This is a genomic window from Streptomyces sp. NPDC044033, from assembly GCF_056434425.1.
In genome coordinates, this window is record NZ_JBWKFF010000022.1 from 10575 (window position 1) to 125917 (window position 115343).

Consider the following 115343-nt stretch of genomic DNA (forward strand, 5'->3'; position numbering starts at 1 on the left):
CAATCCCCGCCACCCCGCCCATACCCCACGCCCCCCCTTCCCCCCCTCCTCACCCCCCCCCCCCCCCCCCCCCCCCCCTCCCGGCCCCCCCCCCCCCCCCCCCCCCCCCCCCACCACTCGCTTCGGCGTCTCGGCGTATCGGAGTCTCGGCGCGTCGCCGCCTCAGCGCTGCGTCAGCCAGCGGTAGCGGAGTTCGGGGCGGCCGACGTGGCCGTACTGCGGTGTCCGGGCGGCGCGGCCCGTATGGACCAGGTGTTCCAGGTAGCGGCGCGCCGTGATCCGCGAGATGCCGACGGTGGTCGCGGCCGTGCCCGCCGAGAGCCCGTCGGCGGCTGCCGCGCGCAGCGCCTCGGTGATGGTCTGGAGCGTGTCCAGGCTCAGCCCCTTGGGCAGGGAGGCGGGTTGCGGCGCGCGGAGCGCCGACAGGGCCCGGTCCACCTCGTCCTGGCCGCTGGCCTCTCCGGCCGCGGCGCGGAAGTCCGCGTACCGCACGAGCCGGTCGCGGAGGGTGGCGAAGGTGAACGGCTTCAGTACGTACTGCACCACGCCGAGGGACACGCCCTCGCGCACGACCGCCAGGTCGCGGGCCGACGTCACCGCGATCACGTCGGTGGTGTGCCCGGCGGCCCGCAGTGACCGTACGAGCTGGAGCCCGTGCCCGTCGGGGAGGAAGAGGTCCAGCAACAGCAGGTCGACCGCCGTCCGCTTGAGGAACTGCGACGCGTCGGCCCGCGAATGCACCACCCCGGCCACGGCGAACCCCGGCACGCGCCGCACGTACAGGGCGTGTGCGTCGGCCGCGAGCGGTTCGTCCTCGACGACGAGAACCCGGATCGGGTCGGCGTTGGCCGGCGGCGTGCTCATAGGGGTGCTCCAACCGGAGAGGGGCGCCCGCGGGGAGCGGGCGCGAAGGGGTGGCCCGGCGTCATACCGGAACCTCGCCGCGCAGCGGCAGCAGGACCGTGAACTGCGCGCCGCCCGCGGCCGATTCCGCCACGGTCACGGCACCGCCGTTGCGACGGGCGGCCTGCTGCACCAGGGCGAGACCGAGCCCCCGGCCGGGGGCCTTGGTGCTCCAGCCCCGCCGGAAGACCTCGTCGACGGCCGCCGGATCGATACCGGGACCGGTGTCCGCCACCCGCAACAGCAGCTCCCCGCCGTCGGCGCGTACGGTCACGGTCACGTACCGCCCCTCCGGGGTCGCGGCCGCCGGGCTGTCCGGCCGCGCCGACCCGCCCGCCGGATCGTCCGGCCGCTTCGGGGCTGTGGCCGGTGCGTCCTGCTGCCCTACGGCAGCCGCCGGATCGTCGGGCCGCTCCGGGGCTGTGGCTGGTGCGTCCTGCTGTTCTGCGGCGTCCGCCGCTGCGCCCTGCCGCTCCAGGTCCGCCGCTGACGGGCCCCACCGCTCTGCGGCTGCCGCCGCTGGTGCGTCCCGCGCCTCCGGGCCGGCCGCCGGTGCGTACCGCCGCTCCGGGTCCGCCGCGCCCGCGCGGTCGCGGCCTCGCGGCGCGTCCGCGTCGGCACCGGCCGGTGCCGCGCCCCGGTCCGGCCGAAGGCCGGGCGGGGGCGGCGGCGCCGTCAAGGACGCCAGCTGCGGCGCGGCCGCACTGGCGTCCACGGCGTTGTCGATGAGGTTCCCCAAGATCGTGACCAAGTCGCGGGCCGGCAGCGCGGCCGGCAGGACGCCGTCGTCGATGTGGCTCTCGGGGGTGAGGGTGAGCTCGACGCCGTGCTCGTTGGCCTGGGCCGCCTTGCCCAGCAGGAGGGCGGCCAGGACGGGTTCGGCGACGGCCGCCACGACCTGGTCGGTGAGGGCCTGGGCCAGTTCCAGCTCCGCCGTGGCGAAGTCCACGGCCTCGTCCGCGCGGCCGAGTTCGATCAGCGACACCACGGCGTGCAGCCGGTTGGCCGCCTCGTGGGCCTGCGAGCGCAGCGCCTCGGCGAAGCCGCGTACGGAGTCCAGCTCGCCCGACAGCGCCTGGAGTTCGGTGTGGTCCCGCAGCGTGACGACCGTGCCGCTCCGCTCCCCGCCGCTGACCGGCGACGTGTTGACGACCACGATCCGGTCCGCCGTCAGATGCACCTCGTCCACGCACGGCCCCGCCGCCAGCAGTGTCTCGGTGAGCTGCGCCGGCAGGCCGAGGGCGGTGACGCGCAGCCCCACGGCGTCGGGGGTGAGCCCCAGCAGGTCGCGCGCCCCGTCGTTGATCAGCGCGATCCGGCGCTCCCCGTCCAGCATCACCAGCCCCTCGCGCACCGCGTGCAGCGCGGCCTGGTGGTAGTCGTGCATCCGGCTCAGCTCGGCGGCGTTCATGCCGTGGGTATGCCGGCGCAGCCGCGCGTTGACGATGTACGTACCGACGCCGCCGAGCGCCAGCGCCCCCAGCGCCACCCCCAGCAGCGCGATGACCTGCCGCCGCACCTGGGCGCTGATCTCGTCGACCGTGATGCCCACGCTGACCAGCCCCGTGACGCGGTCCCCGGCGCGGATCGGCGCCACCGCCCGTACGGACGGCCCGAGCGTCCCGGTGTACGTCTCGGAGAACGCCCGGCCGCGCAGCGCGGGCCCGGTGTGGCCGAGGAACTCCTGGCCGATGCGGGCCGCGTCCGGGTGCGTCCAGCGCGTGCCGTGCGGGTCCATGATCGTCACGAAGGTGACCCCGGCGTCGCGCCGCACCCGTTCCGCGTACGGCTGGAGCGCCGCGCTGGGGTCGGGGGCGTCGACGGCGGCCCGTACGGACGGCGCCCCGGCGACCGCGGCGGCCGTCGCGGTCACCTGACGGCGCGCCGCGTCCTCGGCCTGCCCGCGCCCGGTGGCGTACGCGAAGAACGCGCACCCGGCCACCACAGCGGCGACCAGCACGATCTGCATCGCGAAGAGCTGGCCGGCCAGGCTGCGGGGGCGGGGTATGCGGGGTGCGCGCATGGCCGACAGTCTGCCTCCCGCCCCGGCCGTGAACGTAATGCACGTAAGGGTGACCGCGGTCACAGACGGGTGCATAGTCTGCGGGGCCCCACTCGTCGGAAGAGCGCGGGCCGCAGGAGCCGCACGCCGTACCCCGAGGAGCACCACCGTGTCAGCGCAGACACCGTCACCGGACGGGCCCGAGCAGGCCCGTCCGAAGAAGGACCGGACCCACTTCCTCTACATCGCGGTCATCGTGGCCGTGCTGTTCGGCATCCTCGTGGGGTTCACCGCCCCCGGTGTGGCCGTGGAGCTGAAGCCGCTCGGCACCGGGTTCGTGAACCTGATCAAGATGATGATCTCGCCGATCATCTTCTGCACGATCGTGATCGGCGTCGGATCGGTCCGCAAGGCGGCGAAGGTCGGCGCGGTCGGCGGCCTGGCGCTGGGCTACTTCATGCTCATGTCGACGGTCGCGCTCGCCATCGGCCTCATCGTCGGCAACATCCTGGAGCCCGGCAGCGGGATGCACCTGACGGAGTCGGTGCGGCACGCGGGCGAGGCGCAGGCCAAGGGCGGCGACTCCACCGTCGACTTCCTCCTCGGCATCATCCCCACCACCATGGTCTCCGCCTTCACGGGCGGCGAGGTGCTCCAGACGCTGCTGGTCGCGCTCCTCGTGGGCTTCGGCCTCCAGGCGCTCGGCGCGGGCGGCGAACCGATCCTGCGCGGCATCGGCCACATCCAGCGGCTGGTCTTCCGCGTGCTGGCCATGATCATGTGGGCGGCCCCGATCGGCGCGTTCGGCGCGATGGCGGCGGTGGTCGGCGAGACGGGCGTGGACGCGCTCAAGTCGCTCGCCGTCATCATGGTCGGCTTCTACGTCACCTGCCTGCTCTTCGTGATCATCGTGCTCGGCACGATCCTGCGGCTGGTCGCCGGGGTCAGCATCTTCGCGCTGTTGAAGTATCTGGCGCGGGAGTTCCTGCTGATCCTCTCCACCTCGTCCTCGGAGTCGGCGCTGCCGCGGCTGATCGCGAAGATGGAGCACCTGGGCGTCAGCAAGCCGGTCGTCGGCATCACGGTCCCCACCGGCTACTCCTTCAACCTCGATGGCACCGCCATCTATCTGACGATGTCCTCGATCTTCGTGGCGGAGGCGATGGGCGAGCCGCTCGCCATCGGCCAGCAGGTCTCGCTGCTCCTCTTCATGATCATCGCGTCGAAGGGCGCGGCGGGCGTCACCGGCGCCGGCCTCGCCACCCTCGCGGGCGGCCTCCAGTCCCACCGCCCCGAACTGGTCGACGGCGTGGGCCTGATCGTCGGCATCGACCGCTTCATGAGCGAGGCGCGGGCCCTCACCAACTTCGCGGGGAACGCGGTCGCGACCGTACTCGTCGGCACCTGGACCAAGGAGATCGACAAGGCGCGGGTGGACGAAGTGCTCGCCGGACGGCTGCCGTTCGACGAGACGACGCTGGTGGACGACGGGCACAGCGGGGCGAGGCAGGCGCCGGAGGGCGAATCTGGGGGTGCCGAGAAGGAGCCCGCCGCTGTGTGACGTTGGGCGCGGCCGGTGAATATCCGGCCTTGGCCCGTGTGTGAAGTGCCGGCCGCTGGATACCCGGCCGGTGCGGGACGGCAGGAATTCCGCCTCGCACCCCCTGATCGCGAAGCTCCGCTGACGCCCCCGTTCAGCGGGGCTTCGCTGCGTCCGGGCCGTCCGTGCCCGCTGCTGTACGCGCCTCCGCATCCGTACGCGCCTCCGTGCTCGTACCCGCGCCCGAACCCGGGCCTATGTCCGCCCCCGAGCCCGCCGCCGGCCCCATCCGCGCTGCCGCCGCCGTCGCCTCCCGTACGGCCTCGGTCACGGCCTCGGCGGCGCGGGCCGGGGCGACGCCCGCGGTGGCCAGCACCGTCGTGGCGGCGGCGACGCCCGCCGTCTCGGCGGGCAGCGCGCCTTCGTTGACCGCCTGCATCAGCCCGAAGAGCGTGTGCTCGTAGACGTGCGCGAGGGCGCGCGAGGTGAGCGGGGAGCCGAACGCGCCGTCGTCCAGGCCGCGCTGGATGAGGCCGGCGGCCTTGAGGCGTACGGGCTCCAGGCGGGCCCGGATGCCGGCGTCGGTGACGCTGCGCTGGGCGAGGGCGACGAGGAGCCGGTAGCGGTCGGCGGACTCCCAGACGGCGAGGGTGGCGCGGGCGAGCGCCTGATCGGCCGGGGGAGCGGGGGCCGGGCCGGCGGTCGTGTCCTCGGTGCCCTGGGTGCCCTGGGTGTCCTTGATATCCGCCATGCCGGCCGCGAAGGCGCGCGAGACGTCCTCGACGGCGGCGTCCGTCAACGCGGTGATCAGCGCCTCGCGGTTGGGGAAGTGGCCGTACACGGTGCGGCGCACGACCCCGGCGGCGCGGGCGATGTGGTCCATGGACGCGTCCGGGTTGCGCACCAGTTCGGCGAGCGCGATGTCCATGATGTGGCGGCGGTTGACGGAGGCCCGGCTGCTGAGTGTGGTCATGGTGGATGCGGCTCCTCGGTCGGCGTCCTCGTCCCCGTGCGGCGCGGGGCACGCGTGTGGCCGCCATTCTCCGGGGGCGTGCCGCTGGTTGCCCCGAGCGTGCCGACCACTCCATTTTGCACACGGCTGTGCATCCGAGTAAATTGCGCACTGCTGTGTAATTGCACAACGCTGTGCAAGATCAATCAACTGAGGTCGGGTCCGGGGCCGGGTTTCCAGGCTCGGGCCAAGGCCCAGACCGAGATCGTGAGAGGTGTCCGGATGCGCGTCGTCATGTCGACGCCGGTCGAGAAGATGGACCGGCCGTACGGAAAGCGCTGGGCGGCGCTGGGGGTGCTCTGCCTCAGCCTGCTGATCATCGTCATGGCGAACACCACCCTGACCGTGGCCGCCCCCGACATGACCATCGATCTGAACCTGAGCAGCGCCGACCTGCAATGGGTCATCGACGGTTACACCGTCCCGTACGCCGCGCTGATGCTGCTGCTCGGCGCGATCGGCGACAAGTACAGCCGCCGCGGCGCGCTCGTACTCGGCCTCGTCGTCTTCGGCGTCGCCTCCGTCGCCGGGGCGCTCGCCGACAGTTCCGACACGGTCATCGCCTCGCGCGCGCTGATGGGCATAGGGGCGGCCTTCGTCATGCCGGCCACGCTCTCGCTGCTCGCCGCGACCTTCCCGCGCGCCGAGCGGGCCAAGGCCATCACCATCTGGACGGCCACCGCGGGCCTCGGCATCGCCGCCGGCCCCCTGGTCGCGGGCGCGCTGCTGGAGAAGTACAGCTGGAACTCCAGCTTCCTCATCAATGTGCCGATCGCCGTACTCGGCATCGTCGGCGCGCTGTTCCTCGTGCCGCCGTCCAAGGCGGGCCACAGCGACCGGCTCGACTACGTCGGCGGGCTGCTCTCCGTCATCTGGGTCGGCTCGCTCATCTACATGATCATCGAGGGCCCGCACTTCGGCTGGGGCGCCGCCGCGATCACCGCCGCCGTCGTCGCCGGTGTCGGCCTCGTCTGCTTCATCCTCTGGGAGCTGCGCCACCCGCGCCCCGTCCTGGACGTACGGCGCTTCGCGCGCCGCGCCTTCGCCGGGTCCACGCTCGCCGTCGCGCTCTTCTTCCTGGCCGTCTTCGGCGCGTTCTACTACCTCACCCAGCACCTCCAGTTCGTCCTCGGCTACTCGCCGCTGGACACCGGTGTGCGGATGCTGCCGCTGGCCGGAGCGGTGTTCGTCGGCGGTGTGCTGACGGCCCTGCTCACGCCGAAGTTCGGCATGAAGGTCACGGTCGCGCTGGGCATGGCGGTCGGCACCGTCGCCATCGCCCTGCTCACGCGGGTCGACGCGCACTCGACGTACGGGGACTTCGTGATCCCCCTCATCGTCCTCGGCCTCGCCATCGGCCTGTCCCTGTCGCCGTGCACCAACGCCATCATGGGCTCCTTCCCGGAGGACCAGCTCGGCATCGGCGGCGCGGTCAACAGCACCTCGATCGAGCTGGGCGGCTCGCTCGGCATCGCCGTGCTCGGCACGGTGCTGGCCAACACCTACTCCGACAACCTCGCCGACGCGGCGGCCAAGTCGGCCACGGCCGGGGCGCAGATCCCGGAGAAGGTGCTCTCCGTCGCACAGGACTCGGTCGGCGCGGGTCTGGCCGTCTCCCAGCAGCTCGGCGCCAAGCTCGGCCCGCAGCAGGGCGCGTCCTTCGCCGACGCCGTGCGCTCCGCGTTCTCCGACTCGGTCGCCCACACCAGCGTCGTCGGCGCGGTCGTGCTGGGCGTCGGCACGGTGATCGTCGCCTTCCTCCTGCCGGGCCGCAAGAAGGCCGCGGCGGACGCGGCGGCCGCGACCTCGACGGGCGAGGGCGCGACGGGCGAGGACCGCGAGTCCGAGCGCGTCTGACGCCACCGCCTCCGGCTCTACGGGCCCCCGCACCGACTTCCACGTCGGGGCGGGGGCCCGTGGGCGTATGTACGGACGGTCGCGTACGGGCGTGCGGTACATACGTACCGGTGGGGGCTCGGCGGCCGCAGGCCGATCGGCTGACGCGTGCCGGGCCCGTCGGCGTACGTACCGGCCGCGTGGTCACCGGCCTCGGGCCCGGCGCGACGACTTCACCGGCGCGACGACACCGTCAGCCGAACACGGTCTGCGCGGTCTGCACGGCCTGCACGGTCGGAGGGGCCTGACCGCGCGGCCACGCGTGGGTGCGGTCGTTGTCGTGACGCTGATGCCGGATCAGGTGCACAGGTGCAGGGGGACCGGCGGCATGGCGAGGGGCAGGGGCAGCGTCCGCAGACCCACCGTCGCCGTCTCTCTGGCGCGCTGGCCTCCGGGGCCTCCGGGGCCTCCGGGTGGGTACGGAACCGTTCACGAGCCCGGTCGGGGCTTCGGCGGCGAGTTCCCGTTCACCGCGATCCTCGGCCGGCGGCCCACAGGTGACGGGTGGTTCGGCCTATAGCGCCGCGCGAGAAAGGCCAGGCAGGCGATCACGGTGTGGAGCAGTGATCGGCCAGGCCGCGCAGTCCGGCTGCGAAGACGCCGGTGCGGAAGACTTCCGTCAGCTCGTCGGTGTCGGCTCGGTCGCAGTCGAAATTCACCGACCAGCCGACGAACGTCTCATCGGTGGCGGTAAGCGGCAGGACCCGCATGGTGGCTCGGTAGGACCGCACCGGGTACGGAGAGCTGACGATGCCGTAGGTCAGGGACCGCGTGTGGTCGTCCAGTGCCAGGAGGGACTCCACCACGGTCCCCCCGTCGGCCATGGACAGCGTGCGGACGCAACCGACGCGGTCGGGTGCGTCCGCGTCCGCCAGGACGCAGCCCGCGACGGCCGGTTGCCAGGCGGCCAGGCCGCCGAAGTCGCGGACCACGCGCCACACCGTGGCGATCCGGGCCGGGATGACAGCGCTGGCGAAGGCGTCGGGCATGAAAGGACTCCGATTCTGAGGGGGATCTGAGGGGGAGGGGGCCGGCGGACGGCCGCCGTGACGGCTTCCCCGGCCTGCACGGCTTTCCCGGCCTGCCCGGGAGGGGGACGCCAGGGGCACCGGTGCGCGGTCGGCGGCACGGTGGCCGGTCATGGCGTCATGGCGCCGACGTTACGAGCGCGGCCGCAGGCGCGGGAGGGTGCGCTGCGGCTACCCGGGGCGTGGGCCCGGCCGCCCCGCCCGGGTGGGTGCAGCGCACCCACGCCCCGGCGCCCGTCCGCGATTAGCGTGGCGGTCATGGAAAGCGAGAACGCACTCGGTGACTACCTGCGCGCCCGCCGCACGGCGGTCGTGCCGGCGGATGTCGGCCTGCCCGACGACGGGCCCCGGCGGGTGCCGGGGCTGCGGCGTGATGAGGTGGCGCTGCTGGCCGGGGTGAGCACGGACTACTACATCCGGCTGGAGCAGGGCCGTGAGCGGCGTCCGTCCGATCAGGTGCTGCGGGCGATCGCCGGGGCGCTGCGGCTGGACGACGCGGCGGCCGCCCATCTCTTCCGGTTGGGCCTGCCCGTCTTCGGGACGGCGGCCGCCACGACGACCGTCGCTCCGGAGCTGCTGCGGCTGATGGACGGCATGCGTGACGTGCCGGCCTTCGTGGTCGGGACGGCGCAGGACGTACTGGCGGCCAACGCGATGGCGCGCGAGCTGTACAGCGGATTCGTCCGGTACGACAACCTGCTGCGGATGATCTTCCTCGATCCCTTCGCGCGGAAGTTCTACGCCGACTGGGACCGCGCGGCGCGGATCGCGGTGGGCAACCTGCGGGCGTCCTCCTCGCAGTTCCCGCAGGACGAGCGGATCGAGCGGGTCGTCGGCGAGCTGAGCGTGCGCAGCCCCGCCTTCGCGGGCCTGTGGGCGCGCTATGAGGTCCGGCCCCGTACCCACGAGGACAAGCACTTCCGGCATCCACGGGTGGGGGAGGTGCGTCTGCACTTCGAGGCGCTCGCCGTCACCAGCGCCCCCGGACAGCACCTGTCCGTCTACAGCGCGGAGCCCGGCAGTGCCGGAGCCGACGCCCTGGTCCTGCTCGGCCGGCTGTCCGAGCGGGAAGTGGCCCTGACGGACCAGACCAATACTGCACAAAAAGGAGAATTCCTATCATGACCACGTCGCTGTCCGACGCCGTCGGCACCTTCGAGATCGCCGGCAAGAAGGTCGCCCGTCTCGGTTTCGGCGCGATGCGCCTGACCGGACTCGGGGTGTGGGGTGAGCCCGACGACCGCGCGGAGTGCGTCCGGGTGGTGCGCCGCGCCGTCGAACTCGGCGTGCAGCTGATCGACACCGCGGACTCCTACGGCCCGTATGTGAGCGAGGAGATCATCCGGGAGGCGATCCATCCGTACCGCGACGAGGTGCTGATCGCGACCAAGGCCGGGCTGACCCGCAACGGGCCCGACGTCATCAGGACCGACGAGGGGCTGGTGGGCGTCGGTCCGGCGGCGTGGCCGCCGGTCGGGCGTCCGGAGTACCTGCGCCAGCAGGCCCTGACGAGCCTGCGCCGGCTCGGCGTGGATCACATCGACCTGTTCCAGTTGCACCGCGTCGATCCGAAGGTCCCGCTGGAGGAGCAGGTCGGCGAGTTGAAGATGCTCCAGGACGAGGGCAAGGTCGTCTCGATCGGGCTCTCCCAAGTCACCGTCGGCCAGATCGAGCAGGCCCGCGAGATCGTGGAGATCGCCACCGTCCAGAACCGCTACAACCTCACCGACCGCAGCTCCGCCGACGTTCTGGAGTACTGCGCCGACCACGGCATCGGCTTCATTCCCTGGGCGCCGGTGGCCGCGGGTGAGCTGGCCCGCCCGGGTGGCCCCGTCGACCGGATCGCGACCGCCCATCACGCCGCTCCGTCGCAGGTGGCGCTGGCCTGGCTGCTGGCCCGCTCCGGGGTCGTCCTGCCCATCCCCGGTACGTCAAAGGTCGCGCACCTGGAGGAGAACCTGGCGGCGGCGACCCTGCGGCTGAGCGACGAGGAAACGGACGAACTGACCGCCGCGGTGTGAGAGTCCGTCCCGGGACGGCGCGCCCCGCTCCTTCGCGCGCGAGCCCGCTGCCTTCCCGTCTCCGCCCCCACCTGCCGCCTCCCACCCGCTGTCGCCACCTGCTGTCGCCACCGAAGAAATGACGTTCTGCCATGCTGCTTCCTTCCGATGAGGCGGGCCGAGGGCGCCCCGTCGTCCTGCTGCACGCCCGCCCCACCGACCGCACCATGTGGGAAGCCCATCTCCCCCTGCTCGCCGACGCGGGCGTGCGGGCCATCGCCCTGGACCTGCCCGGCCACGGCGACGCACTCGTACCGGACGGCCGCGAGACGGCCCCCTGGACGGACGTACTCGACACCCTCGACCACCTCGGGGCCGACCGCTTCGTCCTGGCCGGGAACTCCCTCGGCGCCCTGGTGGCGCTCCAGGCCGCCGTCACGGCGCCCGAGCGGGTCGAGGGCCTGGTGCTCGTCGGGTACCGGCCCCACGACCAGCCGCCCTCCGCACGTCTGCGGGCCGCCTGGGACGCCGAGAGGACGGCGCTCGCCGCCGGCGATGTGGACGCGGCCGTGACAGCCGGCGTCGAGGCGTGGACCTCGGCCGGCGCGACCGGCGACGTACGCGCGCACGCGGCCCGTATGCTCCGCGGCCAACTGACCGAACAACTCGCCCACGGCGAGCCGTCGTCGGCGGCGGACCCGCTCGGCGAGGGAACGGCGGCGCTGCGCACGCTGGTCCTTCCCGCCCTGGTCGGCGTCGGTGAACACGACATGCCCGACTTCTTCGAGGGCGGCGAGGGACTGGCCCGCGATCTCGACGCGGGCGAGACGGTGGTCATCCCCGCCGCAGGGCACCTCGCGCCGCTGGAACAGCCCGCCGCGTTCTGCGCCCTGCTGATGGATTTCGTCCGCAGTCTCCCGGAGCGGCGGCGCTGAACCCCGTACCGCGAGTCCGCCGCCCCGCTGCTGGAGGAGCGGGGCGCCCGCGAGGTCGGTACGGCATCGCGTAGAGCGTGGCATCCGGATCGCGGAAGGGGCGTGGAAGGGGCGCGGAAGGCGCGCGGGCCCCGGCCGGGGCCGCGGTCTCGGAGAGGCGCGAGCCCGCCGCCGTCACCGCCTCCCGGTCATACGTCCCAGGTGACCGGGAGGCTCTTCACCCCGTAGACGTCAGCCGTCTCCGGCCGCAGGCCGACCTCCTCGGCCGGTACGGCCAGGCGCAGCGTGGGGAAGCGGCCGATCAGCGCGGTGAACGCGACGCCCATCTCGACGCGGGCCAACTGCTGCCCCAGGCACTGGTGGATGCCGTGGCCGAAGGCCAGGTGCCCGCTGTACCGCCTGCCGAGGTCGAGCGCGTGGGGGTCGGCGAAGCGCTCGGGGTCGCGGTTGGCCGTGTTGTACGAGAGGACGACGGTCGTGCCGGCCTCGATGGTCCGGCCGCCCAGCTCGACGTCCACCAGCGCCGTCCTCATGAACGACTTGGCGACGCTCAGATACCGCAGCAACTCCTCCACAGCCTGGCCGGTGAGCGCGGGATCGGCGCGCAGCGCGGCGAGTTGTGCCGGGTTCCGCAGCAGCGCGAAGGTGCCCAGCGCCAGCATGTTCGCGGTGGTGTCGAGCCCGGCCGCCAGCAGAATCAGGCTGACGCCCCGCAACTCCTCATCGGTCAGATCGCTGCCGGTGAGTTCGCTGAGCACGTCGTCGGTGGGGTTCGCGCGCTTGGCGGCCACCAGCTCCGCGAGGTAGTCCTGGGTCCCGGTGTAGGCCGCTATCAGCTCCTCGTCGCTGCTCTCCCCGTCCATGAACGACTCGACCTGCCGCTGGAAGGAGGCCCGTTCCTCGTACGGCACCCCCAGCAACTCGCAGATCACGATGGCGGGGATGGGCTTGGCGAACGCGGTCACCAGGTCCGCGGGCGGCCCGGCCTTCTCCATGGCGTCCAGGCAGTCGGCGGTGATCTGCTCGATGCGCTCGGTGAGCAGCCGCATGCGCCGCACGGTGAACTTGCCCACCAGCGGCTTCCGGTAGCGCCCGTGCAGTGGTTCGTCCGTGAGGAGGAACTCGCCCGGTGACGCCGGCGGAAGCTCGTAGTCGACCACGTTCATGAGTTCCTTGCGGGAACTGAACCGCGAGTCGGCCAGGACCGACCTGACCAGGTCGTATCCGGTGATCAGCCAGCCGGGTACGCCACCGGGGTGGGTATAGCGGCTGATGGGACCTTGCCGGCGGGCGTCGATCAGCTCTGCCGGCGGGTCGAAGGGGCAGCCGGCCCGACGTGCCGTCGGGAGCGTCATGACGGTGTGGACGGATTCACCCATGGCCATTTCCTCATCTCGCGATAGTACGCGTTTGGGATAACTCGAAAGCTACGTTGCATTCAGAATTTGGTCAATCGCCGGAAATGCATAAGCCCAGGTGTGTGGCGGTTATTTGATGCAATGACGCTGAGCTCGAACGCAATGGTGCGTTGCAATGGGGGGCGGCGAAAGCAATACTGACGGCATGCCAGGAGGACGGTTGACCCAGCAGGACCGCCAGCGCATCGCGACCCAACTCGCGGGCGGGCTCTCCTATGCCGAGATCGCCAGGAGGCTCGACCGGCCGACGTCGACGATCAGCCGCGAGGTCGCACGTAACGGCGGTGCCCGCGGCTACCGGCCCCAGCAGGCGCACCGGGCGACGGCCCAGCGGGCGCGGCGCGGCACACCGCCACCCCAGCGCGCGACCGGTGCGCCGAGCGGCGCGGTGGAAGAGGAGATCACCGAACTGGCGGTCAGATCGGGGCTGCCGAGGATCACCGCGCGCGTCCATGTCGACCTGCTGCTGTCCGAGGACGGCAGGCGCACCGCGGCCGAACTGGCCCGCAGGCTGAACGTCAGCCCGGCCTCCGTCTCCGTGGCCGTGAAGTTCCTGGTCGAGCAGGGGTACGTCCGGCGCGAGCGCGATCCGCGGCGGCGCCGTGACATCTACGTGGTCGACGACGAGGCCGCGTACAACTCGGTCGTGATCAGCGCGCGGCAGACGCTTGAGGTGGCACGGGCCGCGATGGCCGCGGCAAAGACGCTCGGGCCCGATACGCCCGTGGGGCAACGGCTGACCAGGGAAGGGACGTTCCTGGAGCGCGTCATCCTGGACATGATGGAGTCGGCCGACCGCTGGCGTGCGCTCCTGGAGTGACGGGCCTCGGCGATCCGGGTGTCCACGGGCGCCGATCCCGTGGGCGCCCACCACGACCGGGAGCCCCGCCCGTTCGCGAGACCTTCCGTACGCGCTGCGGCAGCCCGGAACCGGCAACGCGCTGTGAGCCGGCCGGCCCCGCCGCCCAGCCTGGCATGCTGCGCACATGACCACGGAAGCTGTCGCTGAGTTCGAATCACACCGGCCTCGGCTGTTCGCGCTCGCCTACCGGATGCTCGGTTCGGCGAGCGAGGCCGAGGACATCGTGCAGGACACGTATCTGCGGTGGAGCGCGGCCGACCCCTCCGCCATCCGTACCCCGGCCGCCTGGCTGACCAAGGTCATGACGAACCTCTGCATCAACCAGCTCACCTCCGCCCGTGCCCGGCGGGAGCTGTACGCCGGGCCCTGGCTCCCCGAACCGGTCTTCACACACACCACGGCCGACCGGCTCGGACCGCTGGAGAGCGCCGAACAGCGCGAGTCCGTGTCGTTCGCGCTGCTCACCCTGATGGAGCGGCTCACCCCGGCCGAACGCGCGGTCTTCGTGCTGCGCGAGGCGTTCGGGCACAGTCACCGGGAAATCGCCGAAGCCGTCGGTATCGAGGAGGCCCACTCGCGTCAGCTGCACCGCCGGGCCCGCGCCCAACTCGGCCACCCGCGACGGCACTTCGACGTGGACGACGGACAGCGCAGGAAGATCGTCGAGCGCTTCTTCGCCGCCACCGTCGAAGGCGATGTGGCCGGTCTTGAGCGACTGCTCGCCGACGACGTGGCCGCCTGGGCCGACGGCGGCGGCGAGGTGACCGCGGCACGCCGGCCGATCATCGGGCGCGAGAAGGTGCTCCGCTATCTGCTGGGCCTCGGCGCCCGGCCCGAGGCGGCGGGGGTCAGAGCCGAGATCGCCGAGGTGAACGGCGAGCCGGCGACCGTCGTCTTCGCGGGCCAGGAGCTGCTTGCCATCGTCGTACCGGAGATCCGCGAGGGCCGGGTCAGCGCGGTCCGTACGGTCATCAACCCCGGCAAACTCGCATTCGCCGCCCGCCAGCTCGCATGATCCACTTCACACCGTGAGCCGTCACGGATCAGCCCGCCCGCCGGTTCAGGAGGCATGACACATCACATCGTGGTTCTGGGAGCCGGGTACGCCGGACTGTCCGCGGCGAAGGGCGCGGCCCGCAAGCTGCGCCGCGGCGACGTACGCGTCACGCTGGTCAACGCCGTCGGCCATTTCGTGGAGCGGGTACGGCTGCACCAGCTCGCCGCCGGTCAGCAGCTCAAGGACCTGCCCCTGAGCGGTCTCCTCGCCGGTACGGGCATCGAGCTGGTCGTCGCCCGCGTGACCTCCGTCGACGCCGCCGCCCGTACGGTCCAGCTCGACTCCGCTCCGTACGCCGTTGCGTACGACACCCTCGTCTACGCTCTGGGCAGCGCGGCCGACACCGCCGCCGTCCCCGGGGTCGCCGCCCACGCGTCGGCCGTGGCCACCTACCAGGACGCGGTGCGCCTGCGCGAACGTACGGCGGACGCCCAGGGTTCGCTGGCCGTGGCCGGGGGAGGGCTGACCGGCATCGAGGCGGCCACCGAGCTGGCCGAGGCCCACCCGGGGCTCAAGGTGCGGCTCGTCACCGAGGGCGAACTCGGCGCCGGGCTCTCGGAGCGCGGCCGCCGCCACCTCCGCAGCGCCCTGGACCGGCACGGCGTCGAACTCCGAGAACACGCCCGCGTCCGCGAAGTCACCGCACACGGCCTGGTCCTCGCCGACGGCGGTGAGATCCCGGCCGGCACCGTCCTGTGGACGGCCGGATTCCGCGTTCCCGACCTGGCCCGCGAGGCCGGGTTCGCGGTCGATGACCGCGGCCTGCTCACGGTCGATCCGACGCTGCGCTCGACCTCCCACCCGGAGGTCTTCGCGGCGGGCGACGCCGTAGCGGCGTACGGGCCCGACGGCGCCGCGTCCCGCATGTCCTGCCAGACCGGGCTGCCGATGGGCGCGTACGTCGCGGGCAGCGTCGCCGCCTCGCTCACCGGCCGCACCCCCAAGCCGCTGCGCCTCCGCTACGTCTGGCAGAACATCAGCCTCGGCCGCCACGACGGCCTCACCCAGTTCACCCGCGCCGACGACAGCCCGGTCGCCGCCGTCCTCACCGGCCGCGCCTCGGCCCGCTTCAAGGAGGCCGTCACGAGGGGCACGGTGCTGGCCCTGCGCCGCTGACTCGGGCCGCCGCCGCCCGCACCCTGAACGTCCGCCCATTCGCACCAACTCATGAACACGATCGCCGCAGGTGAGCCGCCGATGAGCCGCCGGTGTCGGTTCTCGGAGTCCATTGCAGGAGTGGCCGAAGCCCTCTGATGACGGCGCCGCGCGCGTGATCGGCTGCCTGGAGGTAGCGGGGACATCCATGTCCAAGCACTGGACCGGCCGGCGGATCAGTCGAGGAAGAGGCTCATATACAGCGCCGTCTCCCCCTCGGACTCGGTGCCGCTGTAGAGGGAAGTGTCCAGGCCGCAGAAGGTGAACCCCATCCGCTGGTAGGCGCGGATGGCCGGAGCGTTGATGTTCGTCACTTCCAGCCACACGTGCCCGGCACCGCGTTCCTGGGCCCAGCCGATGGCGTAACTCATCAGTGTCCGCCCGATTCCCCGGCCTTGGTACGGCCCGGCCACCTCGATATCGGCGATGATCAGCCGCCGGTTCCAGGGCTCATACTCCGTGTCGACATAGCCGCACGCGAGTTCGCCATCCAGCGCGACGAACCGCCGCTTGCCCTCCGATGCCTCATCGGCCTCGGGCTCGTCGTCGGCCTCGGGCTCGTCGTCGGGGAAGACCTTGTGAACCGGCGGGTCCAGCCGGGCGGGCCGAATGGTGAACCCGCCTTCGGAGCCGACCACTTCGAAGACGGTATCCGAGCTGAACTCGCCCTTGATGACAGTGGACTTGTCCCTCTCGCTCTCCGCCACGCGATAGGTGATGGCCTCCGACGCCTCACGTTCGGCTGCTCTACGGTCAGATGAGATCACTCCCGCACCGTACCGGCCTGATGCACCACGGCGGCCGGGCCCAACCCGCCGGCCGGATCAGCGGCAACGGCCATGCGTCGGCGATCAGACCCGCTCCGTCGAACCAGACGGAGACCGCCGAAGCGGGCAACGCGGCGGTGGATCCGACGGGGCACGTCCTGCTGCGAGGCGGCACCCGGCTCCAGCCGGATCGGCACCGGCACCGGAACCGGTCCGAACGCGATTGCCCCCTTGACCGCGGGTCAGCGGGCGCGCCGGCCCCGAAGGAACGCCCGCCTGGGCAGGACGAGCAGCAGCAGGCTGTAGTACTGCAGCACGGGTACGGCGAGGGCGATGACAAGAGCCAGGACCACAAGGAGGACGTTGAGATAGCTCTCGGTGTAGAACTCCTGGAGCTTGCCCGGTTCCTGATCGTCCTCGTCGAGCAGCCCCGGGGTGGTTTTCAGGATCCTCAGCATCGCCAGCCGGCACACCATGCTCGCCAGGAGAACCACGTAGTAGAACGCCGCCACGAACCGGTTACGGCCGAAGGCGCCGATCATCTCCGTCGGCAGGGGGAGCACGACGACGGACAGCAGCCATCCCATGTTCCACACCATCAAAGAGCGGGTGACCCTCGTGACCGACGAGAAGGTCCGGTGGTGCTCCCGCCAGATGTTCGCGATGACCGCGAAGCTGAGCAGGAAGCTCCAGATCTGGTCGAGGTGACCGGTGAACACCTCGCTGGCCCGCTGGTGGGCGGACACGGCCTCCGGGACGAGATCGATCAGCGGCAGGATCAGCAAAGTGATCGAGATCGCGGTCACCGCGTCGGTGAACAACACCAGCCGTTCGCCCGCGGCACCCCCTTCGCTCTTGCCCGGTGCGGGAACCGGCGGCTGGGCCGGGTCGTATCCTCCCGCGCCGGTTTGGTCGACGGCGTCGCTGGCACTCATGCGTGTTGCACCTTTCTTCTGTCCGGTCCATCGGTCTTCTGTCCGGTCCATCGGGCCGGGGTCTGCCGGCTGCGGCGGCTACCGTGCGGATGCCTGCCCGGATGCAGTCGTGCCGGCCGCAGTGCGGTACTGGCGGCGGGCGTCGGCCGTTGCCGACGCGGGGTCGAACGAAGGCCCACGGGCGGCGCACGTCGTGCCGCGCCCTCCGCGACCCGGGGCAGGCCGGGGCTCAGGGCTGCCCGGAGGCGCGCACCTTCAGCGCTCCCGAGCGGGTGAGCAGCGCGGCGAGCGCCATGAACACCAGCCCGTTGGCGACGATCGAGGCGATGTCCTGAGGCGGGGCGCCGTGCCGGAAGAAGAAGCGGCCCAGCTCGGACTTGTACCAGTAGGTGGCGCCGATGGAGAACACCGAGCGGGCGACGATCAGGCCGATCCACAGCGCCGCGTAGCTGTGGCCGGCCCGGGAGACGACCTGGCCGTCCGGCTCCCGGAAGACCTGGACCTGGCTGACGGCGACCAGTCCGAACAGCACGCCGGCCGCGAGGCCGCAGATTTCGACGGCCAGGCCGATCCCGCTGTCGAAGAAGGTGTGGACGAACACGGGGACGATGATCACCGCGATGATCAGCGGGCGGAGCAGGCGTCCGCGGCTCACCGCCTTGGTGCCGAGGTCGGCGTGCAGGGTCGTGAGCAGCACGACGAGGTTGATGAGGAGAGCGCTCTGCAAGGTGGACATGGTTTCCGCCGGTAGGTGAAGGGGTTCTTGTCCACACAGCGTCGGACCTGTGCCACGGCCCGGGCGTCGGCCGAGGAGCCGAGGAGGGTGGAGCGCGGATACCTCCACCCTTCTCCACCCTCCTCCACCTGCCGGCGGGCCCCGGCCCGGCCGCGGGGCAGAGGTGCGTGCCAAGCTGCGACCATGGCCGTTACCACCGAAGGCAAGCCGTCGTCGGCGCATCCCGTGCCACCGCGACCGGCCCTGCCGCGTGCTGACCTCTGGCAGCATGCGCTGCCCCGGGTGCTCGGGTTGGTTCTGGTGCTGGTCGGCCTGCCGTTCTCGGACGGGCTTGTCTGGTCCGCCACCACCTGGGTGCTGGTGGTGCTGATGTGCGGCGCCTGGGCGCTGTGGTGCGCGGCCGGCTTCCGTGCGGGATCTCCGGTGCCCGAGGCGTTGGCAGTGCCGATCCTGGGCGTCGTAATGATCAGCGGGAACCTCCTGATCACCCTCGAACCCAAGGCCGTGCTGGCCACGGCAATCGTCGGCATGGCGGCGGTGTCGTCCGGAGCGATCCTGTCCACGCTGGTCAGCGCGGCCGTGCTGGCGGCCGGCGTCCTGGCGCTGGCGATCGGCGGGATCGTGGCCGGCTTCCCCGGGCAGGCATGGGCGCGCGTCGCCGCCTGGATCGCCGCGCTGCTTGCTTGTCAGCTCGCCGGCGCGACCCGGCGCAGCATCGGGACTCAGCACGCGCAGGCGGAGGAGCTGCTGCTGCAGACCCGGCGTGTGCACGAGGAGGAGCAGCGGGCCGCGGCGCTGGCCGAGCGGACCCGGGTCGCCCGGGAGATCCACGACGTCCTGGCGCAGTCGCTGGGCGCCCTGGCGGTGCAGTTGGACGTGACCGACTCGCTGCTCACCGCGGATCCGCCGCGCACCGAAGAGGCGGTGGAGCGGGTCCACAACGCCCGCCGGATCGCCGTCGACGGACTGACCGAGACCCGCCGCGCGATCGCGGCCCTGCGTGCGGACACCCCGCCCCTGCCGGAGGCCCTCACCGCGCTGGTCCACGACCACCGCACCGCCTCCGGCGCGCCCGCGACCTTCACACCGGTCGGCACCCCGCGCGCGCTCGAACCGGACGTCGGGCTAGCGTTGCTGAGAGTCGCCCAGGAGTCCCTGGCGAACGCCGCCAAGCACGCCCGCGGACAGGAGCTGACCGCCACTTTGGACTACGGAGAGGACCAGGTGAGGCTGACCGTGCTGTCCGGGCCCGCCGGCTCCGGTGGCGGCGAGGCCGGCCCACGGCCCCGAGTGGCGGGGATGGACGGCGGCTACGGTCTGGCCGGCATGCGTGAGCGGCTGCTGCTGGTCGGCGGCGACCTGACGGTCGGCCCCACCCCGGAGGGGTGGCGCGTGCGGGCGGAGGTGCCCGCATGAGTACTCGGGTCGTGGTCGTCGACGACCAGCAGGTGGTCCGCGAAGGTCTGATGACCCTGCTGGACATGATGCCCGGCATCGACGTCGTCGCCGGGAGCGCGAACGGCGAGGAGGCCGTCGCCCAGGTCGCCGAAACGCACCCGGACGCGGTGCTGATGGACCTGAGCATGCCGGGGATGGGCGGCGTGGAGGCCACCCGCCGGATCGTGACGGCGCACCCGGACGTGGCCGTCGTGGTGCTGACGACCATGGCGGACGATCAGCTGATTCTCGACGCCCTGCAGGCCGGCGCCCGCGCCTACCTGACCAAGGACGCCGGCAAGACCGAGATCGTCCGCGCGATCGAGGCCGCGCTCGCCCGGCACACCACCTTGGACCCGATCGTCCAGGAACGGCTGCTGGCCGCCGCCATGCGCGGCGCCGACCCTACGTCCGAGCGGCGGCGGGCCGAATCGTCGCAGGACCTGCTGACCCCGCGCGAGTCCGACGTACTGCGGCTGCTCGCCCAAGGGTTGTCGAACGGCGCGATCGGCCGGCGCCTGCTGGTGGGGGAGGCCACCGTCAAGACCCACATCAACCACCTGTTCGCCAAGCTCCAGGTCCGCACCCGCGCGGAGGCCGTCGTCTGGGCCCATGCCCACGGTTTCGGACCCGGTGCGGACGGCGTGCGCTCTGGCGGGCCCGCCGGGTGAGCGGCGCGCCGAGCACGTAGCCGAGCACGGCCGCCCGGCACCACGACATTGGTGCGTCGCGGAGACCCGCCGCCTGATCGGACTCCTCCTCCGCCCCCGACACCTCACTCCGGCCCCCCCGCCCGCACTGGTCACGGTGGAGACGTCCCAGCCGGACCCGCGCCCGCCACAGTCACCGGATGCCGAGGCCACACCCCGCAACTGTGATCGCAGGACACTGGCCGGCACCGCTCGGTCGCGTGCTCATGCGAAGGTCCGGTAGGCCGTCGGCGGGACACCGTCAGGAGCGGTAGGCGCGCTTGGACCGGCGGCTCATCTTCGTGTTCTGGAAGGCCACGCACTCCCAGCGTCCCTCGTGGCGGTGCAGCGTGAAGGTCTGGAACTTGTCGAAGCCGATCCGGCTGCCCTTGCCGATGCCGCCGACGGTGGTCACCACCGCCGTTGACTCGTCCAGCATCCGCACGTCGATCGGCTTGACCGCCATGCGTGTGCCCTTCTGCCAGCGGGTGAACACCTCATGATGCGTCTGCTCGATGGAGGCGCGCCCGAGCATGGCGTCCCCCATGAAGATCACATACGAGGCGTTCTCCGCGAACTGCGCCGCGTAGCCGCTCGCGTCCCCCGCGTCCCAGGCATCCCGGATCCGCTTGAGGAATCCCTCGACCGTGTCCTGGTTCGTGACCGTCATCGTCGTCTCCTGTGGTCGGTTGCCTCGCGGCGGCGCCTCAATCAATTCTCACTGAAACTATTTCAACTGAAACGATTTGCGCAAGCCCCGCCCGTCACCAAATCGAGCAACCGGACCGGAGGGCCGATCACCACGCCCGGACGGGCCGCCCTTCGGGCTCCACGGCGACGTTGGCGTAGACGATGCCGAGCAACCGGCGCAGCTCGGACCGGTCCTCGGCCGTCAGCCCCGCGGTCAGCCGCTCTTCCGAGGCGCCCGCGAGCCGGAGCAGCTTCTCCAGTTCCATCCGGCCCACCTCCCGCAGGCGGACCAGTTTCACCCGGGCGTCGGCCGGCGACTCGCGCCGCTCCACCAGGCCCCTCTCGATCAGCAGCGCGAGCAGCGCCACCAGCCGGCTGGCCGGGATGCCCAGCGAGGAGGCGAGCTGCTGCTGCGTGTGCTCCTCGCCGTCACGCAGCCCGCGCAGCACGGCGAAGTGCCGCGGAAGCAGATCCTCCGAGGCCAGGGCGGACTCGAACGCGAGGGCCGCCGCGCTGCCCGTCGAAGCGATCACGAAGCCGAGTGGCTCGTTTGCCCCGGCGCTTCGCGTGGCAGGTCCTTTCCTCATCCGGGAAACGTAGCAGCTGACCGTTCCCACCGAAACGGTTCCCCCCGGCCCCACCCCGGCCGGCCACGTGCGGCGTGCGACTTCGTCCCGCTGGGGCTACGCCGCGTCAGCCCGCATCGCACCTTCCGAGCCGCCGAACCGGGCCGGAGCACCGCGGCCGACCGCTGCGGCGGCGGACGGCACCGCGGTCACAGCCAGCCGTTCGCCTCCGCGAGCCGGGCCGCCTCGGCGCGGGTGCGGGCCTGCGTCTTGCCGATCGCCGACGACAGGTGGTTGCGCACTGTGCCCTGGGACAGCCGAAGCGCCCTGGCGATGTCGGCCACGGTGCCGCCCTCGGCGGCGATGCGCAGCACGTCCGCCTCGCGCCCGGTCAATGGACTCGCCCCGCCGGCCAGCGCTTCCGCGGCGAGCGCCGGATCCACGAAGCGGAGGCCGGCATGGACGCGGCGGATCGCGTCGACCAGCTGTTCGGGTGGGGAGTCCTTCACGACGTACCCGGCCGCGCCGGCGGACATCGCTCGCGAGAGGTAGCCGGGCCGGCTGAAGGTCGTGCAGATGATGGTGCGGCAGCCGGGCAGCGCCCGCTGGAGATCGGCGGCGACGGCCAGGCCGTCACGGCCGGGCATCTGTACGTCGAGCAGCGCGATGTCGGGCGCGGTCCGCTGCGCGGCGGCCAGCACCTCGGTGCCGGTGCCGACCTCGGCGACCACGTCGATGTCGGGTTCGAGTCGGAGCACGGCTGCGAGGGCGCCGAGGACGAGTGCCTGGTCGTCGGCGAGCAGGGCACGGATCATGTCGGCTCGGCTTCCTGCGAAGGGGTGGGGGAGGCCGCCGGGGCCGGCCCGCGGGCGACGACCCGGAAGCCGCCGCCGGGGGCGGGCCCGTGTTCGAAGGTGCCAGACACCGCGGCCAGCCGTTCGGTGAGGCCCGTGAGCCCGTTCCCGGCGCTCGCCCCGCCGGTGAAACTGCCGTTGTCGGTGACCTCGACCCAGTCGGGTCCGACGTGGACGGTGCACAGTTCGGTATCGGAGTGCCGCAGCACGTTGGTGGTCGCCTCCCGCACGACGTAGCCGAACACCTCGCGCAGCTCGGGGCGCACGGCGTCGGTCGCAGCGGGCAGATCGGCCCGTACCCCGGCGGCACGCAGCGCCATACGGGCGCCGGCGAGCTCGCTGTCCAGCGACAGGGTGCGGTAGTCCGAAACGGTCGCCCGCACGTCGGACAGCGCCGTACGGGCCATGTTCTCCAACTCGGTGACCTGGCCGACGGCGAGGGCCACGTCTCCGGAGGACTCCAGGATGCGACGCGTCAGACCCAGTTTGACGGTCATCGTGGAGAGGCTGTGGCCGAGGAGGTCGTGCATGTCCCGGGCGACCCGCTCCCGTTCCTGGTTCACGGCCAGCCTCTTGACCTGCTCGCGCGCGGCCCGCAGGTGACCGATCGTGAAGTTGAGCGCGAAGACGGTGCCGAGTGCCGCGGTCACGCCGACGAGGATGGCCACCTGCACCCAGGCCACCTCACCCCGGTCGAGACGCATCCAGACGATCTGCCCCAGCACTGTGACGAGGCCGAGCAGCAGCGCATGGCGCAGCGGCAGCAGCATGAGCCCGATCGAGAGGGCGTAGGTCAGATCGGTCAGATAGGAGGGCGTCGTGAGGAGCACGGCCGGTGCCGCCCCGAGCAGGAAGGCCGCGGCCACGATGGCGACGCGCCCGCGGCGCAGCGCCATCGGCCCGTACCAGGGCGCCAGTATGCAGATGACGCCGTAGCAGGCGACGAAGCCGATCGCGAGCGAGGTGAGCGCGAGAGGTCTGCTGCCGTGCGCGATGTCCTCGGCCCGTGCGATCAAGGTGAGGGAGGCCAGTGCCGCGGCCGTGGCGACGGCCGAGCGGCCCCGGCCCCTGGAACCGTCCGACTGATCCTTCCAGAAACTCCAGTCCGGCCACTGGCCTGCGGAGAACTCGTCCGGATCGCGTGCGCCCATGTCGGTCACGATACGGCCGGGGCTGCTGCGGGAGGTACGAGCGGTGGCCCGGGAAGTGATGCGGGGGTCATGCGGCCGAGCATCGCCCACCCGTGACCGGCACCCCCGTTCGGGATGTCCCCCAGTCGTCCATGACAAATGGCATGGGTCCGATCGGCGGGCCGACGGTGCAATGAGGCCATGTTGCACGCGAAGAGAGTCCATCTGCCGAGCCAGGAGTACGCGTTCACCGAGGATGGCCGGGCGCTGACGACGTTCCCGTTGGGCAGGGGCGGCACCGGCGCGCGGTTCACCCTGCACGGGGTCGGCTACCTCGTCCGCGCTCACCGCTTCAGCGGTGCCTGCGAACTGCTCGACGCCGACGGGAAGGCCGTCGCGACCACGGACCGCGTGCGCCGCAGCTGGACCATGACGTGCTCCGGGCGGGTCATCCCGTTCCGGCAGACCGCGGCGGCGGACCGGGAGCACACCATGATCGGCGACGACGGTGAGCCCGCCGGCACGATCCGCCGCACCGGACATGTCCACTCGGAGGCGACCGCCGACCTGCCGGGCCTGGAGCTCGAACTCCAGGTCTTCGCGCTCGTCGTCGTGCTGCTGCGCAGGCGGCGCAAGCGGACAGCGGCGGCCGTCCGGTCGGCCTCCCTCGGGGGCGGCTGAGCAGAACGCACGGCAGCCGGCCGCTCCGACCGAGCTGGACCTTCCCGTCGGCGTCAGCGTCTTCCCGGACGAACTGACGCGCACCCCGCGCGTCCGGGCCGAGCGGGCCTACCGCGACCTGCGCTACTTCAACGACGACATCCCCGCGGGCGGCCGTTTCGCCGTTCTGGAGCAGCCGGAGCTGTTCGTCGAGGAGATCCGCGAGTTCGCGCGGGCGGTGCTGCCCGCTGACGATCTCCCCGTACAGGCGGGCGGCGGAGGCACCGGTACCGGTGAAAAGGCAAATACGCGTCGGCCGTCCGAGCCCAACCGGGGCCCCGCACCGACTCCACGTCGGTACGGGGCCCGGCCGCGTACGAAAGCGCCGCGCTGTGTCACACCGGCCGCAGCCACACCGTGGCCAGCGGCGGCAGCACCGGCAGGATGCTGGTGCGGCGGCCGTGCGAGGCGACCGACTCGGCCTTGAGCGGGTCCGGGTTGGACACGCCGCTGCCGCCGTACCGGGCGGCATCGGTGTTCAGCACCTCGTGCCAGACGGCGAATCCGTTCGGCACGCCCAGCCGGTACTCGTACCGGACGACCGGGGAGAAGTTGGAGACGGCCAGCAGCGGTCCGCCGTCCGCGTCGTGGCGCAGGAAGGCGAAGACGTTGTCCTCGCTCGCCTCGCCGTCGATCCACGCGAAGCCCTCCGGGTCGGTGTCGCACTGCCACAGAGCCGGTGTGGCCGTGTACGTGCGGTTCAGGTCGCGGACCAGGTCGCGTACGCCCCGGTGGTCGGGCTCGGCGGAGTACGAGGGGTCCAGGAGCCACCAGTCGGGGCCGTGGCTCTCGGACCACTCGGCTCCCTGCGCGAACTCCTGGCCCATGAAGAGGAGTTGCTTTCCGGGGTGGGCCCACATGAAGCCCAGGTACGCGCGGTGGTTGGCGCGCTGCTGCCACCAGTCGCCGGGCATCTTGGACGCGAGGGAGCGCTTGCCGTGCACGACCTCGTCGTGGGAGATCGGCAGGACGTAGTTCTCGCTGTACGCGTAGACCATCGAGAACGTCATCTCGTGGTGGTGGTACTTGCGGTGCACCGGCTCCTTCGACATGTACTCCAGCGAGTCGTGCATCCACCCCATGTTCCACTTCAGGCCGAAGCCGAGGCCCCCGAAACCGCTGGGGCCCACATGGTGGGTGGCGCGTGTGACGCCGTCCCAGGCGGTGGACTCCTCGGCGATGGTGACGACGCCGGGGCAGCGCCGGTAGACGGTCGCGTTCATCTCCTGGAGGAAGGCGACGGCGTCCAGGTTCTCCCGGCCGCCATGGGCGTTGGGGGACCACTCGCCGGGTTCGCGGGAGTAGTCGAGGTAGAGCATCGAGGCGACGGCGTCCACGCGGAGGCCGTCGATGTGGAACTCCTCGCACCAGTAGACGGCGTTGGCGACGAGGAAGTTACGGACCTCCTTACGGCCGTAGTCGAACTCCAGGGTTCCCCAGTCGGGGTGCGCGGCCCGGGAAGGGTCCTCGTGCTCGTACAGCGTGCGGCCGTCGAACTCGGCGAGCGCCCAGTCGTCCTTGGGGAAGTGCGCCGGCACCCAGTCCACGAGGACGCCGATCCCCGCCCGGTGCAGGGCGTCGACCAGGAACTTGAAGTCGTCGGGGGTACCGAGGCGGGCGGTCGGCGCGTAGAAGCCCGTGACCTGATAGCCCCACGAGCCCCCGAAGGGGTGCTCGGCCACCGGCATCAGTTCTACGTGTGTGAAGCCCAAGTCCTTTACGTAGGCCGGGAGTTGTTCTGCTAGTTGACGGTACGTCAAGCCCGGTCGCCAGGACGGCAGGTGGAGTTCGTACACGGAGAGCGGCGAGGCATGCACGGCGTGGCCCGCGCGGTGGGTCAGCCACGCCTCGTCCCGCCACGTGTGGTGCGAGGTGTGCACGATGGACGCGTTGGCGGGCGGGTTCTCGGTCCGGCGCGCCATAGGGTCGGCGCGCAGCGTGAGCGAACCGTCCGGGCGGGCGATCTCGAACTTGTACAGCGCGCCCTCGCCGACGCCCGGCAGGAACAGTTCCCAGACGCCGGTGCCGCCCAGCGAGCGCATGGGGGAGGCGGTGCCGTCCCAGTAGTTGAAGTCGCCGACGACGCGCACGCCGCGCGCGTTCGGCGCCCATACGGTGAACCGGGTGCCGGTGATGCCCTGCCAGGTCATGGGCTGCGCGCCGAGCGCCCGCCACAGCTCCTCGTGGCGGCCCTCGGCGAGGAGATGCAGATCGAGGTCGCCGAGCGCGGGCAGGAAGCGGTACGGGTCGTGGACCTCCAGCTCGTTGTCCTCGTACGTGACCAGGAGCCGGTAGTCGGGGACGTCGCGCAGCGGCAGCAGCCCCGCGAACAGCCCGTCGCCCTCGGGGATCAGATCGGCCCGCAGGCCCCTGGCGATGACGGCCACATCGCGCGCGTACGGGCGCAGCACCCGGAAGACGACGCCGCCGCGCGCGGGGTGCGCGCCGAGCAGGGCGTGCGGGTCGTAGTGCGAGCCGTCGAGCAGCCGCCCGCGCTCGACGGGATCGAGCGGGGGAGCGGTGCGTACTCCGCGGCCGTTGCCGGTGGAGGCGACGGGAGCCGCCGGCGTCTGTGCCGGGAGGGGGGCCGCCGGTGCGGGGCCGGGCCCCGCTGCCTCCGGCCGCGGGGCCCGCGGCGTCGGCGGCGCGGTGTACGAAGAACGGCGCTGCTGCGCTGACGCGGCGGCGCCGGGCTGCGGCGGCGTGCTGTCCTGGGGTCCGTCGCCGCGCTGCTGCGAGGGCCGGCCCTCCCCGGACGCGTCGTCCACTTCGGGAAGGAGTACGTCCTCGACCGGCGCGCGCGTGCGGCCGGGGAGCGGCGGCAGGCCGCCCGGTTCGGGGGCGGGCGGGGGCTGCATGGCCGGAGCTGCCGGAGCGGCCGGAGCGGCTGGGGCAGCCGGAGCTGCCGTTCCCCGGTCCGTGGCGGCCGGGAGGAATGTCGCGGGCACCGCCGGAGGCGCTGGCGGGCCGGGGCGGTCGTCCGCGTGGGGCGGGCGGTTGGTCGGCGGACGTGCGGTCACGGTCTGGTCCTCCTCAAGGCCCCGGCGCCGTGGCCGGGGAGCGGGCGGGTGGTGCGTTGTCGTGTGTCCCGTACGAGTTCCCGGCTTCCCCGGCCCAAGCCCGGAACAGGCCCCCGGCTCTCCCGGCCCGAGCCCAGTACCGTCATCCAGCTCATCCAGCTCACCCACCGCGAGCCCGAGGCCCGGCCCAAGGCGTGCCCCCGCCTCACCCGCCTCGCCCGTCTCACCGCGCGCCGCCGTCCGGCACGTCGCCCCCGTGCGCCCCCGCCGCCAGGCGGCGGATCGCGGACATGGGGACCGGGAGCCAGTCGGGGCGGTGGCGCGCCTCGTACAGGACCTCGTAGACGGCCTTGTCGGTCACGTAGGCGCGCAGCAGCGCCGGGTCCTCGCGGGGGTCGGAGCCGGTGACGGCGGCGTAGCCGTCGCAGTACGCGGTGCGCGCGCGGTCGGACCAGACGCTGGACGTGGCGTGGCCGACGGCCGCCGCGTAGTCGAAGGAGCGGAGCATGCCCGCGAGGTCGCGGGCGACGGGCTGGGGGCGGCGGCGCTCCGCGAGCGGGCGGGCGGGCTCGCCCTCGAAGTCGATGAGGGACCAGCGGCCGTCGGTGGCCGTGCGCAGCGTCTGGCCGAGGTGCAGATCGCCGTGGACGCGCTGGGCGGGCCAGGTGCGGCCCGCGCGGCCGAGGGCGGCCAGGTTCTCGTACGCGGCGTACAGCGCCGGGCCGTACGGGCGCAGCGAGGGGACGGCGGCGGCGGTCGCCTCCAGCCGCTCGGTCATCGAGAACGCGAGGTGTTCGAGCTGGGGGCGGCGCAGCGTGACGCTGGGGAGCGTGTCGGCGAGCGCGAGATGCACCTCGGCGGTGGCGTGGCCGAGCGCGCGTGCGGAAGCGGCGAAGTCTGCCTGTAGGGAAAGGGAGTTGAGGGCGAGCTGCCAGCCGTCGGCGGAGGAGGCGAGGAAGTGCTGGAGGACGCCGAGCGTCATCGGTTCCGAGGCGGGGTCGGGCGGCAGGGCCTCGTACCAGGCGACCGGGGCGGGGACCCGCGGGCACTTGGCGCGGGCCAGCGCGAGGGGCAGTTCGAGGTCCGGGTTGGCGCCGGGGCAGACCCGCCGGAAGATCTTGAGGATGTATGTCTCGCCGTACACCACCGAGGTGTTGGACTGCTCGCTCGTCACCAGACGCGGGGTGAGGTCGGGGTCGATGACGGTGTCCGGCGTGTGGGTGAAGCGCAGCGGACCGAGCCGCCCCGGCGCGCGCAGCCGCTCCAGCAGCACGGCGGAGAGGCGTGAGTCGGCGAGCGCCTCGTACACGGTCAGGCCGTGCAGCGGCCCCTCCGCCGGGCGGCCGATGAGCGCGGGCGCGAGATGGGGCGGGAGTGTCTGGCGGACGCCGAGGAGGAGCTGATAGCAGTCGGCGGCGTCGGGGGGTTCCGGCTGCGCGCCGGTCTGCTGGGCCCGTACGAGCAGATGGAGCAGGCCCGGAGAGGTGCCGTGCGGCGGGCTGGGCAGCAGCTCGGTCACGGCGACGGGGGCGAAGCCCGTGATGGGGCGGCCCTTGCCCGCGAACCAGCGCTGCCGCGGCAGCCACTCGGTGAGCAGCGGCACGAGCGAGGCGAGCAGCCCGGCGTCACCCGCGGCGGCCTGGGCCGGTCGCCCGGCGGCGGCGGCAGCGGCGGCGGCAGCGGCGGCCGTGGCACTCCTGCTGCTCGCCTTGCCACGGGCCGAGAATCCTTCCGGCATGGCGTCGCGTCCTTTCCCCGGGCACACGACAGTTAGGGCGAAGTGTCCCGGATTGCGGCAGTGTCTGTGCGGCGGTGCGGGACGTGTCGGGCGAGGATCGTCCATACGGTCAGCCCGTACGGCCGGGTCGCACCTCCGAGGCGTACGTCCGGCCCGTACGGCAGGTGGGGCGGATGCGATCCGGGGAGCCCGGCCCGTGCGGTAATAGGGAGACTTCCCAGGGGCGAGTGGTGAAAACGCCCGTGCGCGCCGTGGGGCACGCGCGGGCGCGAGTCCGCTCAGCGGACGGTGGGCAGCTCGCCATGGCGCAGCCGGAACCAGTAGAACCCGTGGCCCGCGAGGGTGAGCAGATACGGCAGCTCGCCGATGGCGGGGAAGCGGACGCCGCCGATCAGCTCGACCGGATGGCGGCCGTTGAAGGACTGCAGGTCCAGTTCGGTGGGTTGCGCGAACCGGGAGAAATTGTTCACGCACAGGACGAGGTCGTCCCCGTGCTCGCGGAGGAAGGCGAGCACGGCCGGGTTGGAGGAGGGCAGCTCGGTGTACGAGCCGAGCCCGAAGGCCCGGTTCTGCTTGCGGATCTCGATCATCCGGCGGGTCCAGTGCAGCAGCGAGGCGGGGCTGGACATGGCCGCCTCCACGTTGGTGACCTGGTATCCGTAGACCGGGTCCATGATCGTCGGCAGGGAGAGCCGGCCGGGGTCGCAGGAGGAGAACCCGGCGTTGCGGTCCGGGGTCCACTGCATCGGGGTGCGCACCGCGTCCCGGTCGCCGAGCCAGATGTTGTCGCCCATGCCGATCTCGTCGCCGTAGTAGAGGATCGGCGAGCCGGGCAGTGAGAGGAGCAGGGCCGTGAACAGCTCGATCTGGTTGCGGTCGTTGTCGAGGAGCGGGGCGAGCCGCCGCCGGATGCCGATGTTGGCGCGCATCCGCGGGTCCTTGGCGTACTCCGCGTACATGTAGTCGCGCTCTTCGTCCGTGACCATTTCCAGCGTCAGTTCGTCGTGATTGCGCAGGAAGACGCCCCACTGGCAGCGGGAGGGGATGGCCGGGGTCTTGGCGAGGATCTCGGAGACCGGGTAGCGGGACTCGCGCCGTACGGCCATGAAGATGCGCGGCATGACGGGGAAGTGGAAGGCCATGTGGCACTCGTCGCCGCCCTGCTGGAAGTCGCCGAAGTAGTCGACGACGTCCTCGGGCCACTGGTTGGCCTCGGCCAGGAGCACGGTATCCGGGTAATGGGCGTCGATCTCGGCCCGTACGCGCTTGAGGAATTCATGCGAACGGGGGAGGTTCTCGCAGTTGGTGCCCTCCTCCGCGTACAGATACGGGACCGCGTCGAGCCGGAATCCGTCGATGCCCAGGTCCAGCCAGAAGCGCAGGGCGGCTAGTACCTCCTCCTGGACGCTGGGGTTCTCGTAGTTGAGGTCCGGCTGGTGCGAGAAGAAGCGGTGCCAGTAGTACTGCTTGCGTACCGGGTCGAAGGTCCAGTTGGAGGACTCCGTGTCGACGAAAATGATCCGCGCGTCCTGATACTGCTTGTCGTCGTCGGCCCATACGTAGTAGTCGCCGTACGGCCCCCCGGGGTCGGTGCGCGACTGCTGGAACCACTCGTGCTGATCGCTGGTGTGGTTCATGACGAAGTCGATGATCACGCGCATGCCGCGCTGGTGCGCGGCGTCCACGAACTCGACGAAGTCGGCGAGGTCGCCGAATTCCGGCAGCACCGCCGTATAGCAGGAGACGTCATAACCGCCGTCGCGCAGCGGCGACTGGAAGAACGGCGGCAGCCACAGGCAGTCGACGCCCAGCCATTGCAGGTAGTCGAGCTTGGCGGTGATGCCCTTGAGGTCACCGACGCCGTCGCCGTTGCTGTCCTGGAAGGAGCGGACGAGCACCTCGTAGAAGACGGCGCGCTTGAACCAGTCGGGGTCCCGGTCCTTCGCCGGGGTGTCCTCGAAGGTGTCCGGCACGGGCTCGTTGACGATCATGTTGTGGGTGACCCTCCGATCGGTGAGGACGGTCGCAGCGAGAACACGTGCGCGGGCGCCGGGGAACGGCCCGGCTCAAGGCGCACATAGTTGTCCCTGCCCCAGTGGTAGGTCTCACCGGTGAGCTCGTCGCGCACCGGGACGGACTCGTGCCAGTCGAGGCCGAGTTCCGGCATGTCCAACGAGACCGTGGCCTCCTGGGTGTGGTGGGGGTCGAGGTTGACGACCGTAAGGACGCACGAGGCGCCGTACCGCTTCGAGTAGGCGATGACGGCATCGTTGTCGGCGCGGTGGAAGCGGATGTTGCGCAGCTGCCGCAGGGCCGGATGGCGGCGCCGGAGCCGGTTGAGCGTGGTGATCAGCGGGGCGATGGAGCGCCCGGCCCGCTCGGCCGCCGCCCAGTCCCGGGGCCGCAGCTGATACTTCTCCGAGTTCAGATACTCCTCGCTGCCCGCCCGTACGGCGGTGTTCTCGCACAGCTCGAATCCGGCGTAGACGCCCCAGGAGGGGGAGAGGGTCGCGGCGAGCACGGCCCGCGCCTCGAACGCGGGGCGGCCGCCGTCCTGGAGATACGCGTGCAGGATGTCCGGGGTGTTGACGAAGAAGTTCGGCCGCATGTAGGCGGCGCTCTCGCCGGCCAGCTCCGTCAGATAGTCGGTGATCTCCTGCTTGCCGTTGCGCCAGGTGAAGTAGGTGTACGACTGCTGGAACCCGAACGCGGCGAGCGTGCGCATCACCGCCGGCCTGGTGAACGCCTCGGCGAGGAAGACGACGTCCGGATCGGTGCGGTTGATGTCCCCGATGACCTTCTCCCAGAACGCGACCGGCTTGGTGTGCGGGTTGTCGACGCGGAAGATCCGCACCCCGCGCGCCATCCAGAACCGCAGCACCCGGCGGGTCTCCCGGACGATGCCTGCCCAGTCCTCGTCGAACGCCACGGGGTAGATGTCCTGGTACTTCTTGGGCGGGTTCTCGGCGTGGGCGATGGTGCCGTCCGCGCGGTGGTGGAACCACTCCGGGTGCTTCTGAACCCAGGGGTGGTCCGGGGAGCACTGGAGCGCGAAGTCGAGGGCGACCTCCAGGCGCAGCTCGCGGGCGCGCGCGACGAAGTGCTCGAAGTCCTCCAGGGTGCCGAGGTCGGGGTGGACCGCGTCGTGGCCGCCGTCCGCGGAGCCGATCGCCCAGGGGCTGCCCACGTCGTACGGGCCCGCGCTGAGCGCGTTGTTGGGGCCCTTGCGGTAGGCGGCGCCGATGGGGTGGATGGGCGGGAGGTAGACGACGTCGAAGCCCATCGCGGCCACGGCGGGCAGCCGCCGGGCCGCCGAGAGAAACGTTCCGCTGCGGGGTGGCCCGCCCGCCTCCACCACCGCCCCCTCCGAACGGGGGAACAGCTCGTACCAGGACCCGAAGAGCGCGCGCTCCCGCTCGACCAGCAGGGGCAACGGGCGGGAGGCGGTGAGCAGTTCGCGCAGCGGATAGCGGGACAGCGGAGCGCCGGCCGCGGGGGCGAGGGCCGCGGCGAGCCGGTCGGCGGCCGGCCGCGACGCGTCGCGCAACGCGTCGGCCGCGGCCAGCACCGCCTCCCGCCCGTCGTCCTTGGGCACCCCGGCCGCGGCCCGCTCGTACAGCCGCGCACCCTCATCCAGGACCAGCGCGCAGTCGATCCCGGCGGGGATCTTGATGCCCGCGTGGTGCCGCCAGGTGGCCAGCGGATCGCTCCACGCCTCCACCGCGTACGTCCAGCGGCCCTCCGCGGCCGGGGTGACCTCGGCGCCCCACCGGTCCGTGCCCGGAGCCAGCTCGCGCATCGGCGTCCACGGTCCGCACCGGCCGGCCGGGTCGCGCAGCACCACATTGGCACCCACCGCGTCCTGGCCCTCGCGGAAGACCGTGGCGCTGACCTGGAATGTCTCCCCGGCCACCGCCTTCGCGGGACGGCGTCCGCAGTCGATCAGCGGGCTGATGTCCAGGACGGGGATGCGACCGATCATGGGCTCACCTGGAGGTCGGGCTGGTTCGGCAGGGTCTGTTCTTTCTATCTGCTCCACGGGCGCCGGGCGGGCTGTGGGCATGACGGCTCCTGTCCGCGTTCACTCGGTTGGGCGGAAGAGGGATGGGCCATGGTGGCGGCATACGGGCGCGCGCGGCTACGTACCGAGTGAGCCTTACCGCGCATTCCAGTCGAGCATTCCCAGAACGCGACGCCTACTGGTGCGTGGTTCCCTCCGCGCCCCGCGGCAACGGCGCGAGAAGGCCCCGCCGCAGGGGCGGGGCCTTCTCGGCCGTGCTTCGGATTCAGCGGGTTCGCCATCAGAATCCGACGTGCAGGAGTTTGTTGGGCGACAGCGGGCCCGCACCGGCGACTCTGCCCGGCGTGGACGCCCGCACCAGGGCGCCGCTCACCTCCGCCGGGCTCGCCGACGGATGACCGGCCAGATAGAGCGCCGCGGCGCCCGCGGCGTGCGGCGCGGCCATCGAGGTGCCGGAGAGCGTGGCGCTCGCCGTGTCGCTCGTGTGCCACGCCGAGGTGATGGCGGCGCCGGGCGCGAACAGGTCCAGCGCGCCGCCCGGGCCGCTCTTCAGCGTGACGATGTAGCTGCGGCTCACGGCGGTTGGCGAGCCGGCCGCGAGGACGTGGCCCGACGGCGGAGCGGCGTGCGCCGGGGACGCGATGGCCGAGAGGACCGCCACCAGGGCGCAGGCGGTCACCCCTTCGGCCAGCCGTCGGCGGCTGGTGCGCGACAAGGACATGCCCTGAGCCCCCTTCTCCACCGCTGCGCGACTCGGCGGCACGTGCCTCACACCCTTCCCTGGGCCACGGACCGGTACAAGGCCGCCCATGGGGGTGGAATCGGCCAAATCGCCTGAGGGCGCGAGGCGTCCGGCGGCGGCTGACGCGGCGCGGGACCGGCTGTCTTGCGCGAGGGGCCGTCGCCGTCCGCCGACACCCGTGGTCGGTTGTCGAGACCCCCGGCCCCCGCGCCGCTAACGTCGAAGCGTGAAGGCCATTCGTCGATTCAGCGTGCGCCCCGTCCTTCCCGAACCCCTACGACCGCTCAGCGAACTGGCGCGCAATCTGCGCTGGTCCTGGCATCCCGAGACCCGCGACCTCTTCCGCTCCGTCGCCCCCGAGGGCCACCGCGCCGCCGACTGCGATCCACTGCGGCTGCTGGGCACGGTCTCCGCCGGCCGGCTGGCTCAACTGGCCGGGGACCGGCGCTTCCTGCGCCGCCTGTCGGCCGCCGCCGACGACCTGCACGACTATCTGGGCGGCCGTCGCTGGTACCAGGAGCAGAGCCCGGACCTGCCCGCGGCCGTCGCCTACTTCTCACCCGAGTTCGGCGTGACCGGGGCCCTGCCCCAGTACAGCGGGGGGCTGGGCATCCTCGCCGGGGACCACCTCAAGTCCGCCAGCGACCTGGGCGTTCCGCTCATCGGCGTCGGCCTCCTCTACCGGCACGGCTACTTCCGCCAGTCCCTCTCCCGCGAGGGCTGGCAGCAGGAGCACTACCCGCTGCTCGACCCCAACGAGCTCCCGCTGTCCCTGCTCCGCGAGGCCGACGGCCACCCCGCCCACGTCGCCCTCGCCCTGCCCGGCGGGCGCTCGCTGCGCGCGTACGTCTGGCAGGCCAAGGTCGGCCGGGTGCCGCTGCTGCTCCTCGACTCGGACGTGGAGGAGAACGACCCGCGCGAGCGCGACGTCACCGACCGGCTGTACGGCGGCGGCAGCGAGCACCGGCTGCTCCAGGAGATGCTGCTGGGCATCGGCGGAGTGCGCGCGGTACGGACGTACTGCCGCCTCACCGGCCACCCGGGCCCCGAGGTCTTCCACACCAACGAGGGCCACGCGGGCTTCCAGGGCTTGGAGCGCATCCGCGAACTCGCCGATGGCGGGCTGGAGTTCGAGCCCGCGCTGGAGTCCGTACGGGGCGGCACCGTCTTCACCACGCACACGCCCGTACCGGCGGGCATCGACCGCTTCGACCGGGAACTGGTGGCCCGCCACTTCGGTGCCGGAGCCGAACTCCCGGACATCGACATCGAACGCGTTCTCGCGCTCGGCCTGGAGACCTACCCCGGCGGCGAGCCGAACTGCTTCAACATGGCCGTCATGGGCCTGCGCCTCGCCCAGCGCGCCAACGGCGTCTCCACGCTGCACGGCGAGGTGAGCCGCCGGATGTTCGCGGGGCTGTGGCCGGGGTTCGACCCGGCGGAGGTGCCGATCACCTCCGTGACCAACGGCGTGCACGCCCCCACCTGGGTCGCCCCGGAGGTCTTCCGGCTCGGCGCCCGGCAGATCGGCGCCGGCCGCACCGAGGACGCCCTGGCGGTCGGCGGCTCCGAACGCTGGGACGCCGTGGCCGACATCCCCGACGGCGACATCTGGGAACTGCGCCGCTCGCTGCGCGAACAGCTCGTGACCGAGGCCCGCGAACGCCTCGCCGCGTCCTGGCGGGAGCGCGGCGCGGGCGCCGCCGAACTGGGCTGGATCGACGGGGTGCTGGACCCGGACGTCCTCACCATCGGCTTCGCGCGCCGCGTCCCCTCGTACAAGCGGCTGACCCTGATGCTCCGCGACCGCGACCGCCTGATGGAGCTGCTGCTCCACCCCGAGCGGCCCATCCAGATCGTCGTCGCGGGCAAGGCCCACCCGGCGGACGACGGCGGCAAGCGGCTCGTACAGGAACTGGTGCGCTTCGCCGACGACCCGCGCGTGCGCCACCGCATCGTCTTCCTGCCCGACTACGGCATGTCGATGGCTCAGAAGCTCTACCCCGGCTGCGACATCTGGCTCAACAACCCGCTCCGCCCGCTGGAGGCGTGCGGCACCAGCGGAATGAAGGCGGCGCTCAACGGCTGCCTCAACCTGTCCGTCCTGGACGGCTGGTGGGACGAGTGGTACGACCCCGACTTCGGCTGGTCCATCCCCACGGCGGACGGCGCGGCCGTCGACGACGACCGCCGCGACGACCTGGAGGCGGCGGCCCTGTACGAGCTGCTGGAGGAGCGGATCGCGCCGCGCTTCTACGACCGGGGCGCGGGCGGCCTGCCGGAGCGCTGGATCGACATGGTCCGCCGGACGCTGGTCACCCTCGGCCCGAAGGTGCTGGCGGGGCGCATGGTGCGGGAGTACGTACAGCGGCTGTACGCACCGGCCGCCCGCGCCCACCGCTCCCTGGACCCGGCCACCGCGCGGGAACTGGCCGACTGGAAGGCGCGCGTGCGCGACGCGTGGGCAGGGGTGGCCGTCGACCACGTGGAGACCTCGGCGACGGCCGGCGGCGTCAACGGCACGGCCGAACTCGGCTCGACGGTCGCCCTGCGGGTCCGCGTCGCCCTCGGCGGCCTCGGCCCCACCGACGTCGAGGTCCAAGCGGTGGCCGGCCGCGTGGACGAGTCCGACCGCATCACCGACCCCACCACCGTCCCCCTCAAAGCCACCGCCGGCCCCGACCTCGACGCGGGCTGGCTCTACGAGGGCCCCCTCACCCTGAACCGCACGGGCCCCTACGGCTACACGGTCCGCATCCTCCCGGCCCACTGGCTGCTGGCGAGCTCCGCCGAACTGGGCCTGGTCGCGGCACCGGCGGAGGCCACGGGGGAGGCGGCGGGGGTGCTGCTGCGGTGAGGGGCGGGGGCCGTGGCGCGGCGATAAGAAGCCGTCAGCACCCGGTCAATGCCAGGTCAATATGAGGCTAGAAAGCACCCAAAGACCGTCATGTATTGAGCATGCATGTACGGCTATGGGCGGAATTTGACGAACGCGGGGCACGACGGCGGAGCTACCTTGGGGCCTGATTCCGTGTGCGATATCCGGGCACGCGGGTCGGCGCGCAATGGGGGAACCGCATGGGGGATCGGGTCGTGTCCCGCAATCTCGACTACGTAGGCGACGCACCGCACTCGACGCCCCCGTCGAAAGTGCCCGCAGACCCCACGCCGATCTATGTGCCGGCGCACCCGAGGTATCCGGAGAATCTCGGGACAGGGGCGGCGAAGGGGCTCTGGCATGGCGTCACGAGCACCTTCTGACCCAACTGAGCTCGCAGCGCTGCCCTTCCTCGGAACAAGCTGGTATCGGCGCGGGGCGGGCTACTGGACGCGCCGGGCCGCCCTGGCCTGTGGCCTGTTGTTGGGCCTCCTGCTGCTGGGCGCACTCATGACGGCTGTCTATCGCGAAGTCGTGGCTGACTTTTCGCCGACGGTCCGCTTGATATGCGACATCGCGCAGGTGCTCGTCTGTTGCGTGTGCCTGGTGTGGGGCTGGAAGACGGCGCGCGAGCAAGTGCTGCGGAAGCGGCTGGACCCGCCCACGCCGAAGCAGGCTTGGCAGAGGCAGCGGGAGGAGGCCCGGCGGGGGGCGTCGCTCGCCATCGCCGGACGCGTCGTCGCGCTGGTCGCGATGCCGGTGCTGCCGGCGGCGGTGGCATACCTGGTCGGAATGGTCTGCGCGGGGGTGTTCGTGCGCGAGTTGCCCATCGAGATCGGCGCGCGACGAGCGCTGGAAGAGGCGCGGCGAGCGTGAAGCGTTCGCGCTGTACGGGCGGTCAGGCGCGCGGGGGCCGTCCGTACCTGCGACGGTAGGCGGCCGTCCCCTGCCGCCGCTCGGCCCGGTTGTGCGGAACCAGCGCGGCGGCCGCCTCGGCCCGCCTCTCCTCCTCCGCTTCCTGCTCGCGCACCCGGCGCTCGTAGTCCAGGCGGGCGCCGATCTCGGCCGGGGTGCGACGGACGAACGTCGCGGACGCCATCTCCCCGACCCCGAAGGCGACGACGGCCGGCAGCACCGGCACGGCCACGACCATCAGCCACCGGCTGTTCAGGGCGCTGCTGCCGCGCCCACCACGACGGCGCGCCGCCCACGCCTCCTCGGGCGTCGGGGGCGGCGTGGAGGGCTTGCGCCGATGCCGTACGAAGCCGTATACGAGCCCGCCGACGGCGAGAGCGGCCTGCGCGATGTCGAGCCCCCGGCGGAAGGACGCGGAGAACTCGAAGGCCGATATGAACCCCGCGTAGAAGGCGCCCGCAACGGCGGCCACGAATGCCATGAGGACCAGATGGAAGAGGCCGATGGACACCCGCCGCAGCCAGTAGCCCGCACCTCGGGCCACCCACGTCGTCCCCCAGAGGGGGACCGGCTCCGGTTCCACCGCGTCCTGCGGGGTGACTGGCATTGCTGTGCTCATCTCAGGTCTCAGAAAATGCTCGATACGCCGTGCCACAACTTTTTGGACTTGTCCCCTACCCAGTGCGCGCTTCCGCTCACCATGTCCTTTGAGGCGTCCCAGGCCTCGGATTCCGAATGGCCGATTCCGTAGAGCGTCCCGAAGAACACCCCATTTTCATGGATGTCCTCACTCCAGTGCTCGTGGAACAGCTTGTCGGTAAAGGTGCTCACGCCCACAACGACGGCTCCGCCGACCGCCGCCGTCGCCACGACGGCGTCCGCCGGCAGCGACGCCGTGGCCAGGGCGGCCGCGCCCACCCCCGCGCCGAGCCCGACCAGCCCGCCGCCTACGTCCACGAGCGCGGAATGCCCCCACGACCAGCCCTTGTCGTGGTCCTGCTTGGCCTCCAGCCCGGCCACCGCCACGGTGGCGGCCACGTCGATGACCGGAATCTCCTTCAGGAAATCCGGTGCGCCCCTGACGAGCCTGCTGCCTTCGAGAGCGTCCGCGAGCTTGTAGTTCAACTGCCGGTCGTAGGGCAGATGCGCACTGCCGTTCTCCGCCCGCGCCAATGACCGCTCCAGGGAGTCCAGCTGGTCGGAGGCCGCCTGCCACTCCCCGTGGAGCTTGAACGCCTTGGGGGGATGTCGCCGTGGCGCCGAAGGAGATCACCTCCGCAGGGGCGTCGGCGCCCGTCACCTGCGAGATCACCAAGTCGACCGGCGGCAACGGCAAGCCGGCCTACTCTCCGATGTGCGCCTGGGCGGATTCCAGCACCGTCGGAGCCGTCGCCGAGAACGACTACGGCCACCCCGCCGCGTCCGCCGACGCCGTCGATCTGGACGCGTTCGCCCGTCGGGTGAACGCGATCCGCGACGAGGTCCGGAGCTGACGGCCGTGACGGGGGCTCTGTGTCGCCGTGACAACTGTTGTGGCGGGGGTGTTCCTGTGGCGACAGGGCGGTGTGAGGGCCTGGTCAACACCGGGTCAATGGCAAGCCAGAAGCCATCCAAGAACCGGCATGAATTCGGTGTGGTCGTATAACTATGGGAGGAATTCACCGAATGCGGGGCAGTCCGGCGGTACTACCTTGAGGCGCGATTAGGCGTGCGAAGCCGCGCGCGAGAAGGGGTGAGCCGCATGGGGGAGCAGGTGGTGTCCCGCATCCTCGACTACGTGGGGGACGATCCGGCAGCGGGGCAGCCGGTGAAGCTGCCGGCCTATTCGACGCCGGTCTTCGTGCCGGCCCACCCGGTGTACCCGGATGAAGGTCCGCCGACGATTGCGTTCGAGCTGTTGCGGCATCCGTCTGGCCCCGCCATTCCGGTGGCTTTCACCAGCCTGCGGAAGCTGGTCGATGCGCTGGGGTCGGCCCAACCGTGGGTAGCACCTTCCATCGGGCCATTCGTCGAGGCCATGCGTGAGGCGAACCTGCCCAAAGTGCATTTGGATCCGGCGATCACCCCGGGGCGCCGCAATTGGCGTCCTGAAGACCTCGAATCGTACGCCCGAGAGGTGGGCTGATGGCGGACTTCAAAGCTGTGCTGGATGACATCAACGAGATGAGTGGGACCTTCCACAGGGAGAGCGGAAACTTCCGGAAGCTTGCTCACAAAGTGTCTCCGCCGATCGTCCCGTCCGGTGATGGAGCACTGGATTCCTCGATCAAGGCGATATCGAAGCTCATTACCGAGCTGCACGGAGCGCTCGCTGATCGCATTGAGGACCACGGCTCCAAGGTGAAATATGCCCACAACTCGTTCCAGCGGCACGACATCGACGTGCACGGTTTGTTCGAGGACCTGATGGACAAGCACAAGGACAACACGTTCGACAGGCGTCTCGTGGGTGAGTAGGCCGGCAGAAGCGGGCACAGGACGTGGACGGGGAATCGGGAGACAGTGGCGGACAGTTGGGTCGGCGGGGACATCGGCGGTCTCGCGCACATGGGATCGGAGTACGCCGGGGCTAAAAAGGAGCTTGAGGGACCGCTCAAGCCCATCGGCCGGTGTGTGGACGCCCTGGTCAAGGACGCCGGATGGCAGGGCGAAGCGGCAGACCAGTTTCACGCCGCATGGAGTGCCGATGCGATGACAGCGGGTGCTCTGGCCACTCTGGTGAGCGAGACCGGAGAGGCGCTGACGGCGCTCTCCGGCCACCTCAGGGCCGCTGAGCACGCTTTGCAGAATGCCGAGGACGTGGCCGTGAGGGCTGGCGTTCCCATGAAGGCCAAGGGCATTCCGGATGATCTGCCGGCGGATGCGGACAGTAAGGCGAAGTCCGCGCTGAGCACCTATCTGACAGTCCGCAAGGAGGTATTGCACACGGCCCAGCGGGCTCGCCTTGACGCCGCTGAACGCCTCAACAAACTTTTCGACGATGTCACAGTGGCGCCCGGCGATAAGATCACCGTCGCGGACTACCTGCGAGGTCTGTACGCGGTCGACAGCGAAGCCAGGCGGGCGAGGGGACAGGAAGCCGCCACTGAGCTCGACGATGCGAAGAAGGCGGAGGAGGAGTCCAAGAAGGCGCTGCGCAAGGAGCGCAAGGCGTTTCAGGCCGAAGGCAAGAAGCTGCCCAAGGACCTTCCGGCGAAGGGCGCATACCGCGACGCGATCACCCAGGTCGAGGAGTTGCGGACACGGATCGCCGCCGCTGAACACGGCAGTAGTCGAGTGCCATACGACCGTGAACTGAACGTGAAGATCTCCGATGCGGCCAAGGTGCTTCGGATGGGAGAAGGCATCGAAAAGCTCCCGTCGTTCCTGCGGGAACTTCCTGTTATCGACGTCGTAGCGGCCAGCGCGTGCGGTGTGTTGGCGGCCAAGGACGACCATGATGAAGGTTGGTCGTGGAAACACTCGGCTCTCGTGAATGGGGCGGCCAACGTCGGCGGCCTTGTGGCGGGCTCGGTGCTCGCGGCGGCCGTACTCCCCGAAGCGGCGCCAGTGGCCCTCGTGGCGGGCGTCGGCGGCGTCCTGGTCGTAGGTACCACGGATCTGCTCGACGAGGCGTTTCACGAGCACTGGAGTGAGGATATCCACGACTTCGGGGTAGTCCGCGGGACCCTGTATGGTGCCGGGCACGTTGTCTCCGAGACAGGCCAGGACGTCAAGCGCCTGTGGGACGAGAGCACAGATGCGGTCTCCGGTGCGGCGAAGAAGGTGTGGAGCGGTGTCACAAGCATCTTCTGAGGTGCCGGAGCCGGCGGATATTCCGGGCCTCGGAACTACATGGCACAAGCGTGGTATCGGGTACTGGATGGAGCGGATACGCATCGTCAGCCTGCAATTGCTGCTCACGGTGTTCGTGGGATTCCTCACCGTGTCTGCATACAGCGGATTCGCTCACCGATTCTCGCCCACGGCGCACATGGTGGCAGACATTGTGGAAGCGATCGGCTCTTGCCTGGGGCTGGTGTGGGGCTGGCGGACAGCACGCAAGAAGGTCCAGGAGAAACTGCTCAATCCCCCTACTCCGGAACAGGCGTGGCGGGAGAAGCGCCAGAGGCAGAGCCGGGCCGGGGGGCAGGCGGTCGGGAGCCGGTGGGTCATCTTCCTGGCGCCGTTGCTGGTGCCGATGACCGCGTACCTGCTGGGTTTTGTATGTGCCAGCTCGTTCATTCGGGAGCTGCCCGCTGAAATCGGCGCCCGCCGCGCCCTGGAGCAGGCACTGAGCCGTCGATGACCGCCGCGTCTGCGGCCTCGCCACCGGCCCTCCCCGGTCTCGGCACCAGTTGGTACGAGCGCGGCGCGCGCTACTGGGCGCGGCGCGTCGTCACCGGCGTTCTGTGGGTCGCCGTCACCGCGTTCCTGTGCTTTCTCGCCGTGAGCCTCTACCAGGGGTTCCGGGACCAACTGCCGTCCGGTGTCCGCACGGTGTGGGACGGCGTGCAGGCGGTCGCGGCCTGTGCGGGGCTCGTGTGGGGGTGGCTGGTGCAGCGGCGGGGGCATCGGGTGAAGCTGGCCGATCCGCCCACGCCCGAGCGGGCGTGGGACCGCAAGTCGGGGGAGAAGCGCCGGACCCCGGGGCTGGCCGTGCTCGGGCGGGTCGTCGTGGTCCTGGCGGCGCCGGTGGCGCCGGCGTTCGCGGCGTTCGCGCTGGGGTGGGTGTGCGCGGTGGTGACGGTGCGCGAGTATCCGAGTGAGGTCGGCGCGCGGCGGGCGGTGGAGGAGCGGGCGCCGTGAGGTGACGGTCGGCCGTCATACCAAAGGCGTGACGGTTGGCCGTCCTGCCCAAGGCGCGGCTCACGTCGTCGTCGCCCGGCGGTACAGCCGGGCCACGTCGTCGCCGAAGTACGAGCTGTACGACGTGGCGTCGTCGCCGCCCTCGTCCTGTCCGCCCACCACGCCCGTCACCGTCCCCCGGCCCGTGGCCGGGTCGATGGCGGTGAGCATGGGGCCGCCACTGGTGCCGCTGAGGAAGCCGGGGCAGGAGAAGCTCAGTTGGGTGCGGCTGACGGGTTTGGTGGTGTTCTGGCAGCTGATAGGGCGTTCTTCGCCGTACGGGTAGCCGATGAGGCGCGCCGGTCGGCGTACCGGCGGGCCGAAGCGGATCTGTTCGGCGGCCGTCGCCGACTCGATGCGGGCCTGGCCGGCGCCCGGTCTGCGGACCTGGACGAAGGCCACGTCATGGTCCGGGTCGCGGTCGGCGGTCCAGCTCGGGTCGACGTCGATGCGGGTGGGCACCCACACTCCGTACGGCATCAGCCCGTCGTGGTAGCCGGGGACGAAGGCGAGGTCCGTGCGGAAACCGTCCTGGTAGACGCAGTGCGCGGCGGTGACCAGCAGGTTGCCGTGCGGGGAGTGCACGACGGCCGCGGTGCACTGGTGGCTCGGGCCCGTCGGCCCGCCCGCGTAGAACAGCGGGCCCACGGTCGGCTGCGGGTCCGTCGGCGCGGCGGCGAGAGGACTGGACGCGGGCAGCGGGGAGGCCGGGGGCGGCGGGGGCGGCGGCGAGTGGTCCGAGTGGGCCTCCTTCAGGTCCGTACCCGCCGTAGCGCGACCACGGTCCGGCCGCGCCGTCGTGCTCGTGCCTTCCGCCCCCTCCGTCCCCAGGCCGGCGCGTACCTCATCAGCCACCGTGTTCCCCCGACCCGCGTCAGCCGTCCATCGGCCCCCGGCGTCCCCCGGCGCCAGCAGCTCCGCGCGCGTCCGTTCCTGGTGCTTGAGCGCCAGGCCCGTGGCGGCCACCGCCGCCAGTACGCAGAAGGCCGCGCCCATGGCCGCGAGCCGGCGCCGACCGCGGCCCCTCGCCGGTTCACCGCCGGGCGTAGCGCTCGTACCGCTCGTGTTCGGGTGAGGGTTCGTGGGCATGGGTGCCATTCAAGCCGGTCGCGCCCCGCCGGCCCGCGTCACCCCACCTCCGCCAGCAGCGCCCGGCACTCCCCTGCCACGCCCGCCATCCCCAACTCCGACGCCGCCCGCCGCGCCGCGCTCAGCAGGCCGACCGCCGCGCGGCGGCCGCCCGGGCCCCCGGCCCGTAGCTGGGCACGGGCCTCGTCCAGGCGGAGTCTGGCCATCTGCGGGGGTGAGGAGCGGGCCAGGCGGGCCGCGTGCCAGAAGTGCTGGAGGGCATGGGCGGGGTCGTTCTCGGTCAGGGCGAGCAGGCCGCTCCCGCGGGCCGCGGGGCCCAGGAGCACCGTCGGCCGGCCGGCCAGTGCCACCTCCGACGCGTGACCGGCCAGCATTTCCCGCAGTCGCTTCGCACCGTCCCGCGACTGGGACCCGTACCGGCCGGCCTTGTCCAGGCTCGCGTACGCCTCCGCCAGCAGCGCCGTCGCCGGTACCGACCAGCCGTGCGGGGGCAGGGCCGTGAACCCCCGGGTGTCCTGCGCGAATGCCGCGAGATGGTCCAGCGCGCGGTCGTAGCGGGCCGTCTCGCACAGGGCAAGGATCAGGCCCGCCCGCCACACCGGGAAGCAGCCGTGGCCCTCCGCGTCGTCCGCCATCCCGGAGTCGAACAGCTCCGCCATCCGGCCCTGTTCGCGCAGCAGCCAGTACGCCTGGCCCAGCCGGGTCCGGCGCAGGGTGCCGACGGGCACCACCAGGTCGGCCTCCAGCCCTTCGACGATGCCCCGGGACTCACCGAAGATCCAGTCCGCGGCCTCCTCGAACCGGCCGCGCCACAGGTCCAGCAGCGTGTCCAGAGTGGACTGCTGCCACGTGGTCAGCGCGCTGCGGCGGCGTGCGGCGTGCGCGCGGTGCCGTTCCACCGTGGCGAAGGCGCTGTCGATCCGGCCGACCCGGAGCTGGTCGATGGCCAGCGCCACCAGCGCCTCGCCGTGGAAGTGCGCCGAACGCGCCCGCGACGCCGCGTCCTGAAGCTCCTCCGACACGGTCAGCAGGTCGCCCGCCGGGGCGAAGTCGTACAGCCCCCAGCGGCACTCCGCCAGCACCTCGCAGCGCGCCTCCTCGCTGAGGCTGAGCCGGCGGCCGGGCGGCAGACCGCGCAGCTCCCGCAGCGTACGGCCGGCCTGCTGCGCGCCCCGCTCCGGGCCGGCCCACGGCACGGCGGTGTCCTCGCCCACCGCCGTCGACAGCCTCTTGGCCAGATGCGCGCTGAGCTGGAGCCGCAGCCCGTCGGCGGCCGGGGTCCCGTCGCCGTCCAGCGCGGCCAGTCCGCCGCGCAGCAGACGCGGCAGCTCCTGGTCCGCCCGGCCCGGGTCCGGCCAGCGGCGGGCGTAGCGCACGATGGCGTACGCCTGGGCCCGCGCATCGCCCGCCGCAGTCCGGTACGCCGCCAGGTACCACCGGCCGGCCTCCCGCATCTCCCCGGCCGTGTAGCGGGCGTCGCCGCTGCGGATGAGGCGGTCGAACTCCGCCCCGTACTCCGGCGTGCGGCCCGCCTCGGCCAGGCCGGGCTGCGGCTGCACCGGCTGCACCGGCCGCACCGGGGGCGTATCGCCCGCGGCGGACGGGGACTTCGCGCCGGTCGGCGGTACGAGGCCGGTCAACTCGCCCTCCGCGTCGAGCGCCACGTCGCAGCGGAGCGCCAGCTCGCGTACGGCCGGACCGTGTCCGTTCTCGACGCGGCTGAGGCAGTCCTTGCTGTAGTGCGTCAGCGCGGCAAGGCCGCCGAGTGAGAGATTCGCGGCCTCCCGTCGGCTGCGCAGCGCGTCGCCGAACCGCTCGTCTGACGTCATCTTCCCGCCCCCTGACGCCCGTTCCCGGCCCCCGCTGCCAAATATGCCTCGGGAACGGCCGGCGCCGCCCGCTTTCCCCCGGACCGGGCGAAGCAGGCTGATACGAGCACGGCCCGGCTCCAGGGAGAGGGGCGGGCCATCGCGAGGGCCTCGCCCAGCGCGCGTCCGTGGAACGGAGTCCCGCCCGTGCCGCACGGCGCGGAAGCTCCCGGTGGGCTCAGCGGTGGAGCGCTCCGGTCGGCTCGCGGCCGGTCAGCACGGCGGGCATGGCGGGGGCGGTTCCCGTACCCGCTGAGCGCCAAGGTCTACGGCGGCGTGCGGCTCGTACCGTCCGACCGGGCCGAGCCTGTCACCGGGCGGAGGAGTACGGACACCGCGCACCGGATATCGCGCACCGGACATTGGGGAGGGCCGCCCCGGCTACTCGACCAGCCCCGCCTCGTACGCCAGGATCGCCGCCTGCACCCGGTTCTTCAGCGAGAGCCGCGACAGGATGGCGCTCACATACGCCTTCACCGTGCCCTCCACCAGATACAGCCGTGCCGCGATCTCCGCGTTCGACAGGCCGCTGCCGAGCAGGGCCAGCACTTCGCGTTCGCGGGTGGTCAGTTCCTCCACGCGGCCGCGGGCCGCCGCCGCCTTGGAGAGCTGGCCGCCGCTGAGGCGGGCGATGACGCGCTGGGCGATCCGCGGGGAGAGGAACGCGGCGCCGCCGGCCACGGCCTGTACCCCCGCGATCAGTTCGCGAGGGTCGCCGGACTTGAGCAGGAAGCCGCTGACTCCGCTGCTCAGCGCCTGGGTGATGTACTCGTCCTCGGAGAACGTGGTGAGCATGACCACGGCCGAGTCCGGCGCGGTGCGCCGGAGCTCGGCCGCGGCCTGGAGCCCGTCGAGGCGGGGCATCCGGATGTCGAGGAGCGTGACGTCCGGGCGGTGCTTGAGCGTCAGATCCACGGCCTCGCGGCCGTCCGCCGCCTCTGCGACGACTTCGATGTCGGGGGATGCGGACAGTACGGCCCGTACGCCCGCGCGGATCATCGCTTCGTCATCCGCGAGCAGAACTCGGATCACGGTAGTGGCTCCCCCGTACATCGAAATCGATCGGTCGGGTCGCTACTTTACGTCGGCCGCTCCATCAGGCGGGTCGTCACTTTACGTTGACGCCCGTCCAAGCCGCGCCGACGGTCTTGTATTCCGTGCTGTTCTGCCCGTACAGCGCGCCCGCCGCCTTCAGCGTCGCGACCCGGGCGGCCTTGTAGTCGGTGGTGGAAGTCATATAGGTGGTGAGCGCCTTGTACCAGATCTTGACGGCCTTGTCCCGGCCGATGCCGGTGACCTTCTTGCCGTCGTAGGTCGGGCTGTCGTACTTCACCCCGTCGATCGTCTTCGGGCCGCTGCCCTCCGACAGCAGGAAGAAGAGGTGGTTGGCGACGCCGGAGGAGTAGTGCACATCGAGGTCGCCGAGCGACGAGGACCAGTAGTCGGGCGAGATGCCGTCCTTGCTGGGCTTGTCCATGTAGCGCAGCGGGGTGCCGTCGCCGTTGATGTCGATCTGCTTGCCGATGAGGTAGTCGCCGCGCTCCTTGGCGTTCTTGGCGTAGAACTCCACGGCGGTGCCGAAGATGTCGGAGGTGGCCTCGTTGAGGCCGCCGGACTCGCCGGTGTACTCCAGGTTGGCGGTGGCCGAGGTGACGCCGTGGCTCATCTCGTGGCCCGCGACGTCCAGGGAGGTGAGGGGCTTCTTGTCGCCCTCGCCGTCGCCGTAGGTCATGCAGAAGCAGTCGTCGTCCCAGAAGGCGTTGACATAGCTCTTGCCGAAGTGGACACGGGAGTAGGCGGCCTTGCCGTTGTTCTTGATGCCGTTGCGGCCCAGCACCTTCTTGTAGAAGTCCCAGGTGGCGGCGGCGCCGTACTGCGCGTCGACGGCGGCCGTCTGCTGGATCGTGGGCTTGCCGTTGCCCCAGACGTCGTCGGCGTCGAGGAACGTCTTGCCCTTGCCGGTCTCGGAGCCCTGGAGGTTGAACGTCTGGTGGCCGCCGCGGGCGTTGTCCTTCATGAGGTAGGACTTGCCGCTCTTGACCGAGCCGACCGGAACCTTGCCGCTGTACTGGCCGGTTCCGGTGCCGGTCTCCACGGCCTGGTACTCGTACAGCTTCGCGCCGGTGGCCGCGTCCGTGACGACGTGCAGCTTGCTGGGCGTGCCGTCGTCCTGGAAGCCGCCGAGCACGGTCTCGTACGCGAGGGTGGGGGTGCCCTTGGCGGCCCAGATCACCTTGCGCGGCGCGGTGTTCACCGTCGGCGCGACGCCCGCCTTCAGGCCGGCCACCTTGCGGGCGGCGGCCAGCGCCGACGTGCGGGCGGCGGCCGGTGCCTGCTTCGCGGCGGTGGTCGGCACCGCGATGGCGGCGTCGGTGGCCTTGGTGACCTCCTCGACCTTGCCGTCCTCGGCCTGGTGGACGACCAGGTCGCCGCCGAGCACCGGGAGCCCGGCGTACGTGCGCTCGTACCGGGTGTGGACGGCGCCGTCGGGATCCTTGACGACGTCCCGGGCTATGAGCTTCTCCTTGGCGCCGAGGCCCAGGTGTGCGGCGGAGGCGGCCGCGGGGTCGGCGGCCTCGGCGGAACCGGTGGTGAACGCGGTGGCGAGCAGGGCCGCCGCTACGGTCGCCGCGCCGGTGGCGACGGCGGTGCGGCGGTATCTGTGACGGTCGGTACGGGAATTGCGAGAAGAAGTGCGCACGCGGAACTCCTCTGGCCGTGGTGCCGGTCGCCGGAGATCGCGACCGACTGATCACAGTTTTATCGAACTCGCGTGCGTATCGGGAGGGAATCGACAGGTCCGCCGTGCGGTGCACGGTAAAGAATTCACCAACTCCGGATAGCGGACGGGGGCGGCGCCCGGGCCTCGGCCCGGACACCGCCCCAAGTACCTCAGCGATCAGGCCGGTTCGAACCGGCCGCCGCGCCGTCGGTCACTTCACGTTGACGCCGGCCCAGGCCGCGTCCACGCCCTTGTACTCCTTGCTGTCCTTGCCGTACAGGTCGCCCGCGGCCTTCAGCGACGCCTCACGGGCGCCCTTGTAGTCCGTGTTGGACGTCATGTAGGTCGTCAGCGCCTTGAACCAGACCTTCTCGGCCTTGTCGCGGCCGATGCCTTCGACCTTCTTGCCGTCCTTGGTCGGGCTGTCGTACTTGACGCCGTTGATCTCCTTGGCGCCGCTGCCCTCGGACGCCAGGTAGAACCAGTGGTTGGCGACGCCGGACGAGTAGTGCACGTCCGTGTTGCCGACGTCCGAGGACCAGTAGTCCGCGGACTGGCCGTCCTTGCTGGGCTTGTCCATGTAGCGCAGCGGGGTGCCGTCGCCGTTGATGTCGATCTTCTCGCCCATGAGGTAGTCGCCCGGGTCCTCGGCGTTCTTGGCGTTGAACTCGACCGCCGTGCCGAAGATGTCGGAGGTGCCCTCGTTCAGGCCGCCGGACTCGCCGCTGTACTCCAGGTTGGCGGTGGCCGAGGTGACCCCGTGGCTCATCTCGTGCGCCGCCACGTCGATCTCGGTGAGGGGCTTCTTGTCGCCCTCGCCGTCGCCGTAGGTCATGCAGAAGCAGCTGTCGTCCCAGAAGGCGTTGACGTAGCCGTTGCCGTAGTGGACGCGGGAGGTCGCGCCCTTGCCGTCGCCCTTGATGCCGTCGCGGCCGTGCACGTTCTTGTAGTAGTCCCAGGTGACCTGGGCGCCGTACGCGGCGTCCACGGCGGCGGTCTCCGGGTTGTCCGGCTTGCCGTTGCCCCACTCGTCCTTGTCCTTGGTGAAGAGCTTGCCCTCACCGGACTGGCCGTGGTCCAGGTTGAGCGTCTTGTGGCCGCCGCGGCCCTTGTCCGTCAGGGAGAAGCCGCTGCCCTCCTTGGAGGTGCCGAGCTCGACCTTGCCGCTGTACTCGCTGGTGCCGGCGCCGTTCTCGATGCCCTGGTACTCGAAGATCTTCTTGCCGGTGTCGGCGTCCGTGATGACGTGCAGCTGGTTGGGCGTGCCGTCCTTCTGGAAGCCGCCGACCACGGTCTCGTACGCGAGGGTGGGGGTGCCCTTGGCGGCCCAGATCACCTTGCGCGGCGCCTTGTCGGCGGCGGCCTTGTCGCCGGTCACGGCCTTGGAGACCTTCAGCGCGCTCTGCTGGGCGGCCTTCGGCGCCACCTTCGGCGTGAGCGAGGCGACCTTGATGGACGCCTTCGTCGACTTGCTGACGTCCTTGACCTTGCCGCCCTTGGCCTGGTGGACGACCAGGTCGCCGCCGAGCACGGGCAGGCCCGCGTACGTACGGTCGTACCGGGTGTGCACGGTGCCGTCGACGTCCTTGATGACGTCCTTGACGACCAGCTTCTCCTGCGAGCCGAGGCCGAGCGTCTTCGCCGCGTTCGCCGTGGTGGCGTTGGCGTTGTGCATCAGCTCCACCCGCTGCGAGGGGGAGAGCTTGACGGACTGCGCGCCCAGCTCTCTCGCCGTGGGGGAGGCTCCCGCGGAGCCGGTCGTCAGGCCGGTGGTGACCAGGGCGGCAGCGGTGACGACGGCCGCGGCGGCGGATATACGGGTAGCGCGAGTCCTCACGCGAACTCCTTCTTGCTGTGGGGGTTCGGTCCGGACTGTGGGGAAGAACTGTCCGGACCGAAACAAGAGGTGTGGGTGTGACGTGCGGTGTGAGACTCCCATCCGAGGCGCGTACATGTCACGGGTCGAACATCAGGTTGGCTTGAATTCGTTCGTTCGCCGTTGATTCACATCCGGATAACGAACAGGACATGGCGGGGACCGCGGGAATGGGTAAGACGCCGCCCGGGGGAGTCGAACTCTCCCCGGACGGCGTCTCGTTCGGTCGTCTGCCGGTCAGCCGTGCACCGCAGACCGTGGTGGGATCAGAAGGTCAGCTTCCAGCTGTCGATGAACCCGGTGTCACCTGCGTATACGTCCTGGACCCGCAGTTTCCAGACACCGCTGGCCGATTCCGCGGAGGCGTTGACGGTGTACGTGGCGTTCACGTTCTCCGCCGAGTCCCAGGGGTCGGCGTTCTTCAGCCGGTAGGTCTTGCCGCTCGGCGAGACCAGTTCGACGACCAGGTCGCCGCGGTAGGTGTGCTTGATGTTCACGTCCACCTTCAGCGCGGCCGAGGCGTTGCCGCTGCGGGTCACGGTCACCGGCGAGGTGACCGCCGCGCCCGAGTCGGGGATCGCGACGTCGGTGGTGTTCTCGAACTCGCCGGCCTCGGTGGTGTTCACGGTCCACTTGAAGGCGGCCGTGCCCGTCTTGTTGGCCGAGTCCGTCACCGTCACGGTCACATTGCTCGTGCCGACGGCCGTCGGAGTGCCGGAGACCACGCCCGTCGCGGTGTCGATCGTGAGACCGGCGGGCAGGCCGGTCGCCGCGTACTTCAGCGCGCCCGGGTTGGTGCTCGTCGCCTTGATCTGAAGGCTCACGGGCTGGTTGAGCTTGCTCGTCTGGTCACCGGGGCCGGTCACCGAGACGCCCCCTGAGGGGGCCCGGCTGCCGACGGCGATGGCGGCCCAGGCGTTCGCCGCGTTGTTGTAGGTCTCGCTGCCGACGCCGTACAGCTCGCCCGCTGCCCACAGCGTCGCCTCACGCGCGCCCGCGTAGTTGGTGTTGGAGCGCATCCGCTGGGTCAGCGCCTTGAACCAGATCTTCGCCGCGTTGTCCCGGCCGATGCCGGTGACCGGCAGTCCGTCGGAGGTCGGGCTGTCGTAGTGCACGCCGTTGATGTCCTTCGGGCCGCTGCCCTCGGACGCCAGGTAGAACCAGTGGTTGGCCGGGCCCGACGAGTAGTGCACGTCGATGCCGCCGAGGCCGGAGTACCAGCTGTCCTTGGACGGCCCGTCCTTGCTGGGCTTGTCCATGTAGCGCAACGGGGTGCCGTTCCCGTTGATGTTGATCTTCTCGCCGATCAGGTAGTCGCCGACGTCGCTCGTGTTGTTGGCCCAGAACTCGACGGCCGTCGCCATGATGTCCGAGGTGGCCTCGTTGAGGCCGCCGGACTCACCGCTGTAGGTGAGGTTGGCGGTGGCGGAGGTGACGCCGTGCGTCATCTCGTGCGCGGCCACGTCGATCGAGGTCAGCGGCTTGGAGTTGCCGGAGCCGTCGCCGTAGGTCATGCAGAAGCAGCTGTCGTCCCAGAAGGCGTTGACGTAGGCGTTGCCGTAGTGGGTGCGGCTGTACGCGCCGACGCCGTCGCCCCGGATGCCGGAGCGCCCGTGCACGTTCTTGTAGTAGTCCCAGGTGAGCTGCGCGCCGTAGTGCGCGTCGACGCCGGCCGTCGCCGGGTCGTTCGTCGCCCCGTTGCCCCAGACGTCGTCGGCGTCGGTGAACAGCGTGCCGGTGCCGGACGAGCCGTGGTTGAGGTTGTACGTCTTGTGGCCGCCGCGCGTCGCGTCGGTCATCTGGAACGAACTGCCCGACCCGGATGTGCCGATGGTGACCTTGCCGCTGTACTGGCTGTTGCCCGTGCCGTTCTTGATGCCCTGGTACTCGAAGATCTTCTTGCCGGTCTTGGCGTCCGTGATGACGTGCAGCTGGTTGGGCGTGCCGTCGTCCTGGAAGCCGCCGACCACGGTCTCGTACGCGAGGGTGGGGGTGCCGTTGGCCGCCCAGATCACCTTGCGCGGCGCCTTGTCCGCGGTGGTCTTCTCCGAACCCTGCGCCTTCGCCGCGGCGACCGCGGACCTCTCGGCGGCGGACGGGGCGACGGCGGCCTTGGTCGTGGCCACCCGCACGCGCGCCTTCGTGGCCTTGGCCACCGACCGGAGTTTGCCGCTCTTGGACTCGTCGACGACCAGGTCGCCGCCGAGCACGGGCAGTCCGTCGTACGTCCGCTCGTACCGGGTGTGCACCGTGCCGTCGACGTCCTTCGTGGCGTCCCGGACGACGAGCTTCTCCTTGGCCCCGAGGCCCAGGCTCTTGGCTGTCTCCGCCTTGGTCGCGTTCGCGTCCTTGAGCAGTTCGGCGCGTTGCGACGGTGAGAGCTTGACCGGCTGCGCGCCGGGATCGGCCTTGGCGATCACCTTGCCGCCGGCCGCGGACGAGTCGTCCGGGCGGGCCGAGGCAGAACCGGTCTGTACTCCGACGGCGAGCATGGCTCCCGCGGCGACGAGAGCGCCGGTCGCCATGGCGCGCCGATGGGGGGTGCGTCTCACGCTGACTCCTTCTGCGGTGGCCGCGACGGGAGGCGCGGCCGACGGAGGCCGGGCGGCGGGGTGGTCGCCCGGGCAGATCGAGGCAGAACAGATGGAGCATCCGCCGCATCGGAGCCGGCCCGGACCGATTGGGTCGGGGCAGCCGTGATGCGCCGGGCGTGGGGGGAGAGCGGCGACGCCGGGCCGGATGGGGATGGGGGAGCGGAGCGTCAACCGAGGGAAGAGTGGCACCGGTAGCCGCCATATGTCAGGAGCGTGTCAAGAATTGGCTGGAAACCGTCCGTTGCGCGGCAACGGCCGTTCGTATAGCGGTTGTACGGTGCCTGCCGTACGGGATGTACGGCGCACGGGCCGACCCGCCGCCACGTGTGTACGGCGGCCGACGCGGCCGCCCGTACGGTGAGCGCCGACCGGACCGTACGACAGGGGGCCGGTGAGGTCTGGGACGTACGTACGACGATCCGTACGATCTCCGCATGACGATGCCACCGCTGCCCGACGGAGAACCGCCGCTCCATCTCGGCGACCCGCGCGAACTCGCCGACCAGTACCTCGACTACTACCGCGGCGCGCTGCTCCGCAAGCTCGACGGCCTCGACGGCGCCGGGCTGCGCACCAGCCGGCTGCCGTCCGGGTGGACGCCGCTGGAGCTGGTCAGACACCTGACCTGGGTCGAACTGCGCTGGTTCTGCTGGGGTTTCGAGGGCGAAGCCATGGTGGAGGAGCGTGCGTGGGGCGACCGGGGGCCGGACGGTCGCTGGCACGTCCCCGAGCGGGAGACGGCCGACACGCTACGGGCCGCCTTCACCGCCCAGTGCGAGCGCTCCCGCGAGATCGCCTCCGGAGTGCCGAGCGGCCAACGCGCCCTCACCGGCGGCCGGTTCGCCACCGAGGAGGACGCGCCGACACTCGGCTGGATCCTCTTCCACGTGCTCCAGGAGTACGCCCGCCACGTCGGCCAGCTCGACGTGGTGCGTGAGCTGGCGGACGGCACGACGGGGGAGTGACGCCGGTACTCTTCGGGGCAGTGACGGACCGGGCGGAGCGTCTACTCGCCCGTACAGCAACGAGCTCGAAGGAGAACCGGATGCTGACGGAGGCGTTGGCCGCGCTGGCCGGGGCGGGCGGCACGGCGGTGGTCCAGGCGGCCGGTACGGACGCGTGGACCGCGTTCCGGGACCGGCTCGCGGCGGTTTTCGGCCGGGGCGGTGAACGGAGCGCCCGCACGACGCTGGAGCGGCTGGACCATACGGCCGGGGAACTGACCGCCGGCACGCCGGACGGTTCGCCGGGCGCCTCGCCGGACGCCTCGCGCGACGACGAACTGCGCGACCGGCTGCGGGACCGCTGGCAGAACCGGATCGCCGACCTCCTGGAGGACCTCGACGACACGGAACGGGACGCCGCGGCCGAGGAGTTGCGCGCCGCCGTCTCCCTCGTCGACCGCAGCATCGGCGACGCGCGCGGCGCCCAGGTCGCGGGCGACCGCGGCCTCGCCGCCGGCTCCGTCACCGCACGCGCCGAACAGGGCTCGATCGCGGGCGGCGTGGTCAACATCGACGGGGGCGTGACCCTGGGAAACCCCTCCGGGCCGGATTCGCCCCAGAACTGAGGGAATCCGGCCCGGCCCCCGCGAACGGGGGGCCTGTGCCGCGGCCCGCGGGGGCCGTCGCCGCGAGCGACGGCTCGATCGCCGCGCTGCGCATCGGCCAGGTCGTGGTCAACGGCGCGGGCCGGCCGCCGGTCCGCTGGCCGCACCAGGTCGGCGCCATCCCCGGCCGCGCCGACTGCTTCCAGCACCGGCTGGCCGTCGACGACCTCGACGCGGCGGTGGCCGACGGCGGCACGGCCGTGCTCTGCCAGGTCATCTCCGGCACCGGCGGCGTCGGCAAGACACAGCTCGCCGCCCACTACGCCCGCCGCCAGTGGGACAGCGGCGGGGTGGACCTGCTGGTGTGGGTCACCGCGAGCGGCCGGGACGCCGTCGTCTCCGCGTACGCGCACGCCGCCGCCCAGGTCGCCGACCCCGGCGACACCGATCCGGAGCAGGCCGCCCGTTCCTTCCTGAGCTGGCTGGAGACCACGGCGGCGCGCTGGCTGGTGGTGCTCGACGACCTCGCCGACCCCGGTCTGCTGCGCGGCCTGTGGCCGCCGCGCGCCGGCGCCGGCCGGGTGATCGTCACCACCCGCCGCCGCGACGCCGCGCTGACCGGCAGCGGCCGGCGGCTGATCAGCGTCGGCCTGTTCAGCCCGCTGGAGGCCGCCGCCTATCTGACCGCGACCCTCGCCACGCACGGCCGGGCGGACGACGAGGAGCAGATCCGCGCGCTGGCGGCCGACCTGGGCTATCTGCCGCTGGCCCTCGCCCAGGCCGCCGCGTACCTGATCGACCGCGGTCTGGACTGCGCCGCCTACCGCCAGCGGTTCGCGGACCGCCGGAGGGCCCTCGCCGAGGTGCTTCCCGAGGACGGCGCCCTCCCCGACGAACAGCGGACCTCGGTGGCCGCGACCTGGTCGCTCTCCATCGAGCTGGCCGACCGGCTCGCACCGCGCGGCCTGGCCCGGCCGCTGCTCCAACTGGCCTGCCTCCTCGACGCCAACGGCATCCCCGCCGCCGTCCTCACCAGCCCCGCGGCCCTCACCTACCTCACCGAGCACCGAGGGGAGAACGGCGCCGAGCACCGGGGACGGAGCGGCGCCGGGCACCCGGGGCAGGGCGGCGGCGGCCGGGACGTGGACGAGGAGGCCGCGAGCGACGCCCTGCACTGCCTGCACCGGCTCAACCTCGCCGACCTCGCGGACCCGGCGGTGCCCGGCCCCGGAACCCCCGCCGCGCCCGTACGCGCGTACGCCGACGCCGCCCACCGCTCCCTGCGCGTACACGGCCTGATCCAGCGCGCCACCCGCGACGAGCTGACCGCCGACGCCCTCGACCGGGCGGTACGGGCCGCCGCCCGCGCCGTGCTCCAAGCGTGGCCGACGGCCGGGACGGCCGCCGAACACCGGGTGCTGCGGGCCAACACCGATGCCCTGGACACCCACGCGGGCCCCCGGCTGTGGTCGGCCGGCGCCCACCCCGTGCTGGTACGAGCCGCGCAGAGCCTCTGGGAGTCCGGGGCCGTCGTCGCCTCGATCGGCGCCACCCGCCGCCTCTACGAGGCGGCGGCGCTGCACCTCGGCGCCGCGCACCCCGACACCCTCGCCGTCCGCGGCGAACTGGCCCTGCGGCAGGGGCGCGCGGGGGACTGGGCGAAGGCCGCCGCCGCGACCGAGGAACTCCTCGCCGAGCGGCAGCGGACGCTGGGCCTCGCGCACCCGGAGACGCTCCTCACCCAGCGCGATCTCGCCAACTGGCTCGCCAACGGCCGCGACTGGCTCGGGGCCATCGCCGTCACCGAGGCGATGCTCGCCACCCAGCAGGACGCCCTGGGCCCCGAGCACCCCGACATCCTCGCCACCCGCCGCAACCTCGCCCAGCTGCGCCGCGACAGCGGCGACTGGGAGGGCGGGGCCGCCGACAACGCGGACGTACTCGCCGCGCAGAAGCGGCTGCTGGGCCTCGCGGACGCCTCCATCCTGCCGACCTGCCACCGGATCGCCGAGTGGCGGCTGACCGCGGGGGACCGGGCCGGGGCGGTCGCGGTCTGGGAGGAGCTGCTGAGCGAGCGCGAGCGGGAGCTGGGCCGGGAGCACCCCGGCACCCTCGCCACCCGGCTCCATCTCGCCCAGTGGCGGGCGCAGGCGGGCGACCCGGCCGGCGCGGCCGCCGAGACCCGGGAACTGCTGGAGGAGCAGGAACGGGTCCTGGGCCGTGACCACCCGGACACCCTCGCCACCCGCCGCCACCTCGCCGACCGGCTCGTGCACGTACGGGACCGGCAGGGCGCGGTCGCCGAGACCGAGGTGCTGCTGAGCGACCTGGAACGGCTGCTGGGCCGGGACCACCCCGAAACGCTGGCGGCCCGCCGGGCGCTGGCCGACCGGCGGGGGCAGGCGGGCGACTGGGCGGGCGCCATCGCCGAGACGGAGGAGCTGCTGACGGAACTGGCGCGGCTGTGGGGGCCCGGCCACCCCGAGACGCTGCTGATGCGCCGTACGCTCGCCGCCCGGCGCGGGCAGGCCGGCGACTGGGCCGGGGCGATGGCGGAGACCGAGGCGCTCCTCGTGGAGCAGGAGCGGGTGCTGGGCCGCGGCCACCCCGCCACGCTGGCCACCCGCAGCGCCATGGCCGAACGCCGCGGCCACGCCGGGGACTGGGCGGGCGCCATCGCCGTCACCGAGGAGCTGCTGGCCGACCAGCGGCGGCTGCTGGGCCCGGCGCACCGGGATACCTGGGCGACCCGCCGCAGGCTCGCCGACCGCCGGGGCCAGGCCGGGGACATCGCGGGCGCGGTCGGCACGCTGCACGAGGTGCTCGCCGAACAGCGCACCGAGCTGGGCCAGGACCACCCCGAGACCTGGACGACCCGCCTCCATCTGGCGCACTGGGTGGGCATGTCCCGCGACTGGGACGGCGCGATGGAGATGCTGGAGGAGGTGCTGGCCGAGAAGCGGCGGGTGCTGGGGCCGGACCACCCGGACCTGCTGGCCACCCGGCGGCGGCTCGCGACCTGGTGGGAGAGCTCGGGGGACTGGGCCGGGGCCAACGAGACGCTGGTGCATCTGCTCGCCGAGCACGAACGGGTCCTGGGCCCGGACCACCCCGACACCCGCGCCGTGCGCCGCCGCCTCGCCCGCTGGCGCATGCCGTCGTACCAGAAGCCCAGGGGCGCGAAGGGCGCCAGGAGGGGGGCCAAGCCGCGGTGACGTCGGGGCGCGGCGTGGTTGTCCGCCGTTCCGCTCCGCCCTAGCCTCCTCCCATCGTCCTATTCGTCCTGTCGGCGCCGGAGGCCCGCGGCGGCAGCACCGGCGTCGAGAGGCGGCACCCGTGGCCGAGCGGTTCAATGTGCGGCACCCGATCCTGAAGCGGATGTACCACCTCGACGGCGACGTCGAGAAGCGCACGGACATCTACGACGACTGGGCCGGCGCGTACGACGAGGACACCGTCGAGCACCTCGGCTACGTCGGCCCGCCCCTCGTCGCCGGCCTCGTGGCGGAACTGGTCCCCGCCGACACCCCCGTCCTGGACGCCGGCTGCGGTACGGGCCTGGTGGGCGCGGAACTGGCGGCGCGCGGCTTCACGGTCATCGACGGGGCCGACCTGTCCGAGGGCATGCTGAAGGTCGCCCGGAGCAAGGGCGTCTACCGGCGGCTGGAACGCGCGGACATCACCCGCCCGCTGCCCTTCGACCCCGGCGGCTACTCCGCGGTGACCTGCGTCGGCACGTTCACGGCGGGGCACGTGGGCCCGGAGGGGATCGACCCGCTTCTCGCGGTCGCGAGCCGGGGCGGGTACGTCGTGATGACGGTGCTGACCCAGGTCTGGGAGGACATGGGCTTCGCCCGCCACGTGGCCGAACTGACGTGGCGGGGCACCGCCGTTCTCGTGGAGGACCGGCCCGACCAGACGTACCACACCAGCGAACACGTCACGTGCCGTGTGGTGGTGCTGCGCGCGGAGGGGTGAGGGGGCAGGGCTCGCGCGGAGCGGTGACGGGGGCAGGGCTCGCGCGGAGCGGTGTCAGGGGCCGAGCTCGCGCGGGCGCGTGTCCATTGCCCGGCTAGAGTGAATCAGTGATCATTCCTAGTGAAGTGCTGCCCGGCGGCGCCCTTTTGCGGCTGCTTTCCTCCGATGACGCGGAAGCGCTGCATCTCGCTTACAAGGCGAACCGGGAATACCTGGCCCCGTGGGAACCCCGCCGTACGGAGAGCTTCTTCACCGTCGAGGGCCAGGCGGCCCGTATCGCCGAGCAATTGAAGAGCTTCTCCGAGCGGCGTGCCGTGCCCTGGATAATGGAGAGCGACGGTGCCGTCATCGGCACGATCACGCTCTCGGGGCTGGTATTCGGCCCTTTCCGCAGCGCGTATCTGGGTTACTGGGTGGCCGTCGACCAGCAGGGCAGGGGGCTGGCCGGCGCCGCCGTGGGGAGCGTCTGCCGCGCGGCCCGCGACCGCGTCGGCCTGCACCGCGTCGAGGCCGCGACGCTGCCCGACAACGCCGCGTCGCAGCGCGTGCTGGAGAAGAACGACTTCGAGCCGATCGGCATGGCTCCGCGCTATCTGCACATCAATGGGGAATGGCGGGACCACCGCATGTTCCAGCGGATTCTGCACGACGGTCCGCCGGAAAACTGACAGACCTCTACATTCGCGACCGCGGTGACGAGGCATCGGTCCTGACCTTTTCCGCCCGCGGCCATCCGCCCGCGGCCATCCGCCCGCGGTTATCCGCCCGCGGCCACTGATTTGAGACCGTCGAGGGACTCGCGGAAGAAATCCGCCAGGGTGCGCTCACCGCTGTCGCCGACCCAGCGTCCGAACCCGACCTTGAATACGGCCATGCCCGCCTCCGCGGTGAGGCTCGCGGCCGGCTCCTCGACGCCGCGTCGGCGCAGCGCGGCGGCGAGCGCGGCGGACAGCGACGCCAGCTTGATCAACTCGCGCTCGCGCAGCTCCGTGTTGGCCATGATGACGGCCTGGCGCTGCCGGGCCCGCTCGTGGCCGCCGAAGTGCCGGTCGGCGATGGCCTCCAGCGTCGAGGCCATCGCGTCGATGGGCGCGACCGTCTCCGGGACGCCGGTGAAGGTGTCGACGAATGCCCGTTCCAGCGCGTGCGCCTGCCCGAAGAGCACCTCGCGCTTGTCCGCGTAGTGCCGGAAGAACGTCCGCTCGGTGAGTCCGGCCCGTTCGGCGATCTGCGCGGCGGTGGTCTGCTCGAACCCGCGCTCGGCGAACAGGTCCAGCGCCGCTTGCTGAAGACGTCCGCGCGCGTTGGGTTCCCATCGGCTCATGCGCTGATTCTACCGTCGGTTCCACGTGATGGCAGTTACTGACGTCGGGTGCTACTGTCGATGACAGTTACTGACATCGACGCGTCCGCCACACGTGCGCACCGACCGGCAGCCCGGTGCGTGCGACCCCTGGTGCCCAGCGGCTCAGAGGCGAGGACGGTCGACCTACCGGGAGGTAATCCTCATGCGTGTATTCGTCACCGGCGCGTCCGGCTGGATCGGTTCGGCCGTCGTCCCCGAACTCCTCGACGCGGGCCACCAGGTCGTCGGGCTCGCCCGCTCGGACGCCTCGGCCGCCGCGCTCACCGAGGCCGGCGCCGAGGTGCGCCGCGGCACGATCGACGATCTCGACACTCTGCGCGGCACCGCCGCCGAGTCCGACGGGGTGATCCACCTCGCCTTCAAGCACGACATCGCGTTCAGCGGCGGCTTCGACGAGGCCGCCGACGCGGACCGGTGGGCCATCGACGCGATCGGCGAGGCGCTCGCCGGCTCCGACCGCCCGTTCCTCATCGCCGGCGGAACCCTCGGGCTGACTCCGGGGCGGGTGGCCACGGAGCGGGACGGCCAGGCGTCCGCCCAGGAGGGCGCCCACGGCAGCGGCCCGTCCAAGCGGATGGCCAACGCGCGGGCTACGGTCGCCCTCGCGGAGCGCGGCGTCCGCTCGTCCGTCGTGCGGCTCCCCCCGACCGTGCACGGCGACGGGGACCATGGCTTCCTCGCCGCCATCGTCGCGGTCGCCCGCGAGAAAGGCGTCTCCGGTTACATCGGCGATGGCACCAGCCGCTGGCCCGCCGTCCACCGGTCCGACGCCGCGCGCCTCTTCCGCCTGGCGCTGGAGGGCGCTCCGGCGGGCTCGACGCTGCACGCGATCGCGGACGAGGGGGTGCCGATCCGTGACATCGCCGAGGTGATCGGGCGCCACCTCGGCCTGCCCACCGCCTCGGTATCGCCCGACGACGCCCCTGGGCACTTCACCTGGCTGGCATCCTTCCTCGGCCTGGACAGCCCGGCCTCCAGCGCCCGCACCCGCGAACTGCTGGACTGGCAGCCGACCCGCCCCGGACTCCTCGACGACCTCGACAAGGGCCACTACTTCGCCGACCGTCCGGCCTGAGCGCGGGCGCCGCTCGGGTACTTGACCTGCTTGGGCGCTTGACCAGCTCAGGTGCTTGATCGGCTGAGGTGCTCGACCTGCTCGGGCGTGGGCGCCGCTCGGACGGCGCGGCCACCGCCACCCCGGCAGCGCTCCACCACGGGGCGCGGCCGGGGCCTCGCGATCGAGGGCCGGCGGCACAGGTCAGACCAGGCTCTCCCGCCAAGCCCGGTGCAGATCCGCGAACCGGCCCGTGCCGGCGATGAGTTCGGCCGGTGCGCCGTCCTCGACGACGCGGCCGTCGGCCATCACCAGCACACGGTCCGCGATCTCCACCGTCGAGAGGCGGTGCGCGATGACCACGGCCGTGCGGCCGCGCAGCACCGTGTCCATCGCGCGCTGCACGGCCCGTTCGCCGGGGATGTCGAGGGAGGACGTGGCCTCGTCGAGGATGAGGACCGCCGGGTCGGCGAGGAGCGCGCGGGCGAAGGCGACGAGCTGCCGCTGGCCCGCCGAGATCCGGCCGCCGCGCTTGCGTACGTCCGTGTCGTACCCCTCCGGCAGGGCGTCGATGAACTCGTGCGCGCCGATCGCCTTCGCCGCCTGCTCGATCTCCTCGGGCGTGGCGTCGGGCTTGCCGATGGCGATGTTCTCGCCCACCGTGCCGGAGAAGAGGAACGCCTCCTGCGTCACCATCACCACGCTGCCGCGCAGTTCCGAGACGGCCAGCTCGGCCAGCGGCACGCCGTCCAGCAGCACCCGGCCGCCGGTCGGGTCGTAGAACCGGGCGAGCAGCTTCGCCAGCGTCGACTTGCCCGCACCGGTCGCCCCGACGACCGCGACCGTCTGTCCGGCGCGCAGCGTCAGGTCGAAGCTGGGCAGCACCTCGCCGCCCGTGCGGTACGCGAAGCGCACCCCGTCGAAGACGACCTCCCGGCCGGGGCGGTCGTTGCGAGGCACGGGCAGCGTTCGCGGAGTGGCCGATTCCGGTACGGAGGGCCGCTGGGCGAGCAGCCCCGCTATCTTCTCCAGCGAAGCGGCCGCGGACTGGTAGGAGTTGAGGAACATCCCCAGGCGGTCGATCGGGTCGTACAGCCGCCGCAGATAGAGCACGGCCGCCGCGAGCACGCCCAGTGCCAGCTCACCGGAGGCGACGCGGTACGCGCCCCACACCACGAGCCCGGCCAGCGCCGAGTTCGCCACCAGCCGGGACGAGACGACATAGCGCGCCATCTCCAGGATCGCGGCGCCGTTGAGCCGCTCGTGGTGCCGGTTGAGCTTCGCGAACTGCGCCTCGTTGGCGCGCTCCCGGCGGAACGCCTGCACGGGGCGGATCCCGTTCATGGTCTCCGCGAACTTCACGATCACCCGCGCTATGGCCGTGGACCGCGCCCGGTAGGCGAGCATCGAACGGCGCTGAAAGTTCCGTACGAGCAGAGAGAGCGGCGCGAAGACGAGCAGCGCCGCGCCGCCCAGCCCCCAGTCGAGGTAGAGCAGCATCGCCGTGATGAACACCGTCGACAGGCAGACGCCGATCAGCTCCTGGAGGCCCTCGTTGAGCAGCTCGCGGATCGACTCGACGTCCGTGGTGGCGCGGGAGATGAGCCGCCCGGAGGTGTACCGGTCGTGGAAGTCCACGCTCAGCGCCTGCGCGTGCCGGAAGATCCGGCCCCGCAGATCGAGCAGCGCGTCCTGGCCGATCCACGCCGAGAGCCGGACGAAGACGAGCTGCAGCAGTCCCGCGAGCAGGGCGCAGACCACGTAGGCGGTGCCGACCGCGATCAAGGGGCCGTAGTCGTGCTTCCGGAACGCGGGCACGGCGCGGTCGATCGCGAACGCGACGAGCAGCGGGCCCGCCTGCACCGCCGCCTGCTGCACCAGCAGCACGACGACGCTCACCCACACCCGCTTGCGGGCGGGCTTCAGCAGCGAGCGCAGCAGCGCCCAGGACGCGCCCTCGGGCGCGGGCAGCACATCGTCGTCGAACGAGTCGGCCGCCTCCGCGGGCGCGGGGCTCTCGTCGTCGGTGGCCTGCTGGCCGGAGACGGTGGTGCTCATCGTCGTACGCCCCCCTCGTGGCTGTCGTGGCCGGACATCAGCGACGCGTACTCGGCGTTGCCGTGCAGCAGTTCGCGGTGCGTGCCGACGGCCGCTATCCGGCCGCCGGACAGCAGCGCGACGCGGTCGGCGAGCAGGACCGTGGAGGGGCGGTGGGCGACGATCAGCGCGGTCGTGGCCGCCAGGGCCTCCCGCAGCGCCGCTTCCACCAGGGCCTCCGTGTGCACATCGAGCGCGGAGAGCGGATCGTCGAGCACGAGGAACCGCGGTCTGCCCACCACGGCGCGGGCCAGCGCGAGCCGCTGCCGCTGACCGCCGGAGAGGCTGAGCCCCTGCTCGCCGACCTGCGTCCGCGCGCCCTGCGGCAGGTCGTGCACGAAACCGGCCTGCGCCACGTCCAGCGCCCGGAGCAGATCGCTCTCCGCCGCGCTCTCGGCGCCCATCAGGACGTTCTCCCCGGCCGTGGCGGAGAAGAGCGTGGGCTCCTCGAACGCGACGGCGACCAGCGCGCGCACCGTCTCCCGGGGCAGCGCCGCCACCTCCACGCCGTCGAGGGTGATGCGGCCCGCGGTCGGCTCCTGGAGCCGGGGGATCAGGGTGGTGAGCGTCGTCTTGCCGCTGCCCGTGGCCCCGACGAGCGCCATGGTCTCGCCGGGCCGCACATGCAGATGCACGTCGCGCAGGGTGGCGGGGGCGTCCGGCGGCGCGTCGGGGTAGCGGAATCCGACGCCATCGAGCCGCAGCCCGTCGCCCTTCGGCATCGCCTCCGCCGCGCGCCCGGCGGCAGGCCGCTCCAGCGCGCCGTCCTCCCCTTCCCGGCCGGCCGGGAGGTCCTCGGGCACGGGCGCGTCGAGCACCTCGAACAGCCGGTCCGTCGCCGCCGCCGAGTCATTGCTGATCGCGAGCAGGAAGCCGATGGACTCGACCGGCCAGCGCAGCGCGAGCGCGGTGGACAGGAACGCCACCAGCGTCCCGGCCGACAGCTCCCCGTCGGCCACCTGCACCGTGCCGAGCACGAGCGCCGCCGCGATCGCCAGCTCCGGCAGCGTCGTGATCAGACCCCAGAGCCAGCCCAGCAGCCCGGCCTTGCGCAGCTCCGTCCCGCGCACCCGGCGCGACAGCGCCCGGAACGCGCGCTCCTGCGCCCGGTGCTGACCGAAGCCCTTGATGATGCGGATGCCCAGCACGCTCTCCTCGACGACCGTCGTCAGGTCGCCGATCTGGTCCTGCGAGGCGCGCGCCACCACCGAATACCGGTGCTCGAAGACCGAGCACAGCACCACGATCGGCACGATCGGCGCCAGCAGCACCAGCCCCAGCCCCCATTGCTGCACAAACAAAATGACGCAGCCGACGATGATCGTGACCCCATTGACCAGCAGGAACGTCATCGGGAAGGCGAAGAACATGCGCAGCAGCATCAGATCGGTCGTGGCCCGCGAGATCAACTGCCCCGACGGCCAGCGGTCGTGGAAGGAGACCGGGAGCCGCTGGAGATGCCGGTAGAGGTCCGAGCGCATCTCCGCCTCGACCCGGGCCAGGGGCCGCGCCACCAGCCACCGCCGCAGCCCGAACAGCCCCGCCTCCGCGAACCCGAGGAGCAGCAGCATCCCCCCGCCCAGCCACACCCCCGACGGATCGCGGTCGGCTACGGGGCCGTCCACGATCCACTTGAGCGCGAGCGGGATGACCAGCCCGAGGCAGGACGCCACGACGGCGACCACCGCCGCCGTGCCGAGCCGGGCGCGCACCGGCCGTACGTACGGCCGCAGGCGCAGCAGCGAACGGACAGGGGAGCGGCGCGGGGCGCGCTCCGCGTCCTCCGTCGGATGGGGTACCTCGCTCGTCGTCGACATCAGTGGTGAGACTACGGTTCACCACTGACAACGCTCACTCGGTTTTTCGACGCGCCTCGACCCGCGCCGCCTCGATCCGCGCAGCTTCGACCCGCGCCGCTTCGATCCGCGCCGCCGCGGGCCCGGTTCCGGCCGCCTCGACGACCTTCAGCAGGACGACCGAGCGGGCCGCGACCGTCAGCCGGTCCCCCGCGCGGTACCGGCCGCCCGTCTCCTGGTCCGACTCGCGCGCCGTGTCCACCAGCACCTCGTACGCCCCCGCCCACGGCGCCCCCGGCAGCGTGCAGCGCGCCGCCCGGTCACCCGCGTGCAGCAGCGCGAGGAAGCTGTCGTCCACGACCGGCACGCCCTGCGGATCGCGCTGCGCGATGTCCCGCCCCGACAGGTACATCCCGACCGTCGACGTCGGCGCGTACCAGTCCGCCTCCGTCATCTCCGCCCCCTCCGCCGTGAACCAGGCCAGGTCCCGCAGCCCGTCCGGGGTCTGCCGGCCGGAGAAGAAGGCACGGCGGCGCAGCACCGGATGGGCGCGGCGCAGCGCGATGAGCCGGGCCGCCAGGTCGCGCAGCCCACGCCAGCCGGGCTCGTCGAGCAGCGACCAGTCGACCCAGCTCGTCTCGTCGTCCTGGCAGTAGGCATTGTTGTTGCCGCCCTGCGTGCGCCCCATCTCGTCGCCCGCGACGAGCATCGGCACCCCCGTGGACAGCAGCAGCGTGGTCAGCAGATTGCGCAGCTGCCGCCGCCGCAGCGCCCCTACGGCCGGATCGTCGCTCTCGCCCTCCGCCCCGCAGTTCCACGCCCGGTTGTCGTCGGTGCCGTCCCGGTTGCCCTCGCCGTTGGCCTCGTTGTGCTTGTGCTCGTACGAGACGAGGTCGCGCAGGGTGAAGCCGTCGTGCGCGGTGATGAAGTTGACGGACGCGTACGGGCGGCGGCCGCCCCACGCGTACAGGTCGCTGGAGCCGGAGAGCCGGTAGCCGAGGTCGCGCACGTCCGGGAGGGCGCCCCGCCAGAAGTCGCGCACCGCGTCGCGGTAGCGGTCGTTCCACTCGGTCCACAGCGGCGGGAAGGACCCCACCTGGTAGCCGCCCGAACCGACGTCCCACGGCTCGGCGATGAGCTTGACCCGCCGCAGCACCGGGTCCTGGGCGATGACGGCGAGAAACGGCGAGAGCATGTCGACGTCGTGCATGGAGCGCGCGAGCGCCGCCGCCAGATCGAAGCGGAAGCCGTCGACCCCCATCTCCGTCACCCAGTAGCGCAGCGAATCGGTGATCAGCCGCAGGACGTTGGGCTGCACCACATGGAGGGTGTTGCCGCAGCCCGTGTAGTCGGCGTAGCGGCGCAGGTCGCCCTGGAGGCGGTAGTAGCCCCGGTTGTCGATGCCGCGCAGCGACAGCGTCGGCCCGTACTCGCTCGCCTCGGCGGTGTGGTTGTAGACCACGTCGAGGATCACCTCGATGCCCGCCGCGTGCAGCGCCCGCACCATCCGCTTGAACTCGCCGACCTGCTCGCCGCGCGTCCCCGACGCCGAATAGGCGGCGTGCGGAGCGAAATAGCCGACCGAGTTGTAGCCCCAGTAGTTGCCCAGGCCACGCCGCAGCAGATGGTCCTCATGGGCGAACTGGTGCACCGGCAGCAGCTCCACCGCCGTCACACCGAGCCCCCTGAGATGGTCGACCGCCGCCGGGTGCGCCAGCCCCGCGTACGTGCCGCGCAGCCGCTCCGGGATCCGGGGGTGGCGCATGGTGAAGCCGCGGACATGCAGTTCGTAGATGACGGAATCGGCCCACGGCGTCTTCGGCCGGTGGTCGTCCGCCCAGTCGTCGTCGTCATGGACGACGACGCCCTTGGGGACGTACGGCGCCGAGTCGCGCTCATCGCGCACGGTGTCGGCCACGTGCTGCTGCGGCCAGTCCCGCACATGCCCGTACACCTCGGCGGGCAGCGCGCCGCGCCCGCTCCCCATGCGCCCGCTGCCCGAGAACTCCCCGTCCACGGCCCGCGCGTACGGATCGAGGAGCAGCTTGGCCGGGTTCCAGCGGGCGCCCATCCAGGGGTCCCAGCGGCCGTGCACGCGGTAGCCGTACCGCTGGCCGGGGAGCACACCGGGCACGAAGCCGTGCCAGATCTCATGCGTCAGCTCGCCGAGCATGCAGCGCGTCTCCGTGCCGTCCGCCGCGAACAGGCACAGCTCCACCGCCTCCGCGCCGCCCGCCCACAGCGCGAAGTTCGTCCCCGCCACCCCGTCCGGCCCCACTCTGAACCGCGCCCCGAGCGGCTCGGTACTCCCCGTCCACACCCGGCCCCCCGCCTGCCGCCCGCCGTTGCGCGCGCTGGGCCCGGCGGGGGCGGGCGAGGGCGGGCCGGGGGCGGCCGGGGGAGGGGCGCCGTTCGTACAGGTCTGTGCCGGACCTCCCTGGACGGTCCCCTGCTCGGCTGCGCTCGACACCTGTTCGCCTCCGGGCGGCTCGCGGACGGCTGTTTCCTGCTGCACAGGACGGCACCGCCACCGCTCCGGCGTCCCGGCCGGGCGACGGCGATCCCGTCCTTTTACCTGTTCTTCCCAGAACAGGGCATGTCATCACACCTGCGGCCGGGCGCGGCGGTCGCACACGCCCTCGTTTCCCCCGGTGGGGCACGGTCGTTGGGCCCGGCGTGACACATGCAACGAAGCGCGGGGCGCGCACGGGGGCAGGACTCTGCTTCGCAACGGCCGTATCGGCGCTCACGGGGCTCGCGGCGCTCACGGGGTGCGGCCGGGGCGGACCCGCGCCGGACGACGGCGCACGGCCGGCCGAAGAAGTCATCAAGGTCGCGCCGCGCGACGGCGCGAAGGGCGTACGCGCGGCGGACGCCTTCACCGTGGACGCCCCCGGCGGAAAGCTGGAGCGCGTACGGGTGGCCGCCGTCGAGAACGGCGACGAACGGCCCGTACCGGGGCGGATCTCGGCCGACGGCCACCGCTGGCGGCCCACCGGCCCGGCCGGGCTGCGCCTCGCCGCGAAATACACCGTGGACGCCGTAGCACTGGACGACCGGGGCCGCCGTGCCGCCCGGCACACCGATTTCACCACCTACGTGCCGGAGCACCGCTTCATCGGCTACTTCCAGCCCGAGCACCGCTCCACGGTCGGCACCGGCATGATCGTCTCCCTGGACTTCAACCGTCCCGTCACCGACCGGGCCGCGGTCGAACGCGCCGTCCGCGTCACGGCCGAGCCGCGGACCGAGGTGGCCGCCCACTGGTTCGGCCCCGGCCGGCTGGACTTCCGCCCGCGCGCGTACTGGAAGCCCGGCACCAAGGTCACCCTCGATCTGCGCCTGCGCGACGTGCGCGGCGCGGCGCGGGCGTACGGAATCCAGCAGAAGAAGGTCACCTTCACCGTCGGCCGCTCCCAGGTCTCCACAGTGGACGCGGCCGCCCACACCATGACCGTCGTACGGAACGGCCGGCGGCTCGCGACGCTGCCGGTCACCGCGGGCGGGCCGGGGAACGCCACGTACAACGGCAAGCTGGTGGTCAGCGAGAAGTACGACGTGACGCGGATGAACGGCGAGACGGTCGGCTTCGGCGGCGAGTACGACATCGAGGACGTGCCGCACGCGATGCGGCTGACCGCTTCCGGGACGTTCCTGCACGGCAACTACTGGGCCCCGGCAGGGACGTTCGGCTCCGTCAACACCAGCCACGGCTGCGTGGGGCTCCGCGACGAGCAGGGCGGCAGCCCGTCCACCCCGGCCGGCTGGTTCTTCGGAAAGTCACTGATCGGCGATGTGGTCGAGGTGGTCAACTCGCGGGACGGCTCGGTCGCGCCGGACAACGGGCTCAGCGGCTGGAACATGCCGTGGGAGCGCTGGCGGGCCGGCTCCGCGCTGCGCTGAGCCGTCGCGGGGCCGGGCGGGGAGCGGCGGCGCTTCGGAGCGGCGGGCCGGGGGCGGACCGGGGGCGCGGCACGGGAACGGACCGTACGATTCACGCCTTCCGGACGCACCCCAGTACGCCCGTTCGCACGGCCCCTACCAGCGGCCCCACTTGGGACCGAACGGTGACATTCGTGGAAGGTGATCTGTCAGTGCCCTGTGGTTATCTATCGCCATGCGCGGTGTGGCGCGCTATGGAAATACCGCGGGGCCGCGGGCCGTTCGAGGGGAGACGACCGCTTTGGATGCGCAGCCGGGATCGGGGAGGCGGCGGCAGGGCTTGTACGCACTGCTGCTCGGGGCGTTGTTGCTGCTGGTGACCGCGTGCGGCGGGGGCGGCGGCTCGGACGACGGGAAGAAGGCGGGCGCGAAGCTCGGTGACAAGGCCGAGTCGCAGGCCGTGGTGACCATCACGCCCCAGGACGGCACGGCCGACGCCGCGACGAGCGGAGCCCTCAAGGTCGCCGCCGACCGGGGCACGCTGAAGACCGTGAAGGTCGTCGACTCCAAGGGCAACGAGGTGGCCGGCAAGATAGCCGCCGCCGGGACGGCCTGGACTCCGACCGGTCACCTGGGCGCCGCCACCAAGTACACGGTGGACGTCGTCGCGCGGGACAAGGACGGCCGGGAATCCGCGAAGCACTCGACCTTCACCACCCTCACCCCGAAGAACACCTTCGTCGGCTACTACACCCCGGAGAACGGTTCGACGGTCGGCGTCGGCATGCCGGTATCGCTCACGTTCAACCGCGGCATCACCGACCCGAAGGCCATCGAGTCGGCGGTCAAGGTGACGGCCGAGCCGTCCGTACCGGTCAAGGGGCACTGGTTCGGGAACGACCGGCTCGACTTCCGCCCGGAGAAGTACTGGGCGGCGGGTACCAAGGTGACGCTCTCGTTCGACTTCAACGGCATCGAGGGCCGCCCCGGGGTGTACGGCACCCAGACGCGGACCGTGAAGTTCACCGTCGGCCGCTCCCAGGTGTCCACGGTCGACGCGAGCTCCAAGGAGATGACCGTCAAGCGCGACGGCAAGACCGTCAAGACCATCCCGATCACCTCCGGCAGCCCCTCCAATCCCACGTACAACGGCCAGATGGTGGTCAGCGAGAAGTACGACGTGACGCGGATGAACGGCGAGACGGTCGGCTTCGGCGGCGAGTACGACATCAAGGACGTGCCGCACGCGATGCGGCTGTCCAATTCGGGCACCTTCATCCACGGCAACTACTGGTCGGGCGCCGGCACCTTCGGCTCGGTCAACGCCAGCCATGGCTGCGTCGGCCTCTCCGACCAGCGCGGCGGGGGCGACCGGTCCACCCCGGCGGCCTGGTTCTACGGCGGCTCGCTCATCGGCGACGTCGTGATCGTGAAGAACTCCCAGGACCGGACCATCCAGCCGGACAACGGCCTCAACGGCTGGAACATGTCCTGGGCCGACTGGACCCGGCGCTAGCCGAGGCGGTGCGCGTGCCGCTCCGGCGGCGCGCGCGTACGCGGGGCGGAGCCGCGCCTGGGCGGCTCCGCCGAGCTCGTACGGCCGAGCGGCTCGTACGGCCGGTGCGCTGTGACTGAACGCACCGGCGCGCGGGGTGTTAACGGCAGCTAACCTGCTGCCATGACTGTGCATCTTGAGGCCGCCGACGGCGTGGGCATCATCCGCCTGGACCGCCCGCCGATGAACGCGTTGGACTCCGCCACCCAGGACCGGCTGCGCGAGCTCGCCGAGGAGGCGACGCGGCGCGAGGACGTGCGCGCCGTGGTGATCTGGGGCGGGGAGAAGGTGTTCGCGGCCGGCGCGGACATCAAGGAGATGCGGGAGATGGACCACGCCGCGATGGTGGCCCGCGCCCGCGCCCTCCAGGGAGCCTTCACCGCCGTCGCCCGCATCCCCAAGCCCGTCGTCGCGGCCGTCACCGGCTACGCGCTCGGCGGCGGCTGCGAGCTGGCGCTCTGCGCGGACTTCCGGATCGCCGCCGAGAATGCCAAGCTCGGTCAGCCCGAGATCCTGCTCGGCCTGATCCCCGGCGCGGGCGGCACCCAGCGGCTGGCCCGGCTCGTCGGCCCGTCCAAGGCCAAGGACCTGATCTTCACCGGCCGCCAGGTGCGGGCGGAGGAGGCGCTGACGATCGGACTCGTCGACCGGGTCGTATCGGCCGAGGAGGTGTACGAGCAGGCGCACGCGTGGGCCGCCCGGCTCGCCGCGGGGCCTGCCATCGCGCTGCGCGCGGCCAAGGAGGCCGTCGACGCGGGGCTGGAGACCGATATTGACACGGGGCTGGCCATTGAACGCGGATGGTTCGCGGGCCTGTTCGCGACCGAGGACCGGGACACCGGGATGCGGAGCTTTGTCGAAGAGGGGCCGGGAAAGGCCAAGTTCCGTTGATCCCCTGTGAGTTACGGGCAGTGCTCGACGGCCAGTGCTCCTTGCGGGGGAATTATCTCCGGCCTGAGCCAGCCTAATTTTTCCCGGCCGCAGACGGTCGGTGATCTTTCATACGCGAGAGGTCACCGCAGGTCAGTGGGGTAGCGCAGGAGATTAACTGCCGTTGGCATATGTCGGGAGGGTTGCGCGGAACGGCGGATTCCGGGCTGATGAATCCGTCCGTTCCACCTCCGAGGTTCATTTTGGCGGCCATGATGGTGCCATGGCGGGCTTGGAGGAAATGGGGCAGCCGCAGCCGCGAGCCGCTACGGCCGGGGTGCGGTGGACACCGGCCGTCGACGACCAACTGGCGGTCAGTGCGTTCGAGCTGTTCGGTGACCCGGCGACCGAAGAGGCGCGGTTGCCTTCCCGTCCTGAATCCGCCGCCTCCGCCCGCCGGCTGACCCAGTGCGTGGTGCTGCGCAAGTGGGGGCTGTCGCCTCAACTCTCCGAGTATGCCGTCCTGTTGGTATCCGAGCTCGTCGGCAACGCGGTCCGGCACACGGGCGCCCGCTCCTTCGGGCTGCGGATGCGCCGCAGGCGCGGCTGGATACGGGTCGAGGTGCGCGACCCGTCCCGGGGGCTGCCCTGTCTGATGCCGGTGCAAGAGCTCGACATCAGCGGGCGCGGCCTCTTTCTGGTGGACAAGCTCTCGGACCGCTGGGGGGTGGACCTGCTGCCGCGCGGCAAGACGACCTGGTTCGAGATGCGCGTCGCCGACCGCTGATCTCGGAGCGCTGAAAACGCAACGGAAAACGCAACGGAAGACACAGCGGAAAGCGCAGCGGAAGGCGTAGCGGAAAACGCAGAGGCCCCCATCCGTCGTCTTGCGACGGCGCGGGGGCCTCTGCGTGTCGCCGCGGACGAAAGGGGTGTGGTCCGCGGCGCTGTGGTCGACCTTGCCCGGGTCAATGGGGGTCGTGAGAGCGACTATGGCAGACGGCGCCTGGCTCCGCTAATGGGTTATATGCGTAAAATAACTCACCAAAGCGGACAAAATGAAAGTGAATCAAAGGTGACGTGTAACACCAGCCTTGCAAACAACGGGTGAATGGATATGTGGCCAAGGGAAAGTGGTTGCGATATCCGAGAGTGTGGGCGGTTGAACGGTGGACACGCCGCCGCCGGGAAAGCTTCGGCCCAATTCCCCTCCGCGTCAACGGAATTGCGGCCCCCGGGAGGGGTGGGGGGATCCTTCTTTGCCGTGCGGTTCTTGGCGTGGGGTCGTTGAAACCTCAGCATGGAGGCGCGCCAGTGAGTGGCATGTACCTGCCTGTATCAGCAGCTACGGACTCGGGAGAACGCATGACAGAGCAAGAGCACCACAGACCCGGCCTGTCCCGCAGGCATCTCCTGCGCGGCTCGACCCTCGTCGGCGCCGCAGCCCTCGGCCTCACCGCCGCCGCCCGCATGACCGGCCACAGCGCGGTCGCCGAGCCCAAGGCCGACCCGTCGTATCCTCCGCTCCACTGGATCCCGGCCAGCACCGCGAATTACACGGACTCCAACCGGCCCACCGCCTACCCGCTCGACTTCGTCGTCATCCACGTCACGCAGGCGACGTTCCCCAACACGATGAAGATCTTCAAGGACCCGTCATCGAAGGTCTCCGCCCACTACGCGGTCGCCTCGGCCGACGGGTACGTCGGCCAGTTCGTACGTGAGAAGGACATCGCCTGGCACGCCGGCAACTGGAACTACAACACCCGCAGCATCGGCATCGAGCACGAGGGGTGGGTCGACAAGCCGGAGTACTTCACGGACGCCCTGTACCGCGCCTCGGCGACGCTCACCGCGGCCGTCTGCGACCGGTACTCCATCCCCAAGACCCGCAGCCACATCATCGGCCACGTCGAAGTGCCCGGCACGGACCACACCGACCCCGGCCGGTACTGGGACTGGACCAGGTACATGAGGCTCGTCAACGCGGCGTGACTCCGGGGGCGGCCCGGCTCTCGGCCCAGCTCTCGGCGCGGCCCTCGATGCGGCTCTCGACGCGGTATGACTCCCGGCCCGGCCTGGCCCGCCAACGCCGCCTGACGGGGGCGGGGTTCCGGGCGGTGTCTCCCCTGCGGCGCCGCCCGGCGCTACCGCTAATCTGTGCCGGTCGGACAAGCACACCGGCATTGGATCAGCACACAGACAGGGGTGGACCCGTGGCGGACATCGAGGCGGCGCGTACAGCGTTCGAGCGGTATGACAAGGACGGCGACGGGCGGGTCACCGCCGCCGAGTACAAGAAGGTGATGGCCGAGCTGGGCGACCCCTACGTCACCGAGAGCGTGGCCCAGGCCGTCATCAACGCCAAGGACGCCAACGACGACGGCGTGCTCTCCTTCGACGAGTTCTGGGCAGCCATCAACCGCTGACCCGCGGCACCGGCCCGGGTCAGCGCCAGCCCCGGCGCTGCGCGCTGGCCCGCCGCCGGCGGTCATTGCACAGCAGGCACCGCCCCCACCCCGGCGGCAGCGGGTCGTTCTTGTCGCCGAACAGCGGGTCCACCGCCCCTCGCGGATGCTCCGAGCAGCCCGTGGCGCCGCCGCCGGCCCCGAGGGCGCTCGCGGCGGCCAGCGCCCGGCGCAGGGCGTCGACGAGCTGGTCGGCCTCGTGCGCCGCGGGCGCGGATTCGATCGAGAAGGCGATGTCCGAGGCGGTGCTGAGCGCGCTCTGGAGTTCGCGCAGGTCTGCGTAACTCATGCCTCGGAGCGTACGCGCCACCACTGACAACGCCCTACCCGCCGACCGCGGCACCCGGTCCGGCCTCGGGCGCGGCCGCCTCCGGAGTCCGCTGCCCGGCGGGCACGGGGAGGAGACGGAAGGCGTCACCGCCGCGCCGTATGGGCCCGCCGGTCGGCGGCAGGACGCGGCCGTCGAGAAGCGGCTGCCGAGAAGCGGCCGTCGAGAAGCGGCCGTCGAGAAGCGGCTGCCGAGAAGAGGCGCCCCCGTGCCGGTCGGCTCCGTCAGCAGCCGCGCCCGGGGTACGGGCCGCCCCTCAGCGCCCCGCAGGCCGGGGTCAGCGCCCCGCGGGCCCGGGCCGGGACAGCAGGCCGTCCACCAGCTCGCGCGCGTACTCGGCCGTCAGCGGGCTCGGACGGAACAGGATGCGGTACATCATCGGCGCCACCAGATGATCCATCGCGTACTCCACGTCCGGCACCGCCTCGCCCCGCTCGGCGGCCCGGCCGAAGACCAGCGCCAACTGCTGCGCCGCGTACTCCGAACACTGCCCGGCGTTGCCGCCGTCCGGGTCGCCGACCAGCGCGTCCCGGATGTAGGCGCGGCCGGACGGAGACGCCATCTCGTCCAGGAACAGCTCCGCCCACGTGTCGAGATCGTCCCGCAGCGACCCCAGGTCCTCCGGCGGCGTCTCCGGCCGCAGCCGCTCGACCGCCACATCGGACAGCAGCTCGCCGAGGTCGCCCCACCGCCGGTACACCGTCGACGGCGTGACGCCCGCCCGAGCGGCCACCATCGGCACGGTCAGCCCGTCCCGCCCCTGCTCCTCGATCAGCTCCCGGACGGCCCTGTGCACCGACTCCTGCACCCGCGCACTCCGTCCCCCGGGACGCACGGCTCCTCTTGCGCTCATCCGCCCACCGTAGCGCGGGCCCGTTCGAAGCGATCGCGGCCATGGGACAGTTCGACGACCGGCGCCGGGTAGTCGGCCGGGGCCCCGCCGTCCTCCCGCAGCCGCCACGGCTCGTGGATATACCGGTCCGCCACCTCGGCGAGCTCCGGCACCCACCGGCGCACGTACGAGCCGTGCGGGTCGAACCGCTTGCCCTGCGTCACCGGGTTGAGCACCCGGTTGGGCCGGGTGTCGGTGCCGGTGCCCGCCACCCACTGCCAGTTGAGCTGATTGTTGGCGATGTCCCCGTCCACCAGGAGATCCAGAAAGTGCCGGGCGCCCACCCGCCAGTCCGTGTACAGCGTCTTGGTCAGGAAACTCGCCGCCAGCATCCGGCCCCGGTTGTGCGTCCACCCCTCGTGCCGCAGCTGCCGCATCGCCGCGTCCACCAGCGGATAGCCCGTACGCCCCGTACGCCAGGCCTCGATCTCCCCGGCGTCCTCGCGCCACCGGTCGCCTCGCGGGCGGTAGTCGGCCGCGGCCGACTCCGGGCGGGCGGCGAGCACCTGGTGGTGGAAGTCCCGCCAGGCGATCTGCCGTACGAACGCCTCGGCACCGGGCCCCGCCTTCCGCCGCGCCCGCTTGACCGCCTCGGCCGCCGACACCGCGCCGAAGTGCAGATACGGCGAGAGGCGGGAGGTGGCGTCGCCCGCCAGGTCGTCCTGGCCGGCCTCGTACCCGGCCAGGCCGCCGGAGCACCACGCCCGCAGCCGGCGCCGGCCCTCCGTCTCGCCGCCCTCGGCCAGCCCCTCGGAGACCCCGGTGACCTTGGCGCGGGACGGCAGCGGCTCGCCGGCCATGTCGGGTACGCGCACCGTGCGCGGGGCGTCCCGTACGGCCCGTACGCCCTCCTGGCTCCAGCGCCGGAAGTACGGCGTGAACACGGCGTAGTGGTCGCGGTCGGACGGCGTCAGCCGACCGGGCGCGATGGCCGTCACCACCGCGTCATGGACCGTGAGTTCGCAGCCGATCTCCTCCAGCGCGGCCCGCAGCCGCTCCTCGCGCCGCAGCGCGTAGCGGCTCACCCCGGCCGCGACGTGCAGCCGCGCCGCTCCGACCGAGGCCGCGACGGAACACGCCCGGTCCACCACCTCGCCGCGGCGGAGCAGCAGGCGACCGCCGCGCGAGCGCAGCGAGGCGTCCAGGTCGGCGAGGCAGTCGGCGAGGAACGCCCGCCGGTTCGGCGCGTCGAACCCGGCGTCGCGCACCCCGTCGTCGTCCACGAACAACGGGACGACCTGCTCGGACTCGCGCAGCGCGGCGCGTAGCACCGGGTTGTCGTGCACGCGCAGGTCGGAGGTGAACAGCACGACGGAAACACTCACGCGACGGACTCCTTATACCGGTTATACCGGTTATACCGGGGGGAAGCGCATCTGAGCCGGTGGTACGGCAAGGCAAGGCAAGGCAGGGCAGGGCAGGGGATCGCGGGGAGGGGGCACGGCTCGGCGTCGCGCCGGTGGCCAGTGACCCGCTGATGCTGACACACGGCGGGCCGGCGGACCGGCGGGCGGAGAGGCGGGAGGGGGACACGCGGCGGGGGCGGTGGGTGCGGTCAGGGGTGCGGGCGGGGGCGCTTCCGTGCGGTGTCCTCTCGCCCCGTGGGCTCCCCGGCGGCCGAATCCTGGTCCGTACGCGCCTTACCCGCAGGCTCCTCGCCCGTACGCACCTCGCCCGCAGGCTCCTCGTCCGTCGTCTCGGCGGCGCGGGCGATGTTGCGGGCCATGCCGCCGAAGACGAGGGCGTGGAACGGCGCCACACTCCACCAGTAGGCGTGTCCGAGCAGGCCCCGGGGATGGAACAGCGCTCGCTGCCGGTACCGGGTCCGTCCCGCGTCGTCCTCGTCCGCGCACATCTCCAGCCACGCCAGCCCCGGCAGCCGCATCTCGGCGCGCAGCCGCAGCAGCCGGCCGCGCTCGATCTCCTCGACCCGCCAGAAGTCCAGCGAATCCCCGACCCGCAGCCGCTGGGCGTCCCTGCGCCCGCGCCGCAGCCCCACCCCGCCGACCAGCCGGTCGAGCCAGCCCCGTAGCGCCCAGGCGGGCGGGAAGGAGTGCCAGCCGTTGTCGCCGCCGATGCTCTCGATGACCCGCCACAGCTGCTCCCGGCGGGCCTCGACGGTACGTTCGCGCCGGTCGGTGTAGAGGCTGCCGCCCGCCCAGCCGGGGTCCGTGGGCAGCGGGTCGCTGGGCGCACCGGGGACGGACGCCGACGACCAACGGGTGCTGACCTGCGCGCCCCGTACCCGCTGGAGCGCCAGGGAGAGGGACTCGTCGAAGCCGAGGGGCACGCCGGGGGAATCGGGCAGGTACCGCGCGATGTCGTGCTCGGCGCACACCACCTCATGGCGCAGCGACTCCGCGAGCGGCCGGGCGATGGACCGGGGCACGGGGGTGACCAGACCGACCCAGTAGCTGGACAGCCCTGGTGAGAGCAGCGGTACGGGCACGATGAGGCGGTCCCGCAGCCCGGCCACGGCCGCGTACCGGCGCATCATCTCCCGGTAGGTGAGGACCTCCGGGCCGCCGATGTCGAAGGCGCGGCAGACCTCGTCGGGCAGGGTCGCGCTGCCGACGAGGTAGCGCAGGGCGTCCCGGACGGCGAGCGGCTGGATCCGGGTCGCCACCCAGCTGGGCGTGACCATCACCGGCAGCCGTTCGGTGAGGTAGCGCAGCATCTCGAAGGAGGCCGAGCCCGACCCGATGATGACGGCGGCGCGCAGAACGGTGGCAGGCACGCCGGAACCGAGGAGGATGCGGCCCACCTCGGCGCGCGAGCGCAGGTGGGGGGAGAGCTCCCGGTCCGGGACGCCCGTCGGGGTGAGACCGCCCAGGTAGACGATGCGCCGCACCCCCGCCGCGCGGGCCTGCTCGCCGAAGATACGGGCGGCACGGCGGTCGGTCTCCTCGAACCCGGAGCCGGTGCCGAGGGCGTGCACCAGGTAGTACGCGACCTCGATGCCGCGCAGCGCGTCCCCGACCGATGCGGCGTCGGTGACGTCGCCGCGCACCACCTCGACCCGGTCGGCCCAGGGGTGATCGCGCAGCTTCTCCGGGGACCGGGCCAGGCAGCGCACCCGGTGCCCGGCCGCCAGCAGTTCGGGTACGAGCCGGCCGCCGATGTACCCCGTGGCGCCCGTCACCAGGCAGCGCCGCGATCCGCCGTCACTCATGGTCTCCGCCGTCCGTCGCATGTTCTCGGGCGCTTGGGTACCCGATGCCCATGCCCACCGTCCCCTGACGGAGGCGTTTCCGCCTCCCGGGCGGCGCCGCGTACCGCGTGAGACCACTCGGTGGCGGGGCTGCCGTGCCCGGGCCCTCTCCGACGCGGTACGGCCGCGATGGGGAGGGCCCGGGCGGGGGCAGGGGTCGTTCAGTCGCTCAGGAGAAGACGACCGAACGCACCTTCAGCCGCTCCGAGCCGCCGCCAGTGTGGGGACGCAGGGAGAAGTACTCCTTGCCCGTGCATTTGGCGTGCAGGAAGACCGTGGCCGTCCGGTCCGTCCGGTTCTTCGGCGAGTGCCCGGGCGGCAGGGCGTCGGAGCCGACGCCGTGGAGGTTGATGCACTTCCCGCTCGGCGGGTGGTTGAGGAAGCCGACGACCTCGTGCCCCTCGGCGGTCTTGTACGTGTACCGGAACTGCCCGTCGGCGGCGGAGGCGGAGCCGGGTACGGCGGTGAGCAGCGCGAGGGTACTGACGACCGCGGCCGTGATGGTTCGAAGACGCACGAGGGCAACCCCTTTGGTCGAGGCGGTGATATGGCTCCTCGACGTTGCCCAAGCCAGTGATCAAAAAGTCACGGTTCACCCGAAGGAATCAAGCAGAATCGTCCCTGCTCACCCACACGGACCACTCCGGCGCCCTCCACCAGGTGCCACCGGACCGGGTGCCACCGGACTGGGCGCTACCGGGTTCCTGGGCCGGAGCCCGTCGAGAACTGCCAGTCCGACGCCGATTCCCTGAGGGCGTCGAGTCCACGAGCGATCGTGGGTATGGCACCGCTGCCCCGGCGGACGCAGGCCACCAACTTGCGTACGGGCATGGGTTCACCGTGCAGCCGTACCCGGACGACGTCGAAACGGTCGGGGATGGCCGCGAGTCGCGGCACGAGGCAGATCCCGAAGCCCTGCGCGACCAGCACCGCGACCGCACTCCAGTCGACCGCGTTGTGCTTGACCCGAGGCGCGAACCCGGCTGAAGCACACGCTGTGACGAGCAGTTGGTGCTGGTCCCGCGGGTCGCCTGCCCGAAGCCAGCTCTCCGCCGCGGCGTCCGCCAGCGCGACGGAGTCCGCTACGGCGAAGGGGTGGCCCAGGGGAACGAGCAGGTCTTGAGGCTCTTCGAGCAGAGGATGCTGCTCGAACCGCTCGTCGTCGGGCGCCGGGGTACTCGACGCGGGGATGACGACGGCGATGTCCGTGCGATCCATGAGCAGGAGGTGGAAACGGTCCTCTTCGGGGTCTTCGCCGAGCTGGAATGACATCTGGGGGTACCGGCGCCGCAACTTCGCCATGGCCGGCACCACCACCGAGGCCATGGCCGTGGCCACGCCGGACACACGCAGCTCTCCGGCCCTGCCGTCCCGATGCATGGCCAGGTCTCCACTGGCGCGCTCCCACTGGGCGAACAGGGTGTGGGCATGGCCGAGCAGAGTTCGCGCGGCGGCCGTGAGCCGGACATTGCGCCCGTGATGTTCCAGCAGCTCGATGTTGAGATCGGCGGAGAGCTGGCGGAGTTGCTGCGAGACGGAGGAGGGGGAGAGGTGGAGTACCTCCGCCGCCGCGGTGATGGTCTTTTCCTCGTTCAGCACACGCAGGGTCTGTAGCCGAGAGTCAATCATTCGACCAGACAACACGGTACTGTTCGGAAATATTTGATGGACCCGAAAAATCCTTTCGGTGAGACTGATCACATGACAGTCATGGCCATGCCGCGCCACGGCCCGTATGGGCTTCGGGGTCGAATATCCCAAAGATCTTCTTTCGTAATCGACGCCTGGAACGACGCCTGGACGGGCGCCTGTGTAGACGACTGGATCGACGTCCGAATCGACGTCCGAATCGACGTCTGGATCGGCGACCGGAGAAATCCGGCCCAATGGGTTTCAGTCAGTCGTCATGAGAATTCATGACCGAGTCGATCATTGCTGGAATGTGGGCGGGTTACGGTCTCGCGGTCCCGGTGGGGGCGGTGGCTGTACTCATGATCGACATGACGGCTCGCACGTCCTTCCGCGTAGGAGCCGCTGCTGCGGTAGGCGCCACCACAGCTGACGCCTTCTACGCCGTGGCGGCCGTGTTGGGCGGGAGCGCACTGGCCACGGCGATTCAGCCGCTTTCGGGGCTGCTGCGCTCGGTCGCCGCGATTATCCTCATCGGGATGGCGATTCGCATCGCTGTGACGGCGATCAGGCAGCGCCACGATTCCCCTGAGGACCGGAAGGCGGAAGCCGCGGGGGTGAGGCCCCTGCGTTCCTATCTCACCTTTTTCGGACTGACGGCCTTGAATCCCTGGCCGGCCATCTATTTTGTGGCGCTCGTGCTGGGCAGGCAATCCCATATGGGAGGAACCCCTGTGGAAGAGGCTGCCTATGTTGCCGCCATCATCGCGGCCTCCGGTAGCTGGCAACTATTCTTGGCCGGGGGAGGGGCGATACTGGGGCGTTTCCTGACGAGTCGGAGAGGCCGTATCATCACCGCGCTATTGTCGAGCACTCTCATCGTTTCGCTGGCGATAAGCGTCGCCATCCAGGGGTGACAGGGAAAGGCGGCGTTCTCGAATGGCCGGTCCCCGGCCCGGCCCGGCGAGCGGCGCGACGACGAACGATCGGCTCAAGTGATCGCCGGGTTCATCGGCGCAGGTGAGCCAAGGCCCCCTCGTGCACGGGGTGGGAGTGTTCGAGGGGGCACGGGCTGCCGTGCGGCGCCCAGGTCTCCGGCCCGTATCCTCGACAGTCGCCCACGCGAAGCGCTCGACCGTGAAGCCCGGTCGAGCGCTTCGCAGAGTTGCCGGGCCTGGCCCGCCGACAGTGCTGCAACCCACCCTCGAATTCACCCACGGCCCAGGGGTCCGCTTCGTGTTCGCGGAAGGGTTCGGTGCCTATCGTTCAGGTGGTGGTGGCGGTTTCGGTGAGTCAGGAACCGTCGGTCTTCAACTTCGCTATGAACGAGTCCCACGCCTCCGCGCCGAAGACGAGGGCGGGGCCGGAGGGGGCTTTGCTGTCGCGCACCGGCGTATACCCCGGAGCGCCGTCGGCGACCTCGACGCAGTCGCCGCCCTGGCCGCTGTAGCTGCTCTTCCGCCAGCGCCAAGCAGTGTTCCCAAGCTCGGGGGTGCTCATTCTGTGTTACCTCTCTACGCAATGGTCGTTACAGCTCCTGCCGCATCTTGGCGATCATGTCGAGGCTGCCTACCCACGGCCCAGGGGACCGCTTCGCGTTCGCGGAAGGGTTCGGTGCCTATCGTTCACGTGGTGGCGGCGGTTTCGGTGAGTCAGGAATCGTCGGTCTTCAACTTCGCTATGAACGAGTCCCACGCCTCCGCGCTGAAGACGAGGGCGGGGCCGGAGGGGGCTTTGCTGTCGCGTAGGGGCACGAGCCCCCGCGTACCCTCACCGATCTCCACGCACTGACCGTTGCCACTGCTGTAGCTGCTCGTTCGCCATGTCGTTTCGGACAGGTCGTACTTCATTCCAAACACCTCGTCCCTTAGTCTCGCGCCTCTGCAATCTCAACCAGTAGGTCAGCGCTCTCATCAGGGGCCAAGACGACTGCCTGCAGATGCTCGAACATCGACTTGTAGCGACGCATCTCGGCCTCGGCCCCCAGGAAGAGATCGCCGGCCGAAGTGTCAACCGTGGGTGGGCGCTGTTGCTTGTCCGGGATGGTGCGTCTCTTCGCTGCCCCGGTAGTACCCGGAGCTGGCGGACACGAACGCGGCGGTGTGGTGAGCGGGTGCATCTCGTCTTCGCGCCGGACCCGGTTTAGTCGCGAGATTCGCGTACTGGCGTTGGCATGCCTCCCCAACGGTCGTACCGTTCCGCTCGGTTGTGCCGTGGTGAACTCGCCGAGGCTGGCGATGCGGTGCGTTCTGAACCGGGTCGGGGGCATGGCGGACCAGGTGCACGAGGGTTGGGTGGGGTGACCTCCGCCCTCGCCCCCAGGTGAGCCAAGGTCTCGTCGTTCACGGGGTAGGGGCGCTCGCGGGGCAGGAGTTGCCGTGCGGCGTCCAGGTTTTCGTCCCGTACGTGCGCGTGGATCGTATGGGCGAGCGGTGTGACGTCGGTGATGGAGACGGTCCACTCGTCGGCGTAGAGGCGTGCGGCTTCGCCGGCGAGGCCGAGCTGGAGGGACCGGTGGGGAAGTGGCTGAAGGCGCAGGTCACGTTCGGGGTCCCACTGCACGCGGGTCGGCGCACGCTTCAACTGGCGCTTCCACGCGGCATGGTCGGTGTGGAGCCCCCGCTCGTAGTGGGACAGGCAGGCGTGTGCGAGTGCCCACTCGAAGCCCTCACGGGTGATCTCGACGGCGAGGATGGTTTCCTGGCTTTCCTTGGTACCCCATCCGCAGCGGTACATCATCCACAGGAATGACGGCTTGATCCATGTCATCCGGTCCCGCTTCCACGCCGCTGGGAAACGGCCCTCCTGCGCCGACGGCAGGCCGATCTCCGGCCCGTACGCCTGGTAGACGGTGACTGTTGAATCTGTGTGCACGGATCGAATCCGGTACTTGGGTTCTGCCACAAAGATCAGGGTGGTCCCATGGTTCCCCGCACGCCATCGAATTACCTCGGCGCGCAGCCGACGAGCCCGCGAGAGCGGGCGCCGACCGCGATGCCGGTCGGCTCTTCAGCCCGTGACGCGTTGGCGGTGTGCGCCGCGGGCGGTGGAGGCGTGCCGGGTGGTCGGCGCGGGGCCGGGGGTGAGGTCGAGTTGGCGGATGAGCTGGTGGAAGCAGAGCAGCACGGTGACGGGTGGGAGTCCGGCCACGGTGATGCCGGCAGGGGTGGTGGGGGCGTGGATGATGCACAGGGCCATGGCGATGGCGGCGAAGAGGATGAGGACGCACCAGGAGTGGGCGGTGCGGCGCCGGTAGGCGCGGGCCCGCAGGATCGAGAGGGTGGCGGCGATCCACGGTCCGTAGACGAGCAGTGGCCACATCAGAGCGACGCCGCCGGGCGCGACGCCGGCGGCGAGGCCGTGCAGCGCGGGGTAGGACGCCGCGGCGCCGAGGACGCCGACGGCGGCCACGAGCACGGTGGTCAGCACGATGGAGACGAGGCTCAGCAGCCGCTTCCAGGTGCGGCCGCCGGCCTTGCCGTCGCGGCGGAACGGCGGACGGGTGGCTTTGCGGTGGCTGTGCGCGGCGGCGTGCGGGGCGTCGGCGGCTACGGGCGGGTGTTCCGCGGTGCTGAGCAGGTCGGCGATCTCTGCGTCCAGGTAGGTGCCGTCCGTCGCCGCGATCGCGTCACAGGTGTCCGCCAGGCTCTCGTGGAGGGCCGCGTCGTTGAAGAGGGGCCCATCGCCCAAGCCGAACCTCGGCCCAGAGGTCCAGTTCGGGTCGGTGGGAGAGGGCTCGAAGACGTAGGGGGAGTTGGGTTCGTACACGGCGACTCCGTGCTGTGAGGAAGCGGTGCGGACCGGGAGCGATTCGCTCAGGCCGTGGCCGAGAGCGGCCGGTACAGGGGCGGCGGCCCCGCGAGCGAATAGTGGTCCATGGTGAGGGGCTGCCCCCACAGAACGGCCTGAATGCCGTCCAGTTCGACGAGCAGGCGCTCCAAGAGGTCGGCGCAGTTCACTAGTTGGACCTCTTCGCCGTTGTGTTCCAGGTAGGCCGAGAGCGGGCGGTCCACCGTGGAGGGGGAGATGATCGGCTTGAGGAGCCACTTGCCCAGGCGTCGAACTCGTAGAAAAGGGGCGTGAGGGTTGTTGTCCATAGTCACTGAACGAGGAGCGCCAAAGGCTGGATACCGGCCATTCGGCTCTATGTTTCTACTTAATTCACAATACTCCAATGGTCATCAAATTCCTTGAAGGGAAAATCCGCGCAAGCCGCACCCTCGGGTGAGGGTGGCGGCTCTGTTTCCTCTGCGCCGATGGCGGCTGAAGAGGGCTGGTACTCCAGCGGCGATCGTCGGCCTCGCGCACCGAACTCCCCCATGCCGGGGGAACTCGACGGTGAGGGGCTCCATACGGCACAGGCCCTGGCGGGTGGGCCATCGGCATCGGGGGCACGGCTCCGTCGGACGCGACCGAGCCCCGCACCAGCGGGTGCGCCCGCTCTGCGAGGGCTGGGGGGCCGAATGACATCCAGCCCACGGGATTCTATGACCGGGCCATACGGGCGCCGTCGTGCGCCCCGCCGACAGTCGAGCGTCGGTGCTCGGCGGGCGCCGGTGGGGCTTTACGCCTTCCGCGCGGTGTCGGCTGCGGCAAGCACGGCGGACGCGACGCTTCGGGCCTGAGCAGTGGCGTCCGCTCCCAGAAGTGAGGACGTCACCATGGCCCCTTCCATCAAGATGTGCATGCGCTCGCCGACGGCCTGTGCGTCCGGGTAGTCCTCGGCGAGCCCGACCAAAAAGTCACGGAACAGCGTCTTGTGCTCCAGCACCGCTTCGGCCACCGAGGGATGGCTTCCGTCTCCGCGCCCACCGAGTTCGACCCAGGCGTTGACGAAAGCGCAGCCCCGGAAACCCGGTGCGTCAATGGTTTCCTGGAGGCTGTCGAACGCCGCGAGCAGACGCGCTTGCGAGCCGCCCGGGGCCGGGGCGGCCCGCTCGACGGACTCGGCCAGCCGCGTACGCAGCCGCCGGCCGGCGGAATGACCGTTCTGGCTCTCGGGTGGAGTGTGGCCCCGCAGGGCGTTCGAGGGTGCGGGTGCGGTAGTACGGAGCCTTCGAGGGTGCGGGGGTGACGGCACAGCTCGCCGCCCGGGTCCTCTCGGCGAGGGCCGGACGCATGCTGGTGGGTGCGCTCGTTCGGCTGGCGTGACGGCGGCTTGGCCGAGGGGCTTGTCCGGTACGAGCGTGCGGCGGGCCGTGATGCCGTTCGGCTCGCCGCCGCGGCGCGCCTTGTTCGCTGAGCCGGTGCCGGCGCCGCTGCGCACCCCTGCCCGCGGTCACGCCGGCCGCCGAGATCTGAGGCGGCGAGGCTCTGGCCAGTGTCGCCGCGGTCATCTGCAAGTACGTGCGACACCTGTGTCGGCCGCTTTGCGGTGAGCTGGCCATGGAGTCGTCCCAGAGGGGGTGCGCGATCATGCTCGCCCCCCGGGATGCTCGTGCGGACGGCTTCTCCTGCGCCGTCCGCGCGGCGAACCGGGCCCGCGACGGCGGGGAAAGTGTCGATGAGGCGGGAGGTGGCCGGATGGGACGGACAGGGTTGAAGCGGCACAGCTTCAATCGCATAGTCGGGAAAGTGGGGAGTGTGAACTGTGCTGGTTGCGGGGGGTGTTGTTAGGACTGGCGGGTCGTGTAACCGGCACCGCCTGGCCGGTAACGATGCAGGGGTAGGAGCTCGCCGCGGCGTCAGGATCTGGCATCGGCTTCAGAGGGCTGTGGCACTGGTTTGGCGACGTAGGTAGCGTGAGCCTCTATCAAGATCATGAGTTTGATGCGGGGGGTAAGCGCATGTCGTTCGGCATGGAATGGGCGCAGGCCAAATCACGTGCTGCACAGGGAAGTTCGGCCATCCATACGAGACTGAATCAGCTTGACGGCAGTGGCGGCGGCCAGGGTGACCTGGTGGTCGCACAGGACGACCTCGGCGTCGTCGGCCACTCCGCGTACAAGCTGCACGGAGGGTTGAAGGCTGCCGGCGGGCACGCGAAGGCCTCCAGTGAAAGCGCGGCGACTGAGCTCACCAGTGGTCACTTCACGACCGGGGTGGCGCTCACCAAGGCGGCGGCTACCTGGGAGACGCAGGTCAAGACGCTTCAGGAAGCGTGTGCGCACATCTCCAACCATCTGGACTACTCCTCGAAGGCCTACGGCGATGAGGATCAGAAGATCGCTACAGGCATGCGGAACGCGGAGAAGAAGGCCATGACGCCGTCCCGCATAGCTGACTACTACAGCTGAGGCAGAGGGAGTAAGGGGTCAGAGATGGCACAGTTGAAGTTCGAGGACGTCCTCCATGCTCGCCTGGGGAAACTCAACACCGCGGTCGGTGACTGGTCGGACATGATCACCAAGTTGGATCAGTTAGCCAACGAGGCGCAGAGCGGTATGAAAGCCCAGTCGGACAAAGCCCGCTGGCAAGGAGCGAACGCCTCCGTCACCCAGCCATTCGTCGACAAGACGGCCAAGGAGTTCCAGGACGCGGTTACTGAGGCGATGAGCGTCCGCAACATCCTGCGGGATGGACACGCTTCGCTCAAGGCGGCCAAGGACGAGCTTCAGCAGATTGTCGACCACCCGCCGAAGGGCGTCACCATCTGGCCCGACGGCGTCGTCGCCCGCTCCGTGCACCCGGACCGACGCGGCAAGGGAAATGCCCATCCCGGTCCGTCCATGGAGACCATGGATTCCGTACGGGATCAGATCAAGCGGGCTCTCGACAAGGCGACAGAGGCCGATGAGACGGTGGCGCGTGCCCTGAACCATATCGTTGCCAAGCACCCGTACGACTTCGACAGTGACAGCTACACTTCTTTGGACGATTTCCAGAAGAAGGATCGCGAGCGGTCGATCAAGGATGCGAACTCCGCCGTCGAATTGGCTTCCAAGGGCCCAAAAATGACGGACACGGAACTCGCTCATTTCAATGAACTCCTCGCGGACAACAAGGAAAACCCCCATCTTCTCCGAGCGGTTCGCCACTCGGCTGGGCGCCGAGGGAACGCTCGACTTCTATGCGGGCCTGACCGATCCGCGTCAGTCCCCGCGTCCCAGTGACGCCCGCATCAAGGAACTGGGCGAGACGCAGAAGAACCTCAGCCTCGTACTGGCTCAGGCGACGCACAGCGACAGTCCGCAGATGCGGCAGTGGAAGAAGGATGTCATACGCCTCGGCCCCGAGGTGCTGGACCTGCCCAACCGCCAGAAGGCTTATGGCTTCCAGGTTATGAGCAATCTGATGCGCACGGGAGTCTACGAGAAGGACTTCCTCGACGACTACGGAAATTCTCTCGTGAAGACCGACAAGGAGATGAAGCTTCCCCGGAACTTTTGGAACGGACCGCTCGTCCAGAACAACCACCTCAACTTCGGTGCCGACAACGATTTCGGGCACGACCCAATGACCGGTTTCCTCAAGGCGCTCAGCCACAACCCCGCCGCGTCCACGGAGTTCTTCAATGCCACCGAGCCCCAGGACAACGCCCAGTATCTCCTCAAGGACCGGCTCTACTTCCCCGACGGCATGAAGGACGACGGCCCGATCGCCGGCCGTGACGCCGCGGGTGCCGCGCTGTTCTCCGCTGCTACAGGGATGGACGCCGATGACAAGAAGGCGCCGTTTGTGGAGCACACGGTTGAGCACCAGCAGGTGCTCGACCGGTCGCTGGGTTACCTGTCGGAAGCCGGGGACGACTTTCCACCGGAGATGCGAGACGATATGGCCAAGGTCCTGGCCAACCACGGTGACACGGTGCACCGCGCGGCCAGCAGCCTCGACCCTGACTCCAGCCCGCTCGACCGCAAGCAGCTGCTGGAAGTCACCAAGCAGGTCTCCCGCGACCAGGACGCATACGGAATCCTCAACGAGGGGCTCAACCAGGAAATGGTCCGCGAAATTCACGCGGGCAAGACTGGGGACCCGCGGGAGACCCTGCTACGGGCAGGTCACACCACGGGTTTCCTTGAAGAGGCTCGTTACCTGGCACTCAAGACCGATCAAGACGATCCCTCCTGGCCGGCGAAATGGGGATACCACGTCATCGGTGGTGCAGCGAACTTCATCCCTGTCGTCGGGGACGCCACCCAACGGGGCGTCGACGCGCTCTCATACGCCTGGCAACAGGATGAGCAAGCAAAGATCGAGAAGGAGATCAGCGACGACAACTCGAAGAGCTTCGACGTTCGCGAGCGACAATTGACGGCCCTCGCCCACGAGTGGGCCAAGGCGAACCCGGAAAACCCGAATGCGAAACCCGATTCCTTCTACGCTCTGCAAAACGATATCGGCACCGCGGCCTATGACGGAAACGACCGTGCCAAGGGCCTGGCGGGTGCGCAGTGAAGCCAAGCAGGGCCTACGCGATCCTGGTCGTTTCCATACTTGGGACGGTCACCGCCTGCGCCGGTGATTCTCGGGACTATGCAGTTCCCGATGAGGTCTGCGGGGTCGCCGTCGACAAGCCCGCGCTGGAGCCGCTGCTCCCGTCCGGCGACACGTTCCACGAACCCAACCGCATCTCAGGCACAGGCAGCCTGCACTGCACGTTGAGCGTGGATCATGAGTACGCCATCCGGATACGGGCCGACATCGTCCCTACGGACCTCGATCCCTTCAAGATCGCCAGTAGCCGCGTCTACCGCTTCGGGCACACGGCGAAGGCCGACATCGGCGACCGGGCATTGTTGGGCGACGACGGCGGGATGAGCACCAGTGCGTGTACCTACCAGGGCAAGCGGAAAAAGCTCGTATTCGAGGTCGGCTTGGATAAGGAGGCGCCGAAGGACCCCAAGAAGCGGCGCGGAGCCCTTGAGCGCTTCATGAAATCCGCCATCCCCGCATGGGGCCAGAAGGCTGGCTGTGCGAAGTGAGCCGTCGGCGGCAGGCTCGCGGTCCCGCTGCCGGCCCCTGCCTCGTCTCCGTGCCCTGACGGATTCGTATAGGCGATCATCTTGTCCGCGTCGATACGGGACGAGGGGATGACGCGTATCCATGATGATGTCGCGGGTGGATTCGGCGTTGGCGACGAACGTTCACTGGGCGGGGTGACGCCACCGGTAGATGCGCGCGGTGCTGGGCGTCTGGGCGACACCCTCGACGGCAACGTGAATGCTGTTGAGGGGCCGCGGCCGTCCGGACTCGGGGGCGGCTGTTCAGCACCCGAATGTTTCGGAACGGCGTGGGCCTGAGCTGTGGTCCTCAGTCAAAGTGGGACCACTTGCCGTGTCAATTCAGCTGAGAGGCAGAGGAGTTACGGGGACGTCTGCGACACGGCCGGCGGGCCCTTCCCCCGTGCCGCTGCCGTCGGTTGTGCTTCCGCTCAGAGGGTGGGGTCGGTCAGTGCGGGATCGGCGCGGCCTTCGACTACTTCGCGCGCCACGTCGCTCAGCAGTCGATGGTGGGAACGCGCGTGCCTGCGCAGGATGTCGAAGGCGTCGTCCATGGGCACCGACCGGCGCGTCGCGAGCACGCCCTTGGCCTGTTCGATGATCACGCGGCTGGTCAGGGCGTGTTCCAGTTGGGCGGCGAGGGTCCGGCTGCGGTCCGCCTCGTGCGCTTGTTGCAGGGTGACGGCGGTGAAGTCCGCCATCGACTGACCGAGCGCCAGCGTCTCGGGCGAGAGGCCGCTCGGCGGGCCGGACAGCAGGACGAGGGCACCGTTGGTGCGCGTCGGTCCGCGCAGGGGGAGGGCCGCCACACGGGTGTGGCCCAGGCTCAGGGCCCGCGGGGTGTAGTGCGGCCAGCGCTGCCGGGCCGGGTGGCAGTCGAGGGCCGATTGAACCGGGGGTTCGTCGGCGTGGTGGCAGTCGTGGCCGGGGCCTTCCCGCCAGCCGACTGCGTCGTGCTCCAGCCGGGAGACCTCCGGATCGGACCCTGCCACCTGAACGGCGTCATGCTTTCCGGGGGCGAACACCACTGCCGCGGCACGGGCGCCGAGCAGGGGCGGGCTGCGCTTCGCGAGGATCGAGAGGGTCGCGGCGAGGTCCATCGGGCCGTCCGTCGTGCTGCCGGCCAGGGCTACGAACACGTCGGCCAGCCGCTGCTCGGGCGTCATGGCACCTCTCCGTCAGTTGAGTTTCAGGTCTCCGCGCACGATCCGCCGCGCGATCGTCTCGGTGGACACTTCCTCGGTGAACGCGCGGGCCTTGATCAGCGCCACCGCGTCCCCGACGGGGCAGCCGATACGGGCGGAGAGCATGCCTGCCGCCTGCTGTACGGCCGCCCGGTGGTCGGTCCCGCCGTAGAGTTCCGGGTCGGCGTCCGGGCCGAGGAGGACGATGCCGGTGAGGGCCGCGGCGACCTCGGTGAGATCGGAGGACCCCACGAGGCCCGGTGGCGGGTCGAACACCGCCAGGGCCCCGATGCAGCCGTCCTGCGTCTCCAGCGGGACGGCGGCCACCGAGGCGATGCCCAGGGATGTGAGGGCCGGCCCGTAACCGCGCCAGAGCGCCTCGATGCCCGGCCCCGAGGCGTGGATCGGGCGGCACCCCGACGCCGCGTCCCTAGACGGGCCCTCGCCGAGCACGTACTCCAGGTCCTGGGCCGCGCGGGACTGCTCGTCGGACACGGCGACCGCGAGCTGGTTCTGGCCGGAGTCGACGAGCGTGAGCGCCGCGCTGCGGGTGCCGCACGCCTCCGCGACACCGGCCATGAACCGGGGTGGGGCGCCGCGCCCCCGGGCCCACTCCGCCGTGTTGTCGGCGAACGACCCCTGGAGGCGGGCCGAGGAGTACTGGCACGCGGCGGATCTGCGGTGCGTCGCCGCGATCTGCGCGTGGAACTCGCCTCCGGGGCCCGCCGCCAGCAGTTCGTGCCGCTCGGCCGCCGCTTCGGCCCGCTGCGCGCGCTCGTGTGCCCGAGCCGCGCGATCCCGTGCCTTCGCTGCGAGGACGAGGGCTTCTTCGTGCCCCTGCGGGTTCATATCTGTAGGGTACGTCCCCGGCTCAGTCGGGGCTGTCGCTTCTGCTCTCCTCCATCATCATGACGACGCCGCCGTTGTGGCCGTCGAAGGGGGAGCAGAACACGTCGCAGGTGATGGGCCGGCCGATCCGGCTCAGGGCCTCCACGCCGACCGGGCCGGAGCTCTCGCGGGACTCCAGACAGCGCTGCACGACGGGTTGCAGCACGCCGGTGGGGAGTCCGAAGTCCAGCGCGAAGAAGTGTTCGTCGAGGACCTCGTCCGCGCGCAGCCCCCACAGGTTGACGGCGCCCCGGTTCCAGCTCTTGACCTTCAGGTTGCTGTCCAGGACCACCACACCCGCCGCGATGCTGGTCAGGACGCCTTCCAGGAAGGCCCTGGCCTCGTCCAGCTCCTCGGTGCGGATGCGCATCTCCTCGTTCATGGTCTCCAGTTCCTCGTTCCCGGACTGGAGTTCTTCGTTGGTGGTCTCCAACTCTTCATTGGTGGACTGCAGTTCTTCGTTGGTCGTCTCCAGTTCCTCGATGCTGGACTGGAGTTCTTCGTTGGTGGTCTCCAACTCCTCGTTGGTGGACTGCAGTTCCTCGTACGCCGTTTCCAGGTCCTCGCGGATCCGTTTGACCTCGGACTTCAACTGTGTGGCCACCGTGACGTCCGTGAAGGAGATCGTGGTGGCGACATGCAGACCGCTGGGCCCGGAGAGTGGCTGAATGATGATGTCGAAGTACTGGAAATCCTCACCCACCCGCCGTTCGACCCGGTTGACGCGGAGCGTACGGCGCTCGTGCGTCGACTGGTCGATCAGAGACCGGAGTTCGACCGGCCGGTAGGAGACCTCCAGGTCCTGGAAGAGGCGGCCGATGTCGCCGGAGGACAGACCGAACTGAATCCTCGCCTGGCTGTTGATCACCACGACGGTCCCGTCGCCGTCGATGGCGATCGACGGGGTCGGACCGGAGTCGAGGACCAGGTCGCGGAGCTGGCGCGTACGGGCGACCGAGTGCAGCTCGGGGCTGTTGCCCGCCCTGATCTTGAGGGGGGCCGGATGGTACGGCACCCCGGCGTCGCCCGCGCAGCGCTTGAAGATGCGCTGACGCATGCTGACCACGTCGAACCGGTCGGCGTCGTTCAGCAGCATCTCGGCCTTGCCGAGGAAGAGGAAGCCGCCCTCGCGCAGCGCGAAGTGGAATCGGTCGATGATCTGCGTCTGCGCCTCGACGTTGAAGTACATCAGCGTGTTGCGGCAGACCAGCAGGTCGAGCCGGGAGATCGGGGCGTCGCGGGTGATGTCGTGCCGCCCGAAGATCACCCGGCGCCGCAGGTCGGGGCGGAAGCTGAACTGCGCGCCGTTCTGCTCGAAGTACTTCTCCCGCAGTTCCGCGGCGAGCGGCTCCAGCGCCTTCGCCGTGTACAGCCCCGACCGTGCGTCGCGCAGCGCCTCCTCGTCGACGTCCGTGGCGTAGATCTTGACCCGGCGCAGGCACTCCTCAAGGCCGAGCGCCTCGGCGAACATCACGGCGAGCGAGTACGCCTCCTCGCCGCTGGAACAGCCCGCGCTCCACACCCTGATCTCCTGATCGGGCGTCATGTCCGCGAGCAGGTCCGGGACGACTTCGCGCTGGAGGAAGGTCCACGCCTCCGGATCGCGGAAGACCGAGGTGACGTTGATCAGGATCGTGTTGAAGAGCGTGCCGAATTCCTCGGCGCTGGTTTCGAGGAGATCCTGGTAGTCCGTGTACGAGCGGATGCCCACGTCGTTCATCCGCTTGTGTACGCGCCGGCCCAGAGTGGAGCGCTTGTATCCCGTGAAGTCGAAACCGCGGGCCTCTCTGATGAAGACGAGCAGTTCTTCCAGGGCCTCATCGGTGTTGACGTGCTGAGCTTCGTCCATTACTGCCTCTTGGTCTCGACGAGCCCGCTGATCACCGCAGCGATCTCTTCAAGAGGCAGTACGTAGTCAACCGCTCCCGTGTCGACCGCCGCCTTCGGCATCCCCGGGAAATCCGCCGTCGCCGGGTCCTGGGCGATCACGGTGCCGCCGCGCGTCTTGACGGCCTCCGCCCCCATCGCGCCGTCGCTGCCGGTACCGGTGAGCACGCAGGCGATCGCCTGTGGCCCGTACGCGCCGGCCAGCGATTCGAAGAGGAGGTCGGCGGAGGGGCGTACGAAGTGGACGAGTTTGGTGTTCGACAGCGTCAGGACGCCTTCGGAGTCGACGAGGAGGTGGCGGTCGGGAGGGGCGATGTAGATGGTGCCGGGCAGCGCTCGCTCCTCCGCCTCCGCGAGCTTGACCGGGAGCTCGGTGCGGCGGGAGAGGACGTCGGCGATCACCGTCCGGTGGCGCGGGTCGAGATGCTGGACCACCAGGACCGGCACGGAGAGATCCGCGCTCAGCGCTCCCAGCAGCACGGTCAACCCTTGGATGCCGCCGGCGGAGGAGGCGACAGCGACGATGGCGTATGGGGCCTCGGGAACTTGTTCAGCTGTCACGCACCGAGCCTAGCGGACCCTTTACCGACTGATGAGGTGCCGAAGCGGCCGATCGGAGTGCGAGGCGGGATTTCGCGCCTCTTCCAAGGGCATGTGGCGGAGGCACGCGCCCGCACCGGGGGCTGGGTCGACGGCCAGGTGCGGCGAGTCGCCGCCGGATCCCGGCCTGCTCCCGCCCGCACCGGAAACTGATCCTCAAGTCCGCCCGCGAGCACCCTGAGGAGTGACGATGCCCGTTCCGCCGAGTGCGGTTGTCGCACCGGAGCCGTCACGCACCCTCCGAGCTGCGAGGCGACGGTGCCCCGCAGCTTTGACGCGGCGAGCCCCCGTTCACCGCCTACCCGAACGCTGTGCTTCCCCGACAGGCGATGGGCGGCTGCCGAGCGGCCGGGTCCACGGAGTGGGACACGACCATCCCCGGCCCGGCCCCCCCCGATCCGGCCGGGTGAACACCGGTCACGCGATCGACGACGCTCATTCACCCCAAGGCTGTTGAGCGACAGAATCCGCTTCGGTGAGGACTTTGGCGAGGACTTCGGTGAGGGCTTTGGCGAGGACATCGACGCGGTCAGTCCCAGTCCCGCACGTCGGTGCGGGCGGAGACCTCGGAGAAGAGCTGGTCGTGCTCGGTCCGGGTCATGTAGTCGAAGCGGTTGTAGTGCCACTCGATGTAGAGCGTGTTCAGCAGGCCGAGGGTGTCGTCGCGCAGCATCTTGGCCAGGACCGGGTACTCGGCCCCCTCGATGTCCATCTTGACGGTGACTTCGTCCTCCGGCGCCGCGGTGCGGCGCAGCCAGGAGCTGAAGTCCACTGCCGGTACGGGCACCGGGGCGGTGTAGTCGATCTGCTGGTCGTAGGAGGGCGGGACGCGTTTGCCGGGCATCACGGTGGAGCTCTCGTGGTGCCCGAGGAACAGGTCGATCACCCCGTCGTGCGTCCACACGGCACTGTTCAGTACCTGGACGCCGGGGTGGCCGGAGCGTTCGATTTCGGACCGCAGGGAGGGAAGAAGCGCGGAGTTGGGCTCGAAGGCGTAGAAGTCATGGTCGGGCAGGGCCTGGATGAATGTGTGCAGTACGTGGCCGAGGTTCGCGCCACAGTCGATGAAGATCTTTCGCACGCGGACTCCCGGACGGGCGGCAATCGGACAGGGGCATGTCGGTCAGGGGGATGTCGAGCTGGACGAGCGGGCGGTCGGCGAGGAGGAGGAACTCCCGTGTGTGCGGCCGGTAGTAGCGCTCCTCGTAGCGGATGAGGATGCGGTCGACCGGCTCCTCTCCCCGATATGGTGGCAGATCGCCCCAGGAGAAGAGCTGCCCGCCGGGGGCCTTGAGCCAGCGCAAGCGCGGCGGGAGCGGTCCCTTGGGCACGCCTGAGTTGAGCCGGGCGAACATGGTGCTCAGGAACTCCAGATGGCGGCGGGCCCGGTCGGGGTCGGCGTGGACGCGTCCGTAGAGCCGTTTGAGGTGTGCGAGGGCTTCCGCGTCCGCGTCGGCTTCGAGTACGCGGTCGCGCAGTTCACGGTCGAAGACGATGCCGAGGTGGCCGTGCAGGATGGGTTCCGAGGTGAGGAAGTAGCCGAGCACGCGGCCGAATTCACGCTCGTACGGGCACATGAAGTGGTTGTACAGGCCCAGGTGGCGACCGGAGACGGTGCGGATCTCCCAGTGGACGCGGGCGGTGAACGGGGTGTCCCACCAGCCCAGCGGCCAGGGCCGCCAGGTCCAGCCGGCCACGGCGAGCAGCAGCAGCGGCGCCCCGAGCAGAGCGCTCGGCAGGCCGGACACGTCGTGCGACCAGGTGGCGACGGTGAGGGCCAGACCGCAGTTGGTGCAGATGTTCTCCCAGAAGAGGATGCCGGAGGCGAGGGCTACCACCACGTTGAACAGCGCCGTCGCGAGGAGCACGGCGACCAGCGCCCAACGGTGGGAGAGAGCGAGGAGCGGGGAGAGTTCCACGGCCATGGTCATGAGGTTCAACGGCCGGTCCAGCGGCCCCAGGGTGCGCAGTACCCGTACCGCCGTACGGGGCGGCAGGAAGCGGGCCCAGCCCCAGGAGTAGGCCGAGGCCGCGAGATGGTGCGTGCGGTTGTGCCAGGCCCAGGACCACCAGTGAGGCCCGAGCCGCGCCTTGCCGTAGGCAGCCGCGAGGTAATGGGAGAGCGAGACACAGCACAGCAAGAGCAGCAGCCCCTCGCGGGCGCCGGCCGGGGAGACCGCCCCTGGCAGGAGGACCGTCGCGGCGTGCCAGGCCAGATACGCCTTGAGGAGGCGCAGCGGCATCATCGCGTGGTGCTTCCATCCGTGCAGTCGGCCACAGGCGACGGTCAACCAGCACAGCAGGAGCGGCGGCCACAGACAGGAACCGAGCGCGAGCAGGATGAGCAGCTGACGCGCACGGCGCTGTGGGGCGAGGTGCCGCGTCAGGTCGTAGTCGGTCGTGCTGATCTTCCAGGTGAGCATCGCGAGCACGAACAGCAGGAACCACCGGACGGCCCCAGGACCGGGTGGCGTCTGGAAGGCGGCCGGTACGGCGGGCGCCAGCACCACCAGGGCGGTCAGCGCGGTTGCCGCCCAGGCGTGTCGCTCACGCGGCTGCTCCGCGCGCCGCGACAGGGTGCGGACGGCCGGCGAGACCGCGAACCGGTAGCACGCCGCTGCCGTCGCCACGTTGAGGATGAGACCGGCGTGCTCTACGAGCGCTTCGGTCACGGCATGTTCAGGCACTGCTCGTGCCAGGCCGTTCCCGCCCAGGAGCCGCTTCCGGTGAAGGCACGTACGTGCGGCTTGACGCTGGGCGGGGAAGGCGCGGTACAGCTTGGTGCGCGCCGTGGCCGGGGCCGGCTCGACGGAGGCCACACCGGTACCGGTCCGTCGGGGCGTGTGCCCGTACCAGGTGGTGCCGCTGCCGGCGCAGGGCCTCCCAGCCCCTCCCGCTCCCGCTGCGGAGTGGTGCCCCCATCGGCCATGTACGGCCTCCCTCTTGCCCCACCGGCCCACCTGGAGTGGCCCGACCAGGTCGAAACGCTACGCATACCGCGCACACGGCAGTGGGGTATCACCGGCGAAGTGGCCCCTAATGGCTGAACATCCCCACCTTCGGCTCCGACCGAAGGCGGGGATGTCGCGGAACAGGCGCCGCACCGCGCGGCCGTGGGCAGTGGTCGTGCCGGCTGTCCACGGCCGCGCCGCTGCTCAGCGGACGTGCACCGTCACCACGTCAGAGGCGTGCAAGCGCACGGGGTGCTTGTCGTGCGCGCTGGTCAAGCCGTACAGCACCGCGCGGAATTTCAGATTGCCGGGGCGCGCGGACGTGCCATGCGCGGTGACCCGCGCATCGCCCTTGGCCGGGGCGCTGCACGTCTCCTGGTGCCACCCCTCGCCGAAGCCGTTCTCCTCCAGGCACAGCTGGTGCAGATAGCCCGCGCTGTCGTCGCCGCCGTGCGCCTTGACCGTGATGGTCTTGCCGACCTGGGCCGTGTGCGGCGCGGTGATCTCCACAGCGCCCTTGGCGGACGCCGGCGCTGCGGCCAGAGTCACTGAGGACAGCCCCAGCGCACCGGTGGCCAGACCCAGCGCACCGATCACGGCCACCCGGCCGACCCGCGTCTTCATCCCGGTCTTCTCCGTCCTGGTCATGGACTTCCCTTCCATGGATCTCCCCGCATGCTGAGATCCGGCCCCTTCGCGAAGGCACCCGGTGCGCCTTGCCGATTACCCAGATGAGCCCGCCGCCCTGCCCGTTGCACCCCGCCCGCTCCGTTACAGATCCACGACAGATCCACGACAGAACCCGACGGCGGACACATCGTGCGCGGCGACGGCGGGCGGGACCAGCGCCCAGGAGAACGGCCGGTGTTGGATGCCCGCCCGGCTGCGGCGGCGGAGTCACATCCGACCGCTCCGGAGGTTCCGCGGCTCGGTCGGCACCCGAGTTCCTACGGTGTTCCCGCTTCCGCGCGCCGGACCGGCTGGGCGGCGAGGCTGTCGCGCAGCCGGGTCAGGCGGTCGATCTCCGCGTCGATGGCGGCGAGGCGGCGCTCGATGATGTCCAGGGCCGGGTCGGAGGGGTCGACGCCCGCGCAGTCCTCCAGCGGGATCTCGGCGAGCCGCGGCAGTCGGCCGGCCACCTGCTGAACGTCCTGGACGGTCAGGCCGAGCGCCAGCAACTGCCGCACAGCGCGCACCACGGCCACCTCTTCCGGCCCGTACTCACGCTGGCCGGCCGCGGAGCGCCGCGGCGGGGGCAGCAGGCCCCGCTGCTCGTAGAACCGGAGTGCGCGGGGCGTCGTCCCGGAGGCCGCGGCGGCGTCGCCGATCCGCATCCCCGGGCCCTCGTCCGGCTCCGCCTCCACAAGCCTCGGCCTCCTTCACCGGCCCCTCAGTGCTCCAAGTCCACGATAACCGTGCCCAGGTAGCGCCCGGCCATCATCTCCTCCAACGCGCGCGGAGCCGCTTCGATGCCCGCGATCCGCACGTGCGGGAAGACGATCCGCCCCGCGCTCAGCCACTCCGCGAAGCGATCGGTCCACTCGGCCTCGACGTCCAGATGGTCCGGATAGCGGTAGCCGGACATCGACACCCCCATCGTGATCATCCGGAAGGTGTCGATCTCGACGGGGGCGGTGCTCCCGTCGAGCCGCGGGTCGAGCTGCCCGGCGAGCGAACCGACCAGTGCGATACGGGCACCGGGCGCGACGGCGTCCAGGGCGGCGCGGAGCTGCCCGCCGCCCACCAGGTCGACGACGACGTCGAGCCCGCCCGGCGCGGCCTCGGCCAGCTGCTCGGCGAGCGGCACCTCTCCCGGGACGAGGACGGCGTCGTAACCCAACTCCCGTGTCAGCCGATCGGCCTTGTGCGGCGAGCGGGTGGTGGCGATGACCCGGCCCGCGCCCAGCAGGCGGGCGATCTGCCCGGCGAGCGAGCCGACGCCGCCGGTGGCGCCGGTGACGAGGACGGTGTCGCCGTCGCGCACGGCGGCGAGCCGGGTGAGCGCGCCGTAGGCGGGGCTGCTGGGCGCGAGGTGGGCGATGGCATCGGGGAAGCGCGGGTCGGTGGGTACGCACTCGGTCTCGGCGACGGCGGCGTACTCGCGCCAGCCGTAGAAGTGGACGACCTCGTCGCCGGGCCGCAGCCTCCCGCCGTCCGGGGCGGCGACCACCTCGCCGACGGCCGCACCGAACAAGGCGTCGCCGGGCCGGATCGGCGGGAACGAGGAGGCAGTCTCTTGGCCGCTGAGAAGGGTGCGCAACCCCGACATGACGGAGAAGTGGCGGTTGCGGACGAGCACTTCCCCGGGGCCGGGCTCGGGCAGTGGTACGGCGGTGATGGCGAAGTCGTCCGGTCGGGGGAGGCCGTCGGGCACAGCGGCGAGGCGGACCTCGCGGGCGGTGCGGGGGAGGGCGTACGCGGTGGTCATGGCGGGGCTCCGTTCGGATCGGCCGGGACGGCGCGTGACGCGACCCCGGCACCAGCAGGGCGGTGACGCTAACCCCTGACCCGCGCGTCATGGGCAAGCCCGGCAGCGGGGGCTGGGCTTGGTGGCGAGCCGATGCAACCGCAGGCTGGGCCGTGGCCGTGGCCACGGCCGGGGGCGGAGCGGCCCTCCTCGCTCTCTTCCGGGGGACCACCGCGCGGCTCTTCCGGGAGACCACCGCCTGGGGGCTCCGGGGGACCACCGCCCGGGGGTTCCGCGGCCGCTACGCCATCGTCTCCAGCGATCTCTATCGATCTCCATCGTCCGGAGTGGATCACTGCGGCGATGGCGTCGGGTCCGCCCGGCGTCAGTACCTTCGCAGCCGGCCCGTAAGGCGGCTTCGAGGCGGTGACCGCCGGGCTGACCGCCGACGGGAACTCCGGCCCGGCTGGTCGACGGAACAGCCAACCGGATCAAGAGGCTCAAACGGCGGATGTCCGGCCGCGCCGGGTTCCCACTCCTCCGGAGACGAGCCCTCCTGATGCGACTCGGCGTCACCGGCCCACACAACGTGGGCCAGTCCCCCCGGCCCCCGGCCCGCCCAGGACGCACCCGTTCCGGAGTGCCTCACTGTGCGGGGCTACGAAGAAGCCAGTGGGGGGCTCACTGTGTGGCCAGTGCCTCTGTCGGGGCGAGTCGGGCCGCGCGTACCGACGGGTAGACGCCCGCGATCACGCCCACCAGGACCGCGCCGCCGAATCCGGCGACCACCGCGCCGGGCGGGATCACCAGCGGCCAGTCGCGCCAGGCCGCGTACCCGAGGGTCGCCGCGGCCCCGATGACGGTACCCGCCACCCCGCCGAGGCCGCTCAGGACCACCGACTCGGTGAGGAACTGGCCTCTGATCTGGCCCCGGTTGGCGCCGAGCGCGCGGCGCAGGCCGATCTCCCGGCGTCGTTCGAGGACCGAGATCACCATGGTGTTGGCGACGCCGACGCCGCCGACGAGCAGCGCCACCCCGCCGAGGCCGAGGAAGAGCGCGGAGAACGTGTTCTCGGTGGCCCGCTTGGCGGCCAGCGCGTCCGAGGGGCGGCTGACCTGCACCATGGCGGGCTCCTGCGGGTTCAGTGTCGCCGCGAGGACGTCACGTACCCCCTCGATGGCGTTCTCGCGCGCCTTCACATAGACGACCGTCGGGTGGCCGTCGAAGGCCAGGCGCTCGCGGGCGACGTCCCAGCCGACCAGGACCGAACTGTCCAGTTCTTCGGCCAGCGGCACCGGCGAGAGGATGCCGATGACGGTGTACATGTCCTTGCCGATGGCCACTTGGGGCGCCTGTCCGCCGCCCATCATGGTCCGGTCGATGCCGAGCCGGGTCGCCGCTTCGTGACCGAGTACGACGGTCGGGAAGCGGGAGTTGGTCGCGTTGAGGAAACGGCCGCTCTGCAGGTGGGCGTTGACCGACGAAAGCAGGTCGGTGCGCGCCGCGAGCGCCGTGATCCCGGCGCCGTCGCTCTCCGGCACCTGGTCCGAACGGCGCACCTTCGCATGGGTGTTGCCGACCGCGCTGGCCCCGGTCACCGGTCCCACCCGAAGCGCGGAGGCGACCGAGCTCTCGGGCAGCAGTATGGGCGGCTTGTGGTCGGGCACCGGCTCGGCGCGCAGCATGTTCGTGCCGAGTGCCGACAATTCGTTCATCAGCGCCTTGTGGCTGGAGGCCGGGATGCCGATGACCAGGATGAGGGTCGCGATGCCGATGGAGATGCCGAGCGCGGAGAGCGCGGCGCGCATTTTGCGGGTCCGCACGCCGAGGAGGCCGAGCCGCAGGACGTCGCCGGGGGAGAGCCGCACGGGGCGCACGGGTCCCGACGGCGCCCTCACGAGGACGTCCCGGACGCCGTGTCGGCGACCACTCGGCCGTCGAGGAGCTCCACGCGGCGCGGCAGCCGGGCCGCGATGTCCCGGTCGTGGGTGATGACGGCGATGGTGGTGCCCTCCGCGTTGAGCTGGGTCAACAGGTTGAGTACGGCACGGCCGTTGGCGGTGTCCAGGGCGCCCGTCGGCTCGTCCGCGAGGACCAGAGAGGGCCCGTTGACCAGGGCACGGGCGATGGCCACGCGCTGACGCTCGCCGCCCGACAGCTCGTGCGGGCGGTGCTCGGCGCGGTGCGCGAGGCCGACGCGGGACAGCGCTTCCAGGGCCAGCGGCCGTCTCCTGCGGCGGGTGACTCCCGCGTACAGCAGGCCCGTCGCGACGTTCTCGGCGGCGCTCAGGCCGTCCGTCAGATGGAACTGCTGGAATACGAAGCCGAGCCGGCGGCCGCGCAGCGCGGACAGCTGCCGGTCGGTGAGCGTCGCCACGTCCTGCCCGTCGATCTCCACGCTGCCCTCGGTCGGCCGGTCCAGGGTGCCCATCAGGTTGAGCAGCGTGGACTTGCCGGAGCCGGACGGGCCGAGGATCGCGAGCAGTTCGCCGCGTTCGACGGTGAGCGAGACCCGGTCGAGGGCCGTGACGCCGCCCGCGTAGCGGCGGGAGGCCGCGCGTACGGCGAGGACGGGCGGCACGTTCTCGTACCTGCCGTCCGGTGGCGCGCTCTCGTACCCGCCGTCCGGTGGCACGTTCTCGTACCCGCTGTCCCGTGGCACGTTCTCGTACCCGCCGTCCGGCCCCGGCGGCGGCGCCGGGGCGGGGGATGTGGCGTACGCCGGTTCCGGGGTCACGAGGCCACCACGACCTTGGTGCCCTCGGTCAGGCCCTTGCCCGTCACCTCGACCATGCCGCGCGAGAACATCCCGGTCTTCACGGCGATCAGGCTCCCGCCCGGCCGCTGTACCGCGTAGCCGCCCTCGCTGAGGGCGAGGAGCGCACCGACCGGGACGGTCAGTACGTCGTGCCGGGTCTGCGAGGTGAACCGTACGCGGACCGACGCCGCGTCGAATTTCCCCGGGGCGGAGTCGGTGAGATGCACGGTGACGTCCGACTTGGCGGGGCCGCCCGAATCCGCGTCGCCGCCGCCCGACACGGTCCGGCTGACGCCGCTGACCTCGCCCGGCGTCTCCTTGCCGTCCGGCAGGACGACGGAGACCTTCGCGCCCTTCTTGATGGAACCGACGTCGGTCGCCGCCACCGACACGGTCACCGCCTTCGAGGTCGGCGTGAGGGTCAGCAGTTCCCCGGCCGCGTCGTCGCCGAGCTGCGCCTTGACCACGCCGACCCGGACCTCGCCGGGCAGCACCAGGACGTCGCCGACGTCGAGGGAGCCGGTCGGCGCCATGCCGACGTGCTTCTGCCAGCGCTTGATCGCGGCGCTCAGCGAAGCGGTGAACCGGCCCTGGTCCGCGCCGGCCCCGCCGGTCCCGGTCCGGTCGTCGGCCCCGCCGGGCACCCCGTCGAAGTCGTATCCGAGCGCCCGCAGGTTGTCGGCGACGACCTTCACGTCGGGGCCCTTCGCGCCCGGCTTGCCCAGTTTGCGGAAGAGCGGGGTCGCGCCGTAGAAGACGGGCACCGGATGGTCGTCCACCTTGTACAGGGGCTTGCCGCGGGTCACGGTGGCACCGCTGGCCGGCAGCCAGGTCACCACGCCCTTCTTGGCGCCCTTGACCGGCTTCTCGGTCCCGTAGCCGAGCGTGCCGCCCAGTTCCTGTGTGTCGGAGAGGTCCGTGCGCTGCACGGCAGCCGTCTTGACGGCCGCCTTGCCGGTGGCTGCGGTCCCCTTCGATCCGCCGTCGGTGGCCAGCACAACGCCGCCGGCGATGGCGGCCACCACCAGGACACCGGCGGCCACGAGAACGGCACGGCGCCGCCGGGGGCGGGACGCGGGGGCGTCCGCGTCCGCGTCTGCGTACGCGGCGTCGCCGTCGGCCGTCGGCGCCTCATACTCAGTGCTTGCCACCGAAGGCCTCCAGCTCGCACGCCTTCTCGATCTTGTTCTCCTGGGCCTCGCTGAGGCCCGACGGCTGCCCCGTGAAGGTCCAGTCCGTGCCCTTGTCGCCGCCGAGGACGACCTTCATGCCCTTGTTCTGCATGCACTTCACCTCGGCCGCGTTCATCTGCTCGAACTTCGGGTTCTTCTTGCGGTCCAGCACGTCGGGCCCCATCGGCAGCTTGACCTTGCACTTCGTGTACGCGGCCTTCGGCTCCTCCTTGCCCCCGACGCCGAGGACCTTGCCGTCGGGCCCCGCCGGAAGGTCGTGGCCCCGCTCGCTGTTCATGCGGACGCCGTTCTCCTTGAGGCAGCCGTAGTAGCGGTCCCAGAGAGCGAGGACCTCCTCGTCGGAGGAGTCGAGGCGCCACCGGGGACGGCCGCTGTCGGACGAGGACTCACCGGAGTCGCCCTTGGCGCCCGCTCCGGGCTTCTTCGTCTCCAAGGACGCGATCTTGTCGGCCTTGTCCCCCTTCGCATCGTCGCCGCCCCCGCCGCAGGCGGTGAGCAGTGAGGTCAGGGCGAGGGCACAGGCGGCGGTCAGCCAGGCGGTCCGTGCGGAGCGGTGAGGGGTGGAAATCGGCATGCCACGAGAGTGGCGGCCGGATATGAAGAACTTGTCAGGCCGGTGTCGCCATGCCGTCAGCCCGCTCTCCCCGGGTCAGCCGCCCCCGCGCGGGCGGCCTAGGCTCGGGCCTCGTGAACGCGTACGTGATGGTCGCCGAGGACGACGAGAAGCAGGCCGAGCTGGCCCGCCGCTACCTGGAGCGCGAGGGCCACACCGTGGTCGTCGTGCGCGACGGGCGCGAGGCGCTCGACCACCTCCACCGGGCCGCACCCGACCTGCTCGTGCTCGACGTGATGATGCCGCGCCTCGACGGCCTCGACGTCGTCCGCTCCCTGCGCGCCGAAGGGCACGAACTGCCCGTCCTGATGCTCACCGCGCGCTCCACCGAGGACGACCTGCTGCTCGGCCTCGACCTGGGCGCCGACGACTACCTCACCAAGCCCTACAGCCCGCGCGAACTCGTCGCCCGGGTCCGCACCCTGCTGCGCCGCTCCGCACGCACCGCCCCCGGCCGCGCCCCCGCGCCCGACCCGGTCCTGCGCGTCGGCGCCCTCGCCGTGGACCCGGACCGCCACCTGGTCACCGTCGAGGGCGCCGAAATCGACTGCACACCGGGCGAGTTCCGCATCCTGTCCGCGCTCGCCGCGCAGCCCGGCCGGGTCTTCAGCCGCCAGCAGCTCCTGGCCGAACTGCACGGCTTCGACCGCTTCATATCGGCGCGCACCGTCGACGTGCACATCCTGAACCTGCGCAAGAAGATCGAGGCCGACCCGCGCGCGCCCGCCCGGCTGCTCACCGTCTACGGCGTCGGCTACAAGCTCATGGCGGGCGCCGTCCATGGGTAGCCGCCGGGGTGTGCGCGACCGGCTGCCGCTGCGCCGGTCGCTCCTCGGCCGCCTGCTGCTCGTCTCCGTGCTCGTCGCGCTCTGCTCGGTCGCCGCCACCGCCTGGCTCGCCGTGCAGACGACGTCCGGCGCGATCAAGCAGCAGCAGGGCCGGCTCCTCGCCGACGACACGGAGATCCTCGACTCCCTGACCGGGTACGCCGCCACGCACACCTCCTGGGACGGCGTCGCCGGGACCGTACGCGACCTCGCGCGCCGCACCGACCGCCGTATCGCCCTCACCGCCGAGGACGGCGCGCCGATCGTGGACAGCGCCCCGTCGGCCGGGGGGCTGCCGTCCCGGGCCTCGGCGCTCGTCGATCCGCTGGCCGGCACCGGCGACACCCCCATCGACCCGCGCGCCGTCGGCCCCTTCCGGCTCCCGGCCGCCGAACGGCCCCGGCTCAAGGTGGCGGCCCAACGCCGTGCCCAGTGCCTGACCGACCGCGGCGTCGACGCCACCGTGGCCCTCACACCGAGCGGCCGGTCCGTCGTCCGGACCCTCGGGGACCCGGCGGACAGCCGCGTCCGCGACTGCCCGCCCCGGCCGCTGAACGACCCGACGCCGACCGAGGCCAAGGCGCTCAAGCCCCTCGACCATCTGCTCGCCGAGTGCCTGGGCACCGGGCCCGACAGGAGCGTCCACGTCAACCCGGACTTCACCTGGCGCGTGCCGCGCGCGGCGGGCGCCGCCCTGGAGGCGCGCGTCCCGGCCTGCCTGACCAAGGCCCGGCAGCAGCAGCTACGGGCGTACGTCGCCCCGCCCGCCCGGCTGATCCTGGCCTCGCCCCGGTCGGAGGGGACCGCCGCGCAGGGCTTCGCACTCTCGCCGGGCAACACCGCGCGGATCGCGGGCGCCGCCGCCCTCGTACTCGCGCTCACCGTCGGCGCCTCCGTGCTCGCCGCGACCCGGCTGGTACGGCCCCTGCGCGCGCTCACCGGCGCCGCCCAGCGGATGCGCGACGGGGACGACGACGCGCGGGCCGTGGTGCGGGTACGCGGCGACGACGAGATCGGGCGGCTCGCCGCCGCCTTCAACGAGATGTCCGAGCAGCGCGCCCGCCTCGCCGAACAGCGCCGCGCGATGGTCGGCGACGTCGCCCACGAACTGCGCACCCCGCTGTCCAACATCCGCGGCTGGCTGGAGGCCGCGCAGGACGGGGTGGCCGCACCCGACGGCGATTTCATCGCCTCCCTGCACGAGGAGGCCGTCCTGCTTCAGCACGTCATCGACGACCTCCAGGACCTGGCCGCCGCCGACGCCGAGGAACTGCACGTGCACCCCGAACCGGTCGGAACGGCCGATCTCCTCGGCCACGTAGCCGCCGCCCACCGGGCACGCGCCGAGGCCGCGGGCGTCACCGTCACCACGGACGTGCCGCCCGGCCACTGGCTCACCGCCGACCCGGTCCGGCTGCGCCAGGCCGTCGGCAACCTGGTGTCCAACGCGGTACGGCACACACCGCCGGGCGGCGCCGTGCACGTCACCTGCCGCCCCGGGCCCGCCGGGGAGACCGTCATCGAGGTCGCCGACTCCGGCACGGGCATCCCCGCCGACGACCTGCCGTACGTCTTCGACCGCTTCTGGCGCGCGGAGAAGTCCCGCTCCCGGCGCACCGGAGGCAGCGGCCTCGGCCTCGCCATCGTCCGCAAGCTCGCGGAAGCGCACGGCGGCACGGCCGACGTCCGCAGCGCCGTGGGCCAGGGGTCCGTCTTCACCCTGCGGCTGCCGGGGGAGTGCCCCGCTGAGGACGGCAGGAGCGTGGGAAGCGGTGCGGGGGGCGCGGGCTCCGGCCGGCGTCGGTAGTGACCCGCGCCAGCAGTGGTTCATTGGTCGCTATGTGACTTCTGCCGCTGGTGCGTCAGTTCCTTGCCGGGGCCCGAGGCTGGAGCCGTTGCCCGTTGCCCGTTGCCCGTTGCCCGTTGCCCGCTGGCCGAGGGTGAGCGTGTGGTGTCGGAGCGGTGGACGCGTCGGGCGACGTCGGCACGGGGGCGCGGAGGCGCGGAACTTCACTGCCCGAGCGCCGCGTCGCGCAGGGATCGCCCGGCGATCCGGGCAGCCGCCGACGCGGGCAGGAGGCGACCGAAGACGAAGGTCTGGAACGTGTTGAGACGGCCGTCGACGACGGCCGGGCCCCGGCGGCGCAAGGCGGACATCACGGTGTCCGCGACGGAACCGGGCCCGCGTTGCCCGGCACGCGACGCGTGTTCGTCGCGGTGTCGGTGGGACCGGGGCTGACCGCCACGACCCGCACCCTCCGTCGCCTTCGTCTCGGCCCATACCGCCTGGGTGAAGGAGAGTACGAACGCCTTCGAGGCCGCGTAGGCGGCCACATACGGAGCGGGCGCGTACGCACCGGTGCTCGCGATGTTGACGATCGCCCCCTCGTCACCTTTTTCTTGGCCCCGCAATGGGGCGCCTGGCCTCCGGGTCCGGTATGGCTGTGTGCCCCGTTACCTCGGGGCGGTTCACTCACTGGCGCGACCATGAACAACAGAGCGCGGATGAAGGTTCGGCGCAGGTCGTTGCCGCGACCACTCTGCTTCTGGGGGCCATAGGCGCGCAGACGGCCGCCAGCGCCCCGGCGGACAACGCATACCAGTAGGGCGCAAGGCAACCCGGCGACAGGGAGCTCCGCTCCTTGCATGTGAAGCGGGCCGCAGTGCCCAACCTCCCAAGCACGGCCACAGTGACCTACAGCCCAAAGGCGACTCCCAAGCCAGTGACCATCACCTTCATCACCGCCGTCGACCACACTCCGAATTCCCATTTCAGGGCGGAGTTGCTGGAAGGCGGCCCGGGGCCCAAGGGTGCGACCCTGCGCCTCAGGTCCGGCCAGTCTGAGGGGTCGGACGTGACGGTGACGGGCCTGACCAGCCAAGATTCCCGACAGCGTCCGGACTCCGATCCCCGGCATTGGTCAGCACTGTGGAAAGCGGCATCTCGGGACGATCAGCGGGATCATCCGATGCGCGATCCGCCGCCGCACCGGCAGCGGATCCCACGGCGACCGGTTCACGAACTGCTGCGGATTCTGCTCGTTGCCGTCCGGCAGCCGAGAAGCCATCACCTGAACCGACTTCCGGTTGCCGTCAAGCACCAGCCCGAGCAGGTAGCAGTCCCCTTGGCCCGTTGGTCACGCCGTGGCACCTATGTGAACACCTCCGCCACGAACCCCGTCAGTTCTGCCCGCAGACCTTCGTCCTGGCGCACATCCACAAACCCGACATGCTCCGCGACGACGGCACCGGGAAGATCTAACGGAGTCCTAATAGGCCACTGGCTGCCCTGGAGGGCGGAGTGGTGCCGAGCGGTCTACAGGTGGGTGATGGTCAGGGACACGGGCCCGTGGGTCCGGGTGATGCCCTGAGGGCTGAGGCAGCCAGTGGTGTCATCGGGGAGCAGGGTGATGACGAGTTCGGCCGTGGATCCGGCGAACTTGCCGGAGGTGATGGGGCCGCTGGCCACGATCACGGGGGTGCCACCCGGCCGCAGGTCGACCACGGAGGAGAAGGTGACGGTGCTGGTGGCGCCGGTGTTCCACGAGATGGTGCCCGTGGCGTCGAAACTGCCCGAGACACAACCCAGATTGCCCTGCCCGGAGCCGCTGTAGCCGGTGACAGCGGTGATCGTGGGGTCCGTGCTCGTGCAGGGCCCGGCGCTGCCGGTGAAAGAAATGCCGGTCGGCTTGGGGGTGACGGTGACGCCGGGTGCGTAGTTGACGGTTCCGGTGCCGACCGGGCAGGAGACGTCGACCGTCGGAGCCGCGGCCCGTGCCGGGGAGCCGGTCGCGGCCCCCGAACCCGCGATGGTCAGGGCCAGGGCGCCGGCCAGGAGGGCGGCGGTGTTCAACGCTCTCGCGGCGGTGGTACGCGTGCGCTTGACGATGGTGGTGTTCATGGGATGCCTTTCGTCGGCGGTGGTCGGGTGTACGGACCGGCGCTGCGCTGTTCCTCCTGGTGACCTGCGAACGGCCCCGCTCGCGGGCCGTCATGTTCCGGTGACGGTCCGGGCTTTCGCGGACGTGACCGCAGGTCCTTGCCCGGCGGGAAACGGGGTGCGGGATCGGTTCGGGGCGAACGGAGTAGGCGTGTTCTTGATGAGGCTGTATCCGGTGCCCGGCCGGACGGCCCATCTGGGTCAAGCGGGTACGAAGGCACCGGCACTCTGCGCCCCCTGACGGACAACTGCCCCACCGGACCGCCGAGTATCTGCGCCGCACCACCGCGCGCCCCCTTCCCGACTCGAACCACCCCACCAGCCGGATGCTGCCCACAGCGGTCTGCACGAGCCGTCCGGCCAGCAGCTCCACCCCTGCTGGCTCTCTCCGTCCGGGGATCGACGGCAACCAACGGTGAAGCCGAAGCCCGGACAGCCGTCGGGGAGCTGCTCGATGGACTCCGGGCGGCGATTCCTGGAGCCGGGCAGGCGCCCGGGGCCCGTGCCGCGAGATTTGTGGACACGGGCCGGACAGGACAGGTGGGCTCGGATGTTCCTGGACCCCCGGCAGACCCGGGCCGGGGGCAGCCGCTCCGGCGTGGACGGCTTCTCCCAGGACCGCTTCTCCCAGGACCGACGGAGGTCCTTGGCGAGAGGGCGGGCGAGCCGGAACGGGGTGTGCGCGGTGATCAGGAGCCAGGTCCAGCGGGTCCGCCGGGGGAGGACGTTCCTTCACCCGCACACGCCCACAGAGATCTTTCACCGATTGGGATGGTTTATCCGGCAGCAACTCTCGCTGCCCGCCCGGCGTGGGCAATAGCCCGGAGACATGAGTGGGAGGCGGGCCGCCGGGCCCGTCCGTACGTGTTCGGGTAATCGGGTAAGGGGCTGCGCTGTGTACGGAACAGAAGATTCATCGGTTCGGGGCCCGCGCCGGGTGCGCCGGGGCCGGAGCAGAACGTGTGCGGTGGCCGTGACGGGGGCGCTGGTCCTCGGCGGTGCGTTGCTGTGCGGGCCGGCGACGGCTGCCGTGTCCGGCCCGGGGCACGCGCAGCCGCGTGCCTCCGACGAGCAGGCGTTCACCGAGTCGGGCACCTTCACAGTGCCACCGGGGGTCACACAGGTGCAGGTGTTCGGATGGGGCGGTGGTGGACGCGGCGGTCCGGGCGCGGCAGGTGCCGGGGGCGGTGGTGGCGGCGGTGGCGGGGAGAGCGAGCCGATCTCCTCGTCGCGGGTCGGCGGTGGAGGCGGCGGCGGAGGCGCGGGCGGCAGCGGAGGCGGCGGAGGCGGAGGAGGTGAGGCCGGGTCCTACGTGGCGTGCACGTTCGCTGTGACGCCGGGAGACGAGCTGAGGGTTAACGTCGGAAAGTCGTCGGGATTCGGCGAGCCCGGCGGAGGCGGCGGACCCGGTACCGGCGGTGCGGCGGGAACGCTGCTGGTCAGCGGGCGGCCCGGCGGACCGGGCGGTGCGGGCGGCAACGCCCGTACGTCGTACGTCAGAGGTGGAGGGCCGACCGTTGTCATCATCGGGGAAGCCGAGGGCTATCTGGCGGCGAATGCGGGTAGTCCGGGCGGAATCACCGTGGGCTCGTCGGAGGCGCGGGGCGGTGCCAGCGGAGGAGGCGGAGGCGGAGGCGAGAACGGCAAGATCAGCCAGACCGGCGGCGCGGGCGGCGCGGGCGGGCGGCCGGGCGCGGGCGGAGTAGGCGGTAAGACCGACTACAACGACTGGGAAGCAGGCCGCTGCTGGGGCGAGTCCGACATGACGGGGGCCAACGGCACCGAACCCGCTAACGGGAGCCGCGGCGGTGCGGCCGAGCCGGGCGTGACCGGTGGTCAGGGCAGCGTCAACCGAGGCGGCGAGGGCGAGGCCGGCGGGCCGGGTGGCGCGGGCGGAGCTGGGGGCGCGGGCGGCGCGACACCGGCTGGTGCCGTCACCCCGCCCGCCGGTACCGCGACAGGCGGCGCGGGCGGCAAGGGCGGTACGGGCGGCAACGGAGGCCGGGGCGGCGACGGCGACATCCCCGGCGGGAGCGACCAGACCCGCGGCGCCTCCGGCAACGCCGGTGCCTCCGGCCAGACCGGCACCCCGGGAGGCCCCGGCTACGCCCTGATCAGGTGGTAGCCAGGCCGCCCGGGCCGCCCGGCTGAGCCACACGGCCGGACGACGAAGGGACAGCACGAGGCCCGGGCCTCGTGCTGTCCCTTTCCGGGGCGAGTGGGCGCGGGGAGCTCGGCCGCCGCGCCGTGCAGGGCGTCGAGCCCGGCCGGGCGAGCGCCGACGGGCCGACGCGATGCCGTCCTCGGCGAGCGTGGCTTCCTCCGCCCGGCCGGCCGAAGCTGACCGGCGTTATGCCCAGACCTGCCCCGGGCGTGGGGCCTGTGGCCGCCTCACTCTTTGGGGGCGATGGCCACGCACAGGCCGGGGCCCGGGACTCGGGCACCGACCGCACCGGTGCCCGGGGTTGGGGTCCGGGAGGTGCGGCCCGGTGGTATGCGGCCGTCTTCGATCACGGGCGGCTGGTCTTTGCGGTCAGTGGAAGGCGAGGTCGGCGATGAGGGTGGAGTTGGGGATCTCGTCGCGCAGGCCGGCGATGACCTCCACGCAGTTGCCCAGAAGCGGCTGGTTGCTGGTGACGTTCATGACCGCCGTGAGGGTCTGTCCGGGCATGCGGGCGGAGGTGGGGGTGACGGTGCCGGTGAGAGTCCCGTCCCCGAGGGCCTGGGTGAGGGTGAGGCCGGTGACGTGGCTGGTGGTCTGGGTGCCGTCGGCCAGTCTCCACGTGAAGTCAGCGGTGGCGCCGGGGGCCTGGGTCGAAGTGGTGCAGCTGAGGGCGCTGAAGTTGAGGGTGGCGGTGAAGGTGCCGGAGACGATGGCCTTGGGGCCTGCCGGCACGTCGACGCAGGGAGCGGCGGCCCCCTTCAGAGTGACCTTGGTGGACCGGGCGGTGGCCGTGAGCGGCGGGGTGAACACGACGGAGGACTGGGCGGTGCAGTCCAGGATCTCGGCGGTGGGGGTCGTGACAGCCGGGGCAGCGGTGGCGACCGGTACTGTTGTTGGGAACGCCGCGGCGAGAGCCAAGGTCGCGGCGGTGACAAGACGGCGTACGGACATGGGCTGACTCACTTTCATCGAGGGCGAGCGGTGGGTCTTCTGCGCCGAGGCAGCCGGGATTGGCGGGTTTCTTCCCGCTGTCGGCGGTGAGCCGGGGGCGGTGGTGTGCACGCGGTGCGCATCGCCACAACCGGCTCCGGGAGGAGGTGTCGTGGTGTGCCGGGGACGGGTGTGAGGGGTGGGGTCCGGTCAGCGATCAGGCAGTCCGGTCCAGGAGATGTGGTCGTGGGTTTGGGAGGCCCGTCCGTTGACGCATCCCGGAGGGCGGCGAGGAACAGGACGTTGACGAGATCGACGGCGGCTCCGGCGAATTCGCCGAGGCAGTGGACCAGTGGCCGCGCCTACCGCTTACCGGAACACCGCCGACCGCGAAGAAGAGGCATCGCGCGGGCACGGCGAGCGGACATCGGGATGCTCACAGACCGGCTTCCATCTTTTGATGCCGTGCAAGGACGCGTCCGACGGCCTCGCGCGGTCCAGGAAGTTCCGCTGCGGTCAGGGCGCTTCTGATGGCTCTTGGTTAGGGATCATTCCGTCAGGAGCCGTCATGCGAAGTGGTTCGTGAGTCGCTTTGTGCCGCACACAGCCCACCTGCGACCGTCACGAGTCGGTTTCAAGAGCCGTCAGAAACGGCCTAGGCCAGAGTGCAGCTGATGCCCGTCACCTCAGCGGGGGCGGTCGCCACTCCGGCGACCCCAAGTACGGGGTTGCAGGTGGCCGTGACGTTGTCGGAACGCCGAATGATCTTGAAGGAAGTCGTGATCGTTCCGGTGGCCGGGGCGCCGCCGGCGGCCAGGCAGTTCAGCTGTCCGACGGCCGGGCCGGTGAGGACCGTGCCCGTCACGTTGTCACACGTAGAGGAGGGCACAACCAGTGCGTCGGCGGGCGAGGTGACGAGGCCGCCCGCTGCCCCACCATGAGCACGGCCGCAGCGGCGATGGCCAGGCGAGGGGTTATTCGACAGGCGATGACACGAGACATGACTCACCTCTGTGATCGAAACAGTGTGGTGGCAGAGCCTCAAGCACGGAAACGAGGTGCCCGGCCCTACAGATAGTGAATCGGCGCCTGTGCGTCAGGGGAAGAGCAGAGCAACTAATCAGACCATCTCACCAATCTGGTTCGTGGTGCTGGCATCACCATTCGACGGACCCGGCCGGAAACTCTCCTCGGCGTGAGGCACCCATTCAACGAACCCCAACGGGTCCATTTCCGGGCAGCACCTGGCGGCGGCGAACCGGTATCTCGCCCAACGACATGTTGCCGAACTCGGCTGGACGGCGGGGCACGTCCGGGTGCTGGAGGCCGCGCAGTCCGGTCGCCTGTACTGGCGAGACGGGCGGGCCCGGCAGGCAGCGCGACAGGGCATGTGGAGCGGCGGCCGCCGGATCAGCCGCGAGCGGACACAGGCACTGTTCGTCGCCCGATTCCTCGTCGCCGTCCGCCAGGACGACGGCACCCGTGTGCTGGCACCCAGCCCGATGGGCCAGGCCGCCCTTGAACTCGTCCGGTTGCACCCGGCCGGCCTGTATGCCAGTGACCGAGCCGCTTACGAAGCACGGCTCGCCCAGGTTCGCCGACGCCACAAGCGCCGCGACGACCAGAAGGCTGTCGCCCGCAGGCTGCCGCCGCTCGACTCCAGCGCGCACCGGCTGTACCGGAGACCGGCGACCCTCGCCGAGCAGGAGGAGCGCGCCGAACGCGATGCGGCCGACCAGCGGGAGGAAGAAGGCGGACACTGCCCCGCAGCAAAGGCACCACGGCCAGCAACTATCCCCGTCGAGCCCACGCCGGCCCCGACGAAGGTGCCGATCGGCAAGCCCACCGTGCGGCCCACCTTGTGGTGATACCGAGGCGCCGGCGTCAGTGATTCAGTGCCTCCGGCGGGTCCTCTCTCGGAGGGGGTGGGGGCTTGTTGGTTGGGTGCCGCGCCGTTGTGGTGCGGGTGGTGAAGGCGGGGTTCCCTCCTCGGCCGGACACTCGGGGGCGTACCAGGAACCCGGGCGCGGCGTCCAGGCCGAGCCGCTTCGCGGTCGCTGCGCGAGCCAGGACACCGCGCCCGGAACCCTGGTCCGGCGGAGCTGTCCGACCGAGGAGGGAACCCCGCCCAGCCCCGTTGTGGCCGGGTCCGGCCGGGCGGGTGCGGGGTGGCGGTTGGAAAAAGGGCAGGTCAAGGGACCTGTTCAGGTTGACCGACACCTTGTAATATGGTTAAATTAGTCATACCGGAAGAGGAGGGCAACACCCCGCCGGGGTCGACTGGCACCGGACGCCGATTTCTCACCGGAAGGACCGTGATATGTCCCGCAAGTCGAAGATGACCGAAGACGAGCGCCGTGCCTACAGTGCCAAGATGCGCGGTGAACTCGTAGCTGTGATGGACCGCGCTTACGGCGCGATGGTCGCTAGTTCTCTGACCGGGATGGTTCACCGGGTTTCGGTTCACACTGTTGGATGGCGGGCCCGTTGGATGTGAGGACACCGTCCGCGACGTGATTCATCGGTTCAACGAGATCGGCCTGGCCTGCCTGGACCCTCACTGGGCGGGAGGCCGTCCCCGCCTGCTCAGCTCTGATGATGAGGACTTCGTCATCCAGACGGCCACCACCCGTCCCGCCAAGCTCGGCCAGCCCTTCACCCGCTGGTCCCTGCGCAAGCTCGTCGCCTACCTGTGGAAAGTCCACGGTCGGGTCATCCGCATCGGCCGCGAGGCGTTACGCTGCCTGCTCGCCCGGCGCGGCGTCACCTTCCAGCGCACCAAGACGTGGAAGGAGTCCCCGGACCCCGAGCGCGAGGCGAAGCTGGACCGGATCGAGGAAGTGGGGGACCGGTTCCCGGACCGGGTCTTTGCGTTCGACGAGTTCGGCCCGCTCGGGATTCGGCCCACGGCGGGCTCCGGCTGGCCAGGAAGAAGCGCCCCGGCCGGCTGCCGGCCACCTACCACCGCATCCACGGGGTGCGCTATTTCCACGGCTGCTACTCGGTCGGCGACGATCGCTTGTGGGGCGTCAATCGCCGCAAGAAGGGCGCCGGGAACACGCCGGCCGCGCTGAAGTCGATCCGCGCCGCCCGGCCCGACGGTGCACCCATCTACGCGGTCATGGACAACCTGTCCGCCCACAAGGGCACCGACATCCGCCGCTGGGCGAAGAAGAACAAGGTCGAACTGTGCTTCACCCCGACCTACGCCTCCTGGGCCAACCCGATCGAGGCGCACTTCGGACCGCTGCGGCAGTTCACCATCGCCAACTCCCACCATCCCAACCACCCCGTGCAGACCCGGGCCCTGCACGCCTACCTGCGCTGGCGCAACGCCAACGCCCGCCACCGCGACGTCCTGGCCGCCGAACGCAAGGAACGTGCCCGCGCCCGTAGCGAGAAAGGCATCCGCTGGGGCGGACGTCCCCTCAACACCGCAGCCTGACCCACCGCGAGCCGCAGCCCCGGAGGGCCGAACGGGGCCGGTTCAGGAGAAGGATGACTCAGGAGGCGGACGGGTCGATCTCCCCCGCGAAGACGATGACCTGGTCGATGAGGCTCCGCCGCAGATGGACGACGTCCGTTCCCGCCAGACGGGGGCCTCCGTCCGGCGTGGTGAAGACCCACTGGTACCGGGCCCACTCGTCGGGCATGTCCACCGCCGAGCAGCGCACCATCGTGCCGGTCCCCGCCGGGTGGCGCCGGATGTCCAGCACGAACCGCTCGACCGCCTCGATCCCTTCGCTGCGGCCCAACGGCCCCCAGAAGACCACGTCCGAGGTCAGGGCCTGGGAGAGGAGCGCAGTCACATAGCTGTCGTCCGAGGCGTTGAACGCGGAGATGAACGTGTCGATCGCGGACCGCGCGGTTTCTTCCTGCATGCACCAGTAATACCAGTCGTTTCGCGGAACGCGCTCGTCCCGTAAGCCGTCTTCCGACCACGGTGAACCACCCCGGTCACAGCACTCGCGAGGAATTTTGGACCACTGTCATGCGCACAGCCGCGACCCTGGCCGACCGCAGCCCCGGCAACTCCATCGCCATCGCCGCCCAGTGCCCCCACGCCACCCGCGTACTCAGCTCCGGAGACTGGCGGAAGGCAGGACGCTTCCCGGTAATGGGCTCCGCCTCCATCCGTATATGGACGCCAATCAAGCGACGGTCCGAAGACGCGCAGGACGCAAAGACCGCAGCCGCCGACGGGGGACAGCAGGCCGCCAGCGAGGTAGCCGCCGAGGCGGAGGGGGCAGAAGGTGTCCGGCTTCAAGGCGGGCCGGTTTTCGACATCAGCCAGACCGGCGGCGACGCGTACGAGCCGCCTGCTGTCGCCCTGCCCGTCGACGAGGCCATCCGAGATGTCCTGGTCGCTCAGTACCGTGAGGCGTACCGCGAGGACCCCGAGCAGTCCGGAGGGTTCGACTTCAGTCGAGAGGCCCCGGACAACGCCGTACGCATCCTGCTGTACGGCCACGCGTGGCGACGCATCGCCGAGGCGGACGCACCCCTTCCCGGCCAGCATGTCGCCGAAGTCGCCTCGGCCGCCCACGTTGCCGCGCTCATCCTTGGCATCACCCCCGGACCGGCCGTCATGCCCCCGCTCGCGGGCGTCATCACCCAGGACAAGAGGCCCCCGGTCCACGGGGCCGCCGTTCGGGTCATCGAGACCGGCCGTGCCGTCGCCCGCGCCGTCATCCGCGCCGTCGTCACCGCCGTTGTGACTGAGCGCCCTACCTGGCCAGTTGAGCGCAGAGTTGACCGTCAAGGACACCGTCCTGCTGCCAGCACATCGTGTGGTTTGGGGTTCGGTCTCGGGTGTGGTGG

97 protein-coding genes and 4 pseudogenes are annotated in these 115343 nt (G+C 71.2%); 40 read left to right on the forward strand and 61 right to left on the reverse strand.

Annotated elements, in window-relative coordinates:
- Positions 1-162: 162 nt before the first annotated feature.
- Together AC07AB_RS31415 and AC07AB_RS31420 are read right to left on the reverse strand one after the other, a co-directional pair.
- On the reverse strand, positions 163-864 hold the full coding sequence (locus AC07AB_RS31415; protein ID WP_478574012.1) for a response regulator: 702 nt from the start codon (positions 862-864) through the stop codon (positions 163-165).
- A gap of 61 nt (positions 865-925) precedes the next feature.
- A complete protein-coding gene (locus tag AC07AB_RS31420; RefSeq protein WP_478574015.1) occupies positions 926-2926 on the reverse strand; it encodes a sensor histidine kinase in 2001 nt (666 codons plus the stop codon).
- Between the two features lie 148 nt (positions 2927-3074).
- Here AC07AB_RS31420 and AC07AB_RS31425 point away from each other — a divergent pair, with 148 nt between their 5' ends.
- Positions 3075-4466 carry a cation:dicarboxylate symporter family transporter gene (locus AC07AB_RS31425; protein WP_478574018.1) on the forward strand — a complete coding sequence of 464 codons (1392 nt, stop codon included), beginning with the start codon at positions 3075-3077 and terminating at the stop codon, positions 4464-4466.
- Between the two features lie 133 nt (positions 4467-4599).
- Here the strand turns inward: AC07AB_RS31425 and AC07AB_RS31430 are convergent, their stop codons facing one another.
- Positions 4600-5418 carry a TetR/AcrR family transcriptional regulator gene (locus tag AC07AB_RS31430; protein ID WP_478574021.1) on the reverse strand — a complete coding sequence of 273 codons (819 nt, stop codon included), beginning with the start codon at positions 5416-5418 and terminating at the stop codon, positions 4600-4602.
- A 261-nt stretch (positions 5419-5679) separates the two neighbouring features.
- On the opposite strand from AC07AB_RS31430, the gene AC07AB_RS31435 reads away from it, so the two are divergent.
- A complete protein-coding gene (locus tag AC07AB_RS31435) occupies positions 5680-7314 on the forward strand; it encodes an MFS transporter (protein ID WP_478574024.1) in 1635 nt (544 codons plus the stop codon).
- A gap of 587 nt (positions 7315-7901) precedes the next feature.
- Here AC07AB_RS31435 and AC07AB_RS31440 read toward each other — a convergent pair.
- A complete protein-coding gene (locus AC07AB_RS31440; RefSeq protein WP_478574027.1) occupies positions 7902-8342 on the reverse strand; it encodes an SRPBCC family protein in 441 nt (146 codons plus the stop codon).
- 297 nt (positions 8343-8639) lie between these two features.
- On the opposite strand from AC07AB_RS31440, the gene AC07AB_RS31445 reads away from it, so the two are divergent.
- From AC07AB_RS31445 to AC07AB_RS31455, 3 genes are all read left to right on the forward strand, one after another.
- Positions 8640-9506 carry a helix-turn-helix domain-containing protein gene (locus AC07AB_RS31445; protein WP_478574030.1) on the forward strand — a complete coding sequence of 289 codons (867 nt, stop codon included), beginning with the start codon at positions 8640-8642 and terminating at the stop codon, positions 9504-9506.
- Positions 9503-10402 carry an aldo/keto reductase gene (locus AC07AB_RS31450; RefSeq protein ID WP_478574033.1) on the forward strand — a complete coding sequence of 300 codons (900 nt, stop codon included), beginning with the start codon at positions 9503-9505 and terminating at the stop codon, positions 10400-10402. Before AC07AB_RS31445 ends, AC07AB_RS31450 begins: the two co-directional genes overlap by 4 nt.
- Before the next feature lie 131 nt (positions 10403-10533).
- Positions 10534-11316, forward strand: a complete 783-nt coding sequence (locus AC07AB_RS31455; RefSeq protein ID WP_478574035.1) for an alpha/beta fold hydrolase — start codon at positions 10534-10536, stop codon at positions 11314-11316.
- Positions 11317-11504: 188 nt separating this feature from the next.
- Here AC07AB_RS31455 and AC07AB_RS31460 read toward each other — a convergent pair whose 3' ends face one another.
- Positions 11505-12695: a cytochrome P450 gene (locus tag AC07AB_RS31460; RefSeq protein WP_478574038.1), complete on the reverse strand. Its 1191-nt coding sequence runs from the start codon at positions 12693-12695 to the stop codon at positions 11505-11507.
- 184 nt (positions 12696-12879) lie between these two features.
- Between AC07AB_RS31460 and AC07AB_RS31465 the strand changes: the two genes are divergently transcribed.
- From AC07AB_RS31465 to AC07AB_RS31475, 3 genes are all read left to right on the forward strand, one after another.
- The gene (locus tag AC07AB_RS31465) at positions 12880-13554 is read left to right on the forward strand and encodes a helix-turn-helix domain-containing protein (RefSeq protein ID WP_478574040.1); all 675 of its coding nucleotides are present in this window, start codon (positions 12880-12882) and stop codon (positions 13552-13554) included.
- Positions 13555-13720: 166 nt separating this feature from the next.
- Complete coding sequence (locus tag AC07AB_RS31470) at positions 13721-14611, forward strand: RNA polymerase sigma-70 factor (RefSeq protein WP_478574043.1); 891 nt, start codon at positions 13721-13723, stop codon at positions 14609-14611.
- Positions 14612-14665: 54 nt separating this feature from the next.
- Entirely contained in the window at positions 14666-15769 is a 1104-nt protein-coding gene (locus AC07AB_RS31475) for an NAD(P)/FAD-dependent oxidoreductase (RefSeq protein ID WP_478574045.1), read from the forward strand.
- A 215-nt stretch (positions 15770-15984) separates the two neighbouring features.
- Here AC07AB_RS31475 and AC07AB_RS31480 read toward each other — a convergent pair whose 3' ends face one another.
- From AC07AB_RS31480 to AC07AB_RS31490, 3 genes are all read right to left on the reverse strand, one after another.
- Positions 15985-16575 (reverse strand): GNAT family N-acetyltransferase, encoded by a 591-nt coding sequence (locus AC07AB_RS31480; protein ID WP_478574048.1) that lies wholly within the window; start codon positions 16573-16575, stop codon positions 15985-15987.
- A gap of 242 nt (positions 16576-16817) precedes the next feature.
- Positions 16818-17510, reverse strand: coding sequence for a TMEM175 family protein (locus tag AC07AB_RS31485; protein WP_478574050.1), 693 nt, complete (start codon positions 17508-17510; stop codon positions 16818-16820).
- A 229-nt stretch (positions 17511-17739) separates the two neighbouring features.
- The gene (locus AC07AB_RS31490; RefSeq protein WP_478574053.1) at positions 17740-18246 is read right to left on the reverse strand and encodes a hypothetical protein; all 507 of its coding nucleotides are present in this window, start codon (positions 18244-18246) and stop codon (positions 17740-17742) included.
- A gap of 183 nt (positions 18247-18429) precedes the next feature.
- On the opposite strand from AC07AB_RS31490, the gene AC07AB_RS31495 reads away from it, so the two are divergent.
- The gene (locus tag AC07AB_RS31495; RefSeq protein WP_478574056.1) at positions 18430-19662 is read left to right on the forward strand and encodes a sensor histidine kinase; all 1233 of its coding nucleotides are present in this window, start codon (positions 18430-18432) and stop codon (positions 19660-19662) included.
- The gene (locus AC07AB_RS31500; protein WP_478574058.1) at positions 19659-20354 is read left to right on the forward strand and encodes a response regulator; all 696 of its coding nucleotides are present in this window, start codon (positions 19659-19661) and stop codon (positions 20352-20354) included. Before AC07AB_RS31495 ends, AC07AB_RS31500 begins: the two co-directional genes overlap by 4 nt.
- Before the next feature lie 280 nt (positions 20355-20634).
- Here AC07AB_RS31500 and AC07AB_RS31505 read toward each other — a convergent pair whose 3' ends face one another.
- The 4 genes from AC07AB_RS31505 to AC07AB_RS31520 form a co-directional block, all read right to left on the reverse strand.
- Complete coding sequence (locus tag AC07AB_RS31505; protein ID WP_478574061.1) at positions 20635-21042, reverse strand: SgcJ/EcaC family oxidoreductase; 408 nt, start codon at positions 21040-21042, stop codon at positions 20635-20637.
- A 127-nt stretch (positions 21043-21169) separates the two neighbouring features.
- The gene (locus AC07AB_RS31510; RefSeq protein ID WP_478574064.1) at positions 21170-21595 is read right to left on the reverse strand and encodes a MarR family winged helix-turn-helix transcriptional regulator; all 426 of its coding nucleotides are present in this window, start codon (positions 21593-21595) and stop codon (positions 21170-21172) included.
- Positions 21596-21837: 242 nt separating this feature from the next.
- Entirely contained in the window at positions 21838-22443 is a 606-nt protein-coding gene (locus AC07AB_RS31515) for a response regulator transcription factor (RefSeq protein ID WP_478574067.1), read from the reverse strand.
- Positions 22440-23633 (reverse strand): sensor histidine kinase, encoded by a 1194-nt coding sequence (locus AC07AB_RS31520; protein ID WP_478574069.1) that lies wholly within the window; start codon positions 23631-23633, stop codon positions 22440-22442. Before AC07AB_RS31520 ends, AC07AB_RS31515 begins: the two co-directional genes overlap by 4 nt.
- A gap of 180 nt (positions 23634-23813) precedes the next feature.
- Here AC07AB_RS31520 and AC07AB_RS31525 point away from each other — a divergent pair, with 180 nt between their 5' ends.
- Positions 23814-24293 carry a hypothetical protein gene (locus AC07AB_RS31525; RefSeq protein ID WP_478574072.1) on the forward strand — a complete coding sequence of 160 codons (480 nt, stop codon included), beginning with the start codon at positions 23814-23816 and terminating at the stop codon, positions 24291-24293.
- A 374-nt stretch (positions 24294-24667) separates the two neighbouring features.
- Here the strand turns inward: AC07AB_RS31525 and glgB are convergent, their stop codons facing one another.
- The 5 genes from glgB to AC07AB_RS31550 form a co-directional block, all read right to left on the reverse strand.
- Entirely contained in the window at positions 24668-27190 is a 2523-nt protein-coding gene (gene glgB / locus AC07AB_RS31530; RefSeq protein WP_478574075.1) for a 1,4-alpha-glucan branching enzyme, read from the reverse strand.
- A gap of 385 nt (positions 27191-27575) precedes the next feature.
- Positions 27576-29090 (reverse strand): maltokinase N-terminal cap-like domain-containing protein, encoded by a 1515-nt coding sequence (locus AC07AB_RS31535; protein ID WP_478574078.1) that lies wholly within the window; start codon positions 29088-29090, stop codon positions 27576-27578.
- 278 nt (positions 29091-29368) lie between these two features.
- On the reverse strand, positions 29369-31081 hold the full coding sequence (treS, locus tag AC07AB_RS31540; RefSeq protein WP_478574081.1) for a maltose alpha-D-glucosyltransferase: 1713 nt from the start codon (positions 31079-31081) through the stop codon (positions 29369-29371).
- On the reverse strand, positions 31078-33072 hold the full coding sequence (locus AC07AB_RS31545; protein ID WP_478574084.1) for an alpha-1,4-glucan--maltose-1-phosphate maltosyltransferase: 1995 nt from the start codon (positions 33070-33072) through the stop codon (positions 31078-31080). The genes treS and AC07AB_RS31545 overlap by 4 nt, the downstream gene beginning before the upstream one ends.
- Before the next feature lie 319 nt (positions 33073-33391).
- Positions 33392-33832, reverse strand: a complete 441-nt coding sequence (locus AC07AB_RS31550) for a S8 family serine peptidase (RefSeq protein WP_478574087.1) — start codon at positions 33830-33832, stop codon at positions 33392-33394.
- A 247-nt stretch (positions 33833-34079) separates the two neighbouring features.
- Here AC07AB_RS31550 and glgP point away from each other — a divergent pair, with 247 nt between their 5' ends.
- Together glgP and AC07AB_RS31560 are read left to right on the forward strand one after the other, a co-directional pair.
- Positions 34080-36710, forward strand: coding sequence for an alpha-glucan family phosphorylase (glgP, locus tag AC07AB_RS31555; RefSeq protein WP_478574090.1), 2631 nt, complete (start codon positions 34080-34082; stop codon positions 36708-36710).
- A gap of 381 nt (positions 36711-37091) precedes the next feature.
- Entirely contained in the window at positions 37092-37607 is a 516-nt protein-coding gene (locus AC07AB_RS31560; protein WP_478574093.1) for a hypothetical protein, read from the forward strand.
- A gap of 22 nt (positions 37608-37629) precedes the next feature.
- Here AC07AB_RS31560 and AC07AB_RS31565 read toward each other — a convergent pair whose 3' ends face one another.
- On the reverse strand, positions 37630-38253 hold the full coding sequence (locus AC07AB_RS31565; protein WP_478574095.1) for a hypothetical protein: 624 nt from the start codon (positions 38251-38253) through the stop codon (positions 37630-37632).
- Between the two features lie 20 nt (positions 38254-38273).
- Positions 38274-38819 (reverse strand): hypothetical protein, encoded by a 546-nt coding sequence (locus tag AC07AB_RS31570; RefSeq protein WP_478574098.1) that lies wholly within the window; start codon positions 38817-38819, stop codon positions 38274-38276.
- 80 nt (positions 38820-38899) lie between these two features.
- Here AC07AB_RS31570 and AC07AB_RS31575 point away from each other — a divergent pair, with 80 nt between their 5' ends.
- The 6 genes from AC07AB_RS31575 (at position 38900) to AC07AB_RS31600 (ending at position 42434) form a co-directional block, all read left to right on the forward strand.
- On the forward strand, positions 38900-39139 hold the full coding sequence (locus tag AC07AB_RS31575; protein ID WP_478574100.1) for a hypothetical protein: 240 nt from the start codon (positions 38900-38902) through the stop codon (positions 39137-39139).
- Positions 39140-39387: 248 nt separating this feature from the next.
- Entirely contained in the window at positions 39388-39771 is a 384-nt protein-coding gene (locus AC07AB_RS31580; RefSeq protein WP_478574103.1) for an SAV_915 family protein, read from the forward strand.
- Positions 39771-40103, forward strand: coding sequence for a DUF6317 family protein (locus AC07AB_RS31585; RefSeq protein ID WP_478574106.1), 333 nt, complete (start codon positions 39771-39773; stop codon positions 40101-40103). The genes AC07AB_RS31580 and AC07AB_RS31585 overlap by 1 nt, the downstream gene beginning before the upstream one ends.
- A 45-nt stretch (positions 40104-40148) precedes the next feature.
- Positions 40149-41441: a WXG100 family type VII secretion target gene (locus AC07AB_RS31590; RefSeq protein WP_478574108.1), complete on the forward strand. Its 1293-nt coding sequence runs from the start codon at positions 40149-40151 to the stop codon at positions 41439-41441.
- Positions 41442-41508: 67 nt separating this feature from the next.
- Positions 41509-41934: a hypothetical protein gene (locus tag AC07AB_RS31595; protein ID WP_478574111.1), complete on the forward strand. Its 426-nt coding sequence runs from the start codon at positions 41509-41511 to the stop codon at positions 41932-41934.
- On the forward strand, positions 41931-42434 hold the full coding sequence (locus AC07AB_RS31600; RefSeq protein WP_478574114.1) for a hypothetical protein: 504 nt from the start codon (positions 41931-41933) through the stop codon (positions 42432-42434). Before AC07AB_RS31595 ends, AC07AB_RS31600 begins: the two co-directional genes overlap by 4 nt.
- A gap of 60 nt (positions 42435-42494) precedes the next feature.
- Here the strand turns inward: AC07AB_RS31600 and AC07AB_RS31605 are convergent, their stop codons facing one another.
- The 6 genes from AC07AB_RS31605 to AC07AB_RS31630 all read right to left on the reverse strand — a co-directional run bounded on the left by AC07AB_RS31605 (position 42495) and on the right by AC07AB_RS31630 (position 52580).
- Entirely contained in the window at positions 42495-43562 is a 1068-nt protein-coding gene (locus AC07AB_RS31605) for a trypsin-like serine peptidase (protein WP_478574117.1), read from the reverse strand.
- 38 nt (positions 43563-43600) lie between these two features.
- Positions 43601-45391 (reverse strand): helix-turn-helix domain-containing protein, encoded by a 1791-nt coding sequence (locus AC07AB_RS31610; protein ID WP_478574119.1) that lies wholly within the window; start codon positions 45389-45391, stop codon positions 43601-43603.
- A 420-nt stretch (positions 45392-45811) separates the two neighbouring features.
- Complete coding sequence (locus tag AC07AB_RS31615) at positions 45812-46483, reverse strand: response regulator (RefSeq protein WP_478574122.1); 672 nt, start codon at positions 46481-46483, stop codon at positions 45812-45814.
- A 55-nt stretch (positions 46484-46538) separates the two neighbouring features.
- Positions 46539-48131 (reverse strand): M4 family metallopeptidase, encoded by a 1593-nt coding sequence (locus AC07AB_RS31620; protein WP_478574125.1) that lies wholly within the window; start codon positions 48129-48131, stop codon positions 46539-46541.
- A 232-nt stretch (positions 48132-48363) separates the two neighbouring features.
- Positions 48364-49989 carry a M4 family metallopeptidase gene (locus tag AC07AB_RS31625; protein ID WP_478574128.1) on the reverse strand — a complete coding sequence of 542 codons (1626 nt, stop codon included), beginning with the start codon at positions 49987-49989 and terminating at the stop codon, positions 48364-48366.
- Positions 49990-50294: 305 nt separating this feature from the next.
- Positions 50295-52580 (reverse strand): M4 family metallopeptidase, encoded by a 2286-nt coding sequence (locus AC07AB_RS31630; protein WP_478574131.1) that lies wholly within the window; start codon positions 52578-52580, stop codon positions 50295-50297.
- Between the two features lie 476 nt (positions 52581-53056).
- Here AC07AB_RS31630 and AC07AB_RS31635 point away from each other — a divergent pair, with 476 nt between their 5' ends.
- The 5 genes from AC07AB_RS31635 (at position 53057) to AC07AB_RS31655 (ending at position 58817) form a co-directional block, all read left to right on the forward strand.
- A complete protein-coding gene (locus AC07AB_RS31635; protein ID WP_478574133.1) occupies positions 53057-53587 on the forward strand; it encodes a DinB family protein in 531 nt (176 codons plus the stop codon).
- Positions 53588-53667: 80 nt separating this feature from the next.
- Positions 53668-54192 (forward strand): hypothetical protein, encoded by a 525-nt coding sequence (locus AC07AB_RS31640; protein ID WP_478574136.1) that lies wholly within the window; start codon positions 53668-53670, stop codon positions 54190-54192.
- 35 nt (positions 54193-54227) lie between these two features.
- Positions 54228-57386 carry a tetratricopeptide repeat protein gene (locus tag AC07AB_RS31645; protein ID WP_478574138.1) on the forward strand — a complete coding sequence of 1053 codons (3159 nt, stop codon included), beginning with the start codon at positions 54228-54230 and terminating at the stop codon, positions 57384-57386.
- 121 nt (positions 57387-57507) lie between these two features.
- Entirely contained in the window at positions 57508-58149 is a 642-nt protein-coding gene (locus AC07AB_RS31650; protein WP_478574141.1) for a class I SAM-dependent DNA methyltransferase, read from the forward strand.
- A gap of 107 nt (positions 58150-58256) precedes the next feature.
- The gene (locus AC07AB_RS31655) at positions 58257-58817 is read left to right on the forward strand and encodes a GNAT family N-acetyltransferase (RefSeq protein WP_478574144.1); all 561 of its coding nucleotides are present in this window, start codon (positions 58257-58259) and stop codon (positions 58815-58817) included.
- An 89-nt stretch (positions 58818-58906) separates the two neighbouring features.
- Here the strand turns inward: AC07AB_RS31655 and AC07AB_RS31660 are convergent, their stop codons facing one another.
- On the reverse strand, positions 58907-59473 hold the full coding sequence (locus AC07AB_RS31660) for a TetR family transcriptional regulator (protein WP_478574146.1): 567 nt from the start codon (positions 59471-59473) through the stop codon (positions 58907-58909).
- A 184-nt stretch (positions 59474-59657) separates the two neighbouring features.
- On the opposite strand from AC07AB_RS31660, the gene AC07AB_RS31665 reads away from it, so the two are divergent.
- The gene (locus tag AC07AB_RS31665; RefSeq protein WP_478574149.1) at positions 59658-60590 is read left to right on the forward strand and encodes an SDR family oxidoreductase; all 933 of its coding nucleotides are present in this window, start codon (positions 59658-59660) and stop codon (positions 60588-60590) included.
- Positions 60591-60773: 183 nt separating this feature from the next.
- Here AC07AB_RS31665 and AC07AB_RS31670 read toward each other — a convergent pair whose 3' ends face one another.
- From AC07AB_RS31670 to glgX, 3 genes are read right to left on the reverse strand one after another with little or no spacing between them, the layout of a single operon-like run.
- Positions 60774-62627 carry an ABC transporter ATP-binding protein gene (locus AC07AB_RS31670; protein WP_478574151.1) on the reverse strand — a complete coding sequence of 618 codons (1854 nt, stop codon included), beginning with the start codon at positions 62625-62627 and terminating at the stop codon, positions 60774-60776.
- Entirely contained in the window at positions 62624-64483 is a 1860-nt protein-coding gene (locus tag AC07AB_RS31675; protein ID WP_478574153.1) for an ABC transporter ATP-binding protein, read from the reverse strand. The genes AC07AB_RS31670 and AC07AB_RS31675 overlap by 4 nt, the downstream gene beginning before the upstream one ends.
- Before the next feature lie 34 nt (positions 64484-64517).
- On the reverse strand, positions 64518-66932 hold the full coding sequence (glgX, locus tag AC07AB_RS31680) for a glycogen debranching protein GlgX (protein ID WP_478574327.1): 2415 nt from the start codon (positions 66930-66932) through the stop codon (positions 64518-64520).
- 206 nt (positions 66933-67138) lie between these two features.
- Between glgX and AC07AB_RS31685 the strand changes: the two genes are divergently transcribed.
- From AC07AB_RS31685 to AC07AB_RS31710, 6 genes are all read left to right on the forward strand, one after another.
- Positions 67139-68365 carry a L,D-transpeptidase gene (locus AC07AB_RS31685; RefSeq protein ID WP_478574156.1) on the forward strand — a complete coding sequence of 409 codons (1227 nt, stop codon included), beginning with the start codon at positions 67139-67141 and terminating at the stop codon, positions 68363-68365.
- Between the two features lie 328 nt (positions 68366-68693).
- Positions 68694-69860 (forward strand): L,D-transpeptidase, encoded by a 1167-nt coding sequence (locus AC07AB_RS31690; protein ID WP_478574330.1) that lies wholly within the window; start codon positions 68694-68696, stop codon positions 69858-69860.
- 162 nt (positions 69861-70022) lie between these two features.
- Positions 70023-70790, forward strand: a complete 768-nt coding sequence (locus AC07AB_RS31695; RefSeq protein ID WP_478574158.1) for an enoyl-CoA hydratase/isomerase family protein — start codon at positions 70023-70025, stop codon at positions 70788-70790.
- Between the two features lie 262 nt (positions 70791-71052).
- Entirely contained in the window at positions 71053-71556 is a 504-nt protein-coding gene (locus tag AC07AB_RS31700) for an ATP-binding protein (protein WP_478574161.1), read from the forward strand.
- A 578-nt stretch (positions 71557-72134) separates the two neighbouring features.
- Positions 72135-72764, forward strand: coding sequence for an N-acetylmuramoyl-L-alanine amidase (locus AC07AB_RS31705; RefSeq protein ID WP_478574164.1), 630 nt, complete (start codon positions 72135-72137; stop codon positions 72762-72764).
- Between the two features lie 221 nt (positions 72765-72985).
- Positions 72986-73198: an EF-hand domain-containing protein gene (locus AC07AB_RS31710; protein WP_478574166.1), complete on the forward strand. Its 213-nt coding sequence runs from the start codon at positions 72986-72988 to the stop codon at positions 73196-73198.
- A gap of 19 nt (positions 73199-73217) precedes the next feature.
- Here the strand turns inward: AC07AB_RS31710 and AC07AB_RS31715 are convergent, their stop codons facing one another.
- From AC07AB_RS31715 to AC07AB_RS31740, 6 genes are all read right to left on the reverse strand, one after another.
- On the reverse strand, positions 73218-73526 hold the full coding sequence (locus AC07AB_RS31715) for a hypothetical protein (RefSeq protein ID WP_478574169.1): 309 nt from the start codon (positions 73524-73526) through the stop codon (positions 73218-73220).
- A 316-nt stretch (positions 73527-73842) separates the two neighbouring features.
- A complete protein-coding gene (locus AC07AB_RS31720; protein ID WP_478574172.1) occupies positions 73843-74418 on the reverse strand; it encodes a TetR/AcrR family transcriptional regulator in 576 nt (191 codons plus the stop codon).
- A complete protein-coding gene (locus tag AC07AB_RS31725; RefSeq protein ID WP_478574175.1) occupies positions 74415-75782 on the reverse strand; it encodes a cryptochrome/photolyase family protein in 1368 nt (455 codons plus the stop codon). The genes AC07AB_RS31720 and AC07AB_RS31725 overlap by 4 nt, the downstream gene beginning before the upstream one ends.
- Positions 75783-76012: 230 nt before the next feature.
- Complete coding sequence (locus AC07AB_RS31730; RefSeq protein WP_478574178.1) at positions 76013-77629, reverse strand: SDR family oxidoreductase; 1617 nt, start codon at positions 77627-77629, stop codon at positions 76013-76015.
- Positions 77630-77837: 208 nt separating this feature from the next.
- Positions 77838-78185 carry a hypothetical protein gene (locus AC07AB_RS31735; protein ID WP_478574181.1) on the reverse strand — a complete coding sequence of 116 codons (348 nt, stop codon included), beginning with the start codon at positions 78183-78185 and terminating at the stop codon, positions 77838-77840.
- 176 nt (positions 78186-78361) lie between these two features.
- Positions 78362-79297, reverse strand: coding sequence for a LysR family transcriptional regulator (locus tag AC07AB_RS31740; RefSeq protein ID WP_478574184.1), 936 nt, complete (start codon positions 79295-79297; stop codon positions 78362-78364).
- Positions 79298-79584: 287 nt separating this feature from the next.
- On the opposite strand from AC07AB_RS31740, the gene AC07AB_RS31745 reads away from it, so the two are divergent.
- On the forward strand, positions 79585-80214 hold the full coding sequence (locus AC07AB_RS31745) for a LysE family transporter (protein ID WP_478574187.1): 630 nt from the start codon (positions 79585-79587) through the stop codon (positions 80212-80214).
- Between the two features lie 376 nt (positions 80215-80590).
- Here the strand turns inward: AC07AB_RS31745 and AC07AB_RS31750 are convergent, their stop codons facing one another.
- From AC07AB_RS31750 to AC07AB_RS31775, 6 genes and pseudogenes are all read right to left on the reverse strand, one after another.
- A complete protein-coding gene (locus AC07AB_RS31750) occupies positions 80591-80797 on the reverse strand; it encodes a DUF397 domain-containing protein (RefSeq protein WP_478574190.1) in 207 nt (68 codons plus the stop codon).
- Between the two features lie 152 nt (positions 80798-80949).
- Entirely contained in the window at positions 80950-81147 is a 198-nt protein-coding gene (locus AC07AB_RS31755) for a DUF397 domain-containing protein (RefSeq protein WP_478574193.1), read from the reverse strand.
- 469 nt (positions 81148-81616) lie between these two features.
- Positions 81617-82201 (reverse strand): annotated as a pseudogene (locus AC07AB_RS31760) (DUF4291 domain-containing protein); the annotation flags it as partial.
- A 105-nt stretch (positions 82202-82306) separates the two neighbouring features.
- On the reverse strand, positions 82307-83065 hold the full coding sequence (locus AC07AB_RS31765; protein WP_478574195.1) for a DUF2637 domain-containing protein: 759 nt from the start codon (positions 83063-83065) through the stop codon (positions 82307-82309).
- 47 nt (positions 83066-83112) lie between these two features.
- Entirely contained in the window at positions 83113-83400 is a 288-nt protein-coding gene (locus AC07AB_RS31770) for a hypothetical protein (protein ID WP_478574198.1), read from the reverse strand.
- A gap of 461 nt (positions 83401-83861) precedes the next feature.
- Positions 83862-84080 (reverse strand): hypothetical protein, encoded by a 219-nt coding sequence (locus AC07AB_RS31775; RefSeq protein ID WP_478574200.1) that lies wholly within the window; start codon positions 84078-84080, stop codon positions 83862-83864.
- A 958-nt stretch (positions 84081-85038) separates the two neighbouring features.
- Here AC07AB_RS31775 and AC07AB_RS31780 point away from each other — a divergent pair.
- From AC07AB_RS31780 to AC07AB_RS31790, 3 genes are all read left to right on the forward strand, one after another.
- On the forward strand, positions 85039-85533 hold the full coding sequence (locus AC07AB_RS31780; protein WP_478574203.1) for a hypothetical protein: 495 nt from the start codon (positions 85039-85041) through the stop codon (positions 85531-85533).
- Between the two features lie 685 nt (positions 85534-86218).
- The gene (locus AC07AB_RS31785) at positions 86219-87634 is read left to right on the forward strand and encodes a hypothetical protein (RefSeq protein WP_478574206.1); all 1416 of its coding nucleotides are present in this window, start codon (positions 86219-86221) and stop codon (positions 87632-87634) included.
- Positions 87631-88161: a hypothetical protein gene (locus tag AC07AB_RS31790; protein ID WP_478574208.1), complete on the forward strand. Its 531-nt coding sequence runs from the start codon at positions 87631-87633 to the stop codon at positions 88159-88161. The genes AC07AB_RS31785 and AC07AB_RS31790 overlap by 4 nt, the downstream gene beginning before the upstream one ends.
- A gap of 449 nt (positions 88162-88610) precedes the next feature.
- On the opposite strand, the gene AC07AB_RS31795 is transcribed toward AC07AB_RS31790, so the two are convergent.
- From AC07AB_RS31795 to AC07AB_RS31855, 13 genes are all read right to left on the reverse strand, one after another.
- The gene (locus AC07AB_RS31795; RefSeq protein ID WP_478574211.1) at positions 88611-89345 is read right to left on the reverse strand and encodes a GAF and ANTAR domain-containing protein; all 735 of its coding nucleotides are present in this window, start codon (positions 89343-89345) and stop codon (positions 88611-88613) included.
- A gap of 12 nt (positions 89346-89357) precedes the next feature.
- Positions 89358-90212 (reverse strand): GAF and ANTAR domain-containing protein, encoded by an 855-nt coding sequence (locus AC07AB_RS31800; protein ID WP_478574214.1) that lies wholly within the window; start codon positions 90210-90212, stop codon positions 89358-89360.
- Between the two features lie 22 nt (positions 90213-90234).
- Positions 90235-92100 carry a CheR family methyltransferase gene (locus tag AC07AB_RS31805; RefSeq protein WP_478574217.1) on the reverse strand — a complete coding sequence of 622 codons (1866 nt, stop codon included), beginning with the start codon at positions 92098-92100 and terminating at the stop codon, positions 90235-90237.
- Complete coding sequence (locus AC07AB_RS31810; protein ID WP_478574220.1) at positions 92100-92699, reverse strand: chemotaxis protein CheB; 600 nt, start codon at positions 92697-92699, stop codon at positions 92100-92102. The genes AC07AB_RS31805 and AC07AB_RS31810 overlap by 1 nt, the downstream gene beginning before the upstream one ends.
- Positions 92700-93267: 568 nt before the next feature.
- On the reverse strand, positions 93268-93819 hold the full coding sequence (locus AC07AB_RS31815; RefSeq protein ID WP_478574223.1) for an FkbM family methyltransferase: 552 nt from the start codon (positions 93817-93819) through the stop codon (positions 93268-93270).
- Positions 93740-95410 (reverse strand): hypothetical protein, encoded by a 1671-nt coding sequence (locus tag AC07AB_RS31820; protein ID WP_478574226.1) that lies wholly within the window; start codon positions 95408-95410, stop codon positions 93740-93742. Before AC07AB_RS31820 ends, AC07AB_RS31815 begins: the two co-directional genes overlap by 80 nt.
- A 483-nt stretch (positions 95411-95893) precedes the next feature.
- Positions 95894-96337 (reverse strand): hypothetical protein, encoded by a 444-nt coding sequence (locus AC07AB_RS31825; RefSeq protein ID WP_478574229.1) that lies wholly within the window; start codon positions 96335-96337, stop codon positions 95894-95896.
- A gap of 299 nt (positions 96338-96636) precedes the next feature.
- Positions 96637-97023, reverse strand: a complete 387-nt coding sequence (locus tag AC07AB_RS31830; RefSeq protein ID WP_478574333.1) for a MerR family transcriptional regulator — start codon at positions 97021-97023, stop codon at positions 96637-96639.
- 56 nt (positions 97024-97079) lie between these two features.
- Positions 97080-98117 (reverse strand): MDR family NADP-dependent oxidoreductase, encoded by a 1038-nt coding sequence (locus tag AC07AB_RS31835; RefSeq protein WP_478574232.1) that lies wholly within the window; start codon positions 98115-98117, stop codon positions 97080-97082.
- Between the two features lie 660 nt (positions 98118-98777).
- Positions 98778-99965 (reverse strand): ABC transporter permease, encoded by a 1188-nt coding sequence (locus AC07AB_RS31840; protein WP_478574234.1) that lies wholly within the window; start codon positions 99963-99965, stop codon positions 98778-98780.
- A gap of 26 nt (positions 99966-99991) precedes the next feature.
- Positions 99992-100678 carry an ABC transporter ATP-binding protein gene (locus AC07AB_RS31845; protein ID WP_478574336.1) on the reverse strand — a complete coding sequence of 229 codons (687 nt, stop codon included), beginning with the start codon at positions 100676-100678 and terminating at the stop codon, positions 99992-99994.
- A gap of 152 nt (positions 100679-100830) precedes the next feature.
- Positions 100831-102006, reverse strand: a complete 1176-nt coding sequence (locus tag AC07AB_RS31850; RefSeq protein ID WP_478574237.1) for a peptidoglycan-binding protein — start codon at positions 102004-102006, stop codon at positions 100831-100833.
- Complete coding sequence (locus AC07AB_RS31855; protein ID WP_478574240.1) at positions 101993-102622, reverse strand: hypothetical protein; 630 nt, start codon at positions 102620-102622, stop codon at positions 101993-101995. The genes AC07AB_RS31850 and AC07AB_RS31855 overlap by 14 nt, the downstream gene beginning before the upstream one ends.
- A 128-nt stretch (positions 102623-102750) precedes the next feature.
- Here AC07AB_RS31855 and AC07AB_RS31860 point away from each other — a divergent pair, with 128 nt between their 5' ends.
- Together AC07AB_RS31860 and AC07AB_RS31865 are read left to right on the forward strand one after the other, a co-directional pair.
- Entirely contained in the window at positions 102751-103449 is a 699-nt protein-coding gene (locus AC07AB_RS31860; RefSeq protein WP_478574339.1) for a response regulator transcription factor, read from the forward strand.
- The gene (locus tag AC07AB_RS31865; RefSeq protein ID WP_478574242.1) at positions 103442-105295 is read left to right on the forward strand and encodes a sensor histidine kinase; all 1854 of its coding nucleotides are present in this window, start codon (positions 103442-103444) and stop codon (positions 105293-105295) included. Before AC07AB_RS31860 ends, AC07AB_RS31865 begins: the two co-directional genes overlap by 8 nt.
- Positions 105296-105498: 203 nt before the next feature.
- On the opposite strand, the gene AC07AB_RS31870 is transcribed toward AC07AB_RS31865, so the two are convergent.
- The 4 genes and pseudogenes from AC07AB_RS31870 to AC07AB_RS31885 form a co-directional block, all read right to left on the reverse strand.
- Entirely contained in the window at positions 105499-105900 is a 402-nt protein-coding gene (locus AC07AB_RS31870) for an SDR family NAD(P)-dependent oxidoreductase (protein ID WP_478574245.1), read from the reverse strand.
- Positions 105901-106433: 533 nt separating this feature from the next.
- A pseudogene (locus AC07AB_RS31875) lies at positions 106434-106708 on the reverse strand (transposase); the annotation flags it as partial.
- A gap of 96 nt (positions 106709-106804) precedes the next feature.
- Positions 106805-107389, reverse strand: coding sequence for a hypothetical protein (locus AC07AB_RS31880; protein ID WP_478574248.1), 585 nt, complete (start codon positions 107387-107389; stop codon positions 106805-106807).
- Positions 107390-107890: 501 nt separating this feature from the next.
- Positions 107891-108136, reverse strand: a pseudogene (locus AC07AB_RS31885) (NF041680 family putative transposase); the annotation flags it as partial.
- A 259-nt stretch (positions 108137-108395) separates the two neighbouring features.
- On the opposite strand from AC07AB_RS31885, the gene AC07AB_RS31890 reads away from it, so the two are divergent.
- The gene (locus tag AC07AB_RS31890) at positions 108396-109553 is read left to right on the forward strand and encodes a hypothetical protein (RefSeq protein WP_478574251.1); all 1158 of its coding nucleotides are present in this window, start codon (positions 108396-108398) and stop codon (positions 109551-109553) included.
- Between the two features lie 408 nt (positions 109554-109961).
- On the opposite strand, the gene AC07AB_RS31895 is transcribed toward AC07AB_RS31890, so the two are convergent.
- A complete protein-coding gene (locus tag AC07AB_RS31895; protein ID WP_478574254.1) occupies positions 109962-110543 on the reverse strand; it encodes a hypothetical protein in 582 nt (193 codons plus the stop codon).
- 634 nt (positions 110544-111177) lie between these two features.
- The gene (locus AC07AB_RS31900; protein ID WP_478574257.1) at positions 111178-111387 is read right to left on the reverse strand and encodes a hypothetical protein; all 210 of its coding nucleotides are present in this window, start codon (positions 111385-111387) and stop codon (positions 111178-111180) included.
- Positions 111388-111838: 451 nt separating this feature from the next.
- Here AC07AB_RS31900 and AC07AB_RS31905 point away from each other — a divergent pair, with 451 nt between their 5' ends.
- Both AC07AB_RS31905 and AC07AB_RS31910 read left to right on the forward strand, forming a co-directional pair.
- Entirely contained in the window at positions 111839-112390 is a 552-nt protein-coding gene (locus tag AC07AB_RS31905) for a hypothetical protein (RefSeq protein WP_478574260.1), read from the forward strand.
- Between the two features lie 627 nt (positions 112391-113017).
- Positions 113018-113967: pseudogene (locus AC07AB_RS31910) on the forward strand (IS630 family transposase); the annotation flags it as partial.
- A gap of 58 nt (positions 113968-114025) precedes the next feature.
- On the opposite strand, the gene AC07AB_RS31915 reads toward AC07AB_RS31910, so the two are convergent.
- Positions 114026-114403, reverse strand: a complete 378-nt coding sequence (locus AC07AB_RS31915) for a nuclear transport factor 2 family protein (protein WP_389547361.1) — start codon at positions 114401-114403, stop codon at positions 114026-114028.
- Positions 114404-115343 lie beyond the last annotated feature (940 nt).

Bases quoted from the DNA above. Each gene is read 5' to 3' on its own strand.
- AC07AB_RS31560 (WP_478574093.1), top strand. From the start codon at position 37,092: ATGGCGTCACGAGCACCTTCTGACCCAACTGAGCTCGCAGCGCTGCCC.
- AC07AB_RS31855 (WP_478574240.1), bottom strand. From the start codon at position 102,622: ATGCCGATTTCCACCCCTCACCGCTCCGCACGGACCGCCTGGCTGACC.
- AC07AB_RS31700 (WP_478574161.1), top strand. From the start codon at position 71,053: ATGGCGGGCTTGGAGGAAATGGGGCAGCCGCAGCCGCGAGCCGCTACG.
- AC07AB_RS31525 (WP_478574072.1), top strand. From the start codon at position 23,814: ATGTTGCACGCGAAGAGAGTCCATCTGCCGAGCCAGGAGTACGCGTTC.
- AC07AB_RS31495 (WP_478574056.1), top strand. From the start codon at position 18,430: ATGGCCGTTACCACCGAAGGCAAGCCGTCGTCGGCGCATCCCGTGCCA.
- AC07AB_RS31520 (WP_478574069.1), bottom strand. From the start codon at position 23,633: ATGGGCGCACGCGATCCGGACGAGTTCTCCGCAGGCCAGTGGCCGGAC.
- AC07AB_RS31475 (WP_478574045.1), top strand. From the start codon at position 14,666: ATGACACATCACATCGTGGTTCTGGGAGCCGGGTACGCCGGACTGTCC.
- AC07AB_RS31800 (WP_478574214.1), bottom strand. From the start codon at position 90,212: ATGAACCCGCAGGGGCACGAAGAAGCCCTCGTCCTCGCAGCGAAGGCA.
- AC07AB_RS31420 (WP_478574015.1), bottom strand. From the start codon at position 2,926: ATGCGCGCACCCCGCATACCCCGCCCCCGCAGCCTGGCCGGCCAGCTC.
- AC07AB_RS31465 (WP_478574040.1), top strand. From the start codon at position 12,880: ATGCCAGGAGGACGGTTGACCCAGCAGGACCGCCAGCGCATCGCGACC.
- AC07AB_RS31550 (WP_478574087.1), bottom strand. From the start codon at position 33,832: ATGTCCTTGTCGCGCACCAGCCGCCGACGGCTGGCCGAAGGGGTGACC.
- AC07AB_RS31705 (WP_478574164.1), top strand. From the start codon at position 72,135: ATGACAGAGCAAGAGCACCACAGACCCGGCCTGTCCCGCAGGCATCTC.
- AC07AB_RS31615 (WP_478574122.1), bottom strand. From the start codon at position 46,483: ATGTACGGGGGAGCCACTACCGTGATCCGAGTTCTGCTCGCGGATGAC.
- AC07AB_RS31740 (WP_478574184.1), bottom strand. From the start codon at position 79,297: ATGATTGACTCTCGGCTACAGACCCTGCGTGTGCTGAACGAGGAAAAG.
- AC07AB_RS31805 (WP_478574217.1), bottom strand. From the start codon at position 92,100: ATGGACGAAGCTCAGCACGTCAACACCGATGAGGCCCTGGAAGAACTG.
- AC07AB_RS31730 (WP_478574178.1), bottom strand. From the start codon at position 77,629: ATGAGTGACGGCGGATCGCGGCGCTGCCTGGTGACGGGCGCCACGGGG.
- AC07AB_RS31675 (WP_478574153.1), bottom strand. From the start codon at position 64,483: ATGTCGACGACGAGCGAGGTACCCCATCCGACGGAGGACGCGGAGCGC.
- AC07AB_RS31835 (WP_478574232.1), bottom strand. From the start codon at position 98,117: ATGACCACCGCGTACGCCCTCCCCCGCACCGCCCGCGAGGTCCGCCTC.
- AC07AB_RS31825 (WP_478574229.1), bottom strand. From the start codon at position 96,337: ATGACCAGGACGGAGAAGACCGGGATGAAGACGCGGGTCGGCCGGGTG.
- AC07AB_RS31695 (WP_478574158.1), top strand. From the start codon at position 70,023: ATGACTGTGCATCTTGAGGCCGCCGACGGCGTGGGCATCATCCGCCTG.
- AC07AB_RS31795 (WP_478574211.1), bottom strand. From the start codon at position 89,345: ATGACGCCCGAGCAGCGGCTGGCCGACGTGTTCGTAGCCCTGGCCGGC.
- AC07AB_RS31535 (WP_478574078.1), bottom strand. From the start codon at position 29,090: ATGCCGGAAGGATTCTCGGCCCGTGGCAAGGCGAGCAGCAGGAGTGCC.
- AC07AB_RS31610 (WP_478574119.1), bottom strand. From the start codon at position 45,391: ATGACGTCAGACGAGCGGTTCGGCGACGCGCTGCGCAGCCGACGGGAG.
- AC07AB_RS31470 (WP_478574043.1), top strand. From the start codon at position 13,721: ATGACCACGGAAGCTGTCGCTGAGTTCGAATCACACCGGCCTCGGCTG.
- AC07AB_RS31430 (WP_478574021.1), bottom strand. From the start codon at position 5,418: ATGACCACACTCAGCAGCCGGGCCTCCGTCAACCGCCGCCACATCATG.
- AC07AB_RS31585 (WP_478574106.1), top strand. From the start codon at position 39,771: ATGGCGGACTTCAAAGCTGTGCTGGATGACATCAACGAGATGAGTGGG.
- AC07AB_RS31505 (WP_478574061.1), bottom strand. From the start codon at position 21,042: ATGACGGTCACGAACCAGGACACGGTCGAGGGATTCCTCAAGCGGATC.
- AC07AB_RS31440 (WP_478574027.1), bottom strand. From the start codon at position 8,342: ATGCCCGACGCCTTCGCCAGCGCTGTCATCCCGGCCCGGATCGCCACG.
- AC07AB_RS31660 (WP_478574146.1), bottom strand. From the start codon at position 59,473: ATGAGCCGATGGGAACCCAACGCGCGCGGACGTCTTCAGCAAGCGGCG.
- AC07AB_RS31545 (WP_478574084.1), bottom strand. From the start codon at position 33,072: ATGATCGGTCGCATCCCCGTCCTGGACATCAGCCCGCTGATCGACTGC.
- AC07AB_RS31490 (WP_478574053.1), bottom strand. From the start codon at position 18,246: ATGTCCACCTTGCAGAGCGCTCTCCTCATCAACCTCGTCGTGCTGCTC.
- AC07AB_RS31460 (WP_478574038.1), bottom strand. From the start codon at position 12,695: ATGGGTGAATCCGTCCACACCGTCATGACGCTCCCGACGGCACGTCGG.
- AC07AB_RS31605 (WP_478574117.1), bottom strand. From the start codon at position 43,562: ATGCCCACGAACCCTCACCCGAACACGAGCGGTACGAGCGCTACGCCC.
- AC07AB_RS31600 (WP_478574114.1), top strand. From the start codon at position 41,931: ATGACCGCCGCGTCTGCGGCCTCGCCACCGGCCCTCCCCGGTCTCGGC.
- AC07AB_RS31455 (WP_478574035.1), top strand. From the start codon at position 10,534: ATGCTGCTTCCTTCCGATGAGGCGGGCCGAGGGCGCCCCGTCGTCCTG.
- AC07AB_RS31580 (WP_478574103.1), top strand. From the start codon at position 39,388: ATGGGGGAGCAGGTGGTGTCCCGCATCCTCGACTACGTGGGGGACGAT.
- AC07AB_RS31500 (WP_478574058.1), top strand. From the start codon at position 19,659: ATGAGTACTCGGGTCGTGGTCGTCGACGACCAGCAGGTGGTCCGCGAA.
- AC07AB_RS31830 (WP_478574333.1), bottom strand. From the start codon at position 97,023: ATGCGGATCGGCGACGCCGCCGCGGCCTCCGGGACGACGCCCCGCGCA.
- AC07AB_RS31880 (WP_478574248.1), bottom strand. From the start codon at position 107,389: ATGAACACCACCATCGTCAAGCGCACGCGTACCACCGCCGCGAGAGCG.
- AC07AB_RS31485 (WP_478574050.1), bottom strand. From the start codon at position 17,510: ATGAGTGCCAGCGACGCCGTCGACCAAACCGGCGCGGGAGGATACGAC.
- AC07AB_RS31670 (WP_478574151.1), bottom strand. From the start codon at position 62,627: ATGAGCACCACCGTCTCCGGCCAGCAGGCCACCGACGACGAGAGCCCC.
- AC07AB_RS31860 (WP_478574339.1), top strand. From the start codon at position 102,751: ATGGTCGCCGAGGACGACGAGAAGCAGGCCGAGCTGGCCCGCCGCTAC.
- AC07AB_RS31915 (WP_389547361.1), bottom strand. From the start codon at position 114,403: ATGCAGGAAGAAACCGCGCGGTCCGCGATCGACACGTTCATCTCCGCG.
- AC07AB_RS31665 (WP_478574149.1), top strand. From the start codon at position 59,658: ATGCGTGTATTCGTCACCGGCGCGTCCGGCTGGATCGGTTCGGCCGTC.
- AC07AB_RS31515 (WP_478574067.1), bottom strand. From the start codon at position 22,443: ATGATCCGTGCCCTGCTCGCCGACGACCAGGCACTCGTCCTCGGCGCC.
- AC07AB_RS31595 (WP_478574111.1), top strand. From the start codon at position 41,509: ATGGAGCGGATACGCATCGTCAGCCTGCAATTGCTGCTCACGGTGTTC.
- AC07AB_RS31435 (WP_478574024.1), top strand. From the start codon at position 5,680: ATGCGCGTCGTCATGTCGACGCCGGTCGAGAAGATGGACCGGCCGTAC.
- AC07AB_RS31565 (WP_478574095.1), bottom strand. From the start codon at position 38,253: ATGCCAGTCACCCCGCAGGACGCGGTGGAACCGGAGCCGGTCCCCCTC.
- treS (WP_478574081.1), bottom strand. From the start codon at position 31,081: ATGATCGTCAACGAGCCCGTGCCGGACACCTTCGAGGACACCCCGGCG.
- AC07AB_RS31635 (WP_478574133.1), top strand. From the start codon at position 53,057: ATGACGATGCCACCGCTGCCCGACGGAGAACCGCCGCTCCATCTCGGC.
- AC07AB_RS31785 (WP_478574206.1), top strand. From the start codon at position 86,219: ATGAACTCCTCGCGGACAACAAGGAAAACCCCCATCTTCTCCGAGCGG.
- AC07AB_RS31640 (WP_478574136.1), top strand. From the start codon at position 53,668: ATGCTGACGGAGGCGTTGGCCGCGCTGGCCGGGGCGGGCGGCACGGCG.
- AC07AB_RS31755 (WP_478574193.1), bottom strand. From the start codon at position 81,147: ATGAAGTACGACCTGTCCGAAACGACATGGCGAACGAGCAGCTACAGC.
- AC07AB_RS31720 (WP_478574172.1), bottom strand. From the start codon at position 74,418: ATGAGCGCAAGAGGAGCCGTGCGTCCCGGGGGACGGAGTGCGCGGGTG.
- AC07AB_RS31415 (WP_478574012.1), bottom strand. From the start codon at position 864: ATGAGCACGCCGCCGGCCAACGCCGACCCGATCCGGGTTCTCGTCGTC.
- AC07AB_RS31895 (WP_478574254.1), bottom strand. From the start codon at position 110,543: ATGTCCGTACGCCGTCTTGTCACCGCCGCGACCTTGGCTCTCGCCGCG.
- glgB (WP_478574075.1), bottom strand. From the start codon at position 27,190: ATGCAGCCCCCGCCCGCCCCCGAACCGGGCGGCCTGCCGCCGCTCCCC.
- AC07AB_RS31715 (WP_478574169.1), bottom strand. From the start codon at position 73,526: ATGAGTTACGCAGACCTGCGCGAACTCCAGAGCGCGCTCAGCACCGCC.
- AC07AB_RS31445 (WP_478574030.1), top strand. From the start codon at position 8,640: ATGGAAAGCGAGAACGCACTCGGTGACTACCTGCGCGCCCGCCGCACG.
- AC07AB_RS31450 (WP_478574033.1), top strand. From the start codon at position 9,503: ATGACCACGTCGCTGTCCGACGCCGTCGGCACCTTCGAGATCGCCGGC.
- AC07AB_RS31750 (WP_478574190.1), bottom strand. From the start codon at position 80,797: ATGAGCACCCCCGAGCTTGGGAACACTGCTTGGCGCTGGCGGAAGAGC.
- AC07AB_RS31745 (WP_478574187.1), top strand. From the start codon at position 79,585: ATGACCGAGTCGATCATTGCTGGAATGTGGGCGGGTTACGGTCTCGCG.
- AC07AB_RS31865 (WP_478574242.1), top strand. From the start codon at position 103,442: ATGGGTAGCCGCCGGGGTGTGCGCGACCGGCTGCCGCTGCGCCGGTCG.